Source organism: Bacteroides sp. AF39-16AC (assembly GCF_003602735.1).
Classification (GTDB): domain Bacteria; phylum Bacteroidota; class Bacteroidia; order Bacteroidales; family Bacteroidaceae; genus Bacteroides; species Bacteroides uniformis.
In genome coordinates this window covers 236486-351828 of sequence record NZ_QTLN01000001.1, presented here as the reverse complement: position 1 = coordinate 351828, position 115343 = coordinate 236486, and the positions used below count along the sequence as shown (strand labels likewise).

Below are 115343 nucleotides of genomic sequence, written 5' to 3'. Positions count from 1 at the left end.
AAATTTACGTGATTATTTTCACTAATTAAAATAATCGTGTAATTTTGCGCAAAACTATAACATTATGATACAATCCATGACAGGCTACGGCAAAGCAACCGTCGAACTGCCTGATAAGAAAATCAACGTTGAAATAAAGTCGCTCAATAGTAAGGCAATGGACCTATCTGCCCGCATTGCTCCGCTTTATCGTGAGAAGGAGATGGAAATCCGTAATGAAATATCACGGAAACTGGAGCGCGGAAAGGTGGATTTCAGCCTTTGGATAGAAAAGAAAGAGAGTGCGGAAAGCGCCACTCCCATCAACCAGACATTGGTTGAGGGATATTACAAGCAGATTTGTGCTATATCAGAAAATCTAGGAATACCTGTGCCGGATGCGACGGACTGGTTTGCCACGTTACTCCGTATGCCGGATGTGATGACGAAGAATGATACGCAGGAACTGAGTGAGGAGGAATGGGCTGTGGTCTATTCGGCTGTGGAAAAGGCTGTCGGTGCGCTGGTGGACTTCCGTAAGCAGGAAGGAGCTGCCCTTGAAAAGAAGTTCCGTGAGAAGATCGCCAATATCTCCCATTTGTTGGAGACTATCGCTCCCTACGAGAAAGAGCGTGTGGCCAAAGTGAAGGAGCGTATTACCGATGCACTGGAAAAGACCTTGAGCGTGGATTATGACAAGAACCGTCTGGAGCAGGAACTCATCTACTACATCGAAAAACTGGATGTGAACGAAGAGAAACAGCGTCTTGGCAATCATCTGAAATATTTTATCAATACGCTGGAAACCGGAACCGGACAAGGCAAGAAGTTAGGGTTCATCGCCCAGGAGATGGGACGTGAAATCAATACCTTGGGCAGTAAGTCCAATCATGCGGAGATGCAGAAGATTGTCGTTCAGATGAAAGATGAATTGGAGCAAATCAAGGAACAAGTATTGAACGTCATGTAGTATCAAATAGTAAATCGTCAAATCGTAAATAATTCGATGGCAAAACTTATCATATTTTCAGCCCCTTCGGGCTCCGGCAAGTCAACGATTATCAACTATCTGCTGACTCAAAATCTGAACTTGGCATTTTCCATCTCAGCGACCAGCCGTCCGCCCCGCGGAACGGAGAAAGATGGAGTGGAGTACTTCTTTCTGACTCCTGACGAGTTCCGTCGTCGCATAGCCAATGATGAATTCCTGGAGTATGAAGAGGTATATCAGGACCGTTTTTACGGAACACTGAAGGAGCAGGTGGAAAAGCAATTGGCTGCCGGACAGAATGTAGTGTTCGATGTGGATGTAGTGGGTGGTTGCAATATCAAGAAATTCTATGGTGAGCGTGCTTTGTCTGTTTTCATTCAGCCACCTTCAGTGGAGGAATTGCGCAAACGCTTGGTGGGGCGCGGAACAGATGCTCCCGAAGTGATAGAGAACCGCGTGGCGAAAGCCGAATACGAACTGGGCTTTGCACCGAAGTTCGATACCGTGATTGTGAACGATGACCTGGAGACAGCCAAAGCGGAAGCATTGAAAGTAATCTCTCAATTCTTGAACGAATGAAACAACGTGGAGGAGTGTACAACCAGTTGGCACCGAGGAGGAAGAATAGCCCGAAGCTGAACAAGGCATTGCTAATTATTAATAGCGTTCTGTTCGTCTGCTCCCTTGTTGTGGGTGTATTGTATATACATCATGGCGAGCCTCGTTCCAGTATTTCAATGTTTCTTATCTCTGTAGTGACGATTTTCAATGCTTGGGCTGCCTGGCGTGCGTTGCAAAGACGTCCTTTGTAAGGTTGTATATGAATAAGAATAAATGAATATAGGAATCTTCAGCGGCTCGTTCAACCCGATACACATCGGACATTTGGCCCTCGCCAACTATCTTTGCGAATACGGGGACCTGGACGAAGTGTGGTTTATGGTCACCCCCCACAATCCGCTGAAGGAAGAAAACGAACTGATGGATGACAAGTTACGTTTGAAGCTGGTGCAGCTAGCCACTGAGGGTTATCCCAAGTTTCGCGCTTCCGATTTTGAATTCCATCTGCCTCGGCCTTCTTATACTGTTCATACGTTGGACGCACTGAAACGGACTTATCCCCAACACACTTTCCATCTTGTCATTGGTTCGGACAACTGGAGGCTGTTCCACCGTTGGTACGAGTCGGAACGCATTATTGCCGAAAATCATCTTCTGGTTTATCCCCGTCCCGGCTATCCGGTAGAGGCCACCTTTTTACCGCAGAATGTGCGGACAGTTTCTTCTCCGATATTCGAAATCAGCTCCACTTTTATCCGTCGGGCCATAGAGGAGGGAAAAGACGTACGCTACTTCCTGCATCCGGCTGTGTGCGATGAACTCAAACGGATGCGGAATGAATCTTTAAATTGAAATAAATGTCTGTATTTGTACGTGTTTTCATATTTATTTCTTATTTTTGAACGTATCAACCTTGAATGCATGGAAGAGTTTTCTTAATACATAGATATTCCTTAATTTAATAATCCGCTTATGAGAAAAGAACTACTGTTACTGGGAGCATTCGGTATGCTGACGACAGCGACGCTTTGTGCGCAAGAGTTTCATTTGCAACCTACTCCCCAAGAATATATTACGCAAAAAGATTCTGTTGATATTCCCCGACAATACCAGATCCTTTCCGGCAATTCCGTGCAGGACGGACCTGCGTTGCCTTTACTCCGTTCATTGATGCCGGAAGAGGTGCTTGGCGCTTCTTTCCGTGTATATATAGGAGTGAAAGGAGATAAGATTATTAAGAAATACCAACATCGGATTCCACGCAAATCCGAAGGTTATTTCCTGAAAATAGAAAAAGACTGCATCGTCATAGCCGGTGCTGACGAACGGGGAGCGTACTATGGTGTACAGACTCTTGCGCAGTTGCTTGCTTTAGACAAGCTGCCTTTGGCTGAAGTGACGGACTATCCTGATGTTCCCTATCGGGGTGTGGTAGAAGGTTTTTACGGTGCTCCCTGGAGTCAGGAGGCGCGTATACGCCAGCTTGATTTTTATGGTCGGAACAAAATGAATGTCTATATCTATGGACCGAAAGACGATCCTTATCACCGGACTCCCAACTGGCGCAAGCCTTATCCTGTTCGAGAAGGAGAAGAGTTGAAAGTATTGGTGAATAGGGCGAAGGAGAACAATGTTATTTTCTATTGGGCCATTCATCCGGGTCAGGATATTCGCTGGAATGAAGAAGACCGCTCGTTATTGTTGCAGAAGTTCGAAAGCATGTACCAGTTGGGTGTGCGTGGTTTTGCCGTTTTCTTTGATGATATTTCGGGTGAGGGGACAAAGGCGGACAAGCAGGCTGAACTGTTGAACTATATTGACGACCATTTTGTAAAAGTCAAGCGGGATGTTGCACCATTGATATTGTGTCCCACAGAGTACAACAAGTCATGGACCGATGTGGAGGGAGGCTATCTCACTACGCTTGGTGATAAGTTGAACGAGGGTATCAAGGTGATGTGGACCGGTGATATGGTAGTTGCTACTATAGATAAGTCTACGCTGGACTTCGTCAATCCGCTGCTGAAACGTAAGGCGTACATTTGGTGGAATTTCCCCGTTTCGGATTATGTACAAGACCATTTGCTGCTAGGGCCGGTTTATGGAAACGGGCTTGATATAAAAGATGATATGTCTGCTTTTGTTTCCAATCCGATGGAACATGCCGAGGCTTCCAAAATCTCTCTGTACAGTGTAGCTGATTATACTTGGAATATGGAGAATTATGATAGTGAAACTTCTTGGAAACATGCAGTCAGAGACCTTATGCCACTTCATGCCGAATATTTGGAAATCTTCGCTGCTCATAATTCCGACCCGGGACAGAATGGACATCGCTTCCGTCGTGAAGAGTCCGTTGCCATTCAGCCTGCTCTCTCTGCCTTGTTGAAAGCCTATCAAGAGAAAAACGAGATAGATGAAGATGCCTATCGGCAGGTAGCTGAGGAATGCCGGAAGATAATCGTTGCCGCTGATGGATTGCTTGCGTCGGGAAATGAGAATCGTCCGTTGATAACTGAAATAAGGCCTTGGCTCATTCAGTTCAAACAAGTGGGAGAGTATGGTGCGGAGGTGCTGAACATGATACGCCTGCGCCAGCAGAAGGATGCATTTATAGGTAGCTACGAACACGCCCGCGCCCTGCTGGTGCTGATGGGTGAGACGGATGCCCAATATAAAGCGGGCATAAAGAGCGGCAGCCTGCATCTGATGCCTACTTTCAATGCTTTGTTCGAAGCGGCGACAACGGGCTATAATGCAGCGTTCCATGCCGGGCTTGATACAAAGGCTGTTTATTCTCCCTACACGTTGAAGAGCGACGTGAATCAGTTGGCTTCGCTTCCTATTCAGCAGAAGGGAAAGGTGAATACAATTATTCCGTCCAATGAAGTCATCAACTGGCAGGCAGGCGGTGTGCTGACCATTTCGATGGATTATGCCCGCCAGTTGAGTTCGGTGCTTATCGATTTGGGAGATGCGGAGGTTGCTGATTCGAAGTTTAAACTGGAAGTAACTTCGGATGGCACAAACTGGCAGGCGGTGGATTTGAAGCCGGGATACAGAACGCAGGTGAAGGCATCTCTCAAGGATTTGAGCGTTGCGAAGATGAGGCTGGTGAATGTATCCGACACAGAGCAGAAGGTGTATTTCAAAATGTTCCGTTTTACGGAGAATTGATATGGTTCCTGATTCTTAAAATAGAGTTACGCGCCTGGGACGATGCTCCCCGTTGTTCTTAAGATCGGAATGACGGGGAGCACTTTTTTAGGAAGTTATTCAAGGCATTTGTCCAAGTCGCGGATGATTTGCTCTTTATCCATATTTTGTCCGATGAATACTATCTTCAGCATGCGGTCGCCGTATTGCTCGTCCCAGTCTTTTAGCAATCCCGGTTCTTGGCGCATCAGTTCTATCATGTCTTCTTCGGGGGCGGTGGCATACCATTGTCCGGCTTCAGTTATTTTCTTCTGTATACCTGCTTGTTCAAAGAGGAAGGACATGTCGCGGTTGTGGCTGAAGTAGCAGACACCCTTGGCGCGGATAACGCTGCGGGGCCATTTGGTAGCGACATAGTGGTCGAACTTATGAATGTCGAATGCAGGACGGCGGTAGTAGACAAATGTGCCAATACCGTATTCTTCTACTTCACCTCCTTCGTGATGGTGGTGATGACATTTCTCGTGATGATGTTCGCTTTCATGATGATGTTCATCTTCATGATGGTAATGCGCCTCTTTTTCCTCCTCTTCGCTTACTTGTTGCTCTATGCCACGAATCCATCCGGCGGAAGTTGCGGCACGTTCAAAGTTAAAGAGGTGGGTATGGATAATCTTATCCAGGTCTACATCTGCATAGTTGCACTCTATAATTTGGGCACCGGGTTGCAAGGTGTGGATAATCTGCCTGATACGTTTTAATTCCTCGGGCTGTACTTCTGCTGCTTTGTTCAGCAGGATAATATTGCAGAACTCAATCTGCTGAATGATGAGGTTTTCTATATCTTCCTCATCAATGCCTTTGCGTGTCAAATCATCTCCGCAAGAAAATTCACTTTGCAGACGTAAGGCGTCCACCACGGTGGTAATGCAGTCTAAGCGGCAAATACCGTATTTAGTATACGCTCCTCCCATATGAGGAATGGAGCAGAGTGTTTGGGCAATAGGCTCCGGTTCACAGATGCCACTCGCTTCAATCACGATGTAGTCGAAGCGTTGCATCTTCATGATTTCGAACATCTGCTCTATCAAGTCTGTCTTCAGCGTACAGCAGATACAGCCATTCTGCAGAGCTACCAGGCTGTCGTCTTTCTTTCCCACCACGCCACCTTTCTGTATAAGGTCTGCATCAATGTTCACTTTGCCTATGTCATTGACGATAACGGCAAACTTAATGCCACGTTTATTAGAAAGAATGTGATTTACCAACGTCGTTTTGCCACTGCCTAGATAACCGGTCAACAGCAGTACGGGGATTTCTATTGTATTCATAATCGTTTGGTTTGCTTCAATGATAATGGTCTTCTCTTATTAACTTCCGCAAAGTTATCTGATTTATGTGATAATGGATTGAAAAAAACAAAATTTTGTTTCTTCTATATTATTAAACAGAAAAAAGGTGAAAAGCTTTGAGCCCCTCACCTTTCTTCTGTTGTAGTTGTACTATGGCTTTAGTTCTTACAGAATCCCTTGCGCCATCATCGCCTTTGCCACCTTCATAAATCCGGCCACATTGGCACCCTTCACGTAATTTACATAACCGTCGGCTTCCGTACCATATTGCACGCAAGCTTCGTGAATGTTCTTCATGATGCTCTTCAATTTCTCGTCCACTTCCTCTGCACTCCAGCTCAACTTGATGGAGTTCTGAGTCATTTCGAGACCGGATACTGATACACCGCCGGCATTGGCTGCCTTACCCGGAGCATACAGAATCTTTGCATCTTGGAATACGCGGATTGCTTCAGGGGTAGAAGGCATGTTTGCACCTTCGGACACAGCCATGACACCATTAGCAATTAGTTTTTTGGCATCATCTCCATTTATTTCATTCTGAGTTGCAGAAGGCAGGGCGATGTCTGCCTTTTCACCCCAAGGACGTGCACCTTCTACGTACTTGACACCCGGATATTGTTCAGCATATTCGCGGATACGTCCACGATAGAGGTTTTTCAGCTCCATGATGTAATCCAACTTTTCGCGGTCAATGCCGTCCGGATCGTATACATAACCGTCAGAATCAGACATGGTCAATACCTTACCACCCAATTCCAATACTTTCTCGGCCGTATATTGAGCTACGTTACCGGAACCGGAAATCAGACAAGTTTTGCCTTTCAAGTCAGTACCCTTAGTCTTTAACATTTCCATCAGGAAGTAGATGTTACCGTAGCCGGTAGCTTCCGGACGAATCAGCGAACCGCCGAACTCACGGCCCTTACCGGTGAAAGTACCCGTAAATTCATGAGCCAGCTTCTTATACATACCGAACATGAAACCTACTTCGCGACCACCTACACCGATATCACCGGCAGGTACGTCTGTTTCAGGGCCGATATGACGCCATAACTCCAGCATGAAAGCCTGAACAAAACGCATGACCTCAGCATTTGACTTGCCGCGCGGAGAGAAGTCCGAACCGCCTTTACCGCCACCCATAGGCAGAGTTGTCAATGAGTTTTTAAATGTCTGCTCGAAAGCAAGGAATTTCAGGATGCTCAGGTTTACAGAAGCGTGGAAACGAACACCGCCTTTATAAGGGCCGATAGCGTTGTTGTGCTGCACACGATAGCCCATGTTGGTTTGTACGTTACCTTTATCGTCTACCCAAGTAACACGGAATTGGTAAACGCGATCGGGGATGCAAAGACGTTCAATCAGATTGGCTTTGTCAAACTCCGGATGCTTGTTATACTCTTCTTCAATCGTAGAAAGAACTTCTTCTACTGCTTGATGATACTCCGGTTCGTTGGGGAACCGTCTTTTCAGGTCTTCTAATACCTTAGCTGCATTCATAATCTATTTCTTTTATTGGTTGCTACTATATGTTACCTAAAACAATTCGATTTTCGGTTTGTTTCCTTTTCCTCTCATTGCGGTTGCAAAAGTACACATAAAAATGAAACGAGCAAACATTTTATAAAGAAAATGCGGTATAAAACAACAATTTTATTGTTTTATACCGCAAAATGGAATAAAAAGATATTATTTATCCTCTTTTTAGAGACTTTATGACGGGAATAAATACTAAAGCCGCCGAAATGGCAAGCGTTAGGATGATTGGACCGTCAATTCGTTCGATAGATATCAAAACAATGTAGCAAAGTGCTGCCCAAAGCAGCACAATGCAAACTATTTGGATTTTTGATAACGGTCGTTTCATTTGGCTGCTTTCTTTTTGTCTACGATAGCATCGATAACTGCCACTGCGGTGATATTCACGATATCTCGCACGGAGCTTTCAAAATCGGTGAAGTGGATAGGCTTGTTCAGCCCCATTTGGATAGGACCAATCAGTTCGGAGTCCGTATCCATCGCCTGCAGCAGCTTGTAAGCAGAGTTTGCAGAACTCAAGTTCGGGAAAATCAGTGTGTTTACGTCTTTTCCTTTCAAGCGCGTAAACGGGTACTTGGCATCACGCATTTCGCGGTTCATGGCGAAATTCACCTGCATTTCTCCGTCAATGGCAAGGTCAGGATAGTTTTGTTGCATATAATCCACTGCTTCGTGTACACTTACCGGACTTCCTTCCTTATCCGCACCGAAGTTGGAGTAACTCAACATGGCCATTACCGGTGTATGATTGAAGAAGCGGACGGTATATTCCGACAGCTTGGCAATGTCAATCAGCGTTTCGGCATTGGGATGACGGTTAATCAGCGTATCTGCCAGGAAGTATGTGCCTTTCTTGGAGTTCAGAATATGCATGGTGCCGAAATGTTTGTATTCAGGACGGATGCCGATGACTTCCTTGGCGACCTTGATGGTATTGCTGTATTTGGTGTAAAGGCCTGTGATGAAAGCGTCTGCTTCACCCGTCTCCACCATCATCATACCAAAGTAGTTACGTTCGAACATTTTGTCGTTGGCTTCTTCGTAAGTGACGCCTTCGCGGGCACGTTTTTCAGATAGAATGCGGGCATAGCGTTCACGGCGCGGCGCTTCATCCGGATGGCGCAGATTTACTATCTCGATACCTTCAAGGCTAAGGTCTAGTTCTTTTGCCAGCTTCTCGATGGCTTCGTCGTTGCCCAATATTATAGGATGGCAGATACCTTCAGCCTTGGCTTCCACAGCAGCTTTCAGCATATTGGGGTGGATGCCTTCGGCAAATACCACACGTTGCGGGTTGCGGCGGGCGGTGTCGTAGAGCTGGCGGGTCAGTTTGCTTTCGTAACCCATCAGCTCACGCAGTTGCAGGCGGTAGGCATCCCAATCTTCGATGTCTTTGCGGGCTACACCGCTTTCCATGGCAGCTTTGGCCACAGCGCAGGACACTTCGGTGATGAGGCGCGGGTCAACCGGTTTCGGGATGAAGTATTCGGGACCAAAAGTGAAGTTGTTTACGTGGTATGCCTCGTTTACCACATCAGGCACGGGCTGCTTGGCAAGGTTGGCAATGGCGTGTACGGCAGCAATTTTCATTGTTTCGTTGATGGCTTTTGCCTGCGTGTCGAGGGCACCGCGGAAGATGTAGGGGAAACCGATTACATTATTAATCTGGTTAGGATAGTCGGAACGACCGGTGGACATCAGTACGTCCGGACGTGCTGCCATGGCGTCTTCGTAAGAGATTTCCGGAGTAGGGTTGGCAAGGGCAAACACGATGGGATGGTCTGCCATGCTGCGAACCATGTCCTGGGTCAACACATTACCTTTTGACAGTCCGAGGAATACATCGGCGCCTTTGATGGCTTCTGCCAGAGTATGTACATCGCGACGGTCGGTGGCAAAGTAACGTTTCTGCTCGGTCAGATTCTCGCGGTCGCTGGTGATGACTCCCTTACTGTCCAGCATCAGGATATTCTCACGGCGTGCACCGAGCGCTTCATACAGTTTGGTACATGAGGTGGCGGAAGCCCCGGCACCGTTTACGACGATTTTCACTTCCTCTATCTTCTTGCCTGCCACTTCCAGGGCGTTCAGCAATCCTGCGCTGGAGATGATGGCGGTGCCGTGCTGGTCGTCGTGCATCACGGGGATGTCCAATTCCTCTTTCAGGCGGCGTTCTATTTCGAAACATTCGGGTGCTTTGATGTCTTCCAAGTTGATACCTCCGAATGTTGGGGCAATAGCCTTGACAGCTTCGATGAACTTGTCGGGGTCTTTTTCATTTACTTCGATGTCGAATACGTCGATACCTGCATAAATTTTGAACAACAGACCTTTACCCTCCATGACGGGTTTGCCGCTGAGGGCGCCAATATCGCCCAGGCCGAGCACGGCGGTTCCGTTGGAGATGACAGCTACCAGATTGCCTTTTGCTGTATATTTATATGCATCTTGCGGGTTTTTCTCAATTTCGAGGCACGGTTCTGCAACGCCCGGAGAGTAGGCGAGAGAAAGATCGGTTTGTGTACTGTAAGGCTTGGTGGGTACTACTTCAATCTTACCCGGTTTGCCTTGCGAATGGTAGAGCAAGGCTGCTTCTTTGGTTATTTTAGCCATGGTAGAATAGTTAAATTGGTTATAATTTGGCTGCAAATGTAGGTATAAAAGTTCTAAATTGTAGCTCGCTGTCAATAAAATCTATTACTTTTATCAGTTAATTAGCTTAAAATGCTTATTTTTGGCATCAGATTTTAGAGATTACCCCCATTTATTAACTTAACACATGAGTTGCATGAGAATTTTGAAACTTCCTCTGGCAGGATTATTATTTTGTGTAATGGCACTATTTGCTGGATGTAAAACGAGTAATGAACCTAAGGCACCGGTTGCTCTGACCTGGGAAATGGGTGCAAGTGACATCGAACCCGGATATTATGAGAATACCTTTATTCTCAAGAATATCTCTCAAAAACCTCTAAAAAAGAACTGGACGATTTACTATTCACAGCTTCCCCGAGGGGTGAAGCAGGAAGGAGCCTCTGAAGTGAAGGTAGAGGTAGTGAACGGTAATTTTTTCAAAATGTATCCGACAGACGAATTTGCTCCGCTGGCTCCCGGTGATTCCATGCGGATCACTTTCCTTTGCACTTACAAGCTGGACCGGAACTCCCATGTACCGGAAGGAACTTATTGGGTGGAGACTGTGGATGGTAAAGAGGGCAGTCCGTTGCCCGTGGCTTTGAAGGCGCTGCCGCTTCCTTCTCCCGAGTCAATGAGCGGCTATCCGGATGCGACTAAGATTTATGAATCCAATCTTCGCTTGGCTGGTGCTCCTGCTTTGGTGCAGTCAGACATTCTTCCGTCTGTAAAGAAAGTGGTAGCCATTGAAGGCGATAATGTCGTATTGGAAGGTAAGGTAGCTTTGGCATTTCCGGAGAACTTTACCGGTGAAGCCAAGTTGCTGAAAGAGAAACTGACAGGTTTGTATGGCTTGGAAGTTGTCGGAAATGCTTCCGTGAAGATTGTGCTGGAAGAACTGCTTGATAGGAAGGAGGCCGTAAATGATGAATATTATACTATCAATATAGGTGACAACCTGATAAAAATCAGTGCTGCCACTCCTCATGGCATCTTTAATGGTACACAGACACTTTTGTCAATGTTGAAGGACAAGCAGACACCTTATTTGCTGGAGGCAGTCTCCATTCGGGATTATCCGGACTTGGCATATCGTGGACAAATGATAGATATTGCCCGTAATTTCACCGCTCCGGAGAACTTGAAGAAACTGGTGGATATTTTTGCATCTTATAAATTGAATGTCCTGCATTTCCATTTTTGTGATGATGAAGCCTGGCGTTTGGAGATTCCTGGTTTGGAGGAACTGACTGCTGTGGGTAGCCGTCGCGGGCATACCACTGACGAAAGCCAGTGCCTCTACCCATGTTATGACGGTGGCTATGACCCTGATGCAAAGACTGTAGGCAATGGATATTATAGCCGCGAGGAATTTATTGATTTGCTGAAGTATGCTGCCGAAAGACATGTCCGCATTGTTCCGGAAATAGAATCTCCGGGGCATGCCCGCGCTGCCATTGTCTCCATGAAGGCACGCTATAACAAATATTTTGAAACTGATCCGGGAAAAGCTACAGAATATATATTGAGTGAACCGGAAGATACTTCACGTTATGTTTCTGTACAATATTATACGGACAATGTGATGAATGTCGCCTTGCCTTCTACCTACCGTTTTATGGAGAAGGTGATTCAGGAACTTAATGCGATGTATCAGGAAGCCGGTCTTTCATTGTCCACAGTGCATTTGGGTGGTGACGAAGTGCCTCGCGGCGTGTGGATGGGCTCTCCGAAATGCCAAGAGCTGATGAAGGAAAAAGGCATGACGAAAGCTCATGATTTGTCGGAGTATTTCATTACGCAAATGGCGGATGTGATGCAGAAGAACGGACTGAAATTCAGTGGTTGGCAGGAAGTTGCTTTGGGGCATACCGAAGAGGCTCATCAACAGTTGAGGGGCCAGGCTGCCGGTGTGTATTGCTGGAATACTGTACCGGGCTCTGATGAAGTGGTTTATCAGACAGCCAATAACGGTTACCCGGTCATCCTTTGCAACGTGGGCAATTTCTATATGGATATGGCTTACAATGGTCATCCGGACGAGCGTGGACTCGATTGGGGAGGTTATGTGGATGAGTCTGTCTCTTTCTCTATGCTTCCTTTCAGCATTTATCGTTCGCTGCGTGTGGATATGGCAGGCAATCCCATTGATTTGGATAATGCGGAAAAGGGGAAGACTGCTTTGACAGAGATAGGCAAGAAGCATATTATGGGTGTACAAGGGCAATTGTTTGCCGAAACTATCCGTAGTTTTGATGGCGTGGAATATCTTCTTTTCCCCAAAATATTAGGGCTGGCAGAACGTGGCTGGAATGCTCATCCGGTATGGGAAAACCTGTCCGGCGTGCGGGAGCAGCAGGCTTTCAATCAGGCTTTGGCACTTTATTATGAGAAAATCAGCAAGAGTGAAATGCCTTATTGGGCAAAGAATGGGATTAACTTCCGCTTGCCTCAGCCGGGATTATTGGTAAAAGATGGAAATCTGTATGCTAATGTGGCCATTGATGGTGCTGAAGTACGTTACACAACTGATGGTTCGGAACCTACTGCCCAGTCAACCTTATGGAAAGAACCGGTGAAGTGTGGTTCCCTGGTAGTGAAAGCAAAGACCTTCTACCAAGGCAAGGAAAGTTTGACGATTATATTGAATGTTGAGTAATAGAGAATATTGAAATGAAAAGGGAGTGCATTGTCCGAAAATGCACTCCCTTTTGTTTATTCCTTTAGGCGTTCAGCGCTTGTTCGATGTCGGCAATAATATCCTCTGCATTCTCTATACCTACCGAGAAGCGAATCAGGTCGGGGCGTACACCTGCCTCCATCAGCTGCTCGTCTGTCAACTGGCGGTGTGTATGGCTGGCTGGGTGCAGCACGCAAGTACGTGCATCGGCCACATGAGTCACGATGGCCGCCAGTTTCAGTGAATCCATAAACTTGATAGACTCTTCCCGTCCGCCCTTCAAGCCGAAGGTGACAACGCCGCAAGAGCCGTTCGGCATGTACTTCTGTGCCTGCTCGTAGTATTTGTCGCCCGGCAGACCACAATAATTCACCCAAGCCACTTTGTCGTTCTGGGCAAGATACTCGGCTACCGCTTGTGCATTCTTGCAATGTTGGGGCATACGCAGGTGCAGTGTTTCCAGACCCAGGTTCAGTAGGAATGCGTTTTGTGGAGACTGGATGCTGCCCAGGTCGCGCATCAGTTGGGCTGTAGCCTTGGTGATGTAAGCCATTTTGCCGAAGGCTTTCGTATAAGTCAGTCCGTGGTAAGACTCGTCCGGTGTGCACAGTCCGGGGAATTTGTCGGCGTGTGCATCCCAATCGAAGTTACCGCTGTCTACAATGGCTCCACCTACACTGGTGGCATGTCCGTCCATGTATTTGGTAGTAGAGTGTACTACGATGTCGGCACCCCACTCAAACGGGCGGCAGTTGATAGGGGTAGGGAAGGTGTTGTCCACAATCAAGGGCACGCCATGGCTGTGGGCAATGCGTGCAAACTTCTCTATATCGAGCACTTCGAGCGTAGGGTTGGAGATGGTTTCGCCGAATAGGGCCTTGGTATTGGGGCGGAAAGCAGCGGAAATTTCTTTCTCGCTGGCATCTGGGTTGACGAAAGTGACGTCGATGCCCAATTTCTTCAAAGTCACTCCGAAGAGGTTGAATGTTCCGCCATAGATGGTAGAGGAGCAAACAAAATGGTCTCCTGCCTGGCAGATATTGAAAATGGCATAGAAGTTGGCTGCTTGTCCGCTGGATGTCAGCATAGCGGCCACACCACCTTCGAGGGCGGCAATCTTGGCGGCTACTGCATCGTTTGTAGGATTCTGCAGGCGGGTATAGAAATAGCCGCTGTCTTCAAGGTCGAACAAGCGTGCCATCTGTTCGCTGGTATCATATTTGAAAGTTGTACTTTGATAGATGGGGAGTACACGGGGCTCGCCCTTTTTAGGAGTCCATCCGGCTTGTACGCACAGCGTCTCCGGCTTGAATTGCTTTGCCATAATGTTATCTGTTTTAAAAGTTTCTTATCTATTATCGCGTAAGTTGTCGCAAAAGTAGGGAAAAAATTATAATTTTGTGCTTAAGTATGGTAAAATGCTATAAATTAGCGACTGGAAATTTGTAGCGAACCGAATAAATGATGAATAATTGGAATATGAAACGCATATTTTGTTTACTGACCATCCTCTTTTGTACTTTGTTTGCTTTTAATGCTTCGGCTCAGGAAGAGCGGGATAGTCCGAGACGTGGAGAAGGAATCTCTGTTTTCCTGGAACGTAACAAGCGCCCGGGGAGAGCCTATTATAAGGAGTTTTTGGAGCTGAACAAGAAACTTCTTAAAGGGAAGGAGGAATTGCGGCTGGGAGTGAAGTATGTACTGCCCCCATTATCAAAGCCGGTTGGCAATGGGAAGAAGACAATCAATGAACCTTTGTTCGGGAAAGCGCTTGCCAGTGTAAAAGTGACATCTAACCGTTTGCAGGGCGCTTGTTTTTATGTAGTGAGCGGACATGGAGGCCCCGACCCCGGAGCTATCGGCAGAATCGGCAAAATAGAACTGCATGAAGATGAGTATGCGTATGATGTGGCTTTGCGCCTTGCCCGTAACTTGATGCAAGAGGGGGCGGAAGTCCGTATCATTATCCAGGATGCTAAAGACGGAATCCGTGATGACAAGTACCTTTCCAACAGCAAACGTGAGACGTGCATGGGAGCTCCCATACCCTTGAACCAAGTGGCACGTCTCCGGCAACGTTGCGCCAAAATCAATGAGTTTTACAAGAAGGATCGCAAGAACTATAAATATTGCCGTGCCATTTTCCTTCATGTGGACAGTCGCAGCAAGAGCCATCAGACCGATGTGTTCTTTTACCACTCTAAAAGCAAGCCCGACAGCAAGCGTCTGGCTAAGACCATGAAGAAAACTTTCGAATCGAAATATGACAAGCACCAGCCCAACCGTGGGTTTACCGGAACTGTCAGCGCACGCAATCTTTATGTGTTAGCCAATACTTCTCCCGCTTCCGTATTCGTGGAATTGGGAAATATCCAGAACACTTTTGACCAGCGCCGTTTTGTAATCAGTTCGAACCGCCAGGCCTTGGCCAAGTGGATGATGGAGGGTTTCATCACGGATTATAAAAAGGCGAAATAAGGATAATCAACTCTGGCTCTCCTTTTTCTTTTCGTGTACCACCACAACTGTAACGGCCGTTATTATCAGCGCCATGCCGACGACGCTGGCCGGTGTGAAGCTTTCATTGAATATCAGGCAACCGAAAACTACGGCTGTTAGAGGTTCCAAGGCCCCGAAAATGGAAGTCAGTGTAGGGCCGATGTGTTTAATGGCTTTTACCAGGGTGATGTTGGATATGGCTGTTGCCGGCAGCGCCAGTCCGAGAATATTCAGCCATGTGTGGGTATCATTGGCCAGCCGGATGCCTCCGGTCAGATATCCTCCTATAATAAAGAACAAGGCTCCCAGCCCCATTACGTAGCATGTCAATGCAGTGGAGGGAATCTGCACGGCACGGCTCTTCCTTACTCCTACGATATATCCTCCATAAAAGAATACGGACAGACCGGCGGCAATCAGCCCGATGGTCGTGTTTCCTCCTTCAAAGTCTATTTTGCCGGATGACAAAAGTCCAGCTCCGCTTAGTGACACCAACACGGCAAACAGAATGGCGAATGACCTCTTTTCTCCGAAAAAGCCCATCATGGCCAGTGCCACGGCCAGCGGATACATGAAATGAATGGTGGATGCCACTCCGCTGGATATGTTCTGATAGGCGATGACCAGACTGAAGGAGGTAGCTGCTCGGAGCAGGCTGAGGATGAACACCGTTCCCCAGTCTTTCCTGCTGATGCGGAATGTCTCGCCCAGCATAATGCCGAAAACGACCAAGGTAAGTGAAGCTATTCCCCATCGGTAGGCCAATACTTCGAAAGAGGAGAAGCCCGCAAGGAGTAATGAAATGGTGAAGAAAGGAGCCAGCCCGAAGGTGGCAGAGGAGAGAGCCGCATATATAAACCCTTTTATGGAAACATTTTGCATTTTTTATCTTGATTTTAATGGAGATTTTAAAATTATCTGTTTGCGTCAATTGCTTGATTCGCATTGCGTCGTGCAAAATTAATGAATAAAAACAAGCATACAGACAAGGGAGTGTCCCTTTTTTACAATACAGTATAGATATGGGTATCTAATATAGTATCGACCGGCTTGCCTGATATTTATTCGTTCCATCATGAGGTAAAAATCATTCCACCGCGGAGTAAAAATCGTTCCACCATGGTGGAACGATTTTTACTCCATGGAGGAACGAATACTTGTTCGCTGTCTGGCTCCTAAACTCTTCCGGGGAGAAAGTCTGATAGCTCCGGCAGAACAGTTTGCCTACTCTACCGGAATATAAATCTCTGTCAACAGTTCCTCCGGCGCCGTATCTGCGGGGTTGTTCAGGTAACGTTCCGCACTGGACTCATCCCGTAAGCTACATTCCATTTCGGGGATATACTTCCCGTAGATGGTATCGTATACGGCCTGCAGATGTTCGTATGGACCTTTGTATAGGAATATGGCATAGCGGCCTGCCGCGAGCTGTTTAAATCCTATGTCTCCTTTGGCCGTTGCAAATGAGGGTAGGACCATACATACATCGGTACGCAGCTTTTCAGCGGGTGTCACTTTGGGGTCATCGTGATAGATACAGTAGGGCATCACTTCTCCCATAGGCAGTTTTTCTTCCTGGATGAACTGGCAAAGGCGCATCCATGCGCTGCAATAGTCGTTCAGTTTATAGTCGCCAAAGAGGCGGATGTAAATCACATTTCGGGCAGGAACTTCTTTGATTTCGTGTTTCAGTTCCAGTTCCGGACGAATAATGGCTGGTTTCATAATTACAAAGTTTTTATTGTTACGGTATTCTAATGGTGAAATGCCGTAGAACTGCTTGAATACTTTCGACAGTGACGAAGGCGAAGAGTAGCCTATACGGTAGGCTATGTCCGCTATCGGCATGTCCGAGTAACGAAGCAACCGGGCAGCGGCTTCGGTACGCGTCCGGACAATGAACGTACCGACGGGTTCACCCAGGAAAGCTTTCATGATGCGGTGGAAGTAGAAGGGAGAGAAATGGGAAATCCTGGCCAAAGATTTCAGGTCAATTTCTTCTCCGAGGTGCAGATTTATATAATCCACTACTGCGTTCACACACTTTTGGTATTCCTCCTGGGTTGTCTTTTTCTGCTGCATGGCTCTATTGGGCTTTTTCATGTTGCAAAAATAGGAGGAAAAGAAATAGGTTACTTGTCCGATGTTGCTATAAATGCAATATCTTTAAAATAAGATAAGCTGTATTCCGGCACAACTTTTTCGTGCAAGCATGAAAGTTCTGCACTCAATTTGCAATATCTTTGCATTTTAGATGAAAAGAACAAATGCTTGCAGATGACCGAGGAGATTAAAATACAACTTTGGGAGTGGGCGGCGGCCTATCATTGCGCCGGCTTCATTCAGAACGACCCCGTACAGTTTCCACATCGCTATGAACGGAAGCAGGATATTGAAATCAGTGGGTTGCTGACTGCCATCATGAGTTTCGGCAACCGTAAACAGATATTGAAAAAGGCTGATGAGTTGCATAGGGTGATGGGGGCATCGCCTCATCAATACGTGTTGTCCTGCCGATGGAAGAACGACTTCCCTGCTACGGACAGAAGCAGTTTTTACCGAATGCTTTCTTATGCTGACTTTCATTCCTATTTCAGGCGTTTGCATGCAGCTTATTCTGCTTTTGACAGTCTGGAGGATGCCTTATGTACGTATGCCGGTAATCCGATGGAAAGGTTATGTGCATTTTTGGAAGTCTCGGCGAAGAGTCCCCAAAAGAAACTGAACATGTTTTTGCGCTGGATGATAAGGAAAGGTCCGGAAGTGGATTTTGGTATTTGGGAGAGATTTGATTGCAGGGACCTGATTGTGCCTTTGGACACGCATGTCTGCCGTGTGGCCTATACTTTGGGACTCACCGAGACAGAAACATTTTCTTTGAAGAATGCCCGCCGGATTACTGAAGCTCTGGCAGAGGCCTTTCCGGACGACCCGTGCCTGGGGGACTTTGCTTTGTTTGGAAGCGGAGTCAGCGGAGTATTGTAGCGCGTTACCAGTCTATTTCTTGTATCCCTCTGCTTTGTAAGAAATCGTTGGCTTTGCTGAAGTGCCTGCAACCGAAGAATCCGTATTCGGCAGAACGTGGGGACGGATGGACGGTAGTCAGAATCAAGTGTCTGCTGCTATTGATTAAAGCGGCTTTTTCTTTGGCGTATGCTCCCCAAAGCATGAATACAAGATTCTCCCGTTCATCACTCAGTTTCTTGATAACAGCGTCTGTGAAGATTTCCCATCCCATGTTCCGGTGCGAGCCGGTTTCGTGGGCACGTACTGTGAGGACGGAATTCATAGGAAACACGCCTTGCGCTACCCAACGGTCCAGATTTCCGGAAGTCGGAATGGGCTTTCCCAGGTCCTGATGTATTTCCTTGAATATGTTTGCCAGAGAACCGGGAATGGCTACTCCTTTCGGTACGGAAAAGCAGACTCCATAATACTGACCGGGATTAGGATAAGGGTCTTGTCCGAGGATGACGACTTTCACTTTCTCGAACGGGCAAGAGTTGAAGACGTGGAAAATTTGATGGCCGGGAGGTAGCACGTTGGCATGTCCATACTCACTTTTTACAAATGCTACCAGCTTCTCAAAATAAGGTTTGTCAAACTCCTCTTGTAGGCGTTTTCTCCAGCTTTCTTCTATTTTTACGTTCATAAGAGTCTTGCAGTTACATATGAATAGGAAACGATGTTGCAAAAATACAAATAATCCGGATGAGGCAGATGCATTTACGAGTATAAAGAATGTTTTAATTATCGTATGAAACGATAGTTATTTTGAGTAAGTTTATTACTTTTGTGGTGCAATGCCGGACACTAAGCATAGAGTCGCCATTGCTGAGGTTGAACTGATTGGTAAAATAAAGGAATGGAAAATTTTCATCGTATGGATGCTTGTCCGGTACGGGATGTACTGAGCAGGTTGGGAGACAAATGGACAATGCTTGTGCTGGTCACACTGAAAGCGAATGGAACGATGCGTTTTTGCGATATACAGAAAACCATAGGGGATATTTCCCAGCGGATGCTGACGGTTACATTGCGCTCATTGGAGACGGACGGGCTGATTGTCAGGAAAGTCTATGCGGAAGTTCCTCCCCGTGTGGAGTATAACCTTACAGAAATCGGATGTAGCCTGATGCCGCATATTGAATCTTTGGTAGGATGGGCATTGGAGCATATGAATGATATTTTGAATCGGCGCAGTCTGCAGAACTGATGGGTCGATATGCAAAGAGGGTGTGTCGAAACTGGTATTCACCACAGATTACACAGATTTGCACAGATAAGTATCTTTGACTATCAGTAGATTAAGCTCATTCTGTGTTAATCCGTGTAATCTGTGGTGAATTTTGACACACCCCTTCAGAAGTTTCCAAGTGCTTGTTTTATTTCTTAGCATCGGCAAAATTGTGAACCTTGTTTTTCAGATTGTCAGCTTTCTCTGCGGCCTCATGGGCCTCATGGGCCATCTTGTCTGCTACTTTGGTGCCAACGTGCAATGCTTCTTCTTCAGCAGTGTTGATGAACTCCTTGGCTTCGCCATTTGCTTTGTGGATGGCACGGCATATGGCATCTTCCAACTTTTTAGCTTTCTCCGTACGGGAGAAGTGGTAGGCCAATGCACCGGCAACCGAACCTATTCCCAGTCCGATCCAGAAATTAGAATCTTTACATTTCATAATCAAGTCAGTTTTTAATAGTTAAAGTTAGAATCAATTCTGATGAGACAACATACTTGCCAAAGATTGGTTCATCCGGCGGGAAAGGAATTAATAACAATTTACTTTTGTTGGTGGAGATATTTATTCTGCTTAAATTTGCGATGCACTTAAAATTTATACAAGTATGATTAGATTAAATGTTTTTATTCAGGTAAGTGCGGAGAACCGTGCCGCAGTATTGGAATCTGCCAAAGAACTGGTCGCATATTCCTTGAAGGACAATGGATGCATTGCTTATGATGTGTTTGAGAGCGCCACTCGCAGCGATGTTCTTATGATTTGTGAAACATGGAAAGATGCAGAGTCATTGTCTGCCCATGAAAAAGCAGACCATTTTGTGGCCCTGGTGCCCAAAATCCAGGGGCTGGCTGCCATGAAGTTGGAAAAATTCGAGTTCTGAATCAGTAATTTGAGGTAGTAAGGGGTTGTGTGATCATGCGTAAATAAGTATATTTGTGCATTCTTAATATACATATTTATGCTGATTACCCTTATTATCCTTGTTCTCTCCGCTGCCTTTTTTGTAGCAGGCAAAGTCCGTTCGGACATTGTGGCGCTTTGTGCGCTGATTGGTTTATTGATATTTCAGATTCTTACTCCTGAAGAGGCCCTTTCCGGCTTCTCCAACTCGGTGGTGATTATGATGGTGGGCTTGTTCGTTGTGGGCGGCGCCATTTTTCAGACCGGGCTGGCTAAAATGATAAGTTCGCGCATTTTAAAGCTGGCAGGCAAAAGCGAGCTGAAACTCTTCTTGCTGGTTATGCTGGTTACCTCTGCCATTGGTGCTTTTGTGAGCAATACGGGAACGGTGGCTTTGATGCTGCCTATCGTGGTGAGCTTGGCACTGAGTGCCGGAATGAATCCTAGCCGTCTATTGATGCCTTTGGCTTTTGCCAGCAGCATGGGCGGTATGATGACACTTATCGGTACGCCTCCTAACTTGGTCATTCAGAATACATTGACGGGAGCGGGCTTTGAACCGCTGTCTTTCTTCTCCTTCTTGCCGGTGGGCATTGTGTGCGTGATAGTGGGAACTTTGGTTTTAATGCCTCTGACCAAATGGTTTCTCTCCAAGAAAGGCAAAAAGAATGACGGAACATTGTCGGGTAAATCATTGGACCAACTGGTACAGGAGTACGGACTTTCCAGCAACCTGTTCCGTTTGAGGGCTGTCAATGACTCCCGTCTGATAGGAAAAACCATCATAGACCTGGATGTACGCCGCAAGTATGGTCTGAATATCATTGAAGTACGGCGTGTAGACTCTTCCCAACATAGATTCCTGAAAACTATTACCCAGAAATTGGCATCACCCGATACGACTATTTGGGTGGGCGACGTGCTTTACATTACGGGAGAGGTGTCGAACGTAAATCGTTTTGCTGAAGACTTTTTAATGGAAATGCTCGACGGGCATACCACTGAAGAAGCCTCCAAAGCCGACAAGTCCCTTGACTTTTATGACATCGGAATTGCCGAAATCGTGTTGATGCCTTCTTCCAATATCGTGAACCGGACGGTGAAGGAAGCGGGGTTCCGTGATAAATTTAATGTAAATGTATTGGGCATCCGTCGTAAGAAGGAATATATATTACGTGAATTGGGACGTGAGCGTATGCATAGTGGCGATGTTTTGCTGGTGCAGGGTGCGTGGCAGGACATCGCACGGATAAGCAGGGAAGATTCCGATTGGGTGGTATTGGGGCAGCCTTTGGCAGAAGCTGCCAAAGTGACGCTGGATTATAAAGCGCCCATAGCTGCCGCTATCATGGTGCTGATGGTTGCCATGATGGTCTTCGACTTTATTCCCGTGGCCCCGGTGACAGCGGTGATGATTGCCGGCTTGCTGATGGTGCTGACGGGATGTTTCAGGAATGTGGAAGCCGCCTATAAAACGATAAACTGGGAAACAATTGTACTCTTTGCAGCCATGCTCCCCATGTCTCTTGCACTCGAAAAAACCGGTGCCTCGGAATATATATCCAACAGTCTTGTGAGCGGATTGGGCAGTTATGGTCCTATTGTGTTGATGGCAGGTATCTATTTCACCACTTCATTGATGACCATGTTCATCAGCAATACGGTGACGGCAGTGCTGATGGCCCCTATTGCTCTTCAAAGTGCGATTCAGATTGGAGTAAGTCCCGTTCCGTTCTTGTTTGCCGTGACGGTTGCGGCAAGCATGTGTTTCGCTTCTCCGTTCTCTACACCGCCCAATGCACTGGTGATGCCGGCAGGACAATATACATTCATGGATTATATAAAAGTGGGGCTCCCGTTGCAGATTATTATGGGAGTGGTGATGGTATTTGTGTTGCCGTTGCTGTTTCCTTTTTAGATATATTCTTATTAATTGGAAAAAACACACTTATTGGTTGAGTGTAAAGAGGAGATTGTACGTATTAAAAGGAAAAAAGATAGATACTATGAAAAAGATTCTTTTATTAATGGCAATTTTCTTTTCTGTATTATTGCAGGCACAGCTCAACACTCTGTCTATGAATCTTCCCCAAGGGCATCCGCGTTATCTGACTGATGCCGGTGGAAAAGAGACTACTTTGAAGTTGATAAGTAATGAACCGTGGGCGGAAGAAGTGTTCGGAAAGCTGAAAAGCAAGACGGATGTTTATGTCCGGTTGACAGAAGCACAGCCGGAATGGTTGCTTTCGCGACTTGCCATGTATTGGGAATCGCATGCCACGGATGTATATGTAAAAGGTGAAACCTTTGATTATGCCGGTGGAGAAAAAGCTCCAGTTCCAACCGTACGCTATACGGGGACACGAGGGACCTTTGCTACACACAGTCGTCCGAAGTTGGAAGATGTCGTTCCTTACGATGACGCCGGTGGCAATGTTACGTTTTGCAACAACTCTTTGCCGGGACGCCCCATGGAAAGTGTGCACCCTTCCAAAACCGGTCGTAACATAGAAAGCCTGAACCGTGAAATTATGGGCATTGCCCGTGATGCAGCTTTCCTTTACTGGCTGACGGATGATGAGAAATATGCAAAATTGGCAGCCGGAGTTTTTGATACCTACATGCAGGGCATCTATTATCGGAATGTCCCCGTTGACCTGAATCATGGGCACCAGCAAACTTTGGTGGGCATGACTTCTTTCGAGGTAATCCACGAAGATATTCTTAAAGATATAGTTCCTCTTTATGATTTTCTTTACGGCTATTTACATAGCAATTATGCCGATAAACTGGAAATCTATGCCGGAGCTTTCAAGAAATGGGCAGACAATATCATAGCAAACGGAGTGCCTCATAACAACTGGAACCTGATGCAGGCGCGTTATGTCATGGACATTGGCATGATTTTGGAAGATAATAGATGTTATGCCGACGGTAAGGGGCGTGAGTACTACATTGATTATGTGCTCAACCGTTCCAGTATCCGTCAATGGAGCCTGAAGAAACTGGCGGATTATGGCTATGACTCAAATACCGGTATTTGGGCGGAGTGTCCCGGTTACAGTGGTGTTGTACTTAATGACTATGCCAACTTCACCAATCTGTTCGACCGTAATTTGGGATATGATTTGACTCTGGATTTGCCGGTTATTCCGAAAGCAGTAGCCGCTACTCCCCAATATCTGTTCCCCAACCGGATGATATGCGGATTTGGTGATACCCATCCCGGTTATTTGAATACTTCTCCAATAATCCGTATGATAGAGAATGCCCAGGTCAATGGCAAGAAAGAGCAGGAGGATTATTTCACGGCTTTGTTGAAGTGCTTGAAGCCGGATATGGGTGAGGCGAACGGAAAACAGAATGCCCGTGTCTCCATCAATTCTTTTTTTGACGATAAACCATTGGTGCTGAATCCTGATATTAAGGCTGGCAAGATAGAAGATTATGTATCACCGTTGTTCTATGCTCCGAATGTGTCATGGTTGGTGCAGCGCAACGGGATGCATCCACGCCACAGCCTTATGGTATCGCTGAATGGCAGTGAAGGCAATCACATGCACGCCAACGGAATCTCTATGGAACTTTATGGCAAAGGCTATGTTTTGAGTCCCGATGCCGGTATTGGGTTATATTCGTATAGCGGATTGGATTACTTGGAATATTATTCCCAGTTTCCCAGTCATAATACGGTTTGTGTAGACGGTATATCGAGCTATCCGGTAATGAAGAGCAACCATGCTTTCCGTGTGAACTCTTGCTTTCCGGCACCGGTATCAAAGAAAGGAATATTTTATCCGATTACATATAGTGAAGTTTACTTCCGCGAACCGGAGAGTTGTGCCGACCAGACCCGTTTGACGAGCATCGTCACCACGGGACCGGAAACCGGTTACTATGTTGACATATTCCGTAGCCGTAAAGTGCAGGGTGGAGACAAAATGCATGATTATTTTTATCACAATCTTGGGCAGACGCTTTCACTGACCGGTACAGACGGTACCGATTTGGGGTTACAGCCTACCGAAGAACTCTCTTTTGCCGGCGCACATTTGTATGCCTATTCTTATATCTACAACAAGAAAGCAGTGCAGACGGCTAAGGATGTAAAGGCCTCTTTCACTATCGACATGAAAGACGGAGATGATATTTCCATGAACTTGTGGATGAAAGGGGAAAAAGGCCGTAAAGTCTTTACCGCTTTGTCTCCCATGACTGAAGGTTATAGCCGTACTCCGGGGATGCCCTATAATATCAAGGAACAGCCTACCCTGACATTTGTTGCCAGACAGTCAGGAGAGGCATGGAGCCGTCCGTTTGTGGCAATCTATGAGCCGTCTTCGGTAAACGAACCGGGACAGATTGAGTCTGTCACTTTTCCGGAGGTGGAATGTAAGGACAAAGGGAGCCATGTCGCAGTTTGCGTTGAACAGAGGAATGGTCGTAAGGATTGTATTTTATCCTCAGACAACACGTCGCACCTTTGCGGCATGGGGGATATGAAGGCAAAAGCTGTTTATGCTTTATGCGGAAACAAGGCGGGAAAAGAAACTACATTGTTTTTGGGAAACGGTACTTTGCTGCAAACTCCTCGGGTTACTATAAAATCTGAAAAAACTGCAAATGTTTTGTTGGAACATCAACTGGATGGGTGGTATTATGAAGCCTCTGCCGATTGTACGATTACAATAAAGGGACAGACATACAAAGCTAAGGCTACAAAAGGATTGGAATATTTGGGAAGATAGTTATATCATTCCCTCTATTTTTAAGCTTGAGGTAGCTATACAGTTGATGTTTTTCGTTATATTTGCACCATAGAGTAAAGACTACAGTGTAATGAAAAACATAATAAAATACATTTTTCTTTTTCACTTGTTAATGTTCTGTGCATGGGCCTATCCAAGTACATATACCTTGCGTGGCTTGTCGGTATCCGACGGACTGTCTGATTTGCTGGTCAATGCCATTTATAAAGACTCTTTGGGATTTGTCTGGATAGGTACGGGTAATTCTTTGGAGCGTTTTGACGGAAGCCATATCAAACACTATCCGATAACCGGTTCCAATGAGAAATTGAAACGTGTCAATGTTATTGCCGAAATGGAAGATAACCAATTGTGGATGGGGAATGGCATGGGATTGTGGCGTTTGAACAAAGAATTGGATGCTTTGGAACTTATTGTCCCCGATATGATAAATTGTGCAGTCCACTCTTTGCTTCATGATGGAAAAGGGACACTCTATATCGGTAGTGCGAAAGGGCTCTTTTTATACAAGAAAGGAAACTTGGAGCAAATATTACTGGATAAAAATGCCCTTTCTGCTTCGAATGTTGTAACCGGACTTTCATTGGATGAGCAGGGCATGCTATGGATGGCAACCGAGAAGGGACTGTATTCGTTACGATTGTCCGACAGAAAAGTGAAAGCCTATCATAATGTAAAAGACGGCAAGCATGTGTGTGCTTTTAACAATATCACCCGTATCGGTTCTACCATTTATCTGGGTACTATGGACCAAGGGATTATTTCCTTTGACACCCGTTCCGGAGAATTTGAGCATTTTGTGGAGGTGGGGTGCAACATCATCTCTTCCCTTTCCAGCGACGGCAAAAATATGTTGTATGTAGGAACGGATGGCAATGGAGTGCATTTCATAGCCACAGACCGGCGGAAGGTGGTCCGTACCATGCGGCATGAGACGGGTGACAATGAAAGCTTGCGTTCCAATTCCGTTTATTCGCTTTTGGTAGACCGGAACGGAATGATTTGGATAGGGTTCTACCAGTTGGGACTTGATTATACTTTATATCAGAGTGATTTGTTTACTACTTATGCTTTCCCTCCTTATTTCAATTCCAGAGACATGCCTATCCGTGCCCTTGCCATCAATGGGCATGAAAAGCTGGTAGGTTCGCGTGACGGCTTATTCTATATTGATGAGAAAAGGAATCGTTTCAAAAGTTTCCAGTCACCCGAAATGCGCTCCGGCATGATATTCTGTATTTTATTTTATGAAGGAGAATATTATGTAGGAACTTACGGCGGAGGAATGTACATCTTCAATCCGGAAAGGTTGACCATACGTGACTTTGCGCCTGACGGTGAACAGCAACCTTTTGTAAAAGGACATATCTTCTGTATCAAGCAGGATGCGGAAGGAAATTTATGGATAGGAACTTCTCAAGGCGTTTATTGTTATAAAGACGGCAGGCAGGTGGCTCACTATACCAGTTCCAATTCCAGGCTTCCTGAAGGCAATGTCTACGAAATATATTTTGACTCTACCCGTAAAGGATGGATTTGTACGGAAAATGGCGTATGTATCTGGGACCCTTCTTCTGAAAAGCTTCGTACGGATATATTTCCTGAGGGATTTATCCATAAGGAGAAAATCAGGGTCGTTTATGAGGACTCCGGGCATAATCTTTATTTTTTTCCGGACAAAGGCTCTCTGTTCATATCCGATTTGTCTATGAACAGCTTCTGGCGTTTGCATCCCGGTACTCCTTTGGAGGGGCGAGACGGGATGTTCATTATAGAAGATCGTAAAAAATGGCTGTGGATGGGGACGAGTGACGGCTTATTCCATTATGACAAGAATGACAATTTTATCCCTTATAACTTTGTAGACGGTATTCCGAGTTCCATTTTTACCCTATGCCCACCGGTTTGTGACGCGGAAGGGAATATCTGGTTTGGAAATTCTAAAGGATTGGTCTCTTTGGATGTTGCTCACATGAATCAGAAGAAGCATGATTTTTATCCGGTCAAGGTAACCGATGTGCATATCAATGGCAAGCCGTCTACTTATCCGATGGTCACCGTTGGAAGTGGTATTTCGAGAATCGGGTTGGAGCCTTCGGAGAAAAATGTCACTTTCTGTTTTTCCGACTTTTCCTATACTTCTCCTGCTTTTATGTCCTATGAATACCAGTTGGAGGGTAGGGATGACGGTTGGATAGCAATTACAGGGCGTTCGGAAGTGACCTATTATGATTTGCCTTCCGGTTCTTATGTGTTTAAGGTGCGCCGTATGGGGGAACCGGATTCGGAAACTCTGCTGAAGGTGGAAATCGCTTCTGTTTTCAGTGGTTGGCTTGCTTGGGGGATTGTTGTAGTAGTACTGTTGGCCGGTGGAGGCTATTATTTCTTTGGGCGTGGAAAAAGACAAGCCCCTGAGCAGGTACAGGTTGTGAGAGAAGAACAATCTGTTGCGGTGGAGACAAAATCGGCATCCGAAGAAAAGTATAAGAGCGTAAAGGTCAGCTCGGAAGAGTGCAAGCGACTGACGGACAAGCTGGAAAAAATCATGCATAAAGACAAGCTTTATAAGCATTCTGATTTGAAGATAGCCGATTTGGCTGCTGCCATTGATACGTCTGCCCATACGCTTTCTTATCTTTTCAATCAATACTTGGAACGCAATTATTATGATTATATCAACGATTACCGCATTGCCGAGTTTAAACGTTTAGTCAATACGGAAGAGTATTCCAAATATACGCTGAGTGCCCTTGCCGAACTTTGTGGCTTCAGTTCCCGCGCTTCTTTCTTCCGTTATTTCAAGAAAGCTACGGGAATTACTCCGAATGAATATATCCGAAGCATAGGAGGGAACAACAAATCATTGTCCGACTGACATGCTGCTTCCCATGAATTTTATAATATTTGTGGAATTGAATCCGCGAATTTTATAAGATTTGTGGATTTTGTCTTTTGATAGTTGTATCTTTGTCCTTGACCAAATTCTTTAGGATTATGATAGAACGAATATTGAGGCAGAAAATAGAGGGAATGATTGGCTCTGAAAAGGCCGTCATTATCATGGGGCCTCGGCAAGTAGGTAAGTCTACCTTGCTGCATGAGATGTTTGGAGCGTCACAAGATGCATTGTGGTTGAATGGGGATGAACCGGATGTACAAGAGTTGTTTGCCAATGTTACTTCTACTCGTTTAAGGGCAATCATTGGTAAGAAGAAATATGTGATTATTGATGAGGCGCAGCGCATTGCTGATGTAGGAGTAAAATTGAAACTCATCACTGACCAGATAAAGGAGGTCCAACTCATCGCAACCGGAAGTTCGTCTTTTGAATTGGCTTCCAAACTGAATGAACCGCTTACGGGGAGGAAACGGGAGTATAAGATGTATCCATTGTCATTTGGCGAGTTGGTGGAGCATACCAACTTGTTGGAAGAGAAGCGGATGATTCCTCATAGATTGGTGTATGGTTATTATCCTGAAGTTGTGACCAATCAAGGAGATGAAAAGCTGATTCTGAAAGAGTTGGCAGATAGTTATCTTTATAAGGATATCCTTACTTTGGATTCGATAGGAAAACCGGACAAGCTGGTGAAACTGTTGCAGGCATTGGCATTGCAGATTGGTTCGCAGGTGTCATATAGTGAAGTAGGGCAGTTGGTGGGGCTGGATACTAAGACAGTGGACAGATATATTGATGTTCTTGAGAAGAATTATGTAATCTTCCGTTTGAATTCTTTTGCCAGAAACCTGCGTAATGAGTTGAAAGTTAGCCGGAAGATTTATTTTTATGATAACGGAATCCGCAACGCGGTATTGGCTAATTTCTCTATGCTTGAGAGCCGTACCCATGAAGAAGCCGGAGCTTTATGGGAAAACTTCATCATTTCGGAGCGTTTGAAGCGGAATGCTTATTCCGGCAGTTATTGTAATTACTGGTTTTGGCGCACTCAGCAGCAGAAGGAAATCGACTATATCGAAGAAGAGGATGGCAGAATCTCCACCTTTGAGTTCAAATGGAATCCTCTCGCCAAATACAAATATCCCAAGCAGTTTGTAGAAGCCTATCCGGAAAGTAGTTTTACGGTTGTCACCCCTGCCAATATGGAGATGTTTTTACTGTAATAGTCTCAAATTATTAATTGATACTGTGAGTCTCATATTCTTAAGTCGCTATATATTAGCGACTTTCTTTGTTTTTAGTCTAACCGTATTAGTTGAGATTTGTATGCCCTTCAGAAGTGCTGTTTTTATTGAAATAGAAGTTATTTTTGCATTGTTCAATCGAACGGAAAACATGAATCGTAATCTAACTTATTATGGAAAACTGCATGATGACATCCCCCCAATTGATAGCTGATTCTTATGAGCGTTATCATTTTTCGGTTTACCTGTATATATATAATAAGGTGAATAATAAGGAAGAGGCGGAAGATCTTTCCCAAGATGTATTTGTCCGTCTGATGGACTATAAACAAATGCTCCGTCCCGATACTGTCAAGTTTTTCATTTATACCATTTCGCGTAACTTGGTGAACGACTATTTGCGTCGCTATTATAAGAAACAAGAGATTACCTCTTATATGTATGATAGGACGGAGGTTAGTCATAATGAGGTGGAGTCTTGTGTGGTAGCCGCTGATTTACTGGCTTGCGAGAAACGGCGGGTAGAACTTCTTCCGTCGCAGCGTCGTAAGATTTATGTCATGAACCGTTTTGAAGACAAGTCTGTCACAGATATTTCGGAAGAATTGAATATTTCGCGCCGCACGGTGGAGAACCATCTTTTCATCAGCCGTAAAGAGGTGCGCGAATACTTGAAGCAATGTATCTAATTAGGTATTGATAATAATATAGTGTTAATTTTAAATTTATAAATTTATGAAGAATGAATTTCTAAAGTTCTCATCGAGAAGAATTTTATTCTCGGCGGCAGTGGTATCGGCTTTGTTGGCGGGGAGTCCGCAGGCTGCTTTTGCTGCAGATAGTACTGCGATGCAAGTAGTTGCACAGAACGGTACGATAAAGGGGCAAGTAGTGGATGCTTTTGGTGAACCGGTTATTGGTGCTACTATTTCTGTAAAAGGTACAGGAACAGGCATGATTACAGATATTAATGGTAATTTTGCAGTTAATGCATCTCCTAAGGCTACTTTGATAATATCATTTGTGGGGTTTAAAACTCAAGAGATTGCTGTTAATGGAAAAAATAATCTCAAAATTGTGCTGCAGGAAGATTCTGAGATGCTAGACGAAGTAGTAGTAGTAGGTTATGGTACACAAAAAAAGGCAACGTTGACGGGAGCGGTAGCATCAGTAGGTGGGGATGTTTTGGAAAGTCGGCCAATTTCTAATACGGCGATAGGTTTACAAGGACAGATTCCAGGACTTACCATTACTCGAACAGCTGCCCGTCCCGGAAATGAGAACATGTCTATACAACTTCGTGGCGCTTCTTCCGTCAATAATGTAGAACCCCTGATTATTATTGATGGTGTACCGGCTATTAGCAATACGGAATTTAGTGCGCTGAATCCAAATGACATTGAAAATGTTTCCGTATTGAAGGATGCCTCTGCTGCTATTTATGGTTCGCGTGCTGCTGGCGGTGTTATTCTGGTGACTACCAAGAAAGGTAAGAAGGGTGACAAGATTAAAATAACTTATAATGGTATGGTTACAGCAAATACCACTGCTAACATGCTTCCACTTGCAGGCATGAAGGAATGGGCCACAGCCTATATAGATGCTTCATACCAGGACTATGTAGTAGCAGATAGCAGCTTTCCCAATGGAGAGAAATGCGTTCAGCGTTCGGTTAACGGACAGATTTGGAATAATATCTTGGTGGATGCTGCTGGTAATAGTATTCCAAAAGCCAATAATCCCAGTAATGCATTTAGTGATGTGATGCTTTTAATTGACCAAATGGCTATTGGAAAGGAATTTGATTATACTGATGGTAACGGTGTATTGCATCACTATGCTTCTAACAATTGGTTGGATATGATTTATGGAACCACTTTGTCGACCCAACACAACTTAGGTATTTCGGGGGCAAGTGAACGTACTCGCTGGATGGCTTCTATCGGTTATGCTAACGATCGTTCTGTCATCACAGCGGTATATGATGGTGCAAAGAAATATAATGCGCACCTTAATGTTGATTTTGATCTGACTAAATGGTTGACTTTAAATACAAACATGTCCTATAATAATCGCTATGTGGAAGGACCTCGAGATGGTTTGGATGGAAATAACTCGGGTATGTACGATGCTCCGTGTTCTCCTGGGTATACTCCCAATGGTGATTTTTATGATTTTTATATGTGTGGGCGTTCACCATTATCAACAATGAAAGGAGCTGGAAAAAACACACAGGAGTTTGAAACGATGCGCTATTCAAACACTTTGATGGCACAACTGACGAAAGATTTCAAATTGACTGGTATGATGTCGTTCATCAAGAATAACAATGTGCAAACAGAAACCAAGACCACTTATTATGTGGGCTATTGGGATAAGGACGTAACTACCAAAAATGCGTTTAATACTGGCACAAACTCTTATGTTCAAGAACGTATTCAGAGGACATTTTATGAAAACTATCAGTTGCAAGCCGACTATACACATACATTTGCTGATATACATAATGTATCTGCTATGATTGGAGCCAATGCTGAGAGAAGAACATATAAGAATGTAACGGCTAAACGTACAAATTTACTGTATGATGGTTTGACTGATCTAAATACGGGTTCTTCAGCTGCTGCCAATCAGAGTATTAGTGGTGGTTCCAACCAAAATGGCTACGTTTCTTATTTTGCTCGTTTGAACTATAACTATGCAGGTAAGTATATGATTGAATTTTTAGGCAGACGTGACGGGACCTCTAAATTTCATCCAGACTACCGTTGGAGCAATTTTGGCGCAGGCAGCATTGGATGGCGTGTTTCAGAAGAGAAATTTATTAAGGAGCATGCAAAATGGTTAGATAACTTGAAATTCCGTGTTTCATACGGTATGACCGGTGGAGCGGTTTCCAGTCTGGGAAACTACGACTATTTGTCCAGCATGACAACTACGGGTACTTATTACTTTAATACAGGATTAGCTGGTACAGCTTACCTTGCCTCAATGACCGATTATTCACGTACTTGGGAGAAACTTCACAATTTTAATATCGGCGTTGATTTCTCTGTCTTCAATAATCGTCTTTCGGGCAGTTTTGACTGGTATCAGAAAACCAATAAAGGAATGTTGGTCTCTTTAACTTACCCTGATGTATTGGGAGCAACAGCCCCTGCGACCAATAATGCACAGTTACGTGTAAGGGGATGGGAATTTCAGTTGAATTGGAATGACAAAATCGGTGAAGTGCAATATTGGATAGGTGCATCCTTGTCGGATGCCAAGTCTATGGTGACTGATTATAGTGGTACGGACACTTGGACTGCCGGATATGTAAAGGTACGCGAGGGATACCCCATGAATTCGCTTTTTGTGTATAAGACAGACGGTTATTTTTCATCGTATGAGGAAATTGCAGCTTATTACGAACAATATGCCAATTGTACTGGTGGTAATGCCTTGGGAAAGGTTCCACAGTCGGACGAAAAATTGCATCTTAGACCTGGCGATCGCAAGAAAGTACTGATTCTTGATCCTGGCAATGATTCTACCAATGGTAAAGGAAATACAGGTTCTGGTGATGTCTATTATTATGGTGATACAGATCCGCATTATATTTTTGGAACCAATTTAGGTGCCAAATGGAAAGGCTTTGATGTCTCTATGTTTATTCAGGGAGTGGGACGCCGGTATATGATGCGTGGTGTAAACGGTACACAAGCTACGAATTTAAACAAATGTGCATTCTATCGTAGTTACAACAACATTCTGACCAGCCATTTGGACACTTGGACTTGGGATAATCAAGATGCGGAATATGCGCGCCTTTCTTTGGAAAACAATAAAAATGACTGGAATGTAAATAACAATGACTCTTCCATACAAAATGCATGGTATGCACGTCTGAAAAACATTACAGTGGGATATACTCTACCTAAATCTATTACCAGCAAATGGAACATTGAGAAGATTCGTTTTTACTTCTCGGGGGATAATGTAGCTGAAATTACTGGTCTGACGGATGGGTATGACCCAGAAAAAAGTGGAGCTTCTAACACTTCATTACCTTTTAATCGTAGTTGGACACTTGGACTGGATGTCACATTTTAAAGAAATATTAATCAATAAAATTTGCGAATCATGAAAAAATATATATTGGGACTTTTGACTTTAGCCTTGATGTCAACATCTTGCTCGGACTATTTTTTGAACTTGGAACCGACCGATACACAGACAGAAGCCAATTATTATCAAACAGCAGCTCAGTTTGAAGCTGCTGCCAATGGAACTTACAGTTTTTATGGCTTCAAGAAAGTAACAGAAAAAGTGAACGGCATAAATTATTCACATGATTATGGTTCTAATTGGGATAACAATTCGGACATCATAGCCGGTATACATACAGCTGCGGCAGGAACTTTGGCTGCATCAGAAAGGGATGATTACTGGGGATTATGCTATGCCAAAATTCGTAAATGTAATGTGCTGTTGGAAAAAGCGGCAAGTTATACTGGTTCAGATAATATTACAGTATCAGTGGCAACGGCTAAATTTTTTCGGGCTTACCAATATTTCTGGCTGTTACAACGTTTTGGTGGGGTACCTATCATAACTCAAACACTTTCTACCGGTTCGGAGGAATTATATGCTTCTCGGAATTCCCGTTATGAAGTAGTATCACAAATTCTGAGTGACTTGAAAGATGCGATTGAAGGTCTTCCGGATGAGTCTGCCTATGACGGGCATGTCAGCAAGCAAGGGGCGCAAGCTTTTAAGTCAAGGGTGTTGTTGTTTGAAAGCACATGGGAAAAATATGTGGGTGATACTACCGATGGTGACGGACAGAATTCAGGAGCAGGAAGCAGAAAGCCAACAGACTATCCGAGTATCAACAGTATGTTGACGGAAGCGGCTTCTTTGGCAGAGGCTGTGATTGCATCAAATAAATATTCTTTGTGGAATGCAGAATCAACAGCTTATGAAGATATTGCCTACAATTATCTTTTCAATTTAGAAGACGAGAATACAAATCCGATGGGCTTTAAGAAAGATAATAATCGTGAATTTATTTTGCAAGTGTGTCATGACCATACTAGTAACCAAACTGGAGCTAATATAACACATACTTTTGGAGGTGACAACAATACGTTGGGAGCGGTTACACTAAAGTGGATGAATATGGTACCTTGTAAGAATGATGGACTGCCATACCTTTATTCTTCGGACTATGCTGGTTACAATAAGATGATTGAGATCTACACTAATAGGGATTCACGTTTGACGTCTTGTGTAAAGATTCCTGGTGTGAAATATTATATGATGGGTAATTATGGAGCTGATAAAAGTTTATATGCCAAGGCTGACTATGTGACTTGTTTTGATTATCCTGACGGAATTGTAGATTATTATCCATCTGTTACAGTTGCAGGGGTAACAGGTTTTCAAAACCGTAAGATGATTTCTGAACGTTATGGTTACACAAAAGATGGTGAAGAATCCTATAATTATCCGATTATGCGTTTGGCAGAAGTCTATCTGATATATGCGGAAGCAAAGTGTGAGCTGGGTAACGGAACAATCTCTGACAGTGACTTGGATAAATCTATTAACGTACTTCACAAGCGTGCCGGTTCAGCAAATATCAGTAATGCTTCCATAGCAAAGGCAAATGCCAATTATCTGGCAAATACAGGTACAGTTGGTTCGTTGACTATACTTGACTTGATTCGTAATGAAAGGGCTGTAGAACTTCGCAACGAGAATTCTCGTCCATATGACCTGAAGCGTTGGGGAATTGCAGAAGTAGAATTGAATGCTAACCGTTTAGGAGTTGTCCTCAAGAATGCTGATGGTTCTGATACTGAAATAGTGAACTACCGCTATCAGTCAGGTGAAAGTACTCAGCCTACTTATACCGCTTCTGCTGCAGTCTATGGATTTGAAACCTTGCCTGATGGTTCACAAGCGCTAATCGTAAACTCGAAATCACAGTTCAATATGCAAAGGAAGAACTATCTCTACCCTTTGCCTTTGAACCAACTTCAGTTAAATCCTGCTTTATTACAAAATCCAGGTTATTAAAAATAAATTGTATTTAGATTGTAAGAAGGTTGAAGATTTATTATTAATGGGGGAGTTAATCATAAGTCCCCCATTTAGAAACACTTTAAATCTTCTATAAAACACTTGATGACATGAAAAGTAAACTTTTGCTATTGCTCTTTTTATTGGGGATGAGTTTCCCGTTATTTGCACAAAATAATGAGGTTTTAATATCGACTCCTCATACATCTTTATTGCTTTCCGCTCCGCAAGGAGGAGAATTGAAATTTCTGTATTATGGTACAAAACTTACTGATACTGATGTACGTGCTGTTGCTGGTACAGAGGTGGGACGTTTTTCCGCTTATCCGGTCTACGGACTGAATTGCCCTTCCGAGTCGGCTTTGTCCGCGCAGCATGAGGATGGAAACATGACACTTCAGATGGAAGTAATTGGCGTGGAAACCATTCATCAGGAAAAAGCAGACTTAACGGTTATATCTTTGAAAGACAAGGTATATCCTTTTTCTGTAAAAGTTTACTATAAAGCCTATCAGGATGTTGACATTATAGAAACATGGACTGAAATCAGTCATAAAGAAAAAGGGATTGTTACACTGAACCAATTCGCTTCAGCCTATTTGCCGATAAGGAGAGGAAACGTATGGCTATCAAGCCTATACGGTGCATGGGCAAATGAAGGGCGTGTGGTGCAAGAACTGCTGGAACCCGGTATGAAGGTTATCAAGAATAAAGACGGTGTGCGTAATTCGCATACGGCACATGCTGAAGTGATGTTCTCATTGGACGGGAAACCTCTTGAAAATTCTGGGCGTGTGATAGGGGCTGCCCTTTGTTACAGCGGCAATTATAAACTGCGCATTGATACGGACGAGAGCGAATATCATCATTTTTACGCTGGCATCAACGAGGACAATTCTGCCTATCGCTTGAAGAACAATGAGATTTTTAAAACTCCCGAACTGGCACTGACCTATAGCGAGGAGGGACTGAGTGGAAGCAGCCGCAATTTCCATCGTTGGGCAAGGTTGCATAAACTTGCTAATGGAGACAAACTTCGCAAAATATTATTGAATAGTTGGGAAGGTGTCTATTTTAAGATTAATGAAACCGGCATGAAACAGATGATGTCTGATATTTCCTCTATGGGTGGAGAATTGTTTGTTATGGATGATGGCTGGTTCGGTGGAAAATATCCTCGGAAGACGGACCGCACTTCATTGGGTGATTGGTGTGTGGATAGAGAAAAACTTCCTTCGGGCGTGGAAGGCCTGATTGCCGAGGCTAAAAGGCAGGGTATCAAGTTTGGCATTTGGATTGAACCGGAGATGGCTAATATTAAAAGTGAACTGTATGAACGGCATCCCGACTGGGTACTCAAAGCTCCGGAGCGTGATTTGGTCTTGGGGCGTGGTGGTACGCAAGTGGTGCTTGACCTGGCTAATCCGCAGGTACAAGATTTCGTGTTCGGTGTGGTGGACGAGTTGATGAGCCGATACCCTGAAATAGATTATATCAAATGGGATGCCAATATGTCTGTCCTGAATCATGGTTCCAATTATTTGGACAAAGAAGAGCAGAGCCACATGTATATAGCGTATCATCGGGGATTTGAGAGTGTTTGTCAGCGCATCCGTAGGAAATATCCCGATTTGACGATACAAGCATGTGCCCAAGGTGGTGGCCGTGCCAATTATGGGGTATTACCCTATTTTGATGAGTTTTGGGTGAGTGATAATACAGATGCTTTGCAGCGTATATATATGCAATGGGGAACGTCCTACTTTTTTCCGGCGATTGCGATGGCTTCTCATATAAGTGCTGCACCCAATCATCAGACTTTCCGTGACGTTCCGTTGAAATTTCGTATTGATGTGGCAATGAGTGGTCGTTTGGGAATGGAGATACAGCCCAAAGATATGACAGACAGTGAGAAAGATTTATGTCGGAAAGCGATTGCCGAGTATAAGGATATTCGGCCAATAGTGCAAATGGGTGATATTTACCGTTTAATTTCGCCTTATGAGAAATTGGGAGTGGCTTCTTTAATGTATGTTTCGCCAGAGAAAGACGGGGCGGTATTTTATTGGTGGAAGATGGAACATTTCCATAATCAGCATTTGCCGCGGGTAAAAATGTCCGGCTTGAATCCTGAGGCTGACTATAGTATACATGAATTGAATCGCATTGACAAGCAGCCGTTGAATTTTGAAGGACAGACATTCAGTGGCGCGTATCTGATGGCAAATGGATTGGAAATACCTTATACTCATATTGTGGATAGGGCCCAAAGAAGTGAATATTCAAGCAGGATACTTTATTTGAAGGAAGTGAAAAAATGAAAAAAATATTGTCAATCTGCCTTATACTTCTCGGGGTGACAGTTCAGGCGAAATTGGTAGTTTATCCGGAAGGGTTGAAGACTGGTATGCCCCATAATGATGATTATACGGTTCGTGTCCGCACTCAGGGTGGAGAATGGAAAGACTTGTATGAATACAAAGTGCAGGTCGATATGGATAAGGTACAAGATGCATCAATGGTGCAATTTGATATGGGAAGTCCTGTAGAGGTGATGGTCAAAAAGAATGATGGTACAATTCGTGAAGTGGATATTCGTCCGCGGGCAAATAATATCCATTATGTACAACACAAAAACGTGATTACATTCACACTTGACAAGCCCCAATATCTCTCGGTGGAGTTCAATGGAGATCGTTTACATAATCTTCATTTGTTTGCGAACCCCCTGGAAGAGGAAGTCTATTTTAAAGAAGGAACAGGGATTATGTATTTTGGCCCAGGAGTACACAGACCTCAGGATTTACCAAATAATCAGATAAAAATACCCAGTAATACGACGGTTTATCTTGCTCCTGGTGCCGTGATTAAAGCAAAGCTTTTGGTAGATAAAGTTGAAAATGTACGTATTGTGGGACGTGGTATATTGGATCATCCCATTCGTGGTATAGAAATAACCGATTCCCAAAATGTATTGGTAGATGGAATAACTGTAGTGAATCCGGAACATTATACCGTATTCGGTGGTGGCTCTACTGGAGTGACCATAAAGAATCTGAAATCATTTAGCTGTAAGGGGTGGAGTGATGGCATCGATATGATGTGCTGCCGTGATGTGTTGGTCGATAATGTGTTTATGCGTAACAGCGATGACTGCATTGCTTTGTATAATCATCGTTGGAACTGGTGGGGTGGTTCGGAGAATATAACTGTGCAGAATTCAGTCTTGTGGGCTGATATTGCCCATCCCATTAATATAGGTGGGCATGGGGATCCGAATTCTTCGATTGGCGAAGTTATGGAGAGCCTGACTTTCCGGAACATCGATATATTGGAGCATGATGAGGATGACGTGCCCTATCAAGGATGCATGGCTGTGGTTTGCGGAGACAAGAATAAAATTCGCAATATTTTGTTTGAAGATATTCGTGTAGAGAGTATACAGGAAGGGAAGTTGTTTAATTTGTGTGTAAACTTTAATCCTAAGTATGATAAACAGCCAGGACAAAGTATTGATGGAGTAATCTTTCGTAATATAACTTACAATGGAGTAGGAGAAAATCCATCAGTAATTAAAGGATTTGATGAGGATAGAAAGGTATGGAATGTTACGTTTGAAAACATAATAATCAACGGAAAGAAGATGGAAAATCTGAAAGATTTTATCACGAATGAATTTATTGAAAAAGTCATTGTAAAATAAGATAATTGGGGGGATTGATTTATGAAATTAATATTGACGTGGCTGATACTTTTTGCTTTCGTGGGAACTTGTTCACCTTACGCTGCAAAGGAAACGGAGGGTGAGACGGAACTTCGTAATCCCATATTACCCGGATATTTTGCTGATCCGTCAGTAGTACAATTTGATGGGAAATTCTATCTGTATACCACGGCTGACCCATGGGGAACAGATTTTCTGTCTTGTTGGGTTTCGGATGATTTCCAGAATTGGACTTTTCATCAGTTGAATTGGCCGACAAAATCGGCGTGTAAGACTTCGTTGTCCGAAAAGAATAAGGTGTGGGCTCCGTCAGTAATTCAGAAAGGAAATATGTTCTATATGTATGTGTCAGTGGGCTCCGAAGTCTGGTGTGGAAGGGCAAGGCATCCGCTTGGACCTTGGGAGAATATGCTTGATGGTTTTCCTTTAATTCCAGGGGATACTACGAAGTATTATCATGTAATTGATGCAGAAGTTTTTATAGATGATGATGATAAAGCATATCTTTATTGGGGGTCTGGTTGGAATTGGACTAATGGGCATTGTTTCGTTGCTGAGTTGGGTGATGACATGTGTTCTTTTCGTCAAAAACCGGTAGAAGTGACACCTTCCAATTATTTTGAGGCTCCACTGATGAAGAAACATAATGGAAAATATTATTTAACATATTCTGAAGGAAAAACGATTGATGAAACTTATGAAGTGCGTTATGCGGTAGGTGATAGTCCGTTGGGTCCTTTTGAAGAGGCGAAAAACAGTCCCGTTTTGAGGATGAATGATAGTTTGCAAGTATATGGACCGGGGCATCATACTTTGTTTTCTTATGGAGATGAAGATTATATTTTATATCACCGTCATCGCTTGCCTTTTACCAAAGGAACTGCATATAGGCAAACTTGTATTGCCAAATTGACGTTTGATGATGCCAAAAATGAAATTCTTCCGATAATTCCATATCATGCATTGTCGTTTCCTGATTTGGGAAAAGATAATAAGATATGTATAAAGCCTGATAAGATTATGGCGAGTTCGGAGTTGGCAGACTTTACGTTAGCTGAAAATGTATTGGACAGGGATAACGCTACCCGTTGGGAGCCTTCTGTTGAAGATAGAAATCCTATGTTGACAATCTTTTTGGAAAATGTCGAACCTATTGGTGTTATGGAAGTGCGTTTTGAATATCCTTGGAAAACCTACTTTATGAAAGTGGAAACCTCTACTGACGGGCAGATTTGGGAAAAATTGGCAGATTATACGGATGTAGGGATTTCAGGTTCGCCAGTCAATATTTCTCTAAACAGAAGATGTAAATGCATACGCCTGGCATTTGTTGATAATCAAAAAAAAGTGAGGCCTTCTATTTGGGAACTTTGTCTTTTGGCATTGAAAGAATAGTTTTATGCAAAATATGAAACGAATAATTTTATACTTCTTGGCAGTCATGTGTATAGCTACAGCATATGCACAAAGAACAAAGCATCCTTCGTTGCTTTATACGCCCGAACGGATACAACAAGCCAAGCAGCGGGCGGCAGCCCAACCGGAGTTTGCTGAGGCATGGAAGCAAATAAAGGCAGCGGCGGATTCTAAACTACAAGGGAGGAATATACGCGATTTGGATTATCTGTCTTTAGCTTATCTGATGACAGATGAGAAAAAGTATGTGGATAAGATAAAAGAGATACTTTTTAACGCCATTAAAGCAGAAACATGGGGGAGTACAGAGATGTTGGCGCGTACTCCCGTCTGGACGGCCGATTTGGGGCTGGCCCATAAGGCCTGTCTTTCCGCTATCGCATACGATGCTGTTTACAATGAACTTTCCATTTCCGAAAGGAAGGAAATAGCGAGAGGATTGAAGCGTTTGGCGCTCGATCCTTGTCTGGGCGATTGGGTATTGGAGCCTACACGTATTCATTCGTTGAATTCGATGGGACATAATTGGTGGACTTCCTGCGTATGTATGGTAACATTCTAGCATTGAGAGTTATCTGAAGCAATAAGCTGGTATTGAAAAAGATACCTTTCCATAGCAAGTTTCCGTTGATGACTTGGTAATATGGGATCTGGAAAGATGCAGACTGCTGAACTGGTGTAATGTGGTTTTTTATTGAGAAAAATCACCATAAGAATATAAAAGTGAAGTAATCTTTTGAGTGGATTTCTTTCCTCATCCGTATTCATATATAAACCGTAAAAATGTTTTGTTGAGGATATGAAGAAAAGAATAGGATTTATCTTAGGAGCAGTTTTTACTTGTACGGTTTCAGCTTTGGCAGGCAATGCCAAAGACTTGAAATTGACTTCTCCCAATGGGGTACATGCAGTCTTGTTTCAGCAGAAACAGATTTCTCCAGAAGTGAACGAGGTGCATTACCAAGTGACGTACAAAGGAATACCAGTCGTTGAGAAGTCTCGTGCCGGACTCGGAGTGGACAACCGTATCTGGGAGATGGCGTTGGGTGTCCGTAACCTGAAACAACCGGCTTGCTGGATGGACAACTTGGAGGTGGACTCGGTCACTACCTTGCCGGTCGTGGATAATACTTGGCAGCCTTTTTATGGAGAGCGCAGTACGGTACGTGATAATTATAATGCCGCTACCATGCATTTATCCAAGAAGGATGGTTCAGGCTATCGGTTTGACATCGAGGTGCGTGCCTACGATGAAGGCATCGCTTTCCGCTATTTTTTCCCCGAACATCCCAAAGCCATTTTCCATAAAGTGGTGGCTGACCTGACGGAATATACATTCCCCGAAGGAACGATGGCATGGACGGAACAATGGGCACAAGCGCACTTCGAACATTTGGCCATTGATGACATCAAGCGCCCCGTGGAACGCGCCCTGACATTGGAACTTCCCGGAGGGGTATGGGCTGCCCTTACCGATGCGGATGTGGATGACTGGTGTCTGACCAAATATCTCGCTTCCGATAAGAAGGAAAACACATTGACTTCCGTGATGTATAGCCCCGTGGATGTCGTGACGTATTATGCCACTCCGTGGAAAATCATTATGGCTGCCGATAAACCGGGCGAGTTGCTGGAACATAACACGATTATCGAGAATCTGAATCCACCTTGTGAGATAGCCGATGCTACCGCATGGGTGAAACCCGGAAAGATTATGCGTGAGACAACCATTACTACCGAGGGAGCCATTGCTACCATAGATTTTTGTGCAACCCATCGTATCCCTTATATACTTTTCGATGCAAATTGGTATCTGCCTTGCACTTCGCATGACGGTGACGCTACGAAAGTGGTGGATAAGCTGGATATGCCGCGGGTAGTCGCTTATGGAAAGGAAAAAGGAGTCGGCATCTGGGTATACGTCAACCAGCATGCACTGATGAAGCAGGCACGGGAGTTATTTCCGATATTGCGTCAATGGGGTATTGTGGGTGTGAAGTCCGGTTTTGTACAATATGCCAGCCATCGTTGGGCTACTTGGCTGCACGACCTTGTGCGGTTGGCTGCGGAAAACCATCTGATGATGAATATCCATGATGAGTTCCGTCCTTCCGGTTTCAGCCGTACCTACCCGAATCTGTTGACGCAGGAAGGAATCTGTGGCAATGAGGAGTTTCCGGATGCTACGCATAATACGATACTTCCTTTTACGCGTATGATAAATGGTGCGGCAGACTATACCATCTGCTATTTCGACAAACGGCTTAAGACTACCCATGCCCATCAGTTGGCTGCCTCGCTTGTTTTCTATAGCCCTTTGCAGACTATTTTCTGGTATGACAAACCTTCTTTTTATCACGGCGAACCGGAAGTGGAATGGTTCGAGAATTTGCAAACGGTGTTTGATGATACAAAAGTGCTGAACGGCACACCCGGCAAGAACGTAACCATGGCCCGTCGTAAAGGGCAGGAATGGTTTTTGGGGGCGATGACCAATAATGAAGGTTCCAGAGAAGAGATTCCTTTGGACTTCTTGGATAAGAATAAAGTATATCTTGCTTCTGTCTATACCGATGGCGGCGAAAAGGTGAAAACACGTACGCAGGTGGAATGCAGCTATTTATTGGTGGATGCTTCCATGACGATGAAGTTTGACCTAAAACCCAGTGGCGGTGCTGCGGTTCGTTTTGTACCGGTGGAGGCGAAAGAGGCGAAGGGATTGAAAAAATATAAAGGAAAAATATTATAAAGGTTTAGGTGTAATTCTCCCTTTGAACGTAATAGATGATGGATTATTCAAAGAAGGTATTGTTATGGTAAAGATGTTTTTTATACTGTTTGGAGTACTTGCATTTTGTCAGGCTGTATGTGGACAGTCCGTTTCCAAAGTTTGGGTTGCCGACCGGAAGGATGGGACGTATATGAATCCTGTTCTGCATGCCGACTATTCCGATCCGGATGTGTGTGCGGTGGGAGATGATTTTTATATGACCGCTTCCAGCTTTAATTGTACTCCGGGGTTGCCCATTCTCCATTCCAAGGATTTGGTGAATTGGAAACTGGTAAACTACGCGTTGAAAACTATCGAACCGGAAGAATTCTATAACAAGCCTCAGCATGGAAAGGGCGTGTGGGCTCCTTCCATACGTTACCATAACGGTGAGTTCTATATTTATTGGGGAGATCCGGATTTCGGCATTTTTATGGTGAAGGCTAAAGACCCGCAAGGTGAATGGGATAAACCGGTATTGGTAAAGGCCGGAAAAGGCATGATAGACCCTACGCCTTTGTGGGATGAAGACGGGAAGGCCTATCTGGTTCATGCGTGGGCCGGAAGCCGTGCCGCTTTCAACAGTGTCGTCACGGTATGCGAAATGAATCCGGAAGGAACCAAAGTCATCAGCGAACCGGTGTTGGTATTTGATGGCAATGACGGGGTGAACCATACGGTGGAAGGCCCCAAATTCTACAAACGCAATGGGTATTATTATATATTGGCCCCTGCCGGTGGGGTGGTTACCGGTTGGCAACTGGCACTCCGTTCAAAGAATGTTTATGGCCCTTACGAAGTGAAAAGGGTGATGGCGCAAGGAAGTACGGACATCAACGGCCCACATCAGGGTGCTTGGGTAGAGACGAATTCCGGTGAATCCTGGTTTGTACATTTTCAGGATAAAGCAATGTATGGGCGGGTCATTCATCTTAATCCGGTGAAGTGGACGGAGGGTTGGCCTGTCATTGGTGAAGATAAGGACGGTGACGGTTGCGGAGAACCGGTAAGACGGTATCGGAAACCGAATGTCGGGAAGACATATCCGGTAGAGACTCCGGCAGAGAGTGATGAGTTCAATTCCCGCCGGTTGGGGCTGCAATGGGAATGGCATGCCAATTATCAGGATGCTTTTGGTTTTACTTCCGATTTGGGGTATATGCGTATCTATGGGCATGTGCTGTCCGAGGACTTCGTGAATTTCTGGGAAGTGCCGAATCTGTTGTTGCAAAAGTTTCCGGCAGAAGAGTTTGCTGCCACGACCAAGTTGAAGGTGGTGGCTAAAGCTGACGGACAGCAATCCGGATTGATTGTGATGGGATGGGACTATTGTTACATTGGAGTGGAGAAGCAAGGCGACAGATTCGTACTAAAGCAGGTGGTCTGCAAAGATGCCGAGCAACAAAATAAGGAAACTTCTACCCGATTGATGGAATTGCCGGTAAGCCGGAAGCTTGAAGCCGGACTGTTCCCCAATTATGAACGGGACATCTATTTGCGGGTAAAGGTAGGTAAGAATGGGGTCTGCCATTTCCATTATAGTTTGGACGGAAAGAAATATCAACCGGCCGGTGAACCGTTTACTGCACGTCAAGGCAAGTGGATTGGCGCTAAAGTCGGTTTGTTCAGTACGGCTCCGTTTGGTAAAGACAGAGGTTGGGTTGATGCTGACTGGTTTCGCATAGAAAAATAAAAAGATAAGATAAATGAAAACAAAAACACTATTGGCAGGCTTGGGACTATGCTTGCTTGCTGCTTGTTCAACTTCAAAAGAGGAGTTGATTGTTGATAAGGAACTGGATTATTGTAATTGTCAGGTGCATCGTACTTTGGACATCATGCGTGGAAAGGGAGGTAAGATTGACTATACGATGATGCCTCGTAATATCTTGGATGGCCAGTACGACTGGAATTATCGCAAGGCTACGAAAGATGAATGGTGCAGCGGCTTCTGGCCGGGTATTTTGTGGTATGATTACGAGTACACCGGTGATGAAAAGATTAAAGAGGAAGCGGAGAAATTCACAGCTTCTCTGAAATTCCTTTCCGAAATCCCGGCTTTCGACCATGATTTGGGCTTTTTGGTCTTTTGCAGTTATGGAAACGGGTACCGGTTGACCCATAATCCCGAATACAAGCAGGTGATTCTGAATACGGCAGATTCATTGGCTACCTTGTTCAATCCCCGTGTAGGCACTATCCTTTCGTGGCCGCGCAATGTGGAGATGTTCGGTGGGCATAATACGATTATGGATAACCTGATTAATCTGGAGATGTTGTTTTGGGCAGCCAAGAATGGCGGTAATCCATATCTGGCAGATATAGCCGTCTCTCATGCCGATAAGACAATGAAGTACCAGTTCCGTCCGGATTATACTTCCTGTCATGTAGCAGTTTACGATACGCTGACGGGAGATTTTATCCGGGGATGTACCCATCAGGGATATGCGGACAATTCAATGTGGGCCCGTGGGCAGGCTTGGGGAATTTATGGATATACTACTGTCTATCGTGAAACAAAAGATGTCCGTTATCTGGATTTTGTGCAAAAGGTGACGGATGTATATCTCAAGAATTTGCCGGAAGATTATGTGCCGTACTGGGATTTTAATGACCCTGCCATCCCGGATGCTCCACGTGATGCATCGGCTGCCGCAGTAGTAGCTTCCGCATTATTGGAACTTTCTACTTATCTGCCTGGTGAAAAGGGGAGGGAGTACAAGGGTGCTGCCATAAAGATGTTGAAAAGTCTTAGTTCGGATAAATATCAGAGTAGAAAGAGCAAACCTTCTTTCTTGTTGCACTCTACCGGACACTGGCCTGCCAAGTCGGAGATTGATGCCTCTATCATCTATGCTGATTACTACTATATGGAGGCATTGTTGAGGCTGAAAAAGCTGGATGAAAAGGAAAACGGATAAAGTTTGTTTCGAGTGTTGGGATAGGAGCAATACCCTGATTTTCGGGACTTATCTATCTGTTTTCCGATGAGCCTGGCTTTATCTTCTTAACCTGATGAGGTTACTGACTTTCCGTTGTATTGCCAGTACGTTCAGCAGTGATACTGCCAGAAACAGCAGACCGCCGGTCAATATGCATGGAAGCAGTGAACCGCTCTCCAGTTGCGGGAAGAGGTTTTGGACTACTTCTATATAGTAACTGCGTACCCATGCCACGCAGCCGATGGCGAGGAGCAGTACCAGTACATTCAGCCCTACTGTCAGTATATAATAAGGCGTGGCTACCCGCGTCGGGCTATATCCTATCAGCAGCAGGTTTTCCAGTTTTACCGTATTCTTTTGGAGAAGCAGGAAGATGCTCAGCATCAGGATGTAGAATGACAGAATGCTGATGAACAGTCCTACTCCCATGACAATAGCTGTAATGAGGCGCAGGAAATAAGTTGTCTTTCCGGCATCCAGATTGTTGCCTTCGGTTTCGTAATTCTTTTGCTGGAAATAGTCGGTGATGGCTGTGTCGGTAGGATTCTTCACTTCCACAATAAGTCGGGACGGTTCAGCTTCTTTTTCCGGTGCAAAATTCTTGTTGGCCCAGTCCATGAAGGATTGGGGGACGAGAATGGTATTCAGCCGGTTGGAGAATCCTACAATGTTGCCTTTATATTGTTCCACACGTCCGTTGCCCCGCATCATGATATCCATCTGTACCAGACTCATCAAACCTTCGGAGAGTTTCGGCAGACTCCGGCTTTGTGCAAAGCCAAAGTTATAGAGGTTCAGATAATTGCGCGGAACGATGATGGGAATTATCCGGGTATCTTCATCAAAATGCCATTTGTCCAGACTGACATCCACATATTCGTCGGGTACAGACTCGAAAAACATCTCTGTCGACAAGCGGATACCGGCTTCCTGCATACCGAGTCCGGCAGAGACTTTGAACAAGGAAGGAGTGAACGCGCCTACCCCTTTGGTGAAAGGTTGGGCTTTCAGGTCTTTTATCTCATCTTTGGAGAAGGTATTGCTTTTCCCGGCAAAGCTGCCCAAAGTACTGATTTTCTTGGTAGCAATGATATAATCCTTCTTCATGAAACTGTCCCCTTCCGTAAAAACGGGAAGGACATCACGATAGAATTGTACGCTCAGCAATACAATCATCATGCCGAAGAGATTGGCGAGGAAAAAGCCTGCCAACTGTCCGACACTGATGTGCTGGCGGAGAAGTTTCCAAACAAGTCGGTTCATATTAGCCACATTTATAATTGATAAATTTCATCATAATCCAATTCCAGATGTTTGCCGATGGAAGTCACTATGATTCCCGCTCCTTGGCGGCTGGCTTCTTCTGTCAGCAGCCTGCCCATGATTGTTCCGTTCTCGTCATCCAGATGGCTGACGGGTTCGTCCAGGAAGATGAAGTCGAAAGGCTGGCAGAGGCTGCGGATAAAGGCGACTCTTTGTTGCTGGCCGAAAGATAGCTTCCCGGCTTTCTCGTTTACCTTGTCGGCAATGCCGATTGCCTCGAATAGGGTAAGGACTTCTTTCCTTTTTTTGAAGTTGGTAAGCCGGTTCTTCAGTTGTATGTTTTCGATGGCGGTAAGTTCGGGAAAGATACGCAACTCCTGAAAAAGAATGCTGAGGGAGTGTTTGCGTATATCTGTCCAGTCATTGACGGAGAGTGAACGGATATTGCGCTCATCAAAGTTGATGATTCCCTGATAATCGTTGCGGTAGCCGTAAACATAGCTGCAAAGCGATGATTTTCCGGTGCCCGAAGCGGCTTCTATGAGATAACGTTTCCCTTTGTGGAACGTAATGTCCCGATGCCATACGTCTGAGGTAATGGCATCACGGTCGGCAAACACTTGAGGTAGTGTTTGCCGTAGGTGAATCCTATTCATGAGTGGTATTAATCCTTAATCTCTAATCCTTAATCCTTAAATTACATTCCTGCAAACTGCTTGATAAAGTCCACAATCTGTTTCAGTGCATTAACATTCTTGTTCTTCAGCTGCAGGGTGACGGTTGCCTTGTCCTCGTTGCCGACAGCTTCCAGATACGAGATATTGCCGAGCAGCGAGTAATAGGTGCTATACTCTTGTCCGCCAAATCCAGCTAGCATTTTTACAACGGGCAGGTCAAGTACGGCTTCCGCATTGATGACAAAGGCTGTGCGCTTGCCTTTCAGACTGGAAGCGAAGTCCGTCTCTTTGGCAGACGGGTCAGCGGTCTTGCATGCATTCTTATACAGCAGTTCGTCATTGGTGGCGTACATCTGTTTGTCTCGTATGCCGAAGAATATGTTGATAGCGCGTGATTTATAGACATATTCATTCTCATTCAATTTCACGATGTCTTCGCCGCGTTTCAGTCCCAGTTCGGACTTTTTCTCATAAAGAGCTTTCAAGGGAGCGTCGTTCTTTACGCTGGCATAGGCCAGGAAAGAAGGATTGCTGTTCATGGTTACATTGATAAGGCCTATGGTCAGGTCGTTGTGGAAAGCACTGAACAAGTCTTTTACTTCAGCGGCTTTGGTAATGGAGAAATCGTTGCGGAACTGCTCATTCTCTTGCAGCACATTGTAGAACTCTTCTCCATTGATACCTATGCTGAATAGCGCCAGGGTAGATTTTGGGAAATACTTCAAGAACGTGTTTTCGATGGGACAAGTACTTTTGATTTGCTTTTCGAAAAGTGCTTTCAATTCTGTGTTCTCGGTATAGCTCTCTACTTTCAGTTCTATTTTCCCTTTTTCGAAGGAGAGACTTCCCAGCATCTTCAAGTCTTTCAGGTCGATATTGTGGGATATTCCGTAATTCAGCGGATTGGCGTATGCACTCAGCAGGCTGGAAGGAGAGATGAGCATATTGATGTCTCCATCCTGCTTTTGCATTTTCTTGAAAGCGGTGTTACTGTTGATGCTGTTTTCTCCGGTCTGTTTCAGCAAGGCGGGAATTCCTTCTTTGACTTTTTCCAGTTGCGATGTGCCGGTGTAGTTCACCATCATAAGCGTGGTAGGAGTGAAAGCGAGCAATGCCCGCTTGTTGATTTGTGCAAAACTGTAACCGTCCGCTTCTGCCACATGGCTGATTATCTGTTCTTTCTCCGTAACTTCCAGAAGCTTCAGCAAATCATCCTCACTTTGAACCTTGGCTACCATGGTGGTGTAGGGGAACGAGGGAGCGTTGAAGACATAAATCGGCGCATTGACGTCCACTCCCGATTTGGCAGGGTCTTTCAGTACAGCCTCCAATTGTTGGAAAGTAGCTGCATTCATATCGCTTTTCAAGGCATCTGTCAGCTTTTGCAGTGCTTCTTTAGTCTCTTTATCTTTGGTACCGGCCTTGTCTGCCAATGATTTTAAATTGACAGCGATGACTTGCGAGGCATCGGAAGGAATAACGTTGGTGTATTCTGGCTTTTTGGACGAACAAGCGCTTATCAGCACGATGAGCATTGCCAGTACTGAGAAGTGGAAGAATAGGTTCTTTTTCATATAGTTTTTGTTTTAGTGAGTATCATTGATTCTGTAAATTGAGGATGTGGCAGGCAACCAGTGCCGCCGTCTCTGTACGCAACCTTGATTTTCCCAAGCTGATGGGGATAAAATCGTTTTCCGTCGCCTTCCGGACTTCCTCTTCGCTGAAGTCTCCTTCAGGACCGATTAGTACGAGAGCGTCCTCTCCGGGATGTACCATATCCTTCAAAAGCGGTTTTTCGCCTTCATAACAGTGGGCGATGAATTTCTGACCCGGAAAAGGCTGTGTGATGAACTTGTTGAAGTCTGTCATTTCATTCAGTTGGGGCAGGCGTGCCTTGAGCGACTGCTTGATGGCAGAAACCAGAATTTTGGAGATGCGCTCCGTCTTGATGACTTTCCGTTCCGAGAAACGGCAGTTCAGGAATGTCAGTTCATCAAACCCTATTTCCGTCGCTTTCTCGGCAAACCACTCTGTACGGTCCATGTTCTTGGTAGGTGCCATGGCAATGTGCAGATGACCTTTCCACAAGGGGGCTTGCGGAAGGGTTTCCAGAATATTCACCAGGCAGCGTTTGTTGGTAGCCGTACTGATTTCGGCGCGATAGAAGCAGCCCTTTCCGTCTGTCAGCATAACCTCGTCGCCTGCTTGCAGGCGTAAGACCCGTACGGCATGTGCTGCTTCCTCTTCGGGCAGTTCTGCGTGGGTCTGTATGTCGGGAGTATAGAATACGTGCATGTTACAAATTGTTTTTGAGTTGGTTGATTTGGTCTCTTATCTGTGCGGCTCGTTCGTAATCCTCTTCTTCGATTGCTTTCTGCAGGGCTGTTTTCAATATGCCTATTGTGTCTTCCTGCAACAGTTCGTCTTTGTCCGGCTCGCTGCCTCCCATAGGGTCGGTGGTGCTTTCGCCGGTTTTCAGACATTCTGTTTCGAGAATCTCTTCGTAGACAAAGATAGGAGCATTCATGCGCAATGCCAGGGCGACGGCATCGCTGGTACGGGCATCAATCCGGAGAATAGTCTCTTCGGCTTTCATGTAAAGGTAGGAGTAGAATACTCCGTTGTCTACTTTATAGATAAGAATACGCATCAGTTTTACACCCAGCACCTCAAGAACGGAAGCAAATAGGTTATGGGTCAGCGGACGGGGCGGTACAATACCTTTCATCTCGATGACCATAGCTTGTGCTTCGGTGGCACCTATAATAATCGGAAGCTGGCGTTTGCCACCCACTTCACCCAGTACCAGGGCATAGGCACCCGCTTGCGCCTGGCTGTTGGAAATGTTTAGTACTTGTAGTTCTATCTTTTTCTTATTCATACCTATTAAATCAACCTGACTCTCAATCAGTTTTTCTCTATTTTTTCCGGATTATGTTTATAGCGGAACACCATTCCAAATAGCAGACCAATGACTAAAGCATATCCTGCAAAGATAAGCCATACCGGTGTCCAGTCGCGGCTTACCAGTCCTCCGCCTTCGGCATATACCGAGAAGGCATCCACCACGGCTCCGCTGGCATAACCTCCGATGATGGCTCCCACACCGTTCGTCATCATGAAGAACAAGCCTTGTGCGCTGGCACGGATACTGGGATGTGCCTCCATTTCTGTAAACAGCGAGCCCGATACATTGAAAAAGTCAAATGCCATGCCGTAGACAATCATCGAGAGAATGAGCATCCAGAGTCCGCTTCCCGGGTCTCCGAGGGCAAAGAGCCCGAAACGGAATACCCATGCAAACATACTTATTAACATAACACGCTTGATTCCGAAATGTTTCAGGAAGAAGGGGATGGCAAGGATAAACAGCGTCTCACTCATTTGCGAGATGGAGAGCAGGATGACGGAGTGTTTTACACCGAACGAATCTGCATATTCGGGTATGGAAGCAAACGAACCCAGGAAAAGGTCGCCGTATGTGTTTGTTATTTGAAGGGCGGCTCCCAGCAGCATGGAGAACAAGAAGAAGATAGCCATCTTCTTGCGCTTGAACAGCACCAGTGCGTCCAGTCCGAAAGCGGAGAGCATCGTTTTTCCTTCGCTGCGCATGGGGGGGCAGGCTGGCAAAGTGAAAGCATAAAGTCCCAGCATGGCTGCCGATATGGCTGCCACATAGAGCTGTGCCGAACTTGCCTTGAACCCGGTGAGGTCCACAGCCCACATGGCACAGATAAAGCCTACCGTTCCCCATACACGGATGGGGGGGAAGTCTTTCACCAAATCCATTTTATATCTTTCCAGCGCATTGTAGGACACGGTGTTGGCCAGGGATAGCGTGGGCATGTAAACAAGCATGTTGAGCAGCATGGCCCAGTACATGTGGGTGTACGTAGTGGCAGTGGAAGCATAAATCAGAGCACCGGCACCGATGAGGTGAAGTATGCCGTAAAGGCGTTCGGCGTTTATCCATTTGTCAGCGATGATACCGGTCAGTCCGGGCATTATCAGTGAGGCTATACCCATGGTTGCAAAGATTGCTCCGATTTGTCCGCCTTCAAAATGTAACGTACCGCCCATGTAACCACCTAATGAAATCAGCCATGCTCCCCAAACGAAGAATTGCAGGAATTGCATGGCAGTGAGTCGGAATTTGATGCTCATAATATTAGCTTTTTATGTTTTGAATTATGTAATAGATGCAAATGTACAATGAGACTAGGAGAAAAACAAGTTCTGTACGGCTTTTTCTTCAACGAAAGAGATTAATGAGGGATGGGTTTTGGGAAGGAATGTATTATAAAAAAAGAAGGGTATCTATCCCAGACACCCAATCTTTATTAACCTTAAATCTAATACCATGAAAAACACAGTGCAAATATACACGGTTTATGTTATATAACATGCTGTTTTGGCGTATTTCTGCTTTTTATTAACTCTATTTAAGAAAAGCAGGCTAACAAAGCCTGCTTTTTCCTTTATTCTACATATAGAACCAGTCCTTTCAGGTATTCCCCTTCCGGATGATAGATGCTGACCGGGTGGTCGGCAGGTTGCGTCAGTTGGTGCAGGATGCGTACGCTGCGGCCGGACATGGCAGCGGCTGTGAACACGGCGGTGCGGAAGTTTTCTTTGCTGACGGCTTGCGAGCACGAGAAAGTGAAAAGAATACCTCCGGGCTTGATTTTTTCGAAAGCCTTGACATTGAGTTTGCGGTAGCCTTGCAGGGCATTGCGCAGAGCATCGCGGTGCTTGGCAAAAGCAGGAGGGTCAAGAACTATCAGGTCGTATTGGTCGCCCATGCGGTCAAGGTATTTGAAGGCATCTTCTGCATAGGCGGCATGGCGGGTGTCACCCGGGAAGTTCAGTTCGATGTTCTTGTTGGTCAAGTCGATGGCTTTGGCGGAGCTGTCCACGGAATGCACCAGTTTGGCGTCTCCACGCATAGCATATACGGAGAAGCCGCCGGTATAGCAGAACATATTCAGTACGCTGCGGCCTTTGGCATAACGTTCCAGTAGCGAACGGTTCTCGCGTTGGTCTACGAAGAAACCGGTCTTTTGGCCTTTCAGCCAGTCGATGTGGAACTTCAGGCCGTACTCCATGGCTACATTGTCCGTGCTACCGCCTTTCAAGAAACCATTCTCCGGATAGAGGTCGGCCTTGAAGGGAAGGGTCGTCTCCGATTTGTAATAGATATTGTCAATCTGGTTGCCCATCACTTCGGTAAGGGCATCGGCAATGGCCATGCGGTCGAGGTGCATGCCGGCAGAATGTGCCTGCATCACTGCGGTGCGGGCATAAATGTCGATAACAAGCCCCGGCAGGTTGTCTCCCTCCCCGTGCACCAGGCGATAGGTGTTGTTTGTCGGGTTTCCGGCTATGCCGATACTGCGGCGCATGTCGTATGCTATGCTGAGTTTGCGTTTCCAGAAGTCCGCATTGATTTCTTCGTCTTGGCGGAAGGTCAGTACGCGTACGGCGATACTGCCAATCTGAAAATGCCCTTTGGCTATGAATTCCTTTTTGGATGTATAGATTTCAACTACTTCCCCTTCTTCGGGCTCTCCGTCGAAATGTGCGATGGCGCCGGAAAACACCCACGGGTGAAAACGCTTTAATGACTCCTCTTTATTGGGTTTAAGGTATACTTTGTACATATATATAATGTGATTAATGTGGTAATGTGATAATGTGCATTACATTACCACATTATTATTGGCTTCTATCTCAAAATCTCCTGTCCGTTTCAGTTCTTGCAGCTTGTTGTAGATGTTGAGGCATGCCCAGGCATCGGTGGCGGCATACAGTTTCTGCGGTTCGGTCAAGGTTTCGGCTTCCCAGTTGGAAAGGCGCTGGCTTTTCGAAATCTTTTCCCCGAAGAGGATGGCATATATCTTTTGCAGGCTTTTATCCTGGATGCCGAAAGCGCGGACGTATTCCTGCAATTCAATGCACGCATGTTGTTCGAAAGGAGCACGCTTGTGCAGCATCATGAAGTCATCCCGCAAGGAAAGGCCTACTTTCGTTACACTTGGGTTTTCCAGCAATGTGATAACCGGCAGAGTCAGTCCCGTCAGGTTGAGGCGGAACAGAAAGCAATGTTCCTCTGAGGAAATCTGCAGCAGGGCCACCTTGTGTATCTGTCCTTTTGTGAACGATGGACGGGTTTCGCTGTCTATGCCCAGCAACGGGCAGGACTTCAGATAGGCGACTGCCTTCTCCGCTTCCCACGGTGTCTGTACGACATGTATCTGTCCCGGAAAGGCGGCTTTGGGCAGGTCTTTCACTGTTTCTTTATCTATTGTTCTTTTGATAACCATAATTTAATATTCAAAGTCTGCGGTTTCCTCCTCTTCATCCTCGCCTTGCGCATACTTCACCTCGTGCAGGGCACGCAGGGTGTTGACAAGCTTTTGTCCCCAATGGAGGCGGAAGTTTTCCTGGCAGATGGCAAGCGAATCGTTCATCGTCTCGTTGAAACCCAGCTGGAATACGAAGATAAAGTCCTTGATGTCCTGGTATATGTCGGCCAAGTCTTCGGAAATGTTCCTGGTGATGGGCTGGTCACTATACTTCATGTCGGATACGAATACGTCCAGGTAGTCGTCTTTCTCGGCCAGGATATTGGCGAGGTTCATGCGGAGTACCTCATAGGTCTCTTCGGTGACGAATGTTTCCGGCGCCTCGTCTCCTATGGTTTCGCACTCGGGCAGCATGGAGGCCTTCAGGTAGAGCAGCGGAAGTATTTTTAAGGAGGTATCGACGAACGCGGAACGTTTCACCCCTTCCGCTTGTTCCAGAAACTTGCAAAACTCGGCGGCTACGGTCACAAACTCTACGGCATTCCGGTCGAATATCACTTGACTTTCTTTTTTCATATCTTCTTGATTTGAAACGCAAAGATAGCGCAAACCGAAAGTAGAAGCAAATTAATTGGCAGGATTATTCTTTTTTCACTACATGATATTCTGTTCCTCTTGTCTTCCGGCGGCTGCTGATGCCCAGTTTGTGGAGTGCACGTCCGAACAGAGCCACTTTATTGATGGACAGCCGGTCTTTGGTCTTGGTTTGCAAGAAGGAGAGAATCTCCATAGGGGTCATCCAGTCTCCTTCCTCTTCATTTTCGGCGGGATGGAAGTGGCAGAGGAAGAGCTGTTCCAACGGTGTGGGCTGTTCAAACTCCCGGTTGGTCTGTTTCAAGATGGCTTCGTCGGAATCGTCCAGCCAGTAGCGTTCACCTTTGGCTATGGCATCCATGGCTTGTGCGTAGAGTTGCCGGTAGTTGATGGTGACATTGGTATGGATGGGGCCGGTGACTTCGATGCAGATGAAACGGCGGCTGCCGCTGGGGTCTGTCAGCAGGTCTTTCTGGTTGCTGGTGGCTATAAAGGAGGCGTAGCGTCTTATTTCCTGGATGGCGGTGCCGTAAGGCTTGCGCAGGTTTGCCACGGGTTTCTGCAGCAGATGCTTTAGAAAACCTTGCTGATTGACGCTGATTTGGTCGAATTCGTCGATGTTTATCAGGAAAAAGCGGCCGAGGCTCCGCTCTGCGTCCTGCTTGCTTTTGAAGTCGATACTGTCGGTATATCCGAAGCGCAGTTCGGGTGGCAGCAGGATGCGGCAGAAGGTACTTTTACGATAGCCTTGGGCTCCGACCAGTAGGGGAGACGTGTTGTTTCCATGCTGACGGTCGATGTTTTGCCAGTGCGCCGTCATGCTGAGAAACCAGCGGTAGAAGAGTTCCCGCCAGTACGGATTGTTGCAGGGGACGAGGTCGGCCAATGCGCGGATACGGTCCTTGCCGTCCCAATGTCCGGTGCTGTTCAGATATTCTTCGATGGGGTTGTACAAGGGAATGGCGTCCGAGTTGAGGTAGCGTGCCACATCTCTGTCCCATACGCTGATTCCTTCTTTCAGGGCATTCTGTCCGATACTGCTTCTTACCCGCTGGTCGGCAGGGCGGAAATGGAAGTGTATGGAGTCCCGTTGGCGGAATTCCAATTCTCCCAGCACGGTGTTCCAGCGGAACTCATAGCGTCTGTTCATGAATTCTTCCAGGCGGAAGGCGGTGATTTGGTCGCGGGTCATGCTGCTACGGGTGCCGAAGCCTTTGCATTCGCGGTAGAGGTTGTGCAGGGTCATGCGCACCAGTTGTTCATCCGCTTCGCGGTAGTAGTGCATCATGACTTGACGTACTGCCTCTTCTTCGGGAATGCCGGCTTTGTAGCAATGCCTGGCAAGCAGGTAGAGCAGGGGGCGAAGGTCATCGCCCCGTTTCCAGTTTTCCAGCTCTTCGAAGGTACGGTTCAGGGCGGCTTCGAAGAGGATGGAGAAGGTTTGGGAGGCCGGATAGCCGGGGGCAATGCGCATCAGCGGGTTTGCTTCGGTCTGTTTCCGTTGGCCGAAGGTGGGCTCGTCGGGCACGGACAAAGGCTGTTCCAGACAGAAAGGGACGGCAGACGGATTGTAATAGGGACGGTCATCGAGCGTCATGCGGCAGCTTTGCTCCACGGCAGGTTCTTTCAGTGTGACGGGGTAGGGGAGCAGGGGCTGATAACAGTTTACGGCGAGCCGGTAGGCAGCGGTATGAAACAGCCTGATTTTTTCTTCCTGCCTGGGGCGCGAACCGTCGGGGGTGGCAAACAGTACCCATATTTTTACGCTTCGTCCGCTGCTTCCGCAAAAGGCGGCAAAAGTTTGTGGCAGCAGGGCCGCCTGGCGCTTTACTTGCTCCACTTCCACGGCATTGGCCAGGTGGTTGACTTCAATCTGTACCAGTCCGTTGTAGGTTTTCAGGTATCTTTCCCCCTCTTTGCTGCGGGCATATTCTGCGGCAGGGCAGATGCGTGGCAGTTTGTCTATGCAGGGGTAGTGTCCGTTGCTTCCGGTGATGTGGGGAATGAGGCTGCGCAAGGCGGATATGTGTCCGGCTTTGTTCTCGGTTTTCATCTTCTCCATCAAGGTGTCGCTGGGCCATGTGCTGAATGTCTCTTTGCCGGTTTCACGAGCGGTGCGTATAAGGGTAAGTTTCATGGGGTGCTTGCTGTATTAAAGTCCGCAAAGCTACTGAAAAATGACGGGACAGCCGAGGAAAAGTGGAATTATGATGAAACTTCTCATATTTATTCCGGCTGTACGTCGTAATCCGACTGGTTTTTCACGCCGACAATGTCTTGCTTCCTCACCTCGGTTGTTAATATGTGCTGCAACTGCTGTGAGGTCAGCGTCTCGGTGGGAGAGAACTCAGCCGACTTCATATAGCTTAAAATGGCATTGCGCAGCTGACCTCCTTCCGGAGTGTGGCGAATTGCTTCGAGGTTGCTCATACAAACCAATACCTTACCGTTGTCTACGGCAAATTCGAACAGCAAGCCTAACTTGTGGTTCCGTTCCACATTGTCTACTACTTGGATAAGCGGCTTGTATTCGTGGCGTGTAGCGTTCAGAATAAAGGGGCGGGCATGGCGTACGATGCTCCACCATTGCCAGTTGCTATGGCACTCGGTGGGGAACTGCCGGAACAAGGGATGTTTCTCGTCCATCAGCAAGGAGAGGGTGCCCGGCGAAACTTCGCGGCCGGCGTTTTCCGAAATGCTTTTGAACATGGCATAGTTCCAGTAGTCAGGAGTAAAAAGTCCACCTACACTCTGTTCTTCAATGGCTTTGTGGTCGGGTATAAGCAGTATCTTCCCTCCTTGGCTCAGTCTCTTTCGCGCCTCGTCATCCAAGGACTGACAGATGAAGATGTCCGCTTCGCTTTCCGGTGTCCGGTCGGGGTATACCCATAAGTTATAATAGTTATGATAATTCCCGGTGGTCAGTGTCAGTCGCAATTGGGCAGGCTTGTCTATTTCGGTAAGGGTGCTTTTCAACTCGCCCACCTGCATTACTTTTCCTTGCTCTACATGGGCGGGGACTTTGCCTTCGCGAACAAAAGTTACGCTGTCACTCAGGCTTTCCAGACGCCAGCATAATGCATCAGACCATGGTTGCTCTTCGTAATTTGTCAGGGCGAGTCCTATGTTCAGCTCTTCTTTGTTGCTGTAACAGTAGGTGTCCATAAGCGCCAGCGGTACCACCGGAGCACAAAAGCCGCGGAATGTTTCGGGAGTGACAATGCCTTTGCTGTCCATGAAAGCATCCAGAATGCCTACCAGTGCCGAGCCTTGTCCGGGAAAGTCTTGAAGGTCGAGCATCTGGAATCCACCTAAACCGGCAGTGCGCAGGCCGTATTCAATATCAGCCTTGTAGCATTCGACGGCAAACCGGCCGGTGGCCTGATGGAATGCGTCAATCTGGTTCTGCAGTCCATTTTCATTGAGCCGGTCACGGAATATCTCCAAGTTATATGGATGCAATACGCCGGTGTATTTCTCCAACTCCTTGTAGTCGGGATAAATTTGGAACTGTCCGGTTTCGTGACTGATGACCGGTCGGGGAGATTTCGCTATGGCAGCAGTATAATCCGCACGGGTATTGGGACGGGTGTTGTTCAAGATACCTCCCTTTTCGGCATCGACAAAGGCAAACGAACTGCGTACGTGCGTTGTATAGCCTTCGCCTCCTCCTACCCGGCAGGTTGTCAGATAATCTTCACCGTCTATGGCACCTCCCCAACCCAGGAAGTTGTTGGAACCGAGCGAATAGAGATGGCGGTTGTCATGTTTTCTGAATCCGTCCAGCCAATTGCGCATCAGGTCAACGTCGCCACCCAACTCGTTGCCCAGTCCCAACATGGTGAATGAGGGGTGATTGCCCATGTAGTCGAGGGTCATATAGGCTTCGTTCAGCAAGAAGTCATTCAGGCGATGGTTGTCCGGTGAAATGCTTCCCCATAAAGGCAACTCGGCCTGGAAATAGATACCCTCGATGTCGGCAGCGGCAAAAGCGGCGCGGGGCGGGGTGTAGGAATGGCAACGGTAGTAGTTGATGCCATAACTCTTGGCTGTCTGAAAAACTTTTCGCCAGGACTTTACATCCATCGGCGCATATCCGGTAAGAGGGAATACGCAAGCGTCGTGTTTGCCGCGCAAGAAGGTCTTGAAGCCGTTTATGGTGAACTGAGTACCTTCGGTGGCAAAGTCGCGCATACCGAAATCTGTTATTATATTGTCTTTACCCTCGTTTGTGGCAAGGGTCACGTTCAGTGCATAAAGTGTGGGGTGGAATTCGCTCCATGTCTGCATCCGGTTGCCCATGTCGAGCGTCAGTTCTATCTTATTTTCACCTTTGCTTAAGCCGACTTGTTTTTCCATGTCCAGTAACAGGTGTTCTTGTTGGGTGTTCCACGTCTTGGCAGAAAGGGTCACTACGCCCGATTGCTCCGAATCGCTGTATATGTTTACATGGATGCGGGCCTTTTTCTCCTTTACAGACGGGTAGACTTGTACCTGCTCGAGATAGGTGTGTGGGGTCGCTTCGATGTAGAAATCGCCCAGAATGCCGTTCCAGTTGGTTTGTGTGCCGTCGGTCCAGGCATGCGAGCTTTGGATTTCGGCTGGTACGGAGCTGGGGGAATTGTCAATGCGTATCTTTATATGGTGGCTGCCGGGTGCCAAGGCCGGCAGGCTATAGCAGTGAGGTGCATAGATATGTCCCAACGTGCCGACGCTGTCCCCGTCTATCCAGAGAGTACTGGGCTTTGTACGTTCCATGAAGAGTATCAGGCGTTTCCCTTCCATCTGTACGGGAATTTCAACATCTTTTTCATATTCTACGATGCCGGAGTAGGGATAAGTCCGTGTCAACTGGGAGGTTACATTGGTGGGATGCCTGCCGTCTCCCAACTTGTTTTCATCCGTCGTACCGGGCAATGTGCAGTTCCCTAATGAACTGTTCCAATTTCCTGATAAATCGATTCGTTCTCTTATTGTCTGGAATTCTTTTTTGTCTGTACATGATGCCAGACATGCCAATAAGCATAATACAATGAAATTTCTCATAAACTACCTGTTTTTCATGGCCGGTGATTGATTGACCGGTTGCAAATATAGGGCATTGCTCCCGTCTCTCTGTATACAAAATGTTTCCAATTATGTGACGGGATGTTTTTTTATTGCTATCTTCATGCTTGATATTAGTGTTGTTGAGTGTTCGTCATTATAGATGAGGATTTTTATATCATGTAATTTGTTTCTGTCTTTATGAATAAAGAATTGAAAATCAGTGATAAATCACCTTTTGAGAAAATAAGGAAGTTTGATGGGCAAGGACGGTCATACTGGACTTCGAGGGAATTGTGCGCTGCTTTGGGGTATAGTACGTACCAGAAATTTTCCGTTCCATTGGCAAAAGCCATGAGGGCTGCCGAAGCGGATGGTATAAATGTGGATGAGCATTTTAACCTGATGGTTGAAATGGTTGGGGTAGGCTCTGGTGCGCGTAGGAGCGTGGAAAACTATCACCTTACGCGGGAGGCTTGCATCTTTATAGCGAGGCAGGTCTATGCTAAAAAGAAAGAAGTGCAGGCAGCCCTTGAATACTTTTCCAGTGTTAGCATTGATTTTGATGGGGCCGAATGTGATGTGAACTGTCAGGAGGTTGTCTCTGAGATGGAGAAAGATAAAATCAGAGAGAGGAACCGGGAGCATTGGAAAAGGTTAAATGACGAAGCTTCAGAGTTTTATAAAAAGAAGATGAGGCTGCTGGATGAAGTGGAGGATTTTAAAGCGGATGCTTCTTTTCATGGGAACAAGGCTCCACATCACATGATGTACAAGCTGGGGACATTGTACAGTAAGGATGGATGCAGAGGGTATGAATTTCTGATAGAATATGATGTGTATGAACCGGTTGTCGGCATTTATTATGGATGTAAGGGGCTGATTCTTGATGGGAATGATGAAGATGGGGAAAAAATGTTCAATGAAGAATGGAAAGATATTCGTTATTATGTTACTGCTGTTCTTGAAAATACATTTCCGGGGAAATCTTTCACTCATCGCTTTAAGCCTACAAATAATGCGAACAACCATACTTATTGGCCCTTTTGGATTACTCTTCATGAAGATGAGGATATTGTGGAGGTGGGTGCAAGGGCGGTTCGTCTTATAAGAAGTATATATGAGGGGTATCTTGAAAATGAAGATGTTGAGGCTCTGAGAAAACGTTCTGGCTCTCGGAAAGAGCCTCAGGAAGAGGATAAGATACGTTTCTCTGCTGATGTTAACTTTACAAAAAAAGCGTATCAGGAACTGCTTGAAGAGATAGGCCAAATGTCGAAAAAGGGAAAGGAGAAGACAAATAAAGAAATGTTTGAGAAACTACTGGAAAAGACCACTGAAAGTGGATATCTGAGAAAAGAAAAACACTATGAGGCAGCGTGGCGGATAGTACGAAATGCAGATGTGAAGGAGCGAGATTTGCAGCAGAAAACTAATAAACAATTTATCTACATGATTAGACTTCTTTTGGGGTATATGCAATTTTATTTGGGAACATTAGATACTTCTAAGTGTGATATAGAACATAATAGAGGAGTGGTGTCACCTCCTTACACGTCTATCAGCAAGATTTTGATGACTATGAACGGCGGATTTTTCGGGGAAACAATAAGAAAATTGTGTGATAGTAAGAAGGATGCTACATCTATAATAATAAATTCATGGAAAATATTGCAAACTCTATTAGACCTGCCAAAGGACGCTTGGAAAATCGTAAATGACACATTAGGCTTACCAGAGAAAAAATGGAAAACCTTTAAAGATAAATGTGGAAATGGATAAAGAGGTTGATTGTCTTTTTTGTAGACGTCTATTTCACAGCTGGTTCTTCCCCCATACTTTTGCAATCGTTAATGCTAACGGTTGCTTTTTGTTCTTATAGGCAGAGGGCGCCATAATATAAACTTTAAAAAAAAGATTATGGAAAATCAAGAATTTCCAAAAGGAGTCGGTTTCGCTCCGTTTTTGCGTTCATTCATGAGTAATTCTTCTATTTCTATTGATGAACTTGCAGTGGCTATGACAATGTCGAAGTACGCAATTACACGTTTGGCCGAGGGCAAGAGTTATCCTACTGACGTGTGCTACGCAGAATTCTGTATCATGTTCACCGTTGTATTAGGTAAAGATTTTGATGCTTACAAAAAGATGACTAGAAAAGACAAAGATGATTTGGTTGCCAAAATAATGGCAAGTGGAGGATCTGCTTGTACGGTGGCAGGAATGATAAGCTTGATTTCGGCTTCAGGTGTTGTTGCTGGGTTGTCGGCAGCAGGAATAACCTCCGGATTGGCTGCAATTGGCGGTATAATAGGAGGTGGTATGCTGGCAGGGATTGCAGTTGTTGCGGCTGCCCCATTGGTAGTAGGGGCCATATTGTATTCTCTTTGTAAACCCAAAGATAAAAAGGCCGATTTTTTGCTTGCGTACAGATATGATTTAGACCCCAAATATGAAATAAATCCTCAAGACAATGAAGATGAAGATATGGATTGAAGAAGCAATGAAGGAAATGGTAGAAGAGGTAGAAAAAAATGAACCGATGCCAAAACATTGGAAACGCAGTGTGCTGCTGTTCTGCTTGTTGTCGGCCGTTTGTTTTCAGACGGGACTTTTGGTGTTGGCAAAAAACGGCATTGCTTCCGCTGATAGAAGCCCTCTTTTCATTGCAACTGGCATTGTCTGTTCTATGCTGGTGGGAGTTGTGCTGATTAAATGCTGCTTATATGCAAAAAGAATAATGAATAAAAGTAATAATTAAAAATAAGATAGTTATGGAATGTATTTTTTGTTTGAATGAGAATGCCTATTTCGATGGCGTGAATTATGTTTGTCCGGATTGTGGAAGAGAATGGCCATGTGATGAAATTGCGGATGACGATGATGATAACGACAAGTTGCGTTGCCCTGAATGTGGCTCGCATTTGGTCTATCCTGATTCAAGTGGTATTAATGATTATGCTTGTGATGCTTGTGGGTGTAGATGGGATGGTGACGATGATGACTACGATGAAGATTATGACGATGATGAAGAAGAAGATTAATTGTTGCAATTATGGAGCTGGGCAAATAGCGCTATTATTACCGCATTATTACATGCTTCAATCTGAAAAAGATTAGCATTCCTTTGCCAGGCCCCCTGCTTTTCACTATCTTTGCCTCTGTAGTTTGTAGTTGCGCACAGTCGTGGAATGTCTTTCTCATAGTTGTGAAGAAGGTGTATCACAAATATGAAGAAGGTAAACCACAGCTGTGCGCATTTTTTTTTGATAAGCTTTCAGCAGAAGGAAGAACGCTTCTTTGCGTAAGGAAGACCTATGCTCTGCCTAATGAAAGCCGGTACTTTGCATGAGCGAAACCTGCAGACAGCAACAGAAATGAATCTAAAAATGGAGGAAAGAATATGGCAATTTTATTTGATTGGTACGAAAACCCGAAAACGAAGGATAAACAAGGGGAAGAGCTGACCCTGCATCCCCGGATTAAACTGAACGGCTCTACGACGACCGATGAGCTGCGCAGGCATATACAAGAATACTGCTCGCTGACCGAGACGGATGTACTGGCGGTACTCGATGCTTTGTCGCATTTTGTGGGACGCGAGCTGGGGGAGGGCAGGCAGGTACATTTGGACGGCATCGGTTACTTTGTTCCCACGCTGACCTGCACGGAACCGGTGACACTGGAGACAAAGCGGAAAAGTACTAAGGTGAAGTTGAAAAACATCACTTTCAGACCGGACAAGGCGTTGCGCAGTGAGATAGGAGTATTGAAAGTAAAGCCGCTGAAATTGCGGAATCTCATGAAAAAGAGGCTGACGGATGATGAGGTGAAGCAAAAAGTGGTGAACTATCTACGTAAGAATGAGTTCATCACCCGCAGTGTTGTACAGTCGATTTGCGGCATGACCCGCACGACTGCAACGCGGCAGATTCGTCGTCTTTGTGAGGAGAATGTGTTGGTAAACAAAGGGTTGCAGAAACAGCCGATTTATTTTTTGAAGGAAAAAGAGTAGGTTGATGCGTATAGGGCTTGCATGGATTGCGTCATGTAGGCAAAATCTGCCTGCATGCTTGCATGAGGTCTGCTTGCATGGTGCAATCTGTTGTAAATTAGTGCGCTATGTCATTTCATGCAAGTATGTAAGTAAAACATGCGATAAAATTACAGTTGTAGATTAGGAATACCTATAATCGGCAGACGAGAAATTAAAGAATGAAAACAACGCGGCAGAAGGATAGTTTTTATTATTTTTGCAATCAATTCTCAATAGTTATTTAAAAAATATGGCAAAGAAAAATTCAACAGCTAAAGATACGGAACTGTCACTCTCGTTTTTGGGGAAAGTGGCAGCGTTATTTAGAAGTGAAACGGTTCATTTCGTTATCGGCTTGGTGCTGGTAATCTTTTCGGTTTATTTGTTGCTTGCTTTCACATCATTCTTTTTCACGGGAGCGGCAGACCAGAGCATCATTGACGGAGGCAGTGCGCAGGAGCTGATTTCCACCAACAATGGGGTGAAGAACTACGCCGGTAGCCGCGGTGCGCAGTTGGCCAGCTATCTGATAAATGATTGCTTCGGCGTATCGTCTTTCCTGATTCTCGTGTTCCTGGCTGTGGCGGGACTGAAGCTGATGCGGGTGCGTGTGGTGCGCTTGTGGAAGTGGTTCATCGGCTGTTCGTTGATGCTGGTGTGGTTCTCGGTATTTTTCGGTTTTGTGTTTGTAGACCAGTACAAGGACTCTTTCCTCTATCTGGGCGGTATGCACGGATACAATGTCAGTAACTGGCTTGTGTCTCAAGTCGGTGTGCCGGGAGTCTGGCTGCTATTGTTGGTAACTGCCATTTGCTTCCTCATCTATCTGAGTGCACGGACTGTCATCTGGTTGCGCAGATTGTTCAGTCTCAGCTTCTTGAAGCGTAAGGAGAAGGTGGAAAGCGTGCAGGGTGAAACGCCGGAAGAGTTCAAGACCTCTTGGGGTGCAAAGGAAAAGGCGGCTGCTCCGACACCGGAAGCTGCGGAGCCGGAAAAGGTTCTTGAAAAGGAGGAGGAGATTGCTATAGAGGAAGAAGAGGACGAACCGCTGAATGAAATCACCCTTGACTTGGGTGGAAGTGATGGAAAGATAAAGCCTGCCAAGTCTGCGGATGAGGACGTTACCATGACTTTTGAGACTCCTGCACCGGAGCCGGTGCCCCCTTTTCGGGAACAGCCGGTAGAGAAGGAGCCGGCATTCCAGGTTGAAAAGGCCGAAGAGGAGGAGTATGTGGGAACGGAGAAGGAGCCGTACAATCCCCGTCTGGATTTGGAAAACTATCATTACCCCACAATAGACCTGATGAAGCATTACGATGACAATGGTCCGACCATTGACATGGTAGAGCAGAACGCGAACAAGGATAAGATTATCAATACTCTGCGTAGTTTCGGTATAGAAATCAGTACCATTAAGGCGACGGTAGGTCCTACGGTGACGCTGTATGAAATCACTCCCGAGCAGGGCGTCCGCATTTCGAAGATACGCGGTCTGGAAGATGATATTGCCCTCAGCCTTTCGGCGCTCGGCATCCGTATCATCGCTCCCATTCCGGGAAAGGGTACGATTGGTATCGAAGTGCCCAACTCCAATCCGAAGATTGTATCCGGTCAGAGTATTATCGGCAGCAAGAAGTTCCAGGAGTCTACTTACGACTTGCCCATCGCACTGGGTAAGACAATTACGAATGAAGTGTTTATGGTGGATTTGTGCAAGATGCCGCACGTGCTCGTTGCCGGTGCTACCGGTCAGGGTAAGTCCGTGGGGTTGAATGCCATCATCACCTCCTTATTATATAAGAAGCATCCGGCAGAGCTGAAGTTTGTGCTGGTAGACCCCAAAAAAGTAGAATTCAGCATCTACTCCGTGATTGAGCATCACTTCCTCGCGAAATTACCCGACGGGGAAGATGCCATCATTACGGACGTCACGAAGGTGGTGCAGACTTTGAACTCCATCTGTGTGGAGATGGATACTCGCTATGACTTGCTGAAAGCTGCCCATGTGCGCAATATCAAGGAGTATAACGAGAAGTTCATCAACCGTCGTCTGAATCCGGAAAAGGGGCATAAGTTCATGCCTTACATCGTAGTCGTTATCGACGAGTTCGGTGACTTGATTATGACAGCCGGTAAGGATGTGGAACTGCCCATCGCACGTATCGCCCAGTTGGCGCGTGCCGTGGGTATACATATGATTATCGCTACACAGCGACCGACAACAAACATCATTACGGGTACGATTAAGGCCAACTTCCCGGCGCGTATCGCCTTCCGTGTATCGGCAATGGTCGATTCGCGTACCATCCTCGACCGTCCGGGAGCCAACCAGCTGATAGGCCGCGGTGATATGTTATTCCTACAGGGAGCTGACCCGGTGCGTGTGCAGTGTGCCTTTATTGATACGCCCGAAGTGGCGGAGATTACGAAGTTTATCGCCCGCCAGCAGAGTTACCCCACTGCTTTCTATCTGCCCGAATATGTGGATGAAAATGCAGGAGGTGATTTGGGGGATGTGGATATGGGACGTCTCGATCCTTTGTTCGAGGATGCAGCCCGTCTCGTTGTTATTCACCAGCAGGGTTCCACATCGCTCATTCAGCGTAAGTTTGCCATCGGTTATAATCGTGCCGGCCGCATCATGGACCAGTTGGAGAAAGCGGGGATTGTGGGACCGGCGCAAGGTAGTAAGGCGCGTGAGGTGTTCTGTATAGATGAGAGCGACCTGGAAATGCGGTTAAACAATTTGCAATAAGGAATGGTTATTTATAGAATGATGAAACTTGATAAGCTTTTACTTGGTGTGCTATTGCTGTTGTTTGCTGTGCCGATGTCGGCACAACAACCGGATGCCAAGAATATATTGGAGCGTACAGCCGAAGCCTTTCGGAAAGCGGGAGGGGTGAAGCTGGCGTTTACCGTGAACGAACAACAAGGCTCTTATGCGGGAGTTCTCTATCTGGAAGGTGAGAAGTTTGTGGTTGAGACCGAGGGAATGAAGACTTGGTTTGACGGACATACGCAGTGGAGCTATGTGGCTTCGGCAGATGAGGTGAATGTATCGGAACCTACGCAGGAGGAATTGCAGACTCTTAATCCGTATGCTTGGTTGTCCCTCTACAAGCAGGGATACAGATTGAAGTTGAGCAGTGTCGGTGGTAAGCAAGACAAGTCTGTTTATTACATCACCATGACTGCTGCCGACAAGAGGAAAGACCCTGAAAGTGTCTATCTGTTTGTGACAAAGGATACGTATCGTCTGCATCAAGTGGACTTGGCACCACGGGGGAGTAAGTATATGACTACTATCCTTATTGATAGCTACCAGACAGGACAATCCTATCCGGATAGTTTTTTTGTCTTTGACAAAAAAGCCTATCCCACAGCTGAAGTCATCGACATGCGCTAAATAGTAAATTGTAAATAGTCAAATAGTAAATAATATAATGATGGAAACAGAAAAAGTAAAATGTCTGATTATCGGTTCGGGTCCTGCCGGCTATACTGCCGCTATTTATGCAGGCCGTGCCAATCTTTCACCGGTACTTTATGCAGGATTGCAGCCCGGTGGCCAGTTGACAACCACTACTGATGTGGAGAATTTCCCCGGTTATCCCCAAGGTATCGGAGGTCCGGAATTAATGGAAGACCTGCGGAAGCAAGCCGAACGTTTTGGCGCAGATTTGCGTTATGGAGTTGCTACCGCAGCCAATCTTGCTGAAGCACCTTACAAGATTACGATTGATGACGAAAAGATGATTGAGGCTGAAACGCTGATTATTGCTACAGGTGCCGCTGCGAAGTATCTGGGGCTGGAGGATGAAAAGAAATATGCGGGAATGGGTGTCAGCGCTTGTGCCACTTGTGACGGTTTCTTCTACCGCAAGAAAACGGTAGCTGTTGTAGGGGGTGGAGATACTGCCTGCGAGGAAGCTGTTTACCTTGCCGGACTGGCTGCCAAGGTTTATCTGATTGTCCGCAAACCTTATCTCCGCGCTTCCAAGATTATGCAGGAGCGTGTGATGAAGCATGACAAGATTGAAGTACTGTTCGAACATAATGCCGTAGGCTTGTTTGGAGAGAACGGTGTGGAAGGTGTACATTTGGTACAGCGTATGGGTGAACCTGATGAGAAGCGCTATGATGTGGCTATTGACGGTTTCTTCCTGGCTATCGGCCATAAACCCAACTCAGATATTTTCAAACCTTATGTAGATACGGACGAAGTAGGTTATATCGTCACCGAGCCGGGAACACCGCGTACGAAAGTGCCGGGCGTATTCGCCGCCGGAGACGTTGCTGATCCTCACTATCGTCAAGCCATCACCGCTGCCGGAACTGGTTGCCAGGCAGCCATTGAAGCGGAAAGATATTTGTCTGCGAAAGGACTGATTTAGTGATTAGTGATTAGGGGTTAGGATGACAACAATGTGTTTTTATTATGCTAACCCCTAATCGCTTATCCCTTGTCACTTATTCCTTATCCTATCTTGCTGATTTTCTTCAGCTTTTCTTCGTCTATGATTTTGATTTTACGCCCGTCGATGGTGATTAACCGTTCTGTGGCAAACTGTGACAACGTACGTATGGCGTTGGAAGTGGTCATGTTTGACAAATTGGCCAGATCTTCACGCGAGAGATAGATACTCAAGGTGGAGCCGTCTTCCTCCAAACCATAACTTTCTTTGAGGAATAGTAGGGATTCTGCGAGTCTTCCGCGGATATGTTTCTGCGTCAGGTTTACAGTGCGTTCATCGGCAATGCCCAAGTCAACGGACAATTGCTTGATGAAGAACATGGCAAGGTCGTTGTTTTGTGTGAGCAGAGTCATCAAGGCAGTCATGGGGATTTGGCAAACAAGAGACGGCTCGAATGCAGATGCTGCCGTGACATAGTCTGTTTTTGCAAAGTAAGGGCGGTAACCGAAATATTCGACAGGTTTAATCATACGGATAATCTGGCTTCTACCACCGACTCCGTCTTTATAGATTTTGACCTTTCCACTCAGCAGACACATCAAATGCGTAGGTGTCTCGCCTTCGCAATGGATGACTTCGTTTTTTTTGTAGTTCTGGAGTGTGAAGTGGTTGGCGAGGAATTCCCGTTGTTCGTCATTCAAGGGAGACCATATATCTGCAATCAACTCCGGAACATTAATATCAGACAAGTTTACTTTTACCATAACTGCTGCAAAACTGTGTTATACAGCACAAATGTAAAAAGAAAAAATTAAATATTGCACAAATGTGACAAAAAGATGTATGTCAATGTGCTAATGTGGCAATATGCCAATGTGCTAATTGGCTGCGCTATGCTTATGTTGTGTTCTCACGCCGCAGGTCATTAGCACATTGGCATATTGCCACATTATTTTGTAAACAGCAGCTCCCTATACTTCGGAAGCGGCCAGATTTCATCATCAATTTCCATCTCAAGGTGGTCGATGTGGTCACGGATACTTTCCAGATAAGGGCGTACGGTTTCTTCGTAAGCAAAAGCCTTGTCTTTGTAGTTATCCATGTGGTTGGCTACTTTGCGGGCTTCGGTCATTTCGCGTACTTGTACCTTGATGGCGGTTACGCGCTTGGAAATTTCGCGTACAAGCTCTTTCCGGTCGGCACTGAGGACTTCGTATTCTTCGGGAGAGAAGGTCTCGCGCAGGCCACGGAGATTTTCCAGCAGACGGTTTTGGTAGATAACGGCAGTCGGTACGATGTGGTTGATGGCAAGGTCGCCCAGCACACGGCTTTCTATCTGTACCTTCATGGTGTATTTCTCCAGTTCTACTTCCAAGCGGCAGGCAAGCTCCGTTTCGTTGAAGATACGTTCGCCGATGAGTACGGAACGGGACTGGTTATCCATGTAGTGCATCAAGGCTTCGGGAACGTGGCAGATGTTGGTCAGCCCACGGCGGGCGGCTTCCTGCTTCCATTGTTCGGAGTAGCCGTCACCCTCAAAGCGGATAGGCTCGGAGGCGATGATGGTCTCTTTCATAATGCGGAAGATGGCTTCATCCTTGCCGACTCCCTCTTCCATCAGTTTGTCGATGGAGACTTTGAATTCGTTCAACTGGTTTGCCATAGCTGCATTGATGGCAATCATGGCGGCGGCACAGTTGGCGGACGAACCTGCGGCACGGAACTCAAAGCGGTTGCCGGTAAAGGCGAATGGGGAAGTACGGTTACGGTCGGTGGTATCCAGTAATATTTCGGGAATACGTCCGATGCCTAATTTCAGTGTTGTCTTTTCTTCCGATGTCATCTTGCTGCTGCTTATCTGGCGAGCTATCTCGTCGAGGATGGAAGACAGCTGTTTGCCCAGGAAGATGGACAGAATGGCGGGAGGTGCTTCATTGGCTCCCAGACGGTGGCTGTTTCCGGCACTCATGATGGAGGCGCGCAGCAAGTTCTGGTTTTTGTATACCATCATCAGTACGTTTACCAGGAAGGTAAGGAACAGCATGTTTCCTTTCGGATTCTTGCCCGGTGCAAACAAATTGATACCCGTATCGGTGCAAAGCGACCAGTTGTTGTGCTTGCCGGAGCCGTTCACGCCGTTGTAGGGTTTTTCGTGAAGCAGTACGGCGAAGTGATGCTTGCGTGCGATGCGTTTCATCAGATCCATCACAAGCTGGTTGTGGTCGTTGGCAAGGTTGGCATTCTCAAAGATAGGCGCCAGCTCAAACTGGTTGGGAGCTACTTCGTTATGGCGGGTCTTGACCGGGATACCCAGTTTGTGACATTCGATTTCCAGTTCTTTCATAAAAGCTGTGACACGTGGGGGGATGGAGCCGAAATAGTGGTCCTCCAGCTGCTGGTCTTTGGCCGAGGAGTGTCCCATCAGGGTACGTCCGGTCAGACAAAGGTCCGGGCGGGCATTGTACAGTGCCGAGTCGACGAGGAAATATTCTTGTTCCCAGCCTAAATTGGTATAAACGCGTGTGATATTCTTGTCGAACAACTGGCATACGTCTGTCGCTGCTTTGTCTACGGCTGCCAAGGCTTTGAGCAATGGAGTCTTGTAGTCGAGCGCTTCGCCGGTATAAGAGATGAAGATAGTGGGGATGCAAAGTGTGGTATCTACCACAAAGGCAGGTGAGGAAACATCCCAAGCAGTATATCCTCGTGCTTCGAATGTGTTTCTGATACCCCCGTTGGGGAAAGAGGATGCATCCGGTTCCTGCTGGATGAGCAGTTTGCCGGAAAAACGTTCAATCACTTCCGTTCCTTCTCCGAATTCGATGAAGCCGTCATGTTTCTCGGCTGTTCCGTCCGTCAGAGGCTGGAACCAGTGCGTGTAGTGGGTGACGTTGAGGGACTTTGCCCAACTTTTCATGCCGTTGGCAATCAGGTCTGCCATTTCGCGGTTGATGGGAGTGCCTTTTTCGATGGCGTCGGTCACGGCTTTGTAGGCTTCACGAGGCAGGTATTCCTGCATTTTCTTACGGTCGAAGACATGGCTGCCGTAGTAGTCGGACAGTTTGTTTGAAGGGGTGGTCACTTCAAGAGGTTGCCGATTGGCAAGTTCTTGCAAAGCAAAAAATCGCATTTTTGACATATAAGTCTCTCCTTTTATTGGTTGTTGGGCGCAAAAATACATGTTTTTTCTGAACTACCCCCTCTTTTTTAGGGGGTATTCTCGAAAATATTAGTGTTTTTTGAGAATAGACCCCCTAAAAAAGTCTGCTTGTTATGGAAAAACGACCAAAAGCTTGCGTTTGTTACATGCCATGATTAGTAATCTTTCCGCATCACGATTAGTAATCTTAGTGCGTCGTGATTAGTAATTTTCATGTGTCACAATTACGAATCATTCTGTACATGACACTTGTGGCACCCTTTTTATAACAATTAATATAGGTTCGTATTTATCTCGCACAAACTATGTGTGCTTGTGTATTATTGTCTCTCGCGCGTAACATATGTTTTATAATAAAGGGTGTCACAAGTGTCATTCCTGCTTCTTTATGGAACATGTTTTTGCATTACACAAATTCTTCCGTATATTTGTCCCGATTCTATAAGGAGAAATTGCGGTTGAAACGTTTGTTGTTTATATGGATTTGGATTTGCTTCTTGTTTTCTTTTGTACAGAAGGCAGGGGCGGAGCGTGTATCTTATCCGGTTGACAAACATGTGAGTTCGGCAGACTCCATCATGGAGAAAGTCATCTTCTTTGCCCCCCTTTATGAACGTATTATTGAAAGTTACAAGGCTGAGCTTTACATAAAGGGCTGGGTGAATATCCGTAAGAAGAATCATATTCTCCGCTACATCCCTTCCATGTTCCGGCCCAAGAAAGGGGTGCGGGAATATATGATGGAAACTTATAGCGATTTGCATTTTACTGCTCCCGACATCTATGACCAGAAGGTAAAGGCAAGTGTCGGTACTGCTTCCGAGTTTTGGGAAATGGACGGACGGCTGCCGGAATATTTTCACATCAACATCTATTCTTCTACCTTATTATATGACAAACTACTCTCTCCTTTAGCACCCAATGCCAAAAAATATTATACCTATCGGATTGATACGGTGATGGGGGAACGGCATGCCCTTCAGTATAAAATCCGTTTTATGCCAAAAAGCAAAAGCTTTCAGCTGGTGGGCGGTTATCTGATTGTGAGTGATAACGTGTGGAGTGTACGCGAGATGCGTTTTTCCGGACGTAATGAGATGGTGCGGTTCAATAATCTGGTGAAGATGGGTAATGTGGGCGATTCGGACGAATTTCTTCCGTTGCAGTATGATGTGGATGCAACGTTTCGTTTTTTGGGAAATGTGGTAGATGGCACTTATGAAGCTGTACTCGATTATAAGAACATCATTCAGAAAACTTCTGGCAGTGATATACGGAGGTCGGTGAAGAAAAGTAAATATGACTTGTCCGATTCATACACGTTGCGTACTGATACGAATGCTTATCTACGTGATACTGCTTACTTTAAAACTTTGCGTCCCATTCCTTTGACTCCGCATGAGGAGACACTGTATCAGGATTTCTTCTTGCGTCGGGATACGCTCGCCCGGAAAAAGAAACCGGTGAATAAGAACTTGGAGTTTTGGGGGCAGATTGGAGATGCATTGATCAGTCGCTATACGGTAGACCTTGATAAATTGGGGAGTGTGCGCTGTTCACCACTAATCAATCCTTTTCTTTTGAGCTATAGCGGCAAGCATGGAATTTCGTATCGGCAGGAGTTCAAGTACAACCGTATTTTTACCGGTGATCGCCTGCTGCGCATCGTTCCCCGGATAGGTTATAATTTTAAGGAAAAAGAGTTTTACTGGAGGGTGAGGTCCGATTTTGATTATTGGCCCCGTAAGCGTGCAGCATTGCATCTGGAGTTTGGTAACGGTAACCGGATTTACAGCAGTGATGTGCTGGACGACCTGAAAGCCATCCCCGACAGTATTTTTGACTTCAACCAGATACACTTGGATTATTTCAAGGATTTGTATCTGAATCTGCGTCATAGCTGGGAAATAGTAAACGGTCTGTCGCTGGAAGTGGGTGTATCCATGCACAGACGTACGGAAGTGAACCGCTCCCGGTTTGAACTGAACTACCCGAGCATGCCGCCTACCAAGTCGGCCACCCGTGCCGGTTCCGGAGGTTCATCCTTCTTTCCGAATTTTGACCCGAATATCCTGAACAAGTTCCGCCATACCTATAATAGTTTTGCTCCCCGCGTCCGCCTCACCTGGACTCCGGGACAATACTATTATATGAATGGCGACCGTAAAGTAAATCTTCATTCCAAGTATCCTTCCATCTCAGTAGATTGGGAGCGGGGACTCAGTGGAGTGTTGCAGAGCAGTGGTTCGTACGAGCGTGTAGAGATTGATTTGCAGCATCAGGTTTCTTTGGGCTTGATGCGTGATATTTATTGGCGTTTTGGTTGGGGAGAGTTTACCAATCAGAAGGAACTGTACTTTGTGGACTTTGCCAATTTGCGGCGTTCCAATCTTCCTATGGGTTGGAGTGATGATATTGGCGGGGTGTTCCAGTTGCTGGACGGCCGCTGGTATAACTCTTCCCGTAAATATATCCGCGGACACCTTACCTATGAAGCGCCTTTCCTCCTGCTCCGCCATCTGATGAAATATACCCAATATGTATTGAATGAACGTCTGTATCTGAATGCATTGGTGGTTCCTCACTTGAAACCTTATCTGGAAGTAGGGTATGGCATTGGTACACATATATTTGACTTTGGCTTGTTTGCCAGCTTTGCAAACTGGAAGTATCAGGAAATAGGTTGCAAATTTACCTTCGAACTGTTTAACAGATAGCAATGTGGTAATGTGATTAATGTGCCAATGTGTCAATGACCAGGACGTGATGGCGTAGCATAAACATAGCGCAGCCAATTAGCCAATTAGCATATTGGCACATTATCACATTAATCAATTGTCAATTATTGATTCTTTTGTAACTTTGCTGCAAATTACTTGGAGCTATGGGTATAGTAATAGGAATAGATGTGGGTGGAAGTACCACGAAAATCGTTGGAATCAATGGAGAACAGATACAGTCTCCAATGTTTATTACGGCTACCGACCCGGTGACTTCCTTATTCGGAGCATTCGGTAAGTATATTTATGACAATGGTATACAGCTGGCCGATGTGGAGCAGGTGATGCTGACGGGAGTGGGAAGCGCATTTGTCAACAGCCCTCTATATGGACTGCCTACTCGCAAAACGGATGAGTTTATTGCCAATGGTTTGGGAGCTAGACATGCAACGGATATAGACCAACTGATTGTAGTCAGCATGGGTACCGGCACTTCTTTTGTGAAAATAGACGGAGACAAGGTGCAGCATATTGGCGGCTTGGGGATTGGTGGAGGTACCTTGCAGGGATTATCGAGGTTGCTGTTGAAAACTCATGATATTCATCAGGTGTCCGAGTTGGCTGAGAAAGGGGATGTAACTCGTGTCAACTTGCAGATAGGTGATATTTGCAACACTGCTTTGCCTGACTTGCCAGTGAGTGCTACCGCCTCTCTTTTCGGGAAAGCAGATAGCAATGCTTCTCAAGAAGATATTGCCTGCGGTATAATTTATACGGTACTTCAAACCATTGGAGGAGCTGCTGTACTGTCAGCTTTGAACAGTCCTATCAAGGATTTCGTTCTGATAGGGAATCTCACCCAACTGCCCCAGTGCCGGGAGGTGTTTTCTAAAATGGAAGCCATCTATCATGTACATTTTCATATACCGCCCTATGCTGAATATAGAACAGCAATAGGAGCGGCATTGGCATATATAAAAGAAAGGCAAGGGTAGTGGTTACTTCTTGCCTGCCTTCTTCATATAGCTGTTTATCAAGGTACATGCGGGAGCGGCCACCGTACCGTGGTCAAATCCCTCCATCTGATAGAGGGTGGTTTTTTGTCCCAGTGCTTTGAGGAGGGCATATAAATGGGCGTTTTCCTCATAGCGTGCCAGCATCTCCAACTCTTTGTCGCCAGTGATAAGTATCATGGGTGAAGCGTCTTTTCTTACGTTATTGGAAGGAGCATATTTATCTATAATCGGAGTGTCGGAAGGCAGCCCGCGTTCTTTGCGGATGGTATAATGAGTGGTGGTCTGTCCGCTGATGGGGAAAGCGCCTGCCAGGCTGTTGGCATCAATATTCCACTTTGCCAGGTAACTCTTGTCCAGATTGAGCATCAGACAGAGATAACCACCGGCTGAATGACCGGCTATGTATATTTTGTCTTTGTCTCCTCCGAATTCTTCTATATTCTCGAAAGTCCAAGCAACGGCCTCTGCGGCATCTTCCGTGTAGGCAGGATTTTGGGCACGCGGGCTGAGTCGGTAGTTTACGGCTATCACGGCGTAGCCTTGCTCCAGGAACTCCTTCGGAAAATGTTTTTCTCCGGCTTCCAGTCCTCCGCCGTGGAACCAGATAAGGGTGGCAAATCCTTTTTTATCAGTAGGATAATGGAGGTCGAGCTTGCAACGCTCCAGCTTATAACTGTCTTTTTCGCCGGGATGAAGATAGGAAATGTTCTTTTGCGTACGGTAGTTGTTGTCCGTTGTCTGATTTTGGCTATAACATAATAATGTATAGCAAATGATGGAAATGCATGCGATTATCTTTTTCATGATAAATTATTGAGATTATGTATAAATGAAACGATGCAAAGGTAACATTTTTTTTATTCTTTAATTGATTATTCCACTGCTGTTTTGAATGCTTTTTGTTTTGTAGTTCAAGAAAATACTTCTATCTTTGCGCCCGATTTACAATGAGTCAACATAAAGTCTCACTTAATTAACGAGTTAAACAATTTATTTATTAATGGAAAATTTAAAGAATGTAGCTCCTATTGAAGACTTCAACTGGGATGCTTATGAGAACGGCGAATCAGTAGCCAGTGCAAGCCACGAAGAACTGGAAAAGGCGTATGACAATACGTTGAACAAGGTTAACGACCGCGAGGTAGTTGATGGAACCGTAATCGCAATGAACAAGCGTGAAGTAGTTGTGAACATCGGTTACAAATCAGACGGTATCATTCCGATGAGTGAATTCCGTTACAATCCTGAACTGAAGGTTGGTGATACTGTTGAGGTATACATCGAAAACCAGGAAGACAAGAAAGGACAGCTCGTTCTGTCTCACCGTAAAGCTCGTGCTACCCGTTCTTGGGATCGCGTAAACGCAGCTTTGGAAAACGAAGAAATTATCAAGGGTTACATCAAGTGCCGCACAAAGGGTGGTATGATTGTAGACGTATTCGGCATCGAAGCTTTCTTGCCGGGTTCTCAAATCGACGTGAAGCCTATCCGCGACTACGATGTATTCGTTGGCAAAACTATGGAATTCAAGGTTGTTAAGATCAACCAGGAATTCAAGAATGTGGTTGTTTCCCACAAGGCTCTTATCGAAGCCGAACTGGAACAACAGAAGAAGGAAATCATCGGTAAACTCGAAAAAGGACAAGTTCTCGAAGGTACCGTTAAGAATATCACTTCCTATGGTGTATTTATCGACTTGGGTGGCGTAGATGGTTTGATTCACATTACAGACCTTTCTTGGGGCCGTGTTAGCGATCCGAAAGAAGTGGTTGAACTCGACCAGAAACTCAACGTCGTTATCCTTGACTTCGATGATGAGAAGAAGCGTATCGCTCTCGGCTTGAAGCAACTCACTCCGCATCCTTGGGATGCACTGGATGCTAACCTGAAGGTTGGCGACCACGTGAAGGGTAAAGTTGTAGTTATGGCTGACTACGGTGCATTCATCGAAATCGCTCCGGGTGTTGAAGGTCTGATTCACGTATCTGAAATGTCTTGGTCACAGCACTTGCGTTCTGCACAAGACTTCATGAAGGTAGGTGACGAAGTTGAGGCAGTAGTCCTGACTTTGGACCGCGAAGAGCGTAAGATGTCTTTGGGTATCAAGCAGCTGAAGTCTGATCCTTGGGAAACTATCGAAGAGAAGTATCCTATCGGCAGCAAGCACACTGCAAAAGTTCGCAACTTCACTAACTTCGGCGTATTCGTTGAAATCGAAGAAGGTGTTGACGGCTTGATTCACATCTCTGACCTGTCTTGGACGAAGAAGGTTAAACATCCGTCTGAATTCACTCAGATTGGTGCAGACATCGACGTACAAGTTCTGGAAATCGACAAGGAAAACCGTCGCTTGAGCCTTGGCCACAAGCAACTCGAAGAAAATCCCTGGGATGTATTCGAAACTGTATTTACAGTAGGTTCGGTACACGAAGGTACTATCATCGAAATGCTGGATAAGGGCGCTGTAGTTGCTCTGCCTTATGGTGTAGAAGGTTTCGCTACTCCGAAGCACCTCGTTAAGGAAGACGGCTCACAAGCTCAGTTGGACGAGAAGCTTGAATTCAAGGTAATTGAGTTCAACAAGGACGCTAAGCGTATCATCCTTTCTCACAGCCGTATCTTCGAAGATGCTGCAAAGGCAGAAGAAAGAGCTGAAAAGAAGGCTGCTACTAAGAAGTCAACCGGTAAGAGAGAAGACGTTGCTCCTGCTATCCAAAACCAGGCTGCATCTACTACTCTGGGTGACATCGACGCTTTGGCTGCCTTGAAGGAACAGATGGAAGCTGGAAAGAAATAATTACTCCGTTCTATAAATGAAGGAAGGGTACTTGCGCAAACAAGTGCCCTTCTTTTTTATGATTTGTCAATAGAATTTTATGGAATTAAGGATGGTTTTTCCATAAATGTTTATCTTTGCAGGGTGGTTACTTTTGCAATCATAGAAATATTCAATAATTTAATTTTCATTTATTATGAAAAACATGTTCAAAAATGCAGGGAAGATGGTGTTGTTCACTTGCCTGTCGCTGATGTTACTAACCGCATGCGGCCAGAAGTCCAAACTCAAGCTGGCTATCGCAGCTGCCAACAAACAATGTCCCATGGATATGGGAGCTTCCGGCGAAATATCCAGTATTACTTTTGATGGGTCGGATGTGGTATATGTACTGCTTATGAATGAAAGTTTCCTCAATATAGACGCTTTGAAAGAGAATCCTGATGCAATGAAGTCTGCTGTGACTGTTATGTTCGGTAATCCACAAGGGTCCATTAAAGAGATGCTGGATTTGGTTGTCGGTACTGATTCCGGTATAAAGTTCATATATAAAGGAAAGACATCCGGTAACGAAGTGGAATGTTATCTGACTACTCAGGACTTGAAAGATATATTGAATGGCGGTTCAACTGCTGAAAGCAGTGATAAGAAGAAACTGGAAGAGCAAGTGAAGATGACCAACGTATCGTGCCCGATGCAGGTGGATGAAGCCACTATGCTCAATAAACTGACAATCGAGTCGGATAAGGTGCTTTATCATTATACGATTGACGAATCTGTAGTACAGATGTCTGCTTTGAAGGAAAATGCCGAACAGATGAAGGCAAATGTGAAGAACTCTTTGAACTCCTCCGATCCAGCCTTGCGCATGTTCTTGGAAGTATGTGTGAAGTGTGATAAAGGGGTGGGCTATCTGTATAAAGGGAATAAATCCGGAGAAACTTTTGAAATATCTTTTGGAGTTTCAGAGATAAAGGCTCTTCTATAAATCAAGGAGTAGAAATCAGTTCGGAAGGTTTGGAATGGAAAAATTTGAGTTACATATTCTTGGTTGTGGTTCCGCTTTACCCACAACGCGTCATTTCCCTACGTCTCAAATTGTGAACGTGCGCGACAAGTTGTTTATGATTGATTGTGGGGAAGGGGCGCAGTTGCAGTTCCGTAAATCACATCTGAAGTTTTCACGTTTGAATCATATTTTTATCTCTCACTTGCATGGAGACCATTGTTTTGGCTTATTAGGACTGATTTCTACACTTAACCTTTTAGGACGTACAGCAGAGTTGCATATCCATTCTCCCAAAGGGCTGGAAACATTACTGACACCTATGCTGGATTTTTTTAATAGGCAGATGACGTACAAGGTCCTTTTCCATGAGTTTGATACGAAAGAACCGATGCTGATTTATGAAGACCGTTCGTTGACGGTTACTACCATTCCTTTGCGTCATCGTATGCCGTGTTGTGGTTTTTTGTTTGCAGAAAAGCGGCGTCCTAACCATATTATCCGTGAAATGGTCGATTTCTACCAAGTGCCGGTATACGAATTGAATCGTATAAAGAATGGGGCCGATTACGTGACACCGGAGGGAAAAACTGTTTCCAACAACTTGTTGACCCGTCCTTCTGCTCCGTCCCGCAGTTATGCTTATTGCTCGGATACCATCTATCTTCCTTCTATCGTGGAGCAGATAAAAGGGGTTGATTTACTTTTTCATGAGGCGACATTTGCGAATGAGGATGCGCCACGTGCCAAAGAAACATTTCATACAACTGCTGCACAAGCGGCCGAAATAGCCAGGAGGGCTGAGGTGAAGAAGTTGTTGATAGGACATTTTTCGGCACGATACGAAGATGAAAATGTCTTGCTTCAAGAAGCATCCGCTATTTTTCCGGATACTCAGCTTGCCAAAGAAACACTTTGTGTATCGGTATGAATTAAACTTTTCGTATCTTTGGCAGTCTAAAACAACAAATGCGAATAGAAATTTATGACCCCTTCCTATAATGAACGCGAAGTGTTGGCTCTTCTACAAGAAGAAAGCACACAAAAGCGGGGATTTGAGATGATTGTTACCCAATATAGCGAGCAGTTGTATTGGCAGATTCGTCGTATGGTCCTCTCTCATGAAGATGCCAATGATTTACTTCAGAATACTTTCATTAAAGCATGGATTAATATAGATTATTTCAGGGCAGAGGCTAAACTCTCTACCTGGCTCTATCGCATAGCCTTGAATGAATGCCTCACTTTTCTGAACAAACAACGGGCTGCTTCCACAGTCTCTTTGGATGACCCCGAGGCAGATGCACTTCAAAAGCTTGAAAGTGATCCTTACTTCTCCGGTGATAAAGCAGAGATGGCTTTGCAAAAAGCCTTGCTTGCCTTGCCGGAAAAACAACGTATGGTGTTTAACCTGAAGTATTACCAGGAAATGAAATACGAAGAGATGTCCGATATATTTGGTACTTCCGTAGGTGCCTTGAAGGCTTCCTATCACCATGCCGTGAAGAAAATAGAAAAGTTTTTGGGTGAGGAGTATTAAACCTTTGCCACAAAACAATGTCTAATTAAACAGAAAGGAGAAAGCTTATGAAAGAAGAAGATAAAATACTGAAAAAGATAGGGACGGAAAATCCTTTCCGCGTTCCTGACGGCTACTTTGAGAATCTTACTTCAGAGGTAATGAACCGGCTTCCCGAAAAAGAAAAACTCACTGCTGTACAGACAGAGCCTACAATGTGGCAGAAGGTAAAGCCTTGGTTGTATATGACCGCCATGTTTATAGGTGCGGCATTGATTATCCGCGTGGCTTCTTCGGAGCATACTCCATCTGTAGAGCGTATGGCTGCTGATGATACGGAAACAGAAATGGAATATATTAATATGGCCGTAGAGAATTCCATGCTGGATGATTATTCATTGTATGTTTATTTGGCAGACTCTGATGCAGAATAAGGTAACAACACTCAACTATTTAAAAATGAAAAGACTGATTGTTTTATTGGTTATGATATGTGGCATGATGCCCCTGCTTTGGGCTAGTGATGGATGTGATCAGCATCTGTCACCCGAAGAGTTTCGTGCCAAACAAAAAGCGTTTATAACGGAGAAAGCCGGGCTGACGAGTGAGGAAGCAGCTAAGTTCTTCCCATTGTATTTTGAATTGCAAGACCGGAAAAAGCAGTTGAATGACGAGGCTTGGAAATTGCTCCGGCAAGGGAAAGATGAAAAAACAACCGAAGCCCAGTATGAGGAAATTATGGAAGGTGTGTATGATGCCCGTATTGCTTCTGACCGGTTGGACAAGACCTACTTTGATAAATTCAAGAAGATATTGTCTTGTAAAAAGATTTATCTGGTGCAAAGAGCTGAAATGCGTTTCCATCGTGAACTGCTGAAAGGCATGCATAAAAAGGGAGATGGCCCCCAGCGAAGACCGCAAGGGAAAAAATGAGTAGTGAATGAATTACAAATAAGGAAGGTTGCCACGATGGTGTGAGCAACCTTCTTTTGTTAATGAGAGATACCTCGTTTTAGCCTTGCTAAACCTCTACTTTAGTTCCCTAAACCTTTGCTTTAGCCAGCTAAACCTGACCTTTAGAAGAATCATCTTGTTTGCTTTCTTTTTCCAATGCTTTCGCTTCATTCCATAGCTTGTCCATTTCTTCCAGCGTCATGTCATGGAGGTTTTTGCCCTCCTTGATGCTGTGCGCTTCTACATAGTTGAAGCGGTTGATGAACTTCTGGTTGGTCTGTTCCAGCGCATTGTCCGGATTGATTTTGTAGAGGCGGGCAGCGTTGATGAGGCTGAACATGACATCGCCGAATTCAGCTTCAGCCTTTTCTTTATCCATGTGGGCGACTTCAGCCTGGAATTCTTGGATTTCTTCTTTTACCTTATCCCACACTTGCTCGCGTTCCTCCCAGTCAAATCCTACATTGCGTGCCTTGTCCTGGATGCGGTAGGCCTTGATGAGCGAGGGTAGGGCAGCGGGTACACCGCTCAGCACTGTTTTGTTCCCATCTTTTTCCTTCAATTTTAGCTGTTCCCAGTTTTCAGAAACCTGGCCTGCGGTTTCGGCCTTTACATCGCCGAAGACATGGGGATGGCGGAAAATAAGTTTCTCACAAAGACGGTCGCATACGTCTTTCATATCGAAATCACCGGTTTCGGAGCCTATCTTTGCATAAAAAGCCACATGCAGCAGCACATCCCCCAGCTCTTTGCAGATGTCATTCTTGTCATCGCGTATCAGGGCGTCACAAAGTTCATAAGTCTCTTCGATGGTATTGGGGCGCAGGCTTTCGTTGGTCTGCTTGCGGTCCCAGGGACATTTCTCGCGCAGCTCGTCGAGTATGTCGAGGAAGCGGCCGAAGGCTTCCATCTGTTCTTTTCTTGTATGCATGATTTTGAAATTTAGTTTTTCCATTCTTCGTATGAGATAAGCAAGCCTATTACTTCCGAATAGTTCTTGCGTCCGCTTTGAATCTTGTTTCCTTTAAGGTACAAGTCGTAGATAAAGTTCTGGATGTCTCCGATGAGCGGACTGTATTTCTCCATCCAGTATTGCTGGTTCTTTTGGGCCAGTTCTATGATTTCAGGACGTATCCGGTTGAAAAGTTCTGCGTATTCTTCTTCGCTCATCAGTCGGCGGGCATTGCCCAGCACATGTGAGAGCACGGAAAGGTAGCCGCTGAAACGAATCTCTTTCACCTGCGAACGGGTGCAGACCTGGTAAGCGTAGAAGTTGGCTTCTGCCTCGCTGGTGATGCCTAAAAAGTGTGCCAGCTCGTGGGCATAAGTAGCAGGATATTGTGGTGGAAGCAAATCGCCGTTCAGCGTGAATTCGCAGAAGAAAGGTCCCATGCTTCCCGTAACACCGACCATGGAAATGAACGGAGTGAAAAGCATGGTCTTCACGCGCGGAGAGGAGTGGGGAGGGCGATGTATCCCCAGCGTATCGCTGATTTGGTTGTATCCGTGTACGCTTTCCCGGCAGACCAATGGTTCGTCAATGGAGGTGACATCTGTATAGGAAGCATTCAGCTTGTCTATATAGTTGTCTACAAATGACTGAAAGATTTCGGGAGTATAGGCAGTATAAGGAATGTTTGTCCTGCCATAGAAATCTTTCTGTGAGTAGTTCAGTCCCCATGCCAGATAGAACCATGCATATATCCACAGCAAGTATTCCATTTCGTTCAGCAGAATCTGTTTCCACTTTTTCTTTTGGATATAGCGTGCCTTGATTGGATTGAAAAGAAGTCCGAGTACACTGAGGAAAATAAACAAGTCGCCTATGGCAAAAGGCATGAGTTTTGAAAAGGAGGACAAGAAATGGGAAATCACCGGATATACAGACTGTGCATATACTTCTCCCAATATTGGAATGAGCTGCGTTGCCCATACAACAGACAGTAATACGATTAATACGACATACCGGATTTTCAATTTGTCTCTCATTTTTATTTTCAACCTACCATTAAGAGGACTATCGACCTCTAACTCCTAAGCCCGGAGGGCGATAACTCCCTTTAACTCCTACTAACTCCTGACTCATTTTGTAGGGACAAAAATATATATTTAAATTTTAATTCATTAATTTTGTCCCCGTTATTCGCAATAAATTAATTATAGAGATTTAAAAACATGGAATTAGCAAGTAAGTACAATCCCGCTGACGTGGAGGGAAAGTGGTACCAGTATTGGTTGGACCACAAATTATTCAGTTCGAAACCCGATGGTCGTGAGCCTTACACCGTCGTCATCCCGCCCCCCAACGTCACCGGTGTGTTGCACATGGGACACATGCTTAATAATACCATACAAGATATTCTGGTACGCCGTGCCCGCATGGAAGGCAAGAATGCCTGCTGGGTGCCGGGAACCGACCATGCATCCATTGCTACCGAGGCCAAGGTGGTGAACAAACTTGCCGCACAAGGCATCAAGAAGACAGACCTTACCCGCGACGAGTTCTTGAAGCATGCCTGGGAATGGACTGACGAACATGGCGGCATCATCTTGAAGCAGCTCCGCAAGCTGGGTGCTTCTTGCGATTGGGATCGTACAGCTTTTACTATGGATGAGAAACGCAGTGAAAGCGTGCTCAAGGTTTTTGTTGACTTGTATAACAAAGGTCTGATTTATCGTGGTGTCCGCATGGTGAACTGGGACCCTAAGGCACTGACCGCACTTAGTGACGAGGAAGTAATCTACAAAGAAGAGCACAGCAAGCTGTACTATCTGAAGTATATGGTAGAAGGTGACCCCGAAGGACGTTATGCAGTGGTTGCTACCACCCGCCCTGAAACCATCATGGGAGATACAGCCATGTGCATCAATCCGAATGACCCCAAGAATACCTGGTTGAAGGGTAAGAAGGTGATTGTTCCGTTGGTAGGACGTGTTATTCCGGTTATCGAGGACGATTACGTAGATATAGAGTTCGGTACCGGTTGTCTGAAGGTAACTCCTGCCCACGATGTGAACGACTACATGCTGGGTGAGAAGTACAATCTGCCGAGCATCGACATCTTCAATGATAACGGAACGCTTAGTGAAGCTGCCGGCTTGTATATCGGTATGGACCGTTTCGATGTGCGCGAGCAGATTGAGAAGGACCTGGCTGCTGCCGGTCTGTTGGAGAAAGTGGAAGCCTATACCAACAAGGTAGGTTTCTCCGAACGTACCAACGTGCCCATCGAACCGAAACTTTCCATGCAGTGGTTCTTGAAGATGCAGCACTTTGCCGACATGGCTTTGCCGCCGGTGATGAATGATGAGTTGAAGTTCTATCCTGCCAAATATAAGAATACGTACAAGAACTGGTTGGAAAATATCAAGGACTGGTGTATCAGCCGCCAGTTGTGGTGGGGGCATCGCATTCCTGCTTATTTTTTGCCGGAAGGTGGTTATGTAGTGGCTGCCACTCCCGAAGAAGCCTTGGCATTGGCAAAAGAGAAAACGGGTAATGCAGACCTTAAACTGGAAGACCTTCGTCAGGATGAGGACTGCCTGGATACTTGGTTCTCCTCCTGGTTGTGGCCCATCTCTTTGTTTGACGGTATCAACAATCCGGGTAACGAGGAGATAAACTACTATTATCCTACCAGCGACTTGGTGACCGGTCCGGACATTATCTTCTTCTGGGTAGCCCGTATGATTATGGCAGGCTATGAATATGAAGGTAAGATGCCGTTCCAGAATGTTTATTTTACGGGTATTGTCCGTGACAAGCTGGGACGTAAGATGTCCAAGTCGTTGGGTAATTCTCCCGACCCGCTGGATTTGATTGAGAAATACGGTGCCGATGGTGTACGTATGGGCATGATGCTTTCAGCTCCTGCTGGCAATGACATCCTCTTTGACGATGCACTGTGTGAGCAAGGACGTAACTTCAATAATAAGATATGGAACGCTTTCCGTCTGATTAAAGGTTGGGAAGTCAGTGCGGAAGTTCCGGTACCGGAAGCTTCAGAACTGGCAATACGCTGGTTTGAGGCCAAGCAGAATGAAGTGGCTGCCGAAGTGGCTGATTTGTTCAGCAAGTACCGTTTGAGTGAAGCGCTGATGGCTGTTTACAAACTGTTCTGGGACGAATTCTCTTCCTGGTATCTGGAAATGATTAAACCGGCATACGGCCAGCCCATCAACCGGAAAGTGTATGAAGCAACTATCGGTTTCTTTGATAACTTGTTGCATCTGCTCCATCCGTTCATGCCATTTATTACAGAGGAGTTGTGGCAGCATCTTTGCGACCGTACAGACGGTGAGAGCTTGATGGTAAGCCCGTTGTCAATGTCGGCATTGGTAGATGAGGATATCATCCGGGAGTTTGAAGTGGTGAAAGAGGTTATCAGCAATATCCGTTCCATCCGTTTGCAGAAGAACATCGCCCAAAAAGAGACACTTGAGTTGCAGGTTATCGGTGAGAATCCGGTTGTGGCATTCAACGCGGTTATCATGAAAATGTGTAACCTTTCCTCCATCAATATAGTGGAGAACAAGGCCGACGGTGCTGCTTCCTTCATGGTAGGTACTACGGAATATGCCGTACCTTTGGGTAATATGATTGACGTGGAAGCCGAGATAGCCCGTATGGAGGCTGAACTGAAGCATAAGGAAGGATTCTTGCAGGGTGTGCTGAAGAAACTGGGTAACGAGAAGTTTGTGAATAATGCTCCTGCCGCCGTTCTTGAGATGGAACGCAAGAAGCAGGCAGATGCTGAAAGTATCATCAAATCTCTCAAGGAAAGTATTGCAGCATTGAAAAAGGCATAACTGTCCATCACATAAAACAGAGAAAAAGCTCCGGAACCTTCAACTCCGGAGCTTTTTTTAGCGGTATAATGAACTGTTTATTTGAACAGTTCTGCTACGCACCACATCAGGCGTGCGGTGGTGTGTGTCCAGATTTCCTTGTAAGTGCAGTTATTTTGCATCGGGAAGTAGGGTTCGTCCTCATTTTCGAATGTTTCGATTCCTACGGGCACGGCTCCCACAACATTTCCGGCGTATGCCCCGTAAAGCGGCGGATAGTCATATCCGTCTCCATAAACGGTACTCATGGCAAACGGGTTGTAGCCTAATATGTATTCTACCTGGCGGGTTGCAATATCCCTTAACGCTTTGTCGTTGAATAGGCGTGCAAGAATAAAGGCTGCTTTGGCTTTGCCCATGACAACAGCGTGGAATCCCCTGAACTGATAGGCGACGGGGAAACGGCGCAGATAGAAATCCTTCGAGAGAGGGATGCCGTTGCGTACTTGTGCATTGTATTCTTCCAGGCTGGGAAGCCCTACCTGCTCTCCTTCGTGGTACAGATTCTTATAATCGGTATTATCCACCTCGTATACGGCGCTTGGCAGTATGCCATACGGCTCAATCAGTTGTGAAATCCCGCGTAGATAGTCTGCATAGGCTTCACAGGATGCCTGCCACAACGGGGCGTCCGGATGGGTAGGGGCATCTGTCAGTAGCGTCGAGAGTCCTTCGGCCATCAAGTGCTCTTGGCTTTGGTGATAATAGGCCAGAATACGTTTTTTCCGGGAAGATTCATAGAAGAAACCTCGCAGGGGGATTTTCCAGTCGGTACGCTTTTCCAACTGTTGGCCCGCCATGACGGTACGTGCCAGCCGGGTTGCCCAGTCCAGATAGTAAACATCTTGTGTAAGGCGGTACAAACGCATGGCTGTGACGGTGGCAAGGGCATAAAGTTCGGTTTCGTTCTGTTCCGTCCTTTGTGTATCCAGCAGGTCGATGGCGAATTGGAAGTCCTCAATGGCACTGTTCCGGCACCACCGTGCAAACACTGGGTCTTTCTTTTCAAAATGAGGGGCGGCGAGTGCGCAACTGGAAGCGGCTTTCAGATTGTCCGTAGGCGTATTTCGTGCTTCTGTCTGCATGTCGTCTTTGTCACCACGGATATTCTTTGTCCAAATGCCGATAATCAGTCCACCCAGTCGGTAGCCGTCACCGAAGCGGGTACGCAGAATCCAGTTCACTCCCCAGCGTGCCTCTTCCAGCAGGCGTTCGTAGAAGATACTGTCTTTGCTTTGTACGGCACCGGCCATTTCGAGGAGGGCGATGCACGATTCGGCTGTATTTCCCGTTCCTTGAGTCAGGTCGGCTGCATCGTGCCATCCTCCGGCAATGCTCATGCTCCGTCCGTCGGGATGATAGGCGAATACATCCTGATGGCATTCCTGATGAATGCCGGGCTGGTCGAAACCGCAACGTTCGGAAAAGAAGAAGTTCAGCGTGTGCCAGGCGGTAGACAGGTAGGCATCATTTCCGATGGGGAAAGGCTTTGATTGTACATCACCGATGGAGAGGAAGTATTGTCCGGGCGTATTGAAACTGCTGAAGTCCAGTACAAGAAATCCTTTGTCCTGCTTCTTGTCCTGATTCAGAGGACTGGCCGTACCTTGATAAACGGTTTGTCCCGTGGCGGCATCGTGCAGGCTGAAAGCCCTTTCCGGCATGTGCTGCACCAAAGCCTGCTTGCGTGCTCCCGGCTTGTATCCGCTGTGGCAGTAGGCCATTGCGTCTTTTCGCAGGTCGAATCCCCGGCTGTTTTCCGCTTCTACCTTTTCGATGCGCATGTCGTCTATGTATAGGCTCATGCGTTCGCTGGCTCCTGCAGGAGCACCTGCCAGCATGATGTTTACCGAAAAGCCGGTGACACAGTCACGGTATAGGTCCGGTATCTCCCATATGATGTGCTGCCATTTGTTGGGATAGACAGTCTCGAAGTGTTGTCCTTCAAAGCGTCCGGGAGTCGGCATGATTTTCTCTCCTTCATTGTATAGGGTGAATCCGGCAAAGGTCAGATAAACGCCCGGTGCATCCACATATACCCAAACGGAAAAGCGGTTGTATTCCCGCAAGTCTTCCCGGTCGAGGGGACGGATAATCTCCGGGGTGGCGTAATTCCGGTTTGTTGGATTCTTCTTGCCCAGGGAGGCAGGAGTGTCCAGACGGACACTTCCTTTGCCTGAGACAGTGACTTTACGGTCCACATGTATGGTTCCGGGTCCGGTGTGGCGCAGAGCGCCGAAATCTTCGGCCAGGGGGAGTACCCTGCTTTTCAATACCTTTTTCTTTTCCCACCGCGTCAGTCCGGCGTGTGCGGGATTAGCTTTCATTATGCGGTGCACATGATTGCTTTGCTGTAATTGTTTCTCCAGTTCCGTATCGGGTTTCCACGGAGCTTGTGCTTGTGCCTGCATGCAGCAGCATGCCAGCAGCAGTGTTCGGATGATGTATTTCATGGTATTCAGTGTTTGGTTTCAGGGTAAGCATGAAAAGGAGCCTTGAACTCCGGACGTAATGTATAAGTATCCTTCAGTGGGAAATCTGTGGGAACTTCTTGGGTGACGGCACCGGTGGCAGCCCATTCGCATCCCCGGAGTAAAGTCACCTGGAAACCGGTGCAGCGCATGGAGTAAGTCATGTTCGGGTCGTTGCCGCAGTGCCCCAGGAGGTCGACGAATATGCGCCCTTTCCCGTAGCTTACTGTCCACATCAACGGTTCATGCCGTCCGCGTTCGTAGGCGGTGGCCAATATTTCCATGTTTCTTACCGGACCGCGTAGGCGGGTATATATCTCGTCCTTGAAGTGTTTCCATTGAGGAGGCAATCCTTGCAGGATAGGATGATGGGGGGCGCGGTGTTCTATGACGGTTTCGTGCTGCAAGCCGTGGTAGCCGGCATACCCCGGAGAGTAGTCGTAGACGTATTGTCCGTCTTTCCAGTACAGATACGGACCGTCCTTTTCGTTTCGTCCGTCCCAGGCCCCCATGCCTATTATCTCGTTGTATTCTTTCCAGTCGGCCATCGGGACGACGGAGGAATGTATCACTACCACACCGCCTCCATTGGCAACGTATTTCTCGAAATTCTTGCGTACGGGTTCTGTCCATGTAGCTCCGCCGTAGTTGATGACGATTAAATCATATTGGTGGAAATCGGGTTTGAAGGTAGCGATGTCTCCACCAAAGTCGGGTGTAAAGGCAAAGTCCACTTTGAACATTCCGCTGTTTTCCAATATCTGCTTCATGGCTTCGCAGGCGCCTTGCCAGTAATGGCTGCCGTCCTGCCCGGCTATCATCATGGTTTTGATTACTTTCTTTTGCTGTGCGTGTGTGTGCGAGGCAGTTCCTATATAAATAAGGAGTACCAGGATAAGTGTCAGTCTTGTTTTCATTTTCCGGAAGATTTAAAGTTTTTGCCAGTAGGGTTCCATTCTATACGGTCGTAGCAGCGTGTGGTGCGCAGATTGTAACCTTGTTCGTCTACGCTGAACTTTCCGTCTTTGAAGTAGGATATGTAGAGTTCGGAGATGCCGTCCTTGTTGCGGTCTTCTACAAGGAGATTGTACTTGTCGGTGACATAAATCTCGTCGGAAATGTATTGTATTTCTTTGGTATAGTTGTCTACGATTGCATAGTAGGCCTTGAAAAGGTCGAAAGTGGGGTAGTGCCCGTTGTCACGTCCGAAAAGCATTACTTCTTCAAGGGCATCGTCCCCGTCCATATTGGCAAGTACGGATTGCTGAAAGGAAAATCCCGGTTTTTGTACTTGTGGAGGGATATTGTCCCATCCTTCCTGATGGGCTGTCACTGAAAATTGCGCTTGTGCATGGATGACGTACACCAGCGCCGACAATAGGATAATCAGTTTTCTCATTGCGTGCATTTTGAGGTTATGATAATAATAGGGTTACTTCTTGCTTATATGACCGGTGGCCCGGAGTTTTCCCTAACTTTTTTAGAATAATTAATGAATACGGGATGTATAGGGACTTAGTGCCTCTCCCATCAGGACTGAACCGGTCTGACCCGTATACTGAGAGGTCATAACATCCGCATCCTTTCCATTAAAACACCCGGATGTTTTTGGGTAATACATCCGGGTGTTTTGGGTGAAAACATCCCCATGTATTTGGTTAAAACATCCGGATGTTTTGACCTCTCAGTCCTATACTCTTTAGGGCTAAGTCCCGGTGTGTAGCCGACAAGGTATAGGGGACGTTCTGCTTGTGTATGGTCTTAATGCGAGGTGAGCAGGTGCATCAATATCAGTGGCAGATAATCTTTCAGCTTGACCCTTAATATCTTCAAAGCCTGCTGGATGCGGTAGTCTACCGTTTTTGGGGAAACGTTGAGTAGTTCGGCAGCTTCCTTGTAACTCAGATTCTGGAAACGATGCATGATGAAAGCTTCCCTATAAGTAGGCGGCAGTTCGTTGATGGCCCTTTGTATATGCTTGCTTAATTCGTTGATTTGATAGATATCCACCTCCTGCAGCATGGCGAACATTCGTTCATAGTAAGCGGTGTCTGCCCGTTGCTTCACTTCATTTTGGGCAATCCGGGTCATGCAACGATGGTAGACAGCCTTGAACAGATATTGCTTGAGCGAATATTCGATAACGGGTCTTTCTCGGTTTTCCCAAAGCCATAGCATGACGTCCTGAACAATCTCTTCTGCATCTTCCAACCGGACAAAACGATAGCAGTAGGTGCAGAGCACTGAATAGTACTTTTGAAATAACACATCAAAAGCACTTCTATCTCCTTTTTGTATGGCGGATAATAAAGATGTATCTTCTAATGGTATGTTTCTCATAGGGTGGGGGTTCATTATTGTTGGGCAAAAATAGCTTTTTTTCCTATTATAATCTAAGTATATAAAATATTTTTAGTTTTTTGTTTAGGAGTTCTTTTCACCCGTTTGTCTTTAGATTAAAGCTAGCAATAAAAATTATGGTAAAAAGAGAGGGAATGGAGAACCTGCTTCTCAGCTATTATGAAGGAGAGACAACGGAGGATGAAACTGCTCTGGTAGAGGAGTGGCTGGAAGCATCGGAAGAGAACCGTAGGACAGCCCGCCAGGTTCAGACACTCGGCCTGGCGGCGGACATGGCGCAGATTTCATCCAGGCTGGATGTAAAGAAGGCCTTGGAGGATGTACATCGTAAGATGAAACAGAAAAAGGTCAATAGGTATCAGGTATTATTTAGAGGGATGCAACGGGCGGCCGCCATTTTATTCATCCCTTTGATGGTATCGTGGTCTATCCTTTATTGGGACAAGGATAAAGAAGAGATACATATGATGGAAGTCAGGACAAATCCGGGAATGACTACTTCTGTCGAATTGCCGGATGGAACGGAAGTCGTTCTGAACTCGTCGTCGTCGTTGCGCTATCCTTCCCGATTTGCCGATGATAAAAGGGAAGTGAAGTTGGTGGGTGAAGCATTCTTTTCTGTCGCAAAAGATGAAAAGAAGTTCATTGTCGGCACGCTGAACAATTCCAAGATAGTGGTACATGGAACGGAGTTCAACGTAGAGGCTTACAAAGGGAGCAGGACGGTACAGACCACTTTGGTTTCGGGTAAAGTCAGTTTCTCCTATGTGAATAACGGCAGGAGAAATAATGTAATGATGATACCGGGGCAAAAGGTTATTTATGATATAGTGCGGGAAAAGGTCGTTGTGAAAGAAGTCAATGTAGACGTGGAAACATGTTGGAAGGACGGACGTTTGATTTTCAGGAACACTCCGTTTGAAGATATATTGAATAGTCTGAGCAAAAGGTATAATGTGGAATTCATTCTGAAAAAGGCTTCATTGAAGCAGAATTCCTTTACGGCTACATTTACCAAACAACGTTTGGAGCGAATATTGGAGCACTTCCGAATCTCCTCGAATATTCATTTCAAGTTTGTTGAAGATGGTGATGTGGATGCCGAGAGACAGGTAATAGAAGTTTATTAACCCTTTAAAAAGTAGTATGATGAAACACAAGTCCGTTTAGAAAAACATGCAGGAAAATGTTGGCGCATTTTCCTGCATGAAACACAGTAACTTTTAAATATCTGTTTGGCGACAGATAAAGTAACTTTATTTTTTCACTAGAAATCAATACAAAATTATGAAAAAACACTATTGTATCCAATCATTTAGGGCAAAAAGTGTCCTGATGAGATGCATGAAAAAAATTCCTCTTGCTATGAGATGCACATTATTTATGTTGTTTTGTTTGGTTGGTATGACTTTTGCCAATGAAGGTTATGCTCAAAAGACAATGGTAAACATTGCTCTTGAAGACAAGACCGTTGATGAAGTACTGACGGAGCTGGAACAAGGTACCGAATTTGTTTTCTTCTACAACAACAAGCAGATTGACGTTAAGCGCCGTGTATCGGTCCGGGCAAATAACAAAACCATATTCAAGGTTCTGAATGATGTATTCAAAGGAACCAATATAGGCTATAAGATATTGGACCGTAATATAATCCTTTATGATAAAGCTGTAGGAGCTGATGGGGTACAGATGGCTTTGCAGGCTGCGACGGTGAAAGGTTCTGTGGTCGATGCAACCGGTGAACCGGTGATTGGTGCCAGTATCTTGGTGCAGGGAACTACCAACGGTGTCATAACAGACATTGACGGTAATTTCATTCTGACCAATGTGGGCTCTGATGCTACTCTTATAATAAGCTATGTAGGTTATAAGACACAAAACATAAAGGTTGCAGGCCGAAATTCGTTCAAGATAGTTTTGGTAGAAGATGCTGAGATATTGGATGAAGTGGTTGTTGTAGGATATGGTGTACAGAAGAAAGAATCACTGACCGGTGCCATTGCAGCCATTGGTGCTGATGAAATAGCTACGACCAAGACCGAGAATCTGATTAGCAATATTCAAGGTAAGATGCCGGGACTATTGATTCGTCAGAAAACCGGAGAGCCGGGAACTTTCGACAATATGGTGAGCATTCGCGGTTATGGTGACCCGTTGGTGGTAATTGATGGTATCACACGTGAAGGTACTGAAGAACTTGCACAGCTGAATTCTGAGGATATAGAAAGTATCTCTATTTTGAAAGATGCTTCTGCCGCTATTTATGGTATGAATGCGGCTAATGGCGTAATCATTGTTACTACCAAAAAAGGTGTGGCCGAAAAGACCCGAGTATCTTACTCGGCATTGTTCGGTATGAAGAATGCCACGGGTATGGAAGAAACGGTAGATGCTTATACTTATCGCATGTTGGCCAATGAAAGGGCACGTAATGACCAGGCTGCCCCTGAATACACTGACGATATTCTGGAACTGTATAGAACCGGGGCTAAGGGTTATACAGACAATAACTGGATTGACATGTTTATGAATAAACTGGCGTTCCAGCAATCGCATACTGTTTCTGTGAGAGGCGGAACGGATAAGGTGAAATATTATGTGAGCTTCGGCTATAATGGCGATAATGGTTTGCTGAAGAGTGGTATCCAATACTATCATAGATATAATCTGAGAAGTAACCTGACTGCAGAGCTTACGAAAGGGCTGAAACTGAATGTGAATCTGTCCGGGCGTTGGGATGAAACCCAAAGGCCGAGAGAGGATTTTATGTGGACTTTTAAGACTTTGATGGTTAATGACCGTGGTATCGGTACTCATACGATTAATAATCCCAATCATTTGTCTGCAATCGGTCCTGAAAACAAGAATCCTTTTGCGTTGGTTGATCCGGATATAGACGGTTATCGCAAGAACAGAGGCCTGACGTATTCTGCCGATGTGGAATTGAATTGGCAAGTTCCTTTTGTAAAAGGGTTGGCATTGAGTCTTTTGGGGTCATTTGACGGTAACAATCGTAACAACTCTTCTTTAAATCGTTCTTATCCGTTGTATGATTATTATACAGATGCGCCTGCCGGTACGGGAGGTAGTACTGATGCTTATTCCAATACGATGAGAATATATCAGAAGATTTATGGCAGGTTGCAGGCTAATTATATGCGTTCTTTCAATCAGCACAATTTGAATGTGACAGCTGTGGCAGAGTTGAACAGTACACGACGCGATGAATTATCCGGTTCCCGGCAATATTCAGAGTTGTTTACTAATGATATTTTGAATCAGGCAAGTCCGGGTACAGCTACCAATTCAGGGTATCGTAGTTTTGGCCGTTTGGCAGCCTATCTGATGCGTGCGAACTATGATTATGCCGGTAAATACTTGTTGGAAGTAGTAGGGCGTTATGATGGTTCTTATCGTTATGCTCCTTCTAAGCGTTGGACGTTCTTCCCGTCGGTAAGTGCCGGATGGCGGCTTTCGGAAGAAAGTTTCATCAAGGACAATTTGCCGTTTATTACTAATTTGAAAATCAGGGGTTCTTTTGGGCAAAGTGGATATGATGCCGGTGATCCTTTCCAATATGTATCTGCTTATAATTCAGCTTCTAATGGTTATGTTTTTGATGGTGCCAGCCAGATTATGGGTATGGTAGCTCCTGGTGTAGTGACTGACCGGCTTTCTTGGGTTACATCTTCTATTTCCAATGTAGGTCTGGATTTTGACTTATGGAACGGTAAGTTGAGTGGTACTATCGAGTGGTTCAATCGTAAGAATGAAGGCATTTTGGCCGACCGTGCACAATCTGCTCCTGATACATTTGGTGCAAGTTTCCCGAAGGAAAATCTGAATTCTAACCGGAACCGGGGTTTTGAGATTGAATTGGGACACAGAGGACAAATCGGTAAGGACTTCTCATATTCAGTAAGTGCTAATTTTACGTATGCCCGTGAAAGAAGTCTGCATGTGGAACATGCAGAATATACCAGTTCTATGGATAGATGGCTGAATGGAAAGGAAAACCGTAACAGTAATGTGATGTGGTTGTATAAATACGATGGCCAATATACTTCTTTGGAACAGTATGAAACGGCTCCTTTGATTGGTGGAAACTTGGGTAACTCTAAGATGCTTCCGGGTAGTTACAGATTGCTTGACCTGAATGGTGATGGCAGGATTAACAGCAGTGACCGTGTTCCGGAGTTTTGGGCAACCGGTGCAAATCCTCCTATCCAGTATGGGTTGACTTTGGCGGCTTCTTATAAGAACTTTGATCTCAATATGCTGTTTCAAGGAGCTTCCGGTTACTCCATCGGATATGCCAATGATGATGTTTGGGGATATGGTGGCAAGACAAATAAATCTTATTTAATTGCGAAGTATGTAGATCGTTGGCATCCTGCAAATATAACAGATGATCCGTATAATCCTGCCACACAATGGGTAGCCGGTTATTATCCGGCATTACGCCACAATTTCTCTAATACTTCGGATAATGGTAGTAGATGGAATTATGGTATTTCCGTTTGGCTTCCGCAAGCTACTTATCTCCGTTTGAAGAGTATGGAGATCGGTTACAATCTGCCAAAATCATTTATGAAAAGAATCGGGTTGAACAGTGCCCGTATCTTTGTCAATGGTTCAAACCTGCTTACGTTCTGTAACAAGGCTTTGAAGGATGCTGACCCCGAACGTGAGGAAAGGGATTGGGGAGCCAACCTGGCATATCCGTTGATGAGAACTTATAACTTTGGGTTAAACATAAACTTTTAATTCTGAAATACCATGAAAAAAAATATTTTATCGATATTCTCGTTATGTGCATTGATGGGATTGTCCGGTTGTAATGCCTTCTTGGAACTTGAACCGCTGGATAAAGTGTCTCCCGAGCAGTTATTGGAGACAGAAGGTGGTGTAAAGGCACTATTGGCAAACATATATACCATGATTCCTATGGAAGATTTTAATTATCGTCCGAACGCTGGTTTTAATCAACGCGGTTATGATGGTGTGAATGAAACTACTAATTTAGCATTTCTTACCGACGAAGCTACCCGTAGTGACGGAGGAGTGGGTATAGGTTACGAAGGATTCAATTATTGGCCCTATGGAGATATTCGTCAGGTGAATATTTTTATGCAGAATGTAGAGAAAGCCAAAGAAGCCGGAACAATTTCTGTTGCAGATGCGGATCGTATGACTGGTGAAGCCCATTTTGCACGTGCTTATATGTATTATGGGCTTGTAAAAAGATATGGCGGCGTTCCTCTGATTGACAAAGTGCAGGACGATGATTATGCCAATGGTGGACCGGGTGCTGTGGCAGTTCCTCGCAGTACAGAGTTGGATACTTGGAAATTTGTATTGAATGAGTGTACCCTTGCTGCTGCTACTTTGCCCGATGCGACTTCTGGTTCGGATTTGTATCGCGTAACCAAGTGGGCAGCTTATGCGTTGAAGTCAAGAGTTGCACTTCATGCAGCTTCTGTAGCCAAGTATTGGAATCTGGCACCTTTGGCTGGTGAGGCTGTCACTCAGAAACTGGTGGGTGGAATGACTTCTGCCGATGCCGATGCATTCTATAAAGAATGTATTGAAGCATCTAAGTTCCTTATAGAGAATTCCGGTAAATCTCTTTATAAGCCTGCTCCGGCTACTGTTAAGGAGGCTGCATCAAACTTCCAGGCCTTGTTCCTGAATGACCAGAATGAAGAGATTATTTTCAGTAAAGCGTATCTTAATGGAACAACCAATACTAATCAGGGACATAGCTATGCTCAGTTTAATATCCTTCCTCAAGTCAATCCGGGCGCTCTGAAATATGGACGTTTCAATCCGATGTTGGAAATCGTTGATTTGTTTGAAGATTATACGGATGACGGCACGGGAAAAAGTGCAAAGATTGTAACTCGTACGGATGGGAATGAAGATGCTTATATCGCTAATTTCCATAATATGAATAATGCTTCTGTAGTGAACACCTTGATGTCGGTACCTTTTGTTAAATACAACGATTTGTATGAACCGTTTGCCAACAAGGATGCACGTCTGTTGGCAAGTGTGGTTGTGCCGGGTTCATCTTATGCCGGCACTGAGATTATTATCCAGGGCGGATTTATCAAGGACAATAATAGCTATGTGGCTTATTCAAACGAGTCTACTCAGAAAAATGGAACAACATATTATGCTTTAGGAGCCGAAGGTGAAACCATGTTCTCCGGATTTAATAATGTGAACAGTGGTGAGGATGCCAATTGGACTGCTACAGGTTTTGGAGTCCGTAAGTATATGCCCGAGGGCGAGAGCATGTCTCCCGACCGTCTTTCGTCCACTACCTCTTATATTGATATGCGTTTGGCAGAAGTCTACCTGAATTATGCTGAGGCTGTTGTGGAAAATGGTAGTGGATTGGGCGATAAGGAATTGGCTGAGAACTATTTGAATGCTTTGCGACGTAGAGCCGGACACACCGACCGGATATCTTTGACATTGGAGAATGTCCTGAAGGAACGTCGTGTGGAGATGGCGTTTGAAGGAAAGCGTTTTTGGGATATGAATCGTCGTAGGGAATTCCATACTGAGTTCAGCAATAATAGAATTCGTAAAGCTTTGGTGCCGATGCTTGACTTGCGTGGTGCAGAGCCTAAATATGTCTTTGCAAGGGTGAACTACTTTGGTGACGAAACAAGAGGAGGGCGTACTTTCCAGAACATCAACTACTATAGGGGCATACCTAATATTGCCACGAATGGTTTAGTTCAGAATCCAGGTCATTAATTTGAATAATATTAAGTAGAAAGTTATGAAAAAGATATTGTTATTTGTGTCATGCTTCTTATTCGCATTGACATCTTGTGAAATTGATAATTATGAGGGACCGGATGCTTCCATACATGGTTCTATCCTTGACGAACAGACTGGTGAACTTGTAGGTTCTGATATGGAAAACGGTAATGCAATTAAAGTGAGGGAGCATGGATTTACTAATGCTACGGATCAAACCTGGTATATCACAAATACCGGAGAATATCGTAACAATATGGTTTTTGCTGCCACTTATGATGTTCGTTTTGAAAATGGGAATTTTTATCCATTTGAAGTGAAGGATTTTGTTGTTAAGTCAGGGGATAATGTGTATGATTTCAAGGTTATTCCTTATATTCGCGTCAAAAGTCCAAAAGTAGAAAAGAATGGCAATGTAATTACTGCTACATTCTCGTTGGAAGCTGGTAAACAAGAAGTGAAATTGAAAGAGATTCAGCTGTTTGCTTTTTCAGATATGTGGGTAGGTAACAATGTGAAATTGACGTTGAATGGAGGGACTGATAAGCAAGTGTTTAGTCCGAGTACTGCTATAAATAGCGCTGATATTTATACATTGTCCATCGATCTGGGACAAAATGCTGATGTCTTGAAATACAGCAAGAATTATTATTTCCGTATTGGCGCTCTGGCTGATGTTTCGGGTGTGGGCACTGTACGGCATAATTATGCGCCGGTAGTAGTTATAAAATTGTAATTTATAGCAGAGGGAGACGTTCTGCTTGACGGCAGAACGTCTTTTTTTATCCATACATTAAAAATAAGACCATGAAGAAATTGAACACGATTATTTTAATTTTGCTGGGGATGATATGTACTCAGTTGTATGCTGTACAATTGAATTCGATATATCCTCTAAAACCCAATGACTCCGAAGCTTTTTATTTCACTCCCGAGAACTATCCTATAAAGGCGGATGGAAAGATGGATGTATCGGATGCTTTGCAGGCAGCGATTAATCAAGTGAAGAAAGAAAAGAATTTCGGAATCCTTTTTATCCCTGAAGGTAAATATAAAATCAGCAAGACCATTTATATTCCTACGGCTATTCGTTTGATTGGCTATGGAAAGAATCGCCCGGAATTTATTCTGGCTAAGAATTCTCCGGGTTTTCAGGAGGAAGTAGCTGATGATAAAGGAAAAGCTAAATACATGTTCTGGTTTACGGGAGCCGTTGTCAAGGAAGGTGAGAAACCCCGTGATGCCGGTGCCAGTACGTTCTACAGTGCCATGTCGAATATCAACTTGCGCATAGAAGATGGTAATCCGCATGCAGTGGCGCTACGCACACACTTTGCCCAACACAGTTTTATCAGTTATGTGGCCGTATACATAGGTAAAGGCAAGGCTGGTCTGTTCGATGTGGGCAATGAGTTGGAAAACGTTGCTTTTTACGGGGGAGATTATGGCATTTATACGACAAAAGCTTCTCCCGGATGGCCGGTAATGATGGTCGACTCTTATTTTGAGGGACAACGTGTAGCTGCTCTTCGTTGTCAGGAGTCCGGTTTGGCAATGGTGAATCTGTATGCCAAGAATGTTCCGGCTGTATTTGATATTGACCCTAATTATTGCGACAAGTTATTTTTGGAAAACAGCTATTTTGAAAATGTAAGTGGTCCGGCAGTGGTGATTACCAACGAGAACAACAGCAACAATCAGATAACCTTTCGCAATGTATATTGTAAGAATGTACCGACCTTGGCGAAATATACCCGTAGCAATACGGCCACCCATGTTGCTCATAAAATCTATAAGGTAAAGTCATACGACCACGGCTTGCAGATGGATAACATGGTGGATATGCCGGAATATGAAACGTTGGTTGATATTGAACCGATACAGAAGATGCCGGTTGCCCAACTGATGGACATCCCTGCACTGCCTGCAATGGCAACATGGGTAAATCTGCGCGAATTCGGTGCAAAGGGAGATGGGGAAACGGATGATACGAAGGCCATCCAGGAGGCTATTGACAAGTACGATAATATCTATGTGCCCCAGGGCTGGTATCGCATTACCGAAACTTTGAAGATGAAGCCCGATACCAAGTTGATAGGCCTGCATCCTTTTGGCACTCAGTTCCGGCTGGACGAAAGTACTGCTGCATTCAGTGGTTTTGGCGGTCCGAAAGCGATGGTGGAATCTTCGGAAGGCGGTGCAAATATGCTGGTGGGCATTGGTATCAATACCGGCGGTTATAACTATCGTGCTGTAGGTGTGAAGTGGATGGCAAATGCAGATTCTTATATGAATGACGTGAAGTTTGTAGGCGGGCATGGTGGTTTATGGAAACCTAAACCGGGTGTTGAGGAACCACGTGGCCGGTGGAACAGACCGGCTCGTATCAGTTCTCCCGATAATCCGGTAGCGGCTTCGGGCATGGACCTTGCTTGGGACAACCAGTATTGGAGTCTGTGGGTGACCAACAACGGTGGCGGCACCTTTAAAGACATCTGGACAGCAAGTACCTATGCCACCAATGGTTTCTATGCCAACAATACTTCTACTCCGGGGCGTATCTATGCCATGTCCATCGAGCATCATGTAAGAAATGAAGTACGTTTCAACAAGGTGTCCAACTGGAAGGTGTATTGCATGCAAACCGAGGAAGAGAGCCGCGAAAGTACCGATTGCCAACCGATAGAGATGGACGACTGCAAAGATGTGACCTTTGCAAACTTGTATATGTTCCGCGTTATCCGTGTCAATGAACCGTATCACAGTTCTGTACGTATCCGCAATTGCGAGAACATCGCATTTCTGAACCTGCATAACTATTCTCAGATTAAATATACGAATAACATTGCAGTGTTCGATGTCAACAAAGACATTGACATCCGCCCGTGGGAACTTTCTCGCTTGATTGTAACCGGAAAAGAACCTCATCAGCAACCGTTAGGCAATGAAATAGGTAAGGTGAACCAATTGGCTTCTGATTTGGAATTTGCCGAAGGCATTGCGCGCGACAGTAAAGGTAACATTTACTTCTGCGACCATCGGATGCGTCGTATCTTTAAGTGGTCGGTAGAGACAAACAGCTTGTCGCTGCTGGCAGATTTCCCGTGGAAACCCTCCAACCTGGCTTTTGATTCAGAAGATAATCTATTGGTATTGTTCAGATATGATGCGCAGCCGGGATATCTGATTAATGGTAAGCCGGAGGAAATGCCGGTAATGCCTGATACAAAAGGTACTTCTTTCAGCGGATATGGTAATTCCGCATATACAATGAGAGTCTACTCCATTGACCCGGAAAATCCGGAAGAGACCATCAAACTGTTGCCGCGTGTTCCGATGGGTCAAGTGAAGAACGTGTATAAGGCTCTTTATCCTTCTAACCGTTGGAGAGACTTCCACGATTTCAATGCGGTGTCGGTCTATGTTCCTGAAATGTGCTTCCTGGCACCGGATGGAAAAACTATCATTCCTCATTATTTCGACTTGTCACGTAGTTCTTCCCTGCTGGAAGCCTATCCGGGAAAGCCTTTCTATACCTCTGATGAATATGACCGCAGAATGGTGAAGATGGATGTGGCCAATGACGGCACGCTCTCCAACTTGAGCTATTTTGTGGAGCAGGGCGAATTTGGTTCAGCGGTAGATAAGGAAGGAAACCTCTATATAGCGGATGGGGAAATTTATATTTTTGATAAGGATGGCAAGAAGAAAGGGATGATTCGTGTTCCCGAACGTCCGTCCACATTACAGTTTGGCGGTAAGGATGGCAATACATTGTTTGTCACAGGCCGTTCCAAGTTCTTTGGTGTACGTATTAAATAAGGAAAATCCATATTAAAACAAACTGTGTAATGAGAAATTATCAAATAATGAGATACCTGCTGATAGTCTGTTGGATTATCGGTAATATGCCGTCCGGGTGGGCGGCAGAGGGTGGTTCCACCTATACGCAAAGACCGGACGATCCGGAAGCATTCTACTTTACCCCGGAGAATTACGGCTTCAAGGCTGATGGAAAGTCCGACGTGACCGATGCACTTCAAGAGGCAATCAATCAGGTGAAGCGCGAAAAGAACTTTGGGATACTGTTTCTGCCGGAAGGAAATTATCGCATTAGCAAGACGATTCAAATTCCCTCATCCATCCGGCTGATTGGTTATGGGAAGAAACGGCCGGTGATTTATTTGGGAGCCGATACACCCGGTTTCCAGACTACTCAAAATTATATGATATGGTTTACGGGAGGGCTGGCACAAGAGGGCAGGAAGCCTTCGGATGCCGGTGCAGGTACTTTCTATAGTGCGGTGTCCAATGTAGATTTCCGTATAGACAAAGGTAATCCTCAAGCCGTCGCCATTCGTGCGCATTTTGCCCAGCATGGATTTATCAATCATTGCGACATTCGGATTGGTTCGGGGAAAGCCGGCATGTATGATGTTGGCAATGAACTGGAAGACGTCAGGTTCTATGGCGGTGAATATGGGATAATTTCCTCCAGGACTTCTCCGGGATGGCCTATGATGATGGTCGATACTTACTTTGAGGGGCAGAGAAAGGCGGCTGTCTATTCAAAAGAGGTGGGGTTTGCCATCGTCAATATGCATGTGAAGAATACGCCCGTTGCCTTTGAAATGGCAGAGAATCTGGCAGACCGCCTTCATGTGGAGAATTCGTTGTGGGAGAATATTTCGGAAGCCGGTGTCAGGGTAAGCGTAGAGGGAAATACTTTTTCGCAATTGAATCTGGTGAATGTGGATTGCAGGAATGTTCCCGTACTGGTGGGCTATGCTCAAAGTGGAAAGAAAGTTGCCGGAAAAGCAAAAATGTACAGAGTCAAGGAGTTTACTTACGGTCTGGTGTATCAGGATTTGAATGATGCTTCTTCTTTCAGGGAAATATGTGAAATAGAGCCGGTGGCAAAACTGCCGGTTACACTTGGCAAGGACCTTCCGGTTCTTCCGGCAATGGAGACATGGGTCAATATCCGAGACTTAGGGGCAAAAGGTGATGGCGAGACTGATGATACGGAAGTTTTTGAGAAAGCTGTCTCTTTGCATAAAAACATCTATGTGCCCCAGGGTTGGTATCGCCTGACGAGAACGTTGAAGCTGTCTCCCGGTACTAAGCTGATTGGGCTGCATCCTTTTGGGACTCAATTTCTGTTGAAGGAAAGCGAGCCTGCATTCAGTGGTTTCGGCGTGCCTGTGCCTTTGGTTGAATCTTCCGAAGGCGGCGACGACATGCTGAATGGCATAGGTATTAATACCGGTGCGTATAATTACCGTGCTGTCGGCTGTAAATGGATGGCGGGTGAGCGTTCGTACTTGAATGATGTGAAGTTTGTAGGCGGGCACGGCACCTTGCGCAAACCGGCTCCGAATGTTTCCGGACAGTCGTCTTACCGCAGGGGCGAGCGTCGAATTAGTTCCCCGTCTTCTCCGGTCATGGAGACCGGTAAGGATATGGCTTGGGACAACCAGTATTGGAGTTTGTGGATTACAAACAATGGCGGCGGGACAATTAAGGATGTTTGGACAGCCAGTACGTATGCTGCCAGTGGGCTTTATATTAGCGAAACGAAGACTCCGGGACGTATTTATGCCATGTCTTTGGAGCATCATGTCCGTACTGAAGCCCGTTTCCATAATGTGGCCAACTGGAAAATTTATGCTTTCCAGTTTGAGGAAGAAGGTCGTGAAGGGCCTGATTGTTATATGGCAGAAATGTCCAATTGTCAAAATATCGAAATGGTAAATGTGTGGATGTATCGCGTTATCCGTGCCTTTATGCCGAAGAGGATAGGTTTCCGCATATGGGATTGCAAGAATATCACTTTCCGTAATATGCACAATTATACGCAGATATTGCCAGTCATAGAGTTTCCTATATATGATATGAATAAGAAGTTGCCCGTTTATTCGTGGGACTTTGCCCGTCTCACTGTTTCGGGTAGCGAGAAGAGCCTTCGCCCTTCCTGCACGGTCATGGACAAGCCTGTGAAGCTGGCTACCGGTTTTGAACTGGCCTCCGGAGCTACTACCGACAGTAAAGGAAATATCTACTTCTGTGAAAACCGTCTGAAGAAAATCTATAGATGGTCGGCAGACACGGAGCAGATTACTTTGATAGCCGATTATCCCTGGAAGCCTTTTACATTGACTACTGATACGCAAGACAATCTGCTGGTTATTTTCCGCTATGACCCTCAGCCGGGTTATCTGGTGAACGGCAAGCAGGAAACGGTAGTGCGCTTGCCGGATGATAATCCGATGTACAGTGGTTGGGGTAACAGTGGCTGGAGTGCTTGGGGGTATTCTTTTAATCCGGATAACGTGGATGCTACGATGAAGCCTATGCCACGTGTCGTTACAGCCGGTATGAAGAATATACAGAAAGTCATTCACCCTTCCAGTCGTTGGAGAGGTGACTTTGACAAGGTGGTTGCCAGTATGCCTGAGTATAGTTTTGTCGCTCCGGATGGCGTGACAATTATTCCGGATACCTATGATTTGGGGCGTTCTTGTGCTTTGACTGTTACAGTTCCCGGTCAGTCAGAACCGGTTTATATTGTAAATGAGATGAATAAAACGACAGTACAACTTTCCGTTGGTGGGGATGGCCGTTTGACAGAACAAGGAATAATATGTCCTTATGGCCAATACAGTAATGTGACCGATGCTGACGGAAATGTCTATGTTGCTGATGGTGAAATATTTGTCTATGACAAATATGGTAAAGAGCAGAGACGTATTCAGATAGAAGAACGCCCGATTTCCTTGGCAATTGGTGGAAGGCAGAAGGATATGCTTTTTGTTACCACCTCAAGTTCTTTCTATGGAATTAAGATACGTTAGGTATTGTATAGGTAAAAAAGAATTAGCCCCTGCGGTCGTTTTATATCGCAGGGGCTAATTTATTATAAGAAGGTCTCTTTTCCTTATAGGCTGATTGTTTGGAATATTATTTTTCCAGCAGCTCTTTCAGAAAAGAATCCAGTTCCTCATCCAATCCTTTCAGTAGCTCTTCATTGACCAATAGAGTATCATCATCCATCAGCAACAGTTCTGCTATTGTTTCTCTATCATCATCCACCAGTACAAAAGAGAATGGTTTCAGAATAGTCAGCTTGTCGAACTTTCCTTCATTTTTCATGTTGCAGAGCAGTGAGGACAAGATACGCTCTACATTTTCGTAGAAATCATCCCCCTCGTATGTCATCCATTCTTCAATGGAAGTATTGGCAAGCTCTTCATCTTCATCATCAAAGATAGACAGTTCGCCCGAATTCTGATTCGGTTGCAGATGAATGTCTGTAACGATAGTCTGTTCGCAACCGCAGGTGTATTTGCCGATTGCTTTTTTAAGAGTGTCCTCCAAGAGTGCTAATGACGATTGACTGAGCTTCATAATAACTTTCTTTTCTTAATGGTTGTTCAAAGGTATAAAAAAAACGGTTATCTCTGCATCATTTGACTAAAAATCATCATCAAATCTGTTCATTTGCATGTTCAGGCGTGCCATTCCCTCTTTTCGTTTCTCCAATTCGTCTACATACATGCTGATAAAGATGTAATAGGAGATGGTTCCATCATGTATTTCGCCTGTCTCTTTTTTGTCTGTCTTGCTTTTCTCACGGGCAAGGGTTTGCGCTTTTAATGCCCATTCCAAGGCAGTATCTATGCTGTCTTGCATTTCGTAGCCCAAAGCGGTGTTATAGGCTGCATACATTTTCTGTTTTCCTTTTTTTGTTTCGTAGGTCTGCTTCCAGAGCTCTACTGCTTTACTCCAATTTTCTTCTTTGGCATATACGGCTGCGTCACGCATATTTACAGAACCACCACTGAAGAGATAGCGGTTACCAGTTTTCCAATAAGGGAGTAGATGTCTTACCGGAACCGTTCCTGCAAATTCAGATGCTTGCTTCACCATGTCTTCTTCGCTGATGAGGCGGGAACGTACTGACGCTTCACCATTTCCTGCCTCTTCCCAGAAAATACTGTCATTGCTGTTGACGGTCACCATAGGACCTTTGCGGTTAGGTAAATATATTCTGACGGTAGGATATACCTTTACATCCACTGTGCCGAGGAACACACCCCAGTCGGGCATATAACTTATCTTGCGATTGGAACGCATTTGTATGTTTTCCAGGGCTATCAGGAAATCTACGTCCAAATTCTGTGTAAGTTCCAGTACTTCATCTCTCGATAATGTGCTTTCGCGGGGATTGATGTCTTTACTCCGGAGGGCAGAGTCGCATATCACAACCTCTTCAAAGTAGTTTTCGTTGGCAAGGGCCTCTGCAAGGGATTCGGTTGTTATTGCGGCGTCTCCATTGTAGTAGTTGGTGAGGCGTGCCACCTCATTCTCGCTTTTTTTCTGTTCTTCCTCACTGATGATGAGTTTGTTGTCCGGTACGTTTGGCATGTTGTTGACAACAGCCACACGTTTCAGTGTTGCCGGGAAACTGACTTCTGCCGGAAGCATATAATCAATGGACAGTTGTTCTACACTCTGGCAGCTGCCTAACAGCAGAGACCCCATCAATAACAGACAATAGTGATATTTGGTCATAGTCTTTGGTTTTGTTCTTTGGAGCAAAAGTACTCTTTTAGCTGAATATTCAAAAGCTGGAACGAATAAAAAATGTGATAATGTGGTAGGAGAAAAAGTGATAGGGTGATAAAAGATACCTGACGGTATCATCTTATCACCCTATCGCCTTATCATTTTATAGCTTTACTTTATGCATTCCTTCCGTGGCAGTTTTTGTATTTCTTACCGCTTCCGCAAGGACAAGGATCATTGCGTCCTACGGTCTTCTCGGCACGGATAGGTTCGCGTCTTGGTTGTTCACGCGTATCTTGTGCCGCAGCGGCCTGCTGGTTCGGGTCATTCAAATCAACCTTCTGTTCACGATACTTGCTCATATCCTGGCGTTGTTCCGGAGCAGCCTGGCGCACCTCTACTTGACGGGGAGCCTGGGGAGCCTCAGGGGCTTCAGCCGGAGCCTCTTGTACCGGGATTTGTCCACGCATTAAGATAGAGATAGTCTGATTATTAATCTTATTCACCATGGCATCAAACAAGTTCACAGATTCCAGCTTGTAAATCAGCAACGGGTCTTTCTGCTCGTAACTTGCATTCTGCACGGAGTGTTTCAGCTCGTCCAGCTCGCGCAGGTTTTCTTTCCATGCTTCGTCGATAACGTGCAGCAAGATGGATTTCTCGAATGACTTCACCACCTCCTTACATTCTGTCTCATAAGCTTTCTTCAGGTTGCAGGAGATGTTGTACATACGTTTTCCGTCTGTGATGGGGATAAGTATGTTTTCGTACATGTGTCCCTGCGTTTCGTATACTTGCTTGATGACCGGATAGGCTATCTGTGCCATACGTTCTGTCTTGCGTTTGAAGAGTTCCATGGCAGCGTCGAATGTTCTGTCTGCCAGTTTTTCTTTCTTCTCATTACGGAATTCCTCTTCGGTGAAAGGTACTTCCATGGCAAGCGTCTGGAGCACATCCATCTTGCAGTTTTCGTAGTCGGGCGCTTCGACGGCGTTGGCACAACGGTCCCAAATCATGTTCACGATATCCATACCGATACGTTCGCCCATCAAAGCGTGGCGGCGTTTGGTGTAGACTACTGTACGTTGTTTGTTCATCACGTCGTCATATTCCAACAGACGCTTACGAATACCGAAGTTGTTCTCCTCAACTTTCTTTTGCGCACGTTCAATGGACTTGGAAATCATGCCGTGTTCAATCATTTCACCTTCTTTGAAACCCAGTTTGTCCATTACACTGGCAATGCGGTCACTGGAGAACAAACGCATCAAGTCATCTTCCAAAGATACGAAGAATACAGAAGAACCCGGGTCGCCTTGACGTCCTGCACGACCACGTAACTGACGGTCCACACGGCGTGATTCGTGGCGTTCTGTACCGATGATGGCAAGACCGCCTGCAGCTTTCACTTCCGGACTCAGCTTGATGTCGGTACCACGACCGGCCATATTGGTAGCGATGGTTACAGCACATTTCAAACCGGCAGTAGCTACAATATCTGCTTCCTTCTGATGCAGTTTGGCATTCAATACACTGTGCTCAATCTTGCGCATGGTAAGCATCTTGCTCAGCATCTCAGAGATTTCGACAGAGGTGGTACCCACCAGTACGGGGCGTCCTGCCGCCACCATTTTCTCTATCTCTTCGATGACGGCTTTATATTTTTCGCGTTTTGTTTTGTAAACGCGGTCGTTCATGTCGATACGGGCAATGGGGCGGTTGGTTGGAATAACCACTACGTCCAGTTTGTAGATGTCCCACAATTCGCCGGCTTCAGTCTCTGCCGTACCGGTCATACCGGACAGCTTGTGGTACATACGGAAGTAGTTCTGCAGCGTAATGGTGGCAAAAGTCTGTGTGGCAGCTTCTACCTTCACGCCTTCCTTGGCTTCGATGGCTTGGTGCAAACCGTCAGAATAACGACGTCCTTCCATGATACGTCCCGTCTGCTCATCCACAATCTTCACTTGGCCGTCGATTACCACATATTCGTCATCTTTCTCGAACATGGTGTATGCCTTCAACAGTTGGTTGATGGTATGCACACGTTCGCTTTTGATGGCATAGTTGGTCATCAGGGCATCCTTCTTTTCAAGGCGCTGTTCGTCTGTTAGCTCTGTTTCGTTTTCCAGGGCAGAGAGTTGCGCGGTGATATCAGGGAGTACGAAGAAAGTGGGGTCCTCTACATTGCCACTAATCAAGTCTACGCCCTTGTCTGTCAGATCCACACTGTTCATTTTCTCTTCGATAACGAAGTACAGCGGGTCAGTCACCTCGTGCATGCGCTTGTTGTTTTGCTCCATGTAGATTTCTTCGGTCTTCAGCATACCGGCCTTGATGCCTTGTTCGCTGAGGAACTTGATGAGCGCCTTGTTCTTGGGCAAACACTTGTGGCTGCGGTACAAAGCGAGGAAGCCTTCTTCCTGGTCTTTCTTATCGTTTGATGCAATCAGGCGCTTGGCATCGGCCAGATATTGGGTAGCCAGTTTTTTCTGAGCTTCTACCAAGCGTTCCACTTGCGGGCGGAGCTGTTCGAAGAGTTGGTCGTCGCCTTTGGGAACCGGTCCGGAGATAATCAGCGGAGTACGGGCATCATCAATCAATACTGAGTCTACCTCATCGACAATGGCATAATTATGCTGGCGCTGTACCAGGTCTTTGGGGCTGATAGCCATGTTGTCACGCAGGTAGTCGAAACCGAATTCATTGTTTGTACCGAACGTGATGTCTGCCAGATAAGCTTTGCGACGGGCGTCAGAGTTGGGCTGGTGCTTGTCGATGCAATCTACACTCAAACCGTGGAACATGTAAAGAGGGCCCATCCATTCGGAGTCACGTTTTGCCAGATAGTCGTTCACTGTTACCACGTGCACGCCATTACCGGTCAGGGCATTGAGGAATACCGGTAGGGTAGCTACCAATGTCTTACCTTCACCGGTTGCCATTTCGGCAATCTTACCTTTATGCAGAACCACACCACCGAATAGCTGTACATCATAATGTACCATGTTCCATACGGTATCGTTACCACCTGCTATCCAATGGTTCTGGTAGATGGCTTTATCTCCTTCGATGCGTACAAAATCTTTAGTGGCAGCCAGTTGACGGTCAAAATCGGTAGCTGTAACCACTACTTCTTCATTTTCAGAGAACCGTTTGGCTGTTTCCTTTACAATAGAGAAAGCGGTGGGTAATACTTCGTCCAGCGCTTTTTCATAAATCTCCAATATCTCTTTCTCGATTTTGTCGATTTGGTTGAAGAGGTCTTCGCGTTTTTCCAGTTCGGTATCTTCAACGCTGGCTTTCAGTTCTTCCACTTTGGCGCGTTGTTCGGCTGCCGAATCGTGGATGTAGGCTTTCAGTTCTTCTGTCTTGGCGCGTAGGGCGTCGTTGTCGAGTTTGGCTACTTCCGGGTAAGCGGCTTTGATTTTCTCCACCCACGGTTGTATTTCTTTCATGTCGCGTGTGGATTTGTTGCCGAAAATCGAGCTTAAAAATTCATTAAATCCCATTATATATTTGTTTTTATTATTATTGCTGAGTTAGTTGAGCGTGCAAAGTTACTGATTTCTATACAGATTATCCAGATTTGCACAGATTATTTTAGAATCAAAAGTCAAGGGGAGATGCTGTACTTGCATTAGGGGCGCGGATGCGCATTACACTTGCCAAGGTAGGGGCAATGCGGTCAATACTGATGGGGGTACGGATGGTTTCAGCCTTCATTCCTCCTCCCAATAAAATGAGGGGAGCAGGAATATCGGCCGTACGTACTACACGGTTATCAGTACTATTTTCCTGCATGATAGTCCAGCCCGGGAGTATTTCAATGAGCAAATCGCCAGAGCGCTTGCGATGAAAACTATTGCGTATACGTTCTATTTGCGGTGACCAGGGGCCCAAAAGCAGGCGATGAGCTGAATATACTTCGCTCACGCCACTAAACTGAACCAGAAATTCGGCAGATTTTTCTTGAATTTCAGTCAGGCTCAACTGCTTGTTCTCAATAAGTTTATGGTTGAGATAGATTTGTTGGTCATAATAAGCTTCCACATATTGTCCCTCGCCATAGGATGCCATGAGGTACATGTTTAGCAGGGCGGCACAGCGGTTCAGGTAGAATTCACCACCCGGTATCCGGTATACGCCCGGGTCGGCTGCTTCCGGGTCGGCATAGCCGGTGGAGGTGATGCAGAAAAGTACGTTGTGGAGCCCAACTTTACGTTCTATGAGCTCTAATAAGGAAGCTATACTACGGTCCAGTCGCACGTAGGTGTCTTGCATTTCCATGGCACATTCCTGCGTACTTCGGTGGTTATAATTTCCTGCGTAGTAAGTCAGCGATAATAGGTCGGGCACGTCATCTTGTCCGATAGTGCTCTTATTCAGCAGCTCTTCGGTCAGCAGGTTGACTTCCTCATTGATGAAAGGGCTGGTTATCAAGCGGCGGAACTTGTTTGTCCGTTCACCATCCAGCTTGTATTTGAATGGCTCGTTGCGCCATTCGGGCAGAAATGTATAGTTGGTAAAAGGAAGTGCAGGTGTCCATACCATATCCTTGATACGGTAGTCAGGAGATTTCCGGTCGTTGTATTGGCTCAGCCACCACGGAAATTCATTATAATAAGTCGTACTGCACCATTTTCCGGTATTGTTATTAAGCCAGAAAGCACCGTTCCCCGCGTGCCCGGCACCCAATATGGCGGCATCGCGGAACGGCGCGATGGCATAGACCAGACCTTTGTTGCGGGTAGCTATTTTCAGCTCGTCGGCAATAGTAGAGGTCAGTAATTGGGAGGGGGAAGTGCTTTCGTCGGTATAGTTGCCCATGAAGTTGGGGTCTTCTACACAGTTTATGGGGCGTAGTGTACCTGCATCCAGCCACTGCTCTGCAATGATGCCGTTCATGGACGGTGTTGTCCCGGTATAGATGGCGGCAATGGCCGAGGCTCGGTCCGTTCCGCAAAAAGGAAATTCTGCTTGACGGAATACTTTACCTTCACGCAGTAAGCGCTTAAACCCCTTTTCTCCGTATAAGGACGAAAATGCTTCCATATAGTCTGTACGCAACTGGTCAATGGTCAATGTTACCACCAGCTTTGGGGAGGCAGGCAGCGGTTGGGCTTGCAGACCACTGAATGTAAGTGCGAGTATGGAAGTTATCAGTCCTTTTTTCATTACTTTCGTTTGTATGTTAGAATGAGGTTGCTTGCAGAACGTATCAGCAAACACAGTGCCAAAGGTAATACTGCTGGCGGAATTCTCTGCGGAATTATTGTCCAAAGCCCTATAAAAAGTGTTAAAACTACAAAATCAACCAGCATATAGCGGCTTATTTCCCTTTTTCGTACCCTGGATAGCATGAATGGAAGGCAGAAAAGGTGAAATGGATGGAATACAAATAATATATAATTGGGACTTACTGCCGGATGCTGTGAGAATAGTGCTAAAAATGCCAGTATACATCCAGCCATTCCGGCAACCAAGAAGAGTATGAGGTCTATGCCCCAAAGAGTTTTCCCTCTTCGTATGCCGTAAATGCTGATGCCTGCTACAAGTATCAGTAATAGCGAAGCCGACTGCATCGGTGTGATGCCTCTGCTGACGAAGTCGGCTGGTGTTTTACCCGTTACTACGATTTTTTCTTCTTTGGCAACCAGTGGCCGTGCTTGTCCTTCTTTGTCCACAATCTGCGCTTTATTGAAATACTCCTGCATGTAGAAGGGGACGAACATTGCCAGCCGCCGGTTGATGGGTTCGTCTGCTTTGCTGCCCATGCATAGGTCCATGCCGAAACGTGACCACAAATGGCCTTCACTGTATTTATGCAGCAAATCCCTGAAAGAGATTCCCGTACTGTTAGCAGTCATATTGTCAGCGTATTGCAGAGTGCCGTTGATGGCACGCTCTATCTGGTCCCGCGGGCGGGTGGCACAATTGTCGTAGAAAAAATTGTAGCGGTATACTCGGTTTTCAGGGCGGTAGTTCTCTGTCAATAGTGCTATCAGGCGTTCTTTTTCCTCTTCTGTTAGATTTAACGTTTGTTGCCAGACATCGCGTCCCAGATAGTTGTATTCGGCGGCGAAATGCTCATAATCGGTTACTCCAAGTTGATAATCCGTTTCTCCCAAGGCAAAACGGAAGATGAAGTTAGGGGCGTTGAAGTTGAACATGCCGTAATTGAAGACGGCGTCAATGCCACGTGTATAGTTCTCGTACCGTATGGCAGTGTGTCCGAATAGGGAATAAATCTCTCCTCCTGCAGCGCAAGTCAGTAGGCTGACGCGTACGGAGTCTGTTGCAGCAGTCTTTTGCTGTTGTGTCACCTGGGCATTTGCTGAAGGCAAACAGAAGAAAAAGATTACTATATATATATGTATAAGTAGGCTTCGTTTCATGCTGCAAACTTACGGAAAAAACTAATATTATCCCAATTTGTGATTAGGAACTAAAGCGATTATTCGCGTTATTCCGGTCATCTGTGTCCGAAGAATCTTTTTTAATTATGAACTTGATACAATTCTTAATTCGCATTATTGGTTGTTTTGAATCAACTGTCGAGTACGAGTGGTAGGTATTTTCTATTTACAAACGATACGGGTGCAAGAAATAGTGGTATATTGAACCTGATTCAGTCGTATACTGAATGCCATTCAATCGTATACTGAATAGGGCTCAGTCGTATACTGAATGTAGCGCATTTAGTTGTATTGATAATCAGGTGGTTGTGGTATGATGTTGCGGCTTTAATAAATCTCAACAGAATGTAAAAGTGGCATTGTGGTTGTTTGGTGTGGATGTGAATAAGAATTCTTGTGCAGTTGTTCTTCTAATAAAGAGATGGTTTCTGCTGAATTTCAATATTAATGTTATATCTTTGCGCCGCTAAATTTATGCAATACGGTGAATCTCATTATTGATATAGGAAATACAATCGCCAAGATGGCGGTGTTTGATGGTGGACGTATCGTGGAGGTGGTGTATGACTCCAATCTGACGTTGGAACGGTTGCCTGAAGTATGCCGTACATATACGATTGAAAAAGCGATAGTGGCTACTGTCATTGATTTGAGTAGAGAGGTGTTGTCGCAACTGGAAGATATGGCTGTCCCCATTCTGTGGCTCAATGAAAAGACTTCTCTTCCGGTAGAAAACCTCTATGAAACTCCCCGGACGCTGGGGTATGATCGTATGGCGGCGGTGGTAGGAGCCAATGAGCAATTTCCTGGCAGGGATATACTGGTGATTGATGCCGGTACCTGTATCACTTATGAGTTTGTTGATGCTGCTGCCCGCTATCATGGCGGGAATATCTCTCCCGGCTTGCAGATGCGTTTCAAGGCGCTTCATCAGTTTACCGGACGGCTTCCAATGGTGGCTCTTGAGGGGCGGATGGTGCCCATGGGGAAGGATACCGATACAGCTATCCGTGCCGGAGTACTGAAGGGTATTGAATATGAAATTTCAGGTTACGTTACGGCTATGAAGCATAAATATCCTGAACTTTTGGTTTTTTTAACGGGCGGGGATGATTTTTCTTTTGATACAAACTTAAAAAGTATCATCTTTGCAGACAGATTTTTAGTGTTGAAAGGATTAAATAGAATTTTAAACTATAATAATGACAGGCTATAGACAATCACTGTTAGTGCTCTTGCTCACGATATTATCAGGAGCGGCAGTCGCTCAAAATAATACAAATTCTCCCTATACACGATATGGATATGGACAGTTATCTGAACAAGGCTCAAGTAACAGCAGGGCGATGGGTGGTATTGCCTATGGTTTACGAGACAAGTATCAGACAAACTTCGCTAATCCAGCATCCTATACGGCGGTAGATTCGCTGACTTTTATCTTTGATGGAGCAGTCTCTTTACAGAATACAAACCTCAGTAACGGTACTCTGAAACGAAATGCCAAGAATTCCAGTTTTGATTACATCACGATGCAGTTTCGTGCAAGTAAATGGGCTGCCATAAGCTTGGGATTGTTGCCTTATTCGAATGTGGGATACAGCATGGGAGAGTACCGGGAAGATACGGAATTCCCAGACAAATCTACGACGGTAAGCTATTCGGGAGAAGGAGGTCTGCATCAGCTTTATTTAGGTGCGGGCTTTAAAATAATTAAAAATCTTTCTGTCGGTGCGAATTTTTCGTATCTTTGGGGAGATATAACAAGGACCGCTGCGGAAACCTTTCCGTCCAGTTCAAGTGTATTTCCTATTACAATACAGTCTAATGTGGCTGTAAAGAGTTATAAGTTGGATTTTGGAGCGCAGTACACCCATCAGTTTGGGAAAAAGCATGTTGCAACGTTGGGAGTCGTCTTTTCTCCGGGGCATGATTTGAGTAACGATGCGTACGAAGTTACGCAGACTGGTGATAGCAATACGGGAGCTACTTCGGCAACGAGGGATACTATTGTTACTTGCGGCATTCCGACAACATTTGGCGC

Annotated in this window: 81 protein-coding genes and 1 pseudogene (1 of these 82 cut by a window edge); 49 read left to right on the top strand and 33 right to left on the bottom strand. The window is 45.5% G+C overall.

The features are described 5' to 3' along the window. The first annotated feature begins 64 nt into the window (after positions 1-64). The 5 genes from DW039_RS01440 to DW039_RS01420 all read left to right on the top strand — a co-directional run bounded on the left by DW039_RS01440 (position 65) and on the right by DW039_RS01420 (position 4708). The gene (locus DW039_RS01440) at positions 65-949 is read left to right on the top strand and encodes a YicC/YloC family endoribonuclease (RefSeq protein ID WP_005826974.1); all 885 of its coding nucleotides are present in this window, start codon (positions 65-67) and stop codon (positions 947-949) included. 36 nt (positions 950-985) lie between these two features. Continuing rightward, positions 986-1549, top strand: a complete 564-nt coding sequence (gene gmk / locus DW039_RS01435) for a guanylate kinase (RefSeq protein WP_016272958.1) — start codon at positions 986-988, stop codon at positions 1547-1549. Continuing rightward, the gene (locus DW039_RS01430) at positions 1546-1782 is read left to right on the top strand and encodes a hypothetical protein (RefSeq protein ID WP_005826972.1); all 237 of its coding nucleotides are present in this window, start codon (positions 1546-1548) and stop codon (positions 1780-1782) included. Before gmk ends, DW039_RS01430 begins: the two co-directional genes overlap by 4 nt. Before the next feature lie 22 nt (positions 1783-1804). Further along, positions 1805-2383, top strand: coding sequence for a nicotinate (nicotinamide) nucleotide adenylyltransferase (gene nadD, locus DW039_RS01425; protein ID WP_044467611.1), 579 nt, complete (start codon positions 1805-1807; stop codon positions 2381-2383). A gap of 120 nt (positions 2384-2503) precedes the next feature. Then, positions 2504-4708 carry a beta-N-acetylglucosaminidase gene (locus tag DW039_RS01420; protein WP_044467610.1) on the top strand — a complete coding sequence of 735 codons (2205 nt, stop codon included), beginning with the start codon at positions 2504-2506 and terminating at the stop codon, positions 4706-4708. Between the two features lie 95 nt (positions 4709-4803). Here the strand turns inward: DW039_RS01420 and DW039_RS01415 are convergent, their stop codons facing one another. The 3 genes from DW039_RS01415 to DW039_RS01395 all read right to left on the bottom strand — a co-directional run bounded on the left by DW039_RS01415 (position 4804) and on the right by DW039_RS01395 (position 10194). Next, positions 4804-6018, bottom strand: coding sequence for a GTP-binding protein (locus DW039_RS01415; protein ID WP_120381595.1), 1215 nt, complete (start codon positions 6016-6018; stop codon positions 4804-4806). A gap of 186 nt (positions 6019-6204) precedes the next feature. Further along, positions 6205-7542 carry an NADP-specific glutamate dehydrogenase gene (locus tag DW039_RS01410; protein WP_005826963.1) on the bottom strand — a complete coding sequence of 446 codons (1338 nt, stop codon included), beginning with the start codon at positions 7540-7542 and terminating at the stop codon, positions 6205-6207. A gap of 363 nt (positions 7543-7905) precedes the next feature. Next, entirely contained in the window at positions 7906-10194 is a 2289-nt protein-coding gene (locus tag DW039_RS01395; RefSeq protein ID WP_120381593.1) for an NADP-dependent malic enzyme, read from the bottom strand. Positions 10195-10369: 175 nt separating this feature from the next. On the opposite strand from DW039_RS01395, the gene DW039_RS01390 reads away from it, so the two are divergent. Further along, positions 10370-12874 (top strand): family 20 glycosylhydrolase, encoded by a 2505-nt coding sequence (locus DW039_RS01390; protein ID WP_120381592.1) that lies wholly within the window; start codon positions 10370-10372, stop codon positions 12872-12874. A gap of 64 nt (positions 12875-12938) precedes the next feature. Here the strand turns inward: DW039_RS01390 and DW039_RS01385 are convergent, their stop codons facing one another. Continuing rightward, the gene (locus DW039_RS01385; RefSeq protein WP_009038038.1) at positions 12939-14219 is read right to left on the bottom strand and encodes an O-acetylhomoserine aminocarboxypropyltransferase/cysteine synthase family protein; all 1281 of its coding nucleotides are present in this window, start codon (positions 14217-14219) and stop codon (positions 12939-12941) included. Positions 14220-14356: 137 nt separating this feature from the next. Here DW039_RS01385 and DW039_RS01380 point away from each other — a divergent pair, with 137 nt between their 5' ends. Next, a complete protein-coding gene (locus tag DW039_RS01380) occupies positions 14357-15373 on the top strand; it encodes an N-acetylmuramoyl-L-alanine amidase (protein WP_008665171.1) in 1017 nt (338 codons plus the stop codon). 6 nt (positions 15374-15379) lie between these two features. Here DW039_RS01380 and DW039_RS01375 read toward each other — a convergent pair whose 3' ends face one another. Together DW039_RS01375 and DW039_RS01370 are read right to left on the bottom strand one after the other, a co-directional pair. Next, positions 15380-16276, bottom strand: a complete 897-nt coding sequence (locus DW039_RS01375) for a DMT family transporter (protein ID WP_120381591.1) — start codon at positions 16274-16276, stop codon at positions 15380-15382. A 342-nt stretch (positions 16277-16618) separates the two neighbouring features. Continuing rightward, positions 16619-17476 carry a GyrI-like domain-containing protein gene (locus DW039_RS01370; protein WP_034529538.1) on the bottom strand — a complete coding sequence of 286 codons (858 nt, stop codon included), beginning with the start codon at positions 17474-17476 and terminating at the stop codon, positions 16619-16621. Between the two features lie 195 nt (positions 17477-17671). On the opposite strand from DW039_RS01370, the gene DW039_RS01360 reads away from it, so the two are divergent. Further along, positions 17672-18379 carry a TIGR02757 family protein gene (locus DW039_RS01360; RefSeq protein ID WP_120381590.1) on the top strand — a complete coding sequence of 236 codons (708 nt, stop codon included), beginning with the start codon at positions 17672-17674 and terminating at the stop codon, positions 18377-18379. Positions 18380-18383: 4 nt separating this feature from the next. On the opposite strand, the gene ung is transcribed toward DW039_RS01360, so the two are convergent. Then, positions 18384-19046 carry a uracil-DNA glycosylase gene (gene ung / locus DW039_RS01355; RefSeq protein WP_120381589.1) on the bottom strand — a complete coding sequence of 221 codons (663 nt, stop codon included), beginning with the start codon at positions 19044-19046 and terminating at the stop codon, positions 18384-18386. 213 nt (positions 19047-19259) lie between these two features. Here ung and DW039_RS01350 point away from each other — a divergent pair, with 213 nt between their 5' ends. After that, a complete protein-coding gene (locus DW039_RS01350; protein WP_005832992.1) occupies positions 19260-19610 on the top strand; it encodes a helix-turn-helix domain-containing protein in 351 nt (116 codons plus the stop codon). A gap of 169 nt (positions 19611-19779) precedes the next feature. Here the strand turns inward: DW039_RS01350 and DW039_RS01345 are convergent, their stop codons facing one another. Further along, entirely contained in the window at positions 19780-20073 is a 294-nt protein-coding gene (locus DW039_RS01345; RefSeq protein WP_005826938.1) for a YtxH domain-containing protein, read from the bottom strand. A 166-nt stretch (positions 20074-20239) separates the two neighbouring features. On the opposite strand from DW039_RS01345, the gene DW039_RS01340 reads away from it, so the two are divergent. From DW039_RS01340 to DW039_RS01270, 15 genes and pseudogenes are all read left to right on the top strand, one after another. After that, positions 20240-20515, top strand: coding sequence for a putative quinol monooxygenase (locus tag DW039_RS01340; protein ID WP_005826936.1), 276 nt, complete (start codon positions 20240-20242; stop codon positions 20513-20515). 78 nt (positions 20516-20593) lie between these two features. Next, complete coding sequence (locus tag DW039_RS01335) at positions 20594-22453, top strand: SLC13 family permease (RefSeq protein ID WP_005832990.1); 1860 nt, start codon at positions 20594-20596, stop codon at positions 22451-22453. Between the two features lie 88 nt (positions 22454-22541). Continuing rightward, entirely contained in the window at positions 22542-25283 is a 2742-nt protein-coding gene (locus tag DW039_RS01330; RefSeq protein ID WP_120381588.1) for a heparinase II/III family protein, read from the top strand. Positions 25284-25374: 91 nt separating this feature from the next. Beyond that, a complete protein-coding gene (locus DW039_RS01325; protein WP_120381587.1) occupies positions 25375-28179 on the top strand; it encodes a two-component regulator propeller domain-containing protein in 2805 nt (934 codons plus the stop codon). Positions 28180-28298: 119 nt separating this feature from the next. After that, the gene (locus tag DW039_RS01320; RefSeq protein WP_120381586.1) at positions 28299-29426 is read left to right on the top strand and encodes an ATP-binding protein; all 1128 of its coding nucleotides are present in this window, start codon (positions 28299-28301) and stop codon (positions 29424-29426) included. 194 nt (positions 29427-29620) lie between these two features. Beyond that, complete coding sequence (locus DW039_RS01315; RefSeq protein WP_120381585.1) at positions 29621-30136, top strand: sigma-70 family RNA polymerase sigma factor; 516 nt, start codon at positions 29621-29623, stop codon at positions 30134-30136. Between the two features lie 46 nt (positions 30137-30182). Continuing rightward, complete coding sequence (locus DW039_RS01310; RefSeq protein ID WP_120381584.1) at positions 30183-33542, top strand: TonB-dependent receptor; 3360 nt, start codon at positions 30183-30185, stop codon at positions 33540-33542. Between the two features lie 30 nt (positions 33543-33572). Beyond that, a complete protein-coding gene (locus DW039_RS01305; RefSeq protein WP_120381583.1) occupies positions 33573-35513 on the top strand; it encodes a RagB/SusD family nutrient uptake outer membrane protein in 1941 nt (646 codons plus the stop codon). A 113-nt stretch (positions 35514-35626) separates the two neighbouring features. After that, positions 35627-37837 carry an alpha-galactosidase gene (locus DW039_RS01300; RefSeq protein ID WP_120381582.1) on the top strand — a complete coding sequence of 737 codons (2211 nt, stop codon included), beginning with the start codon at positions 35627-35629 and terminating at the stop codon, positions 37835-37837. Beyond that, positions 37834-39219 carry a glycosyl hydrolase family 28 protein gene (locus tag DW039_RS01295; RefSeq protein ID WP_120381581.1) on the top strand — a complete coding sequence of 462 codons (1386 nt, stop codon included), beginning with the start codon at positions 37834-37836 and terminating at the stop codon, positions 39217-39219. The genes DW039_RS01300 and DW039_RS01295 overlap by 4 nt, the downstream gene beginning before the upstream one ends. A 21-nt stretch (positions 39220-39240) precedes the next feature. Continuing rightward, positions 39241-40635 carry a family 43 glycosylhydrolase gene (locus DW039_RS01290; RefSeq protein WP_120381580.1) on the top strand — a complete coding sequence of 465 codons (1395 nt, stop codon included), beginning with the start codon at positions 39241-39243 and terminating at the stop codon, positions 40633-40635. A gap of 13 nt (positions 40636-40648) precedes the next feature. Continuing rightward, a pseudogene (locus DW039_RS01285) lies at positions 40649-41206 on the top strand (heparinase); the annotation flags it as partial. Positions 41207-41455: 249 nt separating this feature from the next. Next, the gene (locus DW039_RS01280; protein WP_120381579.1) at positions 41456-43405 is read left to right on the top strand and encodes a glycoside hydrolase family 97 protein; all 1950 of its coding nucleotides are present in this window, start codon (positions 41456-41458) and stop codon (positions 43403-43405) included. Positions 43406-43469: 64 nt separating this feature from the next. Further along, positions 43470-45119, top strand: a complete 1650-nt coding sequence (locus tag DW039_RS01275) for a glycoside hydrolase 43 family protein (RefSeq protein WP_120381624.1) — start codon at positions 43470-43472, stop codon at positions 45117-45119. A gap of 13 nt (positions 45120-45132) precedes the next feature. After that, entirely contained in the window at positions 45133-46347 is a 1215-nt protein-coding gene (locus tag DW039_RS01270; RefSeq protein WP_120381578.1) for a glycoside hydrolase family 88 protein, read from the top strand. A gap of 78 nt (positions 46348-46425) precedes the next feature. On the opposite strand, the gene DW039_RS01265 is transcribed toward DW039_RS01270, so the two are convergent. The 11 genes from DW039_RS01265 to DW039_RS01215 form a co-directional block, all read right to left on the bottom strand. After that, a complete protein-coding gene (locus DW039_RS01265; RefSeq protein ID WP_005832940.1) occupies positions 46426-47631 on the bottom strand; it encodes a hypothetical protein in 1206 nt (401 codons plus the stop codon). A gap of 11 nt (positions 47632-47642) precedes the next feature. Further along, positions 47643-48287, bottom strand: coding sequence for an ATP-binding cassette domain-containing protein (locus DW039_RS01260; RefSeq protein WP_005826927.1), 645 nt, complete (start codon positions 48285-48287; stop codon positions 47643-47645). Between the two features lie 41 nt (positions 48288-48328). Continuing rightward, positions 48329-49882 (bottom strand): DUF4836 family protein, encoded by a 1554-nt coding sequence (locus DW039_RS01255; RefSeq protein WP_005832938.1) that lies wholly within the window; start codon positions 49880-49882, stop codon positions 48329-48331. 22 nt (positions 49883-49904) lie between these two features. Beyond that, the gene (locus tag DW039_RS01250) at positions 49905-50603 is read right to left on the bottom strand and encodes a 16S rRNA (uracil(1498)-N(3))-methyltransferase (protein ID WP_009038062.1); all 699 of its coding nucleotides are present in this window, start codon (positions 50601-50603) and stop codon (positions 49905-49907) included. Between the two features lies 1 nt (position 50604). Next, entirely contained in the window at positions 50605-51189 is a 585-nt protein-coding gene (locus tag DW039_RS01245) for a bifunctional nuclease family protein (protein WP_005832936.1), read from the bottom strand. Positions 51190-51215: 26 nt separating this feature from the next. Further along, positions 51216-52472 (bottom strand): nucleoside permease, encoded by a 1257-nt coding sequence (locus tag DW039_RS01240; RefSeq protein ID WP_057087262.1) that lies wholly within the window; start codon positions 52470-52472, stop codon positions 51216-51218. Positions 52473-52786: 314 nt separating this feature from the next. Further along, on the bottom strand, positions 52787-53968 hold the full coding sequence (locus DW039_RS01235; protein ID WP_057097518.1) for a class I SAM-dependent rRNA methyltransferase: 1182 nt from the start codon (positions 53966-53968) through the stop codon (positions 52787-52789). A 39-nt stretch (positions 53969-54007) separates the two neighbouring features. Next, positions 54008-54631: a 3'-5' exonuclease gene (locus tag DW039_RS01230; protein WP_005826911.1), complete on the bottom strand. Its 624-nt coding sequence runs from the start codon at positions 54629-54631 to the stop codon at positions 54008-54010. A gap of 3 nt (positions 54632-54634) precedes the next feature. Further along, positions 54635-55189, bottom strand: coding sequence for a DUF5063 domain-containing protein (locus DW039_RS01225; RefSeq protein WP_008665189.1), 555 nt, complete (start codon positions 55187-55189; stop codon positions 54635-54637). 64 nt (positions 55190-55253) lie between these two features. After that, a complete protein-coding gene (locus DW039_RS01220) occupies positions 55254-57344 on the bottom strand; it encodes a BT4734/BF3469 family protein (RefSeq protein WP_008665191.1) in 2091 nt (696 codons plus the stop codon). 89 nt (positions 57345-57433) lie between these two features. Continuing rightward, complete coding sequence (locus tag DW039_RS01215; protein ID WP_008665193.1) at positions 57434-60253, bottom strand: glycoside hydrolase; 2820 nt, start codon at positions 60251-60253, stop codon at positions 57434-57436. 201 nt (positions 60254-60454) lie between these two features. Here DW039_RS01215 and DW039_RS01210 point away from each other — a divergent pair, with 201 nt between their 5' ends. The 8 genes from DW039_RS01210 (at position 60455) to trxB (ending at position 68686) form a co-directional block, all read left to right on the top strand. Further along, complete coding sequence (locus tag DW039_RS01210) at positions 60455-62035, top strand: hypothetical protein (RefSeq protein WP_120381577.1); 1581 nt, start codon at positions 60455-60457, stop codon at positions 62033-62035. Positions 62036-62173: 138 nt separating this feature from the next. Beyond that, positions 62174-62749: a hypothetical protein gene (locus DW039_RS21065; protein ID WP_070101133.1), complete on the top strand. Its 576-nt coding sequence runs from the start codon at positions 62174-62176 to the stop codon at positions 62747-62749. Next, a complete protein-coding gene (locus DW039_RS01200; protein ID WP_044468860.1) occupies positions 62727-63014 on the top strand; it encodes a hypothetical protein in 288 nt (95 codons plus the stop codon). Before DW039_RS21065 ends, DW039_RS01200 begins: the two co-directional genes overlap by 23 nt. A gap of 13 nt (positions 63015-63027) precedes the next feature. Further along, entirely contained in the window at positions 63028-63297 is a 270-nt protein-coding gene (locus DW039_RS01195; RefSeq protein WP_081030256.1) for a hypothetical protein, read from the top strand. A 359-nt stretch (positions 63298-63656) separates the two neighbouring features. Beyond that, positions 63657-64268 carry a winged helix-turn-helix transcriptional regulator gene (locus tag DW039_RS01185; protein WP_057252352.1) on the top strand — a complete coding sequence of 204 codons (612 nt, stop codon included), beginning with the start codon at positions 63657-63659 and terminating at the stop codon, positions 64266-64268. Between the two features lie 271 nt (positions 64269-64539). Beyond that, positions 64540-67044, top strand: a complete 2505-nt coding sequence (locus tag DW039_RS01180) for a DNA translocase FtsK (protein WP_098031963.1) — start codon at positions 64540-64542, stop codon at positions 67042-67044. A 3-nt stretch (positions 67045-67047) separates the two neighbouring features. Beyond that, the gene (locus DW039_RS01175) at positions 67048-67698 is read left to right on the top strand and encodes a LolA-like putative outer membrane lipoprotein chaperone (protein ID WP_080707064.1); all 651 of its coding nucleotides are present in this window, start codon (positions 67048-67050) and stop codon (positions 67696-67698) included. Between the two features lie 37 nt (positions 67699-67735). Beyond that, complete coding sequence (gene trxB / locus DW039_RS01170; RefSeq protein WP_057255730.1) at positions 67736-68686, top strand: thioredoxin-disulfide reductase; 951 nt, start codon at positions 67736-67738, stop codon at positions 68684-68686. A gap of 83 nt (positions 68687-68769) precedes the next feature. Here the strand turns inward: trxB and DW039_RS01165 are convergent, their stop codons facing one another. Both DW039_RS01165 and DW039_RS01160 read right to left on the bottom strand, forming a co-directional pair. Further along, on the bottom strand, positions 68770-69471 hold the full coding sequence (locus DW039_RS01165; RefSeq protein WP_005832010.1) for a Crp/Fnr family transcriptional regulator: 702 nt from the start codon (positions 69469-69471) through the stop codon (positions 68770-68772). Between the two features lie 185 nt (positions 69472-69656). Beyond that, complete coding sequence (locus tag DW039_RS01160; protein ID WP_005832915.1) at positions 69657-71846, bottom strand: glutamine synthetase III; 2190 nt, start codon at positions 71844-71846, stop codon at positions 69657-69659. A 416-nt stretch (positions 71847-72262) separates the two neighbouring features. Between DW039_RS01160 and DW039_RS01155 the strand changes: the two genes are divergently transcribed. Together DW039_RS01155 and coaW are read left to right on the top strand one after the other, a co-directional pair. Then, a complete protein-coding gene (locus DW039_RS01155) occupies positions 72263-74584 on the top strand; it encodes a DUF5686 family protein (protein WP_034522728.1) in 2322 nt (773 codons plus the stop codon). Positions 74585-74751: 167 nt separating this feature from the next. After that, a complete protein-coding gene (gene coaW / locus DW039_RS01150) occupies positions 74752-75582 on the top strand; it encodes a type II pantothenate kinase (RefSeq protein ID WP_005832001.1) in 831 nt (276 codons plus the stop codon). Between the two features lie 3 nt (positions 75583-75585). Here the strand turns inward: coaW and DW039_RS01145 are convergent, their stop codons facing one another. Further along, on the bottom strand, positions 75586-76407 hold the full coding sequence (locus DW039_RS01145; protein WP_005832910.1) for an alpha/beta hydrolase: 822 nt from the start codon (positions 76405-76407) through the stop codon (positions 75586-75588). Positions 76408-76603: 196 nt separating this feature from the next. On the opposite strand from DW039_RS01145, the gene rpsA reads away from it, so the two are divergent. The 6 genes from rpsA (at position 76604) to DW039_RS01115 (ending at position 81837) form a co-directional block, all read left to right on the top strand. Further along, positions 76604-78400, top strand: a complete 1797-nt coding sequence (gene rpsA, locus DW039_RS01140; RefSeq protein WP_005831997.1) for a 30S ribosomal protein S1 — start codon at positions 76604-76606, stop codon at positions 78398-78400. Between the two features lie 175 nt (positions 78401-78575). Further along, complete coding sequence (locus DW039_RS01135; RefSeq protein WP_008665217.1) at positions 78576-79367, top strand: hypothetical protein; 792 nt, start codon at positions 78576-78578, stop codon at positions 79365-79367. A gap of 34 nt (positions 79368-79401) precedes the next feature. Next, entirely contained in the window at positions 79402-80316 is a 915-nt protein-coding gene (locus DW039_RS01130) for a ribonuclease Z (protein WP_008665219.1), read from the top strand. 54 nt (positions 80317-80370) lie between these two features. Then, positions 80371-80925 carry an RNA polymerase sigma factor gene (locus DW039_RS01125; protein ID WP_005831992.1) on the top strand — a complete coding sequence of 185 codons (555 nt, stop codon included), beginning with the start codon at positions 80371-80373 and terminating at the stop codon, positions 80923-80925. Between the two features lie 47 nt (positions 80926-80972). Continuing rightward, entirely contained in the window at positions 80973-81338 is a 366-nt protein-coding gene (locus DW039_RS01120; protein WP_008665222.1) for a hypothetical protein, read from the top strand. 25 nt (positions 81339-81363) lie between these two features. Further along, entirely contained in the window at positions 81364-81837 is a 474-nt protein-coding gene (locus DW039_RS01115; protein WP_009038074.1) for a hypothetical protein, read from the top strand. A 130-nt stretch (positions 81838-81967) separates the two neighbouring features. Here DW039_RS01115 and mazG read toward each other — a convergent pair whose 3' ends face one another. Together mazG and DW039_RS01105 are read right to left on the bottom strand one after the other, a co-directional pair. Beyond that, positions 81968-82792: a nucleoside triphosphate pyrophosphohydrolase gene (gene mazG / locus DW039_RS01110; RefSeq protein ID WP_035449333.1), complete on the bottom strand. Its 825-nt coding sequence runs from the start codon at positions 82790-82792 to the stop codon at positions 81968-81970. Between the two features lie 8 nt (positions 82793-82800). Further along, the gene (locus tag DW039_RS01105; RefSeq protein ID WP_009038076.1) at positions 82801-83847 is read right to left on the bottom strand and encodes a DUF3810 domain-containing protein; all 1047 of its coding nucleotides are present in this window, start codon (positions 83845-83847) and stop codon (positions 82801-82803) included. 186 nt (positions 83848-84033) lie between these two features. Here DW039_RS01105 and DW039_RS01100 point away from each other — a divergent pair, with 186 nt between their 5' ends. Further along, positions 84034-86667 (top strand): valine--tRNA ligase, encoded by a 2634-nt coding sequence (locus DW039_RS01100; protein WP_005831983.1) that lies wholly within the window; start codon positions 84034-84036, stop codon positions 86665-86667. A gap of 77 nt (positions 86668-86744) precedes the next feature. Here the strand turns inward: DW039_RS01100 and DW039_RS01095 are convergent, their stop codons facing one another. The 4 genes from DW039_RS01095 to DW039_RS01080 form a co-directional block, all read right to left on the bottom strand. Beyond that, a complete protein-coding gene (locus tag DW039_RS01095) occupies positions 86745-89159 on the bottom strand; it encodes a glycoside hydrolase family 9 protein (RefSeq protein WP_120381576.1) in 2415 nt (804 codons plus the stop codon). Positions 89160-89164: 5 nt separating this feature from the next. Next, complete coding sequence (locus DW039_RS01090) at positions 89165-90094, bottom strand: ThuA domain-containing protein (protein ID WP_119979607.1); 930 nt, start codon at positions 90092-90094, stop codon at positions 89165-89167. After that, positions 90091-90585, bottom strand: a complete 495-nt coding sequence (locus DW039_RS01085; RefSeq protein ID WP_016272905.1) for a hypothetical protein — start codon at positions 90583-90585, stop codon at positions 90091-90093. Before DW039_RS01085 ends, DW039_RS01090 begins: the two co-directional genes overlap by 4 nt. 353 nt (positions 90586-90938) lie before the next feature. Continuing rightward, positions 90939-91517 (bottom strand): RNA polymerase sigma-70 factor, encoded by a 579-nt coding sequence (locus DW039_RS01080; RefSeq protein ID WP_022401932.1) that lies wholly within the window; start codon positions 91515-91517, stop codon positions 90939-90941. 137 nt (positions 91518-91654) lie between these two features. Between DW039_RS01080 and DW039_RS01075 the strand changes: the two genes are divergently transcribed. The 6 genes from DW039_RS01075 (at position 91655) to DW039_RS01050 (ending at position 105169) form a co-directional block, all read left to right on the top strand. Next, positions 91655-92668 carry a FecR family protein gene (locus tag DW039_RS01075; protein WP_120381575.1) on the top strand — a complete coding sequence of 338 codons (1014 nt, stop codon included), beginning with the start codon at positions 91655-91657 and terminating at the stop codon, positions 92666-92668. A 235-nt stretch (positions 92669-92903) separates the two neighbouring features. After that, positions 92904-96305, top strand: a complete 3402-nt coding sequence (locus tag DW039_RS01070) for a TonB-dependent receptor (protein WP_120381623.1) — start codon at positions 92904-92906, stop codon at positions 96303-96305. 12 nt (positions 96306-96317) lie between these two features. Further along, the gene (locus DW039_RS01065) at positions 96318-98309 is read left to right on the top strand and encodes a RagB/SusD family nutrient uptake outer membrane protein (protein ID WP_057252344.1); all 1992 of its coding nucleotides are present in this window, start codon (positions 96318-96320) and stop codon (positions 98307-98309) included. 25 nt (positions 98310-98334) lie between these two features. Then, complete coding sequence (locus tag DW039_RS01060; RefSeq protein ID WP_005831972.1) at positions 98335-99051, top strand: DUF3823 domain-containing protein; 717 nt, start codon at positions 98335-98337, stop codon at positions 99049-99051. 71 nt (positions 99052-99122) lie between these two features. Then, positions 99123-102137, top strand: coding sequence for a glycosyl hydrolase family 28-related protein (locus DW039_RS01055; RefSeq protein ID WP_120381574.1), 3015 nt, complete (start codon positions 99123-99125; stop codon positions 102135-102137). 29 nt (positions 102138-102166) lie between these two features. Then, positions 102167-105169: a glycoside hydrolase family 55 protein gene (locus DW039_RS01050; protein WP_120028706.1), complete on the top strand. Its 3003-nt coding sequence runs from the start codon at positions 102167-102169 to the stop codon at positions 105167-105169. A gap of 106 nt (positions 105170-105275) precedes the next feature. Here DW039_RS01050 and DW039_RS01045 read toward each other — a convergent pair whose 3' ends face one another. From DW039_RS01045 to DW039_RS01025, 5 genes are all read right to left on the bottom strand, one after another. Further along, positions 105276-105722, bottom strand: coding sequence for a hypothetical protein (locus DW039_RS01045; protein ID WP_005831967.1), 447 nt, complete (start codon positions 105720-105722; stop codon positions 105276-105278). A gap of 66 nt (positions 105723-105788) precedes the next feature. Further along, positions 105789-106889 carry a DUF6340 family protein gene (locus DW039_RS01040; protein WP_009038084.1) on the bottom strand — a complete coding sequence of 367 codons (1101 nt, stop codon included), beginning with the start codon at positions 106887-106889 and terminating at the stop codon, positions 105789-105791. A gap of 170 nt (positions 106890-107059) precedes the next feature. After that, a complete protein-coding gene (gene secA / locus DW039_RS01035) occupies positions 107060-110395 on the bottom strand; it encodes a preprotein translocase subunit SecA (protein WP_120381573.1) in 3336 nt (1111 codons plus the stop codon). Between the two features lie 97 nt (positions 110396-110492). Beyond that, positions 110493-112061, bottom strand: a complete 1569-nt coding sequence (locus DW039_RS01030) for an alkaline phosphatase family protein (RefSeq protein ID WP_005831961.1) — start codon at positions 112059-112061, stop codon at positions 110493-110495. Then, positions 112061-113281 carry a DUF4105 domain-containing protein gene (locus DW039_RS01025; RefSeq protein WP_044468557.1) on the bottom strand — a complete coding sequence of 407 codons (1221 nt, stop codon included), beginning with the start codon at positions 113279-113281 and terminating at the stop codon, positions 112061-112063. Before DW039_RS01025 ends, DW039_RS01030 begins: the two co-directional genes overlap by 1 nt. 505 nt (positions 113282-113786) lie before the next feature. Between DW039_RS01025 and DW039_RS01020 the strand changes: the two genes are divergently transcribed. Further along, positions 113787-114518, top strand: coding sequence for a type III pantothenate kinase (locus DW039_RS01020; protein WP_044468995.1), 732 nt, complete (start codon positions 113787-113789; stop codon positions 114516-114518). Next, a protein-coding gene (locus DW039_RS01015; protein ID WP_044468996.1) for a membrane protein crosses the window boundary here: on the top strand, positions 114505-115343 show its 5' portion. 424 nt of this gene lie beyond the right edge of the window; the window shows 839 of its 1263 coding nt (coding positions 1-839); its start codon is at positions 114505-114507; its stop codon lies off the right edge, out of view. Before DW039_RS01020 ends, DW039_RS01015 begins: the two co-directional genes overlap by 14 nt.

Bases quoted from the DNA above. Each gene is read 5' to 3' on its own strand.
- DW039_RS01100 (WP_005831983.1), top strand. From the start codon at position 84,034: ATGGAATTAGCAAGTAAGTACAATCCCGCTGACGTGGAGGGAAAGTGG.
- DW039_RS01145 (WP_005832910.1), bottom strand. From the start codon at position 76,407: ATGAAAAAGATAATCGCATGCATTTCCATCATTTGCTATACATTATTA.
- DW039_RS01260 (WP_005826927.1), bottom strand. From the start codon at position 48,287: ATGAATAGGATTCACCTACGGCAAACACTACCTCAAGTGTTTGCCGAC.
- ung (WP_120381589.1), bottom strand. From the start codon at position 19,046: ATGAACGTAAAAATAGAAGAAAGCTGGAGAAAACGCCTACAAGAGGAG.
- DW039_RS01415 (WP_120381595.1), bottom strand. From the start codon at position 6,018: ATGAATACAATAGAAATCCCCGTACTGCTGTTGACCGGTTATCTAGGC.
- DW039_RS01050 (WP_120028706.1), top strand. From the start codon at position 102,167: ATGAGAAATTATCAAATAATGAGATACCTGCTGATAGTCTGTTGGATT.
- DW039_RS01250 (WP_009038062.1), bottom strand. From the start codon at position 50,603: ATGCACGTATTCTATACTCCCGACATACAGACCCACGCAGAACTGCCC.
- DW039_RS01420 (WP_044467610.1), top strand. From the start codon at position 2,504: ATGAGAAAAGAACTACTGTTACTGGGAGCATTCGGTATGCTGACGACA.
- DW039_RS01270 (WP_120381578.1), top strand. From the start codon at position 45,133: ATGAAAACAAAAACACTATTGGCAGGCTTGGGACTATGCTTGCTTGCT.
- DW039_RS01185 (WP_057252352.1), top strand. From the start codon at position 63,657: ATGGCAATTTTATTTGATTGGTACGAAAACCCGAAAACGAAGGATAAA.
- DW039_RS01200 (WP_044468860.1), top strand. From the start codon at position 62,727: ATGAAGATGAAGATATGGATTGAAGAAGCAATGAAGGAAATGGTAGAA.
- secA (WP_120381573.1), bottom strand. From the start codon at position 110,395: ATGGGATTTAATGAATTTTTAAGCTCGATTTTCGGCAACAAATCCACA.
- DW039_RS01290 (WP_120381580.1), top strand. From the start codon at position 39,241: ATGAAATTAATATTGACGTGGCTGATACTTTTTGCTTTCGTGGGAACT.
- DW039_RS01105 (WP_009038076.1), bottom strand. From the start codon at position 83,847: ATGAGAGACAAATTGAAAATCCGGTATGTCGTATTAATCGTATTACTG.
- DW039_RS01345 (WP_005826938.1), bottom strand. From the start codon at position 20,073: ATGAAATGTAAAGATTCTAATTTCTGGATCGGACTGGGAATAGGTTCG.
- DW039_RS01350 (WP_005832992.1), top strand. From the start codon at position 19,260: ATGGAAAATTTTCATCGTATGGATGCTTGTCCGGTACGGGATGTACTG.
- DW039_RS01300 (WP_120381582.1), top strand. From the start codon at position 35,627: ATGAAAAGTAAACTTTTGCTATTGCTCTTTTTATTGGGGATGAGTTTC.
- DW039_RS01195 (WP_081030256.1), top strand. From the start codon at position 63,028: ATGGAATGTATTTTTTGTTTGAATGAGAATGCCTATTTCGATGGCGTG.
- DW039_RS01030 (WP_005831961.1), bottom strand. From the start codon at position 112,061: ATGAAAAAAGGACTGATAACTTCCATACTCGCACTTACATTCAGTGGT.
- DW039_RS01375 (WP_120381591.1), bottom strand. From the start codon at position 16,276: ATGCAAAATGTTTCCATAAAAGGGTTTATATATGCGGCTCTCTCCTCT.
- DW039_RS01040 (WP_009038084.1), bottom strand. From the start codon at position 106,889: ATGACCAAATATCACTATTGTCTGTTATTGATGGGGTCTCTGCTGTTA.
- DW039_RS01220 (WP_008665191.1), bottom strand. From the start codon at position 57,344: ATGAAACTTACCCTTATACGCACCGCTCGTGAAACCGGCAAAGAGACA.
- trxB (WP_057255730.1), top strand. From the start codon at position 67,736: ATGATGGAAACAGAAAAAGTAAAATGTCTGATTATCGGTTCGGGTCCT.
- DW039_RS01230 (WP_005826911.1), bottom strand. From the start codon at position 54,631: ATGGTTATCAAAAGAACAATAGATAAAGAAACAGTGAAAGACCTGCCC.
- DW039_RS01085 (WP_016272905.1), bottom strand. From the start codon at position 90,585: ATGCACGCAATGAGAAAACTGATTATCCTATTGTCGGCGCTGGTGTAC.
- DW039_RS01240 (WP_057087262.1), bottom strand. From the start codon at position 52,472: ATGAGCATCAAATTCCGACTCACTGCCATGCAATTCCTGCAATTCTTC.
- DW039_RS01335 (WP_005832990.1), top strand. From the start codon at position 20,594: ATGCTGATTACCCTTATTATCCTTGTTCTCTCCGCTGCCTTTTTTGTA.
- DW039_RS01055 (WP_120381574.1), top strand. From the start codon at position 99,123: ATGAAGAAATTGAACACGATTATTTTAATTTTGCTGGGGATGATATGT.
- DW039_RS01390 (WP_120381592.1), top strand. From the start codon at position 10,370: ATGAGAATTTTGAAACTTCCTCTGGCAGGATTATTATTTTGTGTAATG.
- DW039_RS01180 (WP_098031963.1), top strand. From the start codon at position 64,540: ATGGCAAAGAAAAATTCAACAGCTAAAGATACGGAACTGTCACTCTCG.
- nadD (WP_044467611.1), top strand. From the start codon at position 1,805: ATGAATATAGGAATCTTCAGCGGCTCGTTCAACCCGATACACATCGGA.
- DW039_RS01305 (WP_120381583.1), top strand. From the start codon at position 33,573: ATGAAAAAATATATATTGGGACTTTTGACTTTAGCCTTGATGTCAACA.
- DW039_RS01340 (WP_005826936.1), top strand. From the start codon at position 20,240: ATGATTAGATTAAATGTTTTTATTCAGGTAAGTGCGGAGAACCGTGCC.
- DW039_RS01370 (WP_034529538.1), bottom strand. From the start codon at position 17,476: ATGCAGCAGAAAAAGACAACCCAGGAGGAATACCAAAAGTGTGTGAAC.
- DW039_RS01215 (WP_008665193.1), bottom strand. From the start codon at position 60,253: ATGAGAAATTTCATTGTATTATGCTTATTGGCATGTCTGGCATCATGT.
- DW039_RS01320 (WP_120381586.1), top strand. From the start codon at position 28,299: ATGATAGAACGAATATTGAGGCAGAAAATAGAGGGAATGATTGGCTCT.
- DW039_RS01440 (WP_005826974.1), top strand. From the start codon at position 65: ATGATACAATCCATGACAGGCTACGGCAAAGCAACCGTCGAACTGCCT.
- DW039_RS01210 (WP_120381577.1), top strand. From the start codon at position 60,455: ATGAATAAAGAATTGAAAATCAGTGATAAATCACCTTTTGAGAAAATA.
- DW039_RS21065 (WP_070101133.1), top strand. From the start codon at position 62,174: ATGGAAAATCAAGAATTTCCAAAAGGAGTCGGTTTCGCTCCGTTTTTG.
- DW039_RS01165 (WP_005832010.1), bottom strand. From the start codon at position 69,471: ATGGTAAAAGTAAACTTGTCTGATATTAATGTTCCGGAGTTGATTGCA.
- DW039_RS01125 (WP_005831992.1), top strand. From the start codon at position 80,371: ATGACCCCTTCCTATAATGAACGCGAAGTGTTGGCTCTTCTACAAGAA.
- DW039_RS01235 (WP_057097518.1), bottom strand. From the start codon at position 53,968: ATGTACAAAGTATACCTTAAACCCAATAAAGAGGAGTCATTAAAGCGT.
- coaW (WP_005832001.1), top strand. From the start codon at position 74,752: ATGGGTATAGTAATAGGAATAGATGTGGGTGGAAGTACCACGAAAATC.
- DW039_RS01080 (WP_022401932.1), bottom strand. From the start codon at position 91,517: ATGAGAAACATACCATTAGAAGATACATCTTTATTATCCGCCATACAA.
- DW039_RS01090 (WP_119979607.1), bottom strand. From the start codon at position 90,094: ATGAAAACAAGACTGACACTTATCCTGGTACTCCTTATTTATATAGGA.
- DW039_RS01265 (WP_005832940.1), bottom strand. From the start codon at position 47,631: ATGAACCGACTTGTTTGGAAACTTCTCCGCCAGCACATCAGTGTCGGA.
- gmk (WP_016272958.1), top strand. From the start codon at position 986: ATGGCAAAACTTATCATATTTTCAGCCCCTTCGGGCTCCGGCAAGTCA.
- DW039_RS01255 (WP_005832938.1), bottom strand. From the start codon at position 49,882: ATGAAAAAGAACCTATTCTTCCACTTCTCAGTACTGGCAATGCTCATC.
- DW039_RS01430 (WP_005826972.1), top strand. From the start codon at position 1,546: ATGAAACAACGTGGAGGAGTGTACAACCAGTTGGCACCGAGGAGGAAG.
- DW039_RS01025 (WP_044468557.1), bottom strand. From the start codon at position 113,281: ATGAAACGAAGCCTACTTATACATATATATATAGTAATCTTTTTCTTC.
- DW039_RS01075 (WP_120381575.1), top strand. From the start codon at position 91,655: ATGGTAAAAAGAGAGGGAATGGAGAACCTGCTTCTCAGCTATTATGAA.
- DW039_RS01120 (WP_008665222.1), top strand. From the start codon at position 80,973: ATGAAAGAAGAAGATAAAATACTGAAAAAGATAGGGACGGAAAATCCT.
- DW039_RS01245 (WP_005832936.1), bottom strand. From the start codon at position 51,189: ATGAATAAGAAAAAGATAGAACTACAAGTACTAAACATTTCCAACAGC.
- DW039_RS01045 (WP_005831967.1), bottom strand. From the start codon at position 105,722: ATGAAGCTCAGTCAATCGTCATTAGCACTCTTGGAGGACACTCTTAAA.
- DW039_RS01310 (WP_120381584.1), top strand. From the start codon at position 30,183: ATGAAGAATGAATTTCTAAAGTTCTCATCGAGAAGAATTTTATTCTCG.
- DW039_RS01280 (WP_120381579.1), top strand. From the start codon at position 41,456: ATGAAGAAAAGAATAGGATTTATCTTAGGAGCAGTTTTTACTTGTACG.
- DW039_RS01115 (WP_009038074.1), top strand. From the start codon at position 81,364: ATGAAAAGACTGATTGTTTTATTGGTTATGATATGTGGCATGATGCCC.
- DW039_RS01295 (WP_120381581.1), top strand. From the start codon at position 37,834: ATGAAAAAAATATTGTCAATCTGCCTTATACTTCTCGGGGTGACAGTT.
- DW039_RS01135 (WP_008665217.1), top strand. From the start codon at position 78,576: ATGAAAAACATGTTCAAAAATGCAGGGAAGATGGTGTTGTTCACTTGC.
- DW039_RS01225 (WP_008665189.1), bottom strand. From the start codon at position 55,189: ATGAAAAAAGAAAGTCAAGTGATATTCGACCGGAATGCCGTAGAGTTT.
- DW039_RS01060 (WP_005831972.1), top strand. From the start codon at position 98,335: ATGAAAAAGATATTGTTATTTGTGTCATGCTTCTTATTCGCATTGACA.
- DW039_RS01130 (WP_008665219.1), top strand. From the start codon at position 79,402: ATGGAAAAATTTGAGTTACATATTCTTGGTTGTGGTTCCGCTTTACCC.
- DW039_RS01160 (WP_005832915.1), bottom strand. From the start codon at position 71,846: ATGTCAAAAATGCGATTTTTTGCTTTGCAAGAACTTGCCAATCGGCAA.
- DW039_RS01325 (WP_120381587.1), top strand. From the start codon at position 25,375: ATGAAAAACATAATAAAATACATTTTTCTTTTTCACTTGTTAATGTTC.
- rpsA (WP_005831997.1), top strand. From the start codon at position 76,604: ATGGAAAATTTAAAGAATGTAGCTCCTATTGAAGACTTCAACTGGGAT.
- DW039_RS01385 (WP_009038038.1), bottom strand. From the start codon at position 14,219: ATGGCAAAGCAATTCAAGCCGGAGACGCTGTGCGTACAAGCCGGATGG.
- DW039_RS01175 (WP_080707064.1), top strand. From the start codon at position 67,048: ATGGTTATTTATAGAATGATGAAACTTGATAAGCTTTTACTTGGTGTG.
- DW039_RS01315 (WP_120381585.1), top strand. From the start codon at position 29,621: ATGGAAAACTGCATGATGACATCCCCCCAATTGATAGCTGATTCTTAT.
- DW039_RS01155 (WP_034522728.1), top strand. From the start codon at position 72,263: ATGTTTTTGCATTACACAAATTCTTCCGTATATTTGTCCCGATTCTAT.
- DW039_RS01275 (WP_120381624.1), top strand. From the start codon at position 43,470: ATGGTAAAGATGTTTTTTATACTGTTTGGAGTACTTGCATTTTGTCAG.
- DW039_RS01410 (WP_005826963.1), bottom strand. From the start codon at position 7,542: ATGAATGCAGCTAAGGTATTAGAAGACCTGAAAAGACGGTTCCCCAAC.
- DW039_RS01065 (WP_057252344.1), top strand. From the start codon at position 96,318: ATGAAAAAAAATATTTTATCGATATTCTCGTTATGTGCATTGATGGGA.
- DW039_RS01395 (WP_120381593.1), bottom strand. From the start codon at position 10,194: ATGGCTAAAATAACCAAAGAAGCAGCCTTGCTCTACCATTCGCAAGGC.
- DW039_RS01380 (WP_008665171.1), top strand. From the start codon at position 14,357: ATGATGAATAATTGGAATATGAAACGCATATTTTGTTTACTGACCATC.
- DW039_RS01095 (WP_120381576.1), bottom strand. From the start codon at position 89,159: ATGAAATACATCATCCGAACACTGCTGCTGGCATGCTGCTGCATGCAG.
- DW039_RS01330 (WP_120381588.1), top strand. From the start codon at position 22,542: ATGAAAAAGATTCTTTTATTAATGGCAATTTTCTTTTCTGTATTATTG.
- DW039_RS01360 (WP_120381590.1), top strand. From the start codon at position 17,672: ATGACCGAGGAGATTAAAATACAACTTTGGGAGTGGGCGGCGGCCTAT.
- DW039_RS01070 (WP_120381623.1), top strand. From the start codon at position 92,904: ATGAGATGCACATTATTTATGTTGTTTTGTTTGGTTGGTATGACTTTT.